The 113,846-nt window shown below is 60.9% G+C and carries 100 protein-coding genes, 1 tRNA gene and 6 pseudogenes (2 of these 107 cut by a window edge); 42 read left to right on the forward strand and 65 right to left on the reverse strand.

Annotated features, from left to right (window positions below; genetic code table 11):
* On the forward strand, window positions 1-29 hold the final stretch of the coding sequence (locus AC245Y_RS10200) for a DUF808 domain-containing protein (RefSeq protein WP_012757436.1). 988 nt of this gene lie to the left of the window's left edge; 29 of the gene's 1,017 nt are visible here — the last part of the coding sequence; its start codon lies off the left edge, out of view; it ends in the stop codon at window positions 27-29.
* A gap of 30 nt (window positions 30-59) precedes the next feature.
* Here AC245Y_RS10200 and AC245Y_RS10205 read toward each other — a convergent pair whose 3' ends face one another.
* The 3 genes from AC245Y_RS10205 to uvrA are packed head-to-tail and all read right to left on the reverse strand — an operon-like array spanning window position 60 to window position 4,270.
* A complete protein-coding gene (locus AC245Y_RS10205; RefSeq protein ID WP_012757437.1) occupies window positions 60-866 on the reverse strand; it encodes a DUF72 domain-containing protein in 807 nt (268 codons plus the stop codon).
* Window positions 867-890: 24 nt separating this feature from the next.
* Complete coding sequence (locus AC245Y_RS10210) at window positions 891-1,352, reverse strand: GNAT family N-acetyltransferase (RefSeq protein WP_012757438.1); 462 nt, start codon at window positions 1,350-1,352, stop codon at window positions 891-893.
* Window positions 1,349-4,270: an excinuclease ABC subunit UvrA gene (gene uvrA / locus AC245Y_RS10215; RefSeq protein WP_012757439.1), complete on the reverse strand. Its 2,922-nt coding sequence runs from the start codon at window positions 4,268-4,270 to the stop codon at window positions 1,349-1,351. The genes AC245Y_RS10210 and uvrA overlap by 4 nt, the downstream gene beginning before the upstream one ends.
* A 282-nt stretch (window positions 4,271-4,552) precedes the next feature.
* Between uvrA and AC245Y_RS10220 the strand changes: the two genes are divergently transcribed.
* The gene (locus AC245Y_RS10220; protein ID WP_012757440.1) at window positions 4,553-5,062 is read left to right on the forward strand and encodes a single-stranded DNA-binding protein; all 510 of its coding nucleotides are present in this window, start codon (window positions 4,553-4,555) and stop codon (window positions 5,060-5,062) included.
* A gap of 308 nt (window positions 5,063-5,370) precedes the next feature.
* Complete coding sequence (locus AC245Y_RS10225; RefSeq protein WP_017994061.1) at window positions 5,371-5,736, forward strand: hypothetical protein; 366 nt, start codon at window positions 5,371-5,373, stop codon at window positions 5,734-5,736.
* Window positions 5,737-5,758: 22 nt separating this feature from the next.
* Here the strand turns inward: AC245Y_RS10225 and AC245Y_RS10230 are convergent, their stop codons facing one another.
* The gene (locus AC245Y_RS10230) at window positions 5,759-6,406 is read right to left on the reverse strand and encodes a MarC family protein (protein WP_012757442.1); all 648 of its coding nucleotides are present in this window, start codon (window positions 6,404-6,406) and stop codon (window positions 5,759-5,761) included.
* A gap of 236 nt (window positions 6,407-6,642) precedes the next feature.
* Between AC245Y_RS10230 and gyrA the strand changes: the two genes are divergently transcribed.
* Entirely contained in the window at window positions 6,643-9,480 is a 2,838-nt protein-coding gene (gene gyrA / locus AC245Y_RS10235; RefSeq protein WP_017994062.1) for a DNA gyrase subunit A, read from the forward strand.
* Window positions 9,481-9,645: 165 nt separating this feature from the next.
* Here the strand turns inward: gyrA and AC245Y_RS10240 are convergent, their stop codons facing one another.
* From AC245Y_RS10240 to AC245Y_RS10250, 3 genes are all read right to left on the reverse strand, one after another.
* Window positions 9,646-9,780: a hypothetical protein gene (locus AC245Y_RS10240; RefSeq protein WP_260298902.1), complete on the reverse strand. Its 135-nt coding sequence runs from the start codon at window positions 9,778-9,780 to the stop codon at window positions 9,646-9,648.
* A gap of 36 nt (window positions 9,781-9,816) precedes the next feature.
* Window positions 9,817-9,972, reverse strand: a complete 156-nt coding sequence (locus AC245Y_RS10245) for a hypothetical protein (RefSeq protein WP_003539654.1) — start codon at window positions 9,970-9,972, stop codon at window positions 9,817-9,819.
* Between the two features lie 123 nt (window positions 9,973-10,095).
* Window positions 10,096-10,383 (reverse strand): hypothetical protein, encoded by a 288-nt coding sequence (locus AC245Y_RS10250; RefSeq protein WP_017994063.1) that lies wholly within the window; start codon window positions 10,381-10,383, stop codon window positions 10,096-10,098.
* Window positions 10,384-10,520: 137 nt separating this feature from the next.
* Between AC245Y_RS10250 and coaD the strand changes: the two genes are divergently transcribed.
* The 5 genes from coaD (at window position 10,521) to tgt (ending at window position 14,456) form a co-directional block, all read left to right on the forward strand.
* A complete protein-coding gene (gene coaD, locus AC245Y_RS10255; protein WP_017994064.1) occupies window positions 10,521-11,015 on the forward strand; it encodes a pantetheine-phosphate adenylyltransferase in 495 nt (164 codons plus the stop codon).
* A gap of 42 nt (window positions 11,016-11,057) precedes the next feature.
* The gene (locus AC245Y_RS10260) at window positions 11,058-11,630 is read left to right on the forward strand and encodes a peptidylprolyl isomerase (RefSeq protein ID WP_012757447.1); all 573 of its coding nucleotides are present in this window, start codon (window positions 11,058-11,060) and stop codon (window positions 11,628-11,630) included.
* 29 nt (window positions 11,631-11,659) lie between these two features.
* The gene (locus tag AC245Y_RS10265; RefSeq protein ID WP_003559389.1) at window positions 11,660-12,169 is read left to right on the forward strand and encodes a peptidylprolyl isomerase; all 510 of its coding nucleotides are present in this window, start codon (window positions 11,660-11,662) and stop codon (window positions 12,167-12,169) included.
* 74 nt (window positions 12,170-12,243) lie between these two features.
* Window positions 12,244-13,329: a tRNA preQ1(34) S-adenosylmethionine ribosyltransferase-isomerase QueA gene (queA, locus tag AC245Y_RS10270; protein ID WP_017994065.1), complete on the forward strand. Its 1,086-nt coding sequence runs from the start codon at window positions 12,244-12,246 to the stop codon at window positions 13,327-13,329.
* Window positions 13,326-14,456, forward strand: coding sequence for a tRNA guanosine(34) transglycosylase Tgt (gene tgt / locus AC245Y_RS10275; RefSeq protein WP_017994066.1), 1,131 nt, complete (start codon window positions 13,326-13,328; stop codon window positions 14,454-14,456). The genes queA and tgt overlap by 4 nt, the downstream gene beginning before the upstream one ends.
* Before the next feature lie 2 nt (window positions 14,457-14,458).
* Here the strand turns inward: tgt and AC245Y_RS10280 are convergent, their stop codons facing one another.
* The 6 genes from AC245Y_RS10280 to AC245Y_RS10305 all read right to left on the reverse strand — a co-directional run bounded on the left by AC245Y_RS10280 (window position 14,459) and on the right by AC245Y_RS10305 (window position 20,288).
* Window positions 14,459-15,544, reverse strand: coding sequence for an acyltransferase family protein (locus tag AC245Y_RS10280; RefSeq protein WP_017994067.1), 1,086 nt, complete (start codon window positions 15,542-15,544; stop codon window positions 14,459-14,461).
* A 109-nt stretch (window positions 15,545-15,653) separates the two neighbouring features.
* Entirely contained in the window at window positions 15,654-16,082 is a 429-nt protein-coding gene (locus AC245Y_RS10285; protein ID WP_017994068.1) for a DUF4864 domain-containing protein, read from the reverse strand.
* 80 nt (window positions 16,083-16,162) lie between these two features.
* A complete protein-coding gene (gene fabF, locus AC245Y_RS10290; RefSeq protein WP_017994069.1) occupies window positions 16,163-17,428 on the reverse strand; it encodes a beta-ketoacyl-ACP synthase II in 1,266 nt (421 codons plus the stop codon).
* Window positions 17,429-17,441: 13 nt separating this feature from the next.
* The gene (locus AC245Y_RS10295; protein WP_017994070.1) at window positions 17,442-17,948 is read right to left on the reverse strand and encodes a winged helix-turn-helix transcriptional regulator; all 507 of its coding nucleotides are present in this window, start codon (window positions 17,946-17,948) and stop codon (window positions 17,442-17,444) included.
* Between the two features lie 41 nt (window positions 17,949-17,989).
* Window positions 17,990-18,292, reverse strand: a complete 303-nt coding sequence (locus AC245Y_RS10300) for a hypothetical protein (protein WP_017994071.1) — start codon at window positions 18,290-18,292, stop codon at window positions 17,990-17,992.
* Window positions 18,293-18,422: 130 nt separating this feature from the next.
* A complete protein-coding gene (locus tag AC245Y_RS10305) occupies window positions 18,423-20,288 on the reverse strand; it encodes a calcium-binding protein (protein ID WP_017994072.1) in 1,866 nt (621 codons plus the stop codon).
* A 256-nt stretch (window positions 20,289-20,544) separates the two neighbouring features.
* On the opposite strand from AC245Y_RS10305, the gene AC245Y_RS10310 reads away from it, so the two are divergent.
* Window positions 20,545-21,237 (forward strand): early set domain-containing protein, encoded by a 693-nt coding sequence (locus tag AC245Y_RS10310; protein ID WP_245274016.1) that lies wholly within the window; start codon window positions 20,545-20,547, stop codon window positions 21,235-21,237.
* A 68-nt stretch (window positions 21,238-21,305) separates the two neighbouring features.
* Here AC245Y_RS10310 and AC245Y_RS10315 read toward each other — a convergent pair whose 3' ends face one another.
* A complete protein-coding gene (locus AC245Y_RS10315) occupies window positions 21,306-21,494 on the reverse strand; it encodes a hypothetical protein (RefSeq protein WP_012757457.1) in 189 nt (62 codons plus the stop codon).
* 144 nt (window positions 21,495-21,638) lie between these two features.
* Window positions 21,639-21,941: a hypothetical protein gene (locus AC245Y_RS10320; RefSeq protein WP_012757458.1), complete on the reverse strand. Its 303-nt coding sequence runs from the start codon at window positions 21,939-21,941 to the stop codon at window positions 21,639-21,641.
* Window positions 21,942-22,096: 155 nt separating this feature from the next.
* Here AC245Y_RS10320 and AC245Y_RS10325 point away from each other — a divergent pair, with 155 nt between their 5' ends.
* Entirely contained in the window at window positions 22,097-22,492 is a 396-nt protein-coding gene (locus AC245Y_RS10325; RefSeq protein WP_017994076.1) for a hypothetical protein, read from the forward strand.
* A 28-nt stretch (window positions 22,493-22,520) separates the two neighbouring features.
* Here AC245Y_RS10325 and AC245Y_RS10330 read toward each other — a convergent pair.
* Window positions 22,521-22,673, reverse strand: a pseudogene (locus AC245Y_RS10330) (transcriptional regulator); the annotation flags it as partial.
* A 304-nt stretch (window positions 22,674-22,977) separates the two neighbouring features.
* Here AC245Y_RS10330 and AC245Y_RS10335 point away from each other — a divergent pair.
* Window positions 22,978-25,823 (forward strand): annotated as a pseudogene (locus tag AC245Y_RS10335) (M16 family metallopeptidase).
* A gap of 16 nt (window positions 25,824-25,839) precedes the next feature.
* Here AC245Y_RS10335 and AC245Y_RS10340 read toward each other — a convergent pair.
* From AC245Y_RS10340 to AC245Y_RS10350, 3 genes are all read right to left on the reverse strand, one after another.
* A complete protein-coding gene (locus tag AC245Y_RS10340; protein ID WP_017994078.1) occupies window positions 25,840-26,520 on the reverse strand; it encodes a GNAT family N-acetyltransferase in 681 nt (226 codons plus the stop codon).
* Window positions 26,520-27,008, reverse strand: coding sequence for a MarR family winged helix-turn-helix transcriptional regulator (locus tag AC245Y_RS10345; protein WP_012757463.1), 489 nt, complete (start codon window positions 27,006-27,008; stop codon window positions 26,520-26,522). Before AC245Y_RS10345 ends, AC245Y_RS10340 begins: the two co-directional genes overlap by 1 nt.
* Before the next feature lie 116 nt (window positions 27,009-27,124).
* A complete protein-coding gene (locus AC245Y_RS10350; protein ID WP_017994079.1) occupies window positions 27,125-28,345 on the reverse strand; it encodes an MFS transporter in 1,221 nt (406 codons plus the stop codon).
* Between the two features lie 186 nt (window positions 28,346-28,531).
* Here AC245Y_RS10350 and AC245Y_RS10355 point away from each other — a divergent pair, with 186 nt between their 5' ends.
* Window positions 28,532-29,443 carry an agmatinase gene (locus tag AC245Y_RS10355; RefSeq protein ID WP_017994080.1) on the forward strand — a complete coding sequence of 304 codons (912 nt, stop codon included), beginning with the start codon at window positions 28,532-28,534 and terminating at the stop codon, window positions 29,441-29,443.
* A gap of 154 nt (window positions 29,444-29,597) precedes the next feature.
* Here AC245Y_RS10355 and plsY read toward each other — a convergent pair whose 3' ends face one another.
* Window positions 29,598-30,257 (reverse strand): glycerol-3-phosphate 1-O-acyltransferase PlsY, encoded by a 660-nt coding sequence (gene plsY / locus AC245Y_RS10360; RefSeq protein ID WP_017994081.1) that lies wholly within the window; start codon window positions 30,255-30,257, stop codon window positions 29,598-29,600.
* 158 nt (window positions 30,258-30,415) lie between these two features.
* Here plsY and AC245Y_RS10365 point away from each other — a divergent pair, with 158 nt between their 5' ends.
* Window positions 30,416-31,924, forward strand: coding sequence for a winged helix-turn-helix domain-containing tetratricopeptide repeat protein (locus AC245Y_RS10365; protein WP_017994082.1), 1,509 nt, complete (start codon window positions 30,416-30,418; stop codon window positions 31,922-31,924).
* A 29-nt stretch (window positions 31,925-31,953) separates the two neighbouring features.
* Here AC245Y_RS10365 and AC245Y_RS10370 read toward each other — a convergent pair whose 3' ends face one another.
* The 6 genes from AC245Y_RS10370 to AC245Y_RS10395 all read right to left on the reverse strand — a co-directional run bounded on the left by AC245Y_RS10370 (window position 31,954) and on the right by AC245Y_RS10395 (window position 40,586).
* Window positions 31,954-32,487, reverse strand: a complete 534-nt coding sequence (locus tag AC245Y_RS10370) for a YidB family protein (protein WP_012757468.1) — start codon at window positions 32,485-32,487, stop codon at window positions 31,954-31,956.
* A 174-nt stretch (window positions 32,488-32,661) separates the two neighbouring features.
* Window positions 32,662-33,003, reverse strand: a complete 342-nt coding sequence (locus tag AC245Y_RS10375) for a hypothetical protein (RefSeq protein ID WP_026157352.1) — start codon at window positions 33,001-33,003, stop codon at window positions 32,662-32,664.
* A gap of 166 nt (window positions 33,004-33,169) precedes the next feature.
* Window positions 33,170-33,850, reverse strand: a complete 681-nt coding sequence (locus tag AC245Y_RS10380; protein ID WP_017994083.1) for a peroxiredoxin-like family protein — start codon at window positions 33,848-33,850, stop codon at window positions 33,170-33,172.
* A 74-nt stretch (window positions 33,851-33,924) separates the two neighbouring features.
* Complete coding sequence (locus AC245Y_RS10385) at window positions 33,925-37,167, reverse strand: adenylate/guanylate cyclase domain-containing protein (RefSeq protein WP_026157353.1); 3,243 nt, start codon at window positions 37,165-37,167, stop codon at window positions 33,925-33,927.
* Between the two features lie 204 nt (window positions 37,168-37,371).
* On the reverse strand, window positions 37,372-39,078 hold the full coding sequence (ilvB, locus tag AC245Y_RS10390; protein ID WP_017994085.1) for a biosynthetic-type acetolactate synthase large subunit: 1,707 nt from the start codon (window positions 39,076-39,078) through the stop codon (window positions 37,372-37,374).
* Between the two features lie 413 nt (window positions 39,079-39,491).
* Complete coding sequence (locus AC245Y_RS10395) at window positions 39,492-40,586, reverse strand: LacI family DNA-binding transcriptional regulator (RefSeq protein ID WP_017994086.1); 1,095 nt, start codon at window positions 40,584-40,586, stop codon at window positions 39,492-39,494.
* A 348-nt stretch (window positions 40,587-40,934) separates the two neighbouring features.
* On the opposite strand from AC245Y_RS10395, the gene AC245Y_RS10400 reads away from it, so the two are divergent.
* The 3 genes from AC245Y_RS10400 to AC245Y_RS10410 all read left to right on the forward strand — a co-directional run bounded on the left by AC245Y_RS10400 (window position 40,935) and on the right by AC245Y_RS10410 (window position 44,588).
* Entirely contained in the window at window positions 40,935-41,897 is a 963-nt protein-coding gene (locus tag AC245Y_RS10400) for a sugar-binding protein (RefSeq protein ID WP_017994087.1), read from the forward strand.
* 81 nt (window positions 41,898-41,978) lie between these two features.
* Entirely contained in the window at window positions 41,979-43,520 is a 1,542-nt protein-coding gene (locus AC245Y_RS10405) for a sugar ABC transporter ATP-binding protein (RefSeq protein ID WP_017994088.1), read from the forward strand.
* A 42-nt stretch (window positions 43,521-43,562) separates the two neighbouring features.
* Window positions 43,563-44,588, forward strand: coding sequence for an ABC transporter permease (locus AC245Y_RS10410; RefSeq protein ID WP_012760104.1), 1,026 nt, complete (start codon window positions 43,563-43,565; stop codon window positions 44,586-44,588).
* A 68-nt stretch (window positions 44,589-44,656) separates the two neighbouring features.
* Here AC245Y_RS10410 and AC245Y_RS10415 read toward each other — a convergent pair.
* Window positions 44,657-44,725 (reverse strand): annotated as a pseudogene (locus AC245Y_RS10415) (integrase catalytic region); the annotation flags it as partial.
* A 304-nt stretch (window positions 44,726-45,029) separates the two neighbouring features.
* Here AC245Y_RS10415 and AC245Y_RS10420 point away from each other — a divergent pair.
* The gene (locus AC245Y_RS10420) at window positions 45,030-45,767 is read left to right on the forward strand and encodes a hypothetical protein (RefSeq protein ID WP_026157354.1); all 738 of its coding nucleotides are present in this window, start codon (window positions 45,030-45,032) and stop codon (window positions 45,765-45,767) included.
* A gap of 6 nt (window positions 45,768-45,773) precedes the next feature.
* Here AC245Y_RS10420 and AC245Y_RS10425 read toward each other — a convergent pair whose 3' ends face one another.
* The 5 genes from AC245Y_RS10425 to AC245Y_RS10445 all read right to left on the reverse strand — a co-directional run bounded on the left by AC245Y_RS10425 (window position 45,774) and on the right by AC245Y_RS10445 (window position 57,553).
* The gene (locus tag AC245Y_RS10425; protein WP_012755595.1) at window positions 45,774-47,198 is read right to left on the reverse strand and encodes an ISNCY family transposase; all 1,425 of its coding nucleotides are present in this window, start codon (window positions 47,196-47,198) and stop codon (window positions 45,774-45,776) included.
* Between the two features lie 363 nt (window positions 47,199-47,561).
* Window positions 47,562-53,123 (reverse strand): DUF3320 domain-containing protein, encoded by a 5,562-nt coding sequence (locus AC245Y_RS10430; RefSeq protein ID WP_017994090.1) that lies wholly within the window; start codon window positions 53,121-53,123, stop codon window positions 47,562-47,564.
* 318 nt (window positions 53,124-53,441) lie between these two features.
* Window positions 53,442-55,592: a mechanosensitive ion channel family protein gene (locus tag AC245Y_RS10435; RefSeq protein WP_012757480.1), complete on the reverse strand. Its 2,151-nt coding sequence runs from the start codon at window positions 55,590-55,592 to the stop codon at window positions 53,442-53,444.
* Between the two features lie 139 nt (window positions 55,593-55,731).
* On the reverse strand, window positions 55,732-57,039 hold the full coding sequence (locus AC245Y_RS10440; protein WP_017994091.1) for an epoxide hydrolase family protein: 1,308 nt from the start codon (window positions 57,037-57,039) through the stop codon (window positions 55,732-55,734).
* A gap of 70 nt (window positions 57,040-57,109) precedes the next feature.
* On the reverse strand, window positions 57,110-57,553 hold the full coding sequence (locus tag AC245Y_RS10445; protein ID WP_017994092.1) for a VOC family protein: 444 nt from the start codon (window positions 57,551-57,553) through the stop codon (window positions 57,110-57,112).
* A 303-nt stretch (window positions 57,554-57,856) separates the two neighbouring features.
* Here AC245Y_RS10445 and AC245Y_RS10450 point away from each other — a divergent pair, with 303 nt between their 5' ends.
* Complete coding sequence (locus AC245Y_RS10450) at window positions 57,857-58,804, forward strand: alpha/beta fold hydrolase (RefSeq protein WP_017994093.1); 948 nt, start codon at window positions 57,857-57,859, stop codon at window positions 58,802-58,804.
* Between the two features lie 6 nt (window positions 58,805-58,810).
* Here AC245Y_RS10450 and AC245Y_RS10455 read toward each other — a convergent pair whose 3' ends face one another.
* The 5 genes from AC245Y_RS10455 to AC245Y_RS10475 all read right to left on the reverse strand — a co-directional run bounded on the left by AC245Y_RS10455 (window position 58,811) and on the right by AC245Y_RS10475 (window position 63,208).
* Complete coding sequence (locus tag AC245Y_RS10455) at window positions 58,811-59,701, reverse strand: LysR family transcriptional regulator (RefSeq protein WP_017994094.1); 891 nt, start codon at window positions 59,699-59,701, stop codon at window positions 58,811-58,813.
* A gap of 160 nt (window positions 59,702-59,861) precedes the next feature.
* Window positions 59,862-60,554, reverse strand: coding sequence for a DUF599 domain-containing protein (locus tag AC245Y_RS10460; RefSeq protein ID WP_017994095.1), 693 nt, complete (start codon window positions 60,552-60,554; stop codon window positions 59,862-59,864).
* Between the two features lie 111 nt (window positions 60,555-60,665).
* Window positions 60,666-61,622, reverse strand: coding sequence for a 5-oxoprolinase subunit C family protein (locus AC245Y_RS10465; protein WP_017994096.1), 957 nt, complete (start codon window positions 61,620-61,622; stop codon window positions 60,666-60,668).
* Entirely contained in the window at window positions 61,610-62,317 is a 708-nt protein-coding gene (locus AC245Y_RS10470; RefSeq protein WP_026157355.1) for a 5-oxoprolinase subunit B family protein, read from the reverse strand. The genes AC245Y_RS10465 and AC245Y_RS10470 overlap by 13 nt, the downstream gene beginning before the upstream one ends.
* A 111-nt stretch (window positions 62,318-62,428) precedes the next feature.
* The gene (locus tag AC245Y_RS10475; RefSeq protein ID WP_012757488.1) at window positions 62,429-63,208 is read right to left on the reverse strand and encodes a LamB/YcsF family protein; all 780 of its coding nucleotides are present in this window, start codon (window positions 63,206-63,208) and stop codon (window positions 62,429-62,431) included.
* A gap of 298 nt (window positions 63,209-63,506) precedes the next feature.
* On the opposite strand from AC245Y_RS10475, the gene AC245Y_RS10480 reads away from it, so the two are divergent.
* Entirely contained in the window at window positions 63,507-64,031 is a 525-nt protein-coding gene (locus AC245Y_RS10480) for a PAS domain-containing protein (RefSeq protein WP_017994098.1), read from the forward strand.
* An 84-nt stretch (window positions 64,032-64,115) separates the two neighbouring features.
* Here AC245Y_RS10480 and AC245Y_RS10485 read toward each other — a convergent pair.
* A pseudogene (locus tag AC245Y_RS10485) lies at window positions 64,116-64,932 on the reverse strand (universal stress protein).
* A gap of 314 nt (window positions 64,933-65,246) precedes the next feature.
* Between AC245Y_RS10485 and AC245Y_RS10490 the strand changes: the two are divergent.
* Window positions 65,247-66,507, forward strand: a pseudogene (locus AC245Y_RS10490) (MgtC/SapB family protein).
* A gap of 57 nt (window positions 66,508-66,564) precedes the next feature.
* Here the strand turns inward: AC245Y_RS10490 and AC245Y_RS10495 are convergent.
* Window positions 66,565-66,942, reverse strand: coding sequence for a hypothetical protein (locus AC245Y_RS10495; protein ID WP_017994100.1), 378 nt, complete (start codon window positions 66,940-66,942; stop codon window positions 66,565-66,567).
* A gap of 63 nt (window positions 66,943-67,005) precedes the next feature.
* Entirely contained in the window at window positions 67,006-67,683 is a 678-nt protein-coding gene (locus tag AC245Y_RS10500; RefSeq protein WP_017994101.1) for a hypothetical protein, read from the reverse strand.
* Between the two features lie 259 nt (window positions 67,684-67,942).
* Between AC245Y_RS10500 and AC245Y_RS10505 the strand changes: the two genes are divergently transcribed.
* A complete protein-coding gene (locus tag AC245Y_RS10505) occupies window positions 67,943-68,569 on the forward strand; it encodes a TerC family protein (protein ID WP_012757495.1) in 627 nt (208 codons plus the stop codon).
* Here the strand turns inward: AC245Y_RS10505 and AC245Y_RS10510 are convergent.
* The 3 genes from AC245Y_RS10510 to metG are packed head-to-tail and all read right to left on the reverse strand — an operon-like array spanning window position 68,559 to window position 71,725.
* Window positions 68,559-69,383 (reverse strand): MBL fold metallo-hydrolase, encoded by an 825-nt coding sequence (locus tag AC245Y_RS10510; RefSeq protein WP_017994102.1) that lies wholly within the window; start codon window positions 69,381-69,383, stop codon window positions 68,559-68,561. The genes AC245Y_RS10505 and AC245Y_RS10510 overlap by 11 nt on opposite strands.
* 4 nt (window positions 69,384-69,387) lie before the next feature.
* On the reverse strand, window positions 69,388-70,170 hold the full coding sequence (locus AC245Y_RS10515; protein WP_017994103.1) for a TatD family hydrolase: 783 nt from the start codon (window positions 70,168-70,170) through the stop codon (window positions 69,388-69,390).
* A gap of 4 nt (window positions 70,171-70,174) precedes the next feature.
* Window positions 70,175-71,725 (reverse strand): methionine--tRNA ligase, encoded by a 1,551-nt coding sequence (metG, locus tag AC245Y_RS10520; RefSeq protein ID WP_017994104.1) that lies wholly within the window; start codon window positions 71,723-71,725, stop codon window positions 70,175-70,177.
* Window positions 71,726-71,959: 234 nt separating this feature from the next.
* Here metG and AC245Y_RS10525 point away from each other — a divergent pair, with 234 nt between their 5' ends.
* Window positions 71,960-72,748: a sulfite exporter TauE/SafE family protein gene (locus AC245Y_RS10525; protein WP_017994105.1), complete on the forward strand. Its 789-nt coding sequence runs from the start codon at window positions 71,960-71,962 to the stop codon at window positions 72,746-72,748.
* Window positions 72,749-72,787: 39 nt separating this feature from the next.
* Here the strand turns inward: AC245Y_RS10525 and AC245Y_RS10530 are convergent, their stop codons facing one another.
* The 4 genes from AC245Y_RS10530 to AC245Y_RS10545 all read right to left on the reverse strand — a co-directional run bounded on the left by AC245Y_RS10530 (window position 72,788) and on the right by AC245Y_RS10545 (window position 76,977).
* Window positions 72,788-73,813 carry a DNA polymerase III subunit delta' gene (locus AC245Y_RS10530; RefSeq protein ID WP_012757500.1) on the reverse strand — a complete coding sequence of 342 codons (1,026 nt, stop codon included), beginning with the start codon at window positions 73,811-73,813 and terminating at the stop codon, window positions 72,788-72,790.
* Complete coding sequence (tmk, locus tag AC245Y_RS10535; RefSeq protein WP_017994106.1) at window positions 73,806-74,486, reverse strand: dTMP kinase; 681 nt, start codon at window positions 74,484-74,486, stop codon at window positions 73,806-73,808. Before tmk ends, AC245Y_RS10530 begins: the two co-directional genes overlap by 8 nt.
* Window positions 74,487-74,617: 131 nt before the next feature.
* On the reverse strand, window positions 74,618-75,811 hold the full coding sequence (locus tag AC245Y_RS10540) for a D-alanyl-D-alanine carboxypeptidase family protein (RefSeq protein WP_017994107.1): 1,194 nt from the start codon (window positions 75,809-75,811) through the stop codon (window positions 74,618-74,620).
* Window positions 75,812-75,882: 71 nt separating this feature from the next.
* Complete coding sequence (locus AC245Y_RS10545) at window positions 75,883-76,977, reverse strand: septal ring lytic transglycosylase RlpA family protein (RefSeq protein WP_012757503.1); 1,095 nt, start codon at window positions 76,975-76,977, stop codon at window positions 75,883-75,885.
* 402 nt (window positions 76,978-77,379) lie between these two features.
* Between AC245Y_RS10545 and AC245Y_RS10550 the strand changes: the two genes are divergently transcribed.
* Window positions 77,380-77,583, forward strand: coding sequence for a hypothetical protein (locus tag AC245Y_RS10550; RefSeq protein WP_012757504.1), 204 nt, complete (start codon window positions 77,380-77,382; stop codon window positions 77,581-77,583).
* A gap of 97 nt (window positions 77,584-77,680) precedes the next feature.
* Here AC245Y_RS10550 and AC245Y_RS10555 read toward each other — a convergent pair whose 3' ends face one another.
* Complete coding sequence (locus AC245Y_RS10555) at window positions 77,681-78,007, reverse strand: GYD domain-containing protein (RefSeq protein WP_011652042.1); 327 nt, start codon at window positions 78,005-78,007, stop codon at window positions 77,681-77,683.
* A 214-nt stretch (window positions 78,008-78,221) separates the two neighbouring features.
* Between AC245Y_RS10555 and AC245Y_RS10560 the strand changes: the two genes are divergently transcribed.
* Both AC245Y_RS10560 and AC245Y_RS10565 read left to right on the forward strand, forming a co-directional pair.
* The gene (locus AC245Y_RS10560) at window positions 78,222-79,397 is read left to right on the forward strand and encodes a GGDEF domain-containing protein (RefSeq protein WP_017994108.1); all 1,176 of its coding nucleotides are present in this window, start codon (window positions 78,222-78,224) and stop codon (window positions 79,395-79,397) included.
* 196 nt (window positions 79,398-79,593) lie between these two features.
* Window positions 79,594-79,683 (forward strand) — tRNA-Ser (locus AC245Y_RS10565).
* Between the two features lie 148 nt (window positions 79,684-79,831).
* Here the strand turns inward: AC245Y_RS10565 and AC245Y_RS10570 are convergent.
* Both AC245Y_RS10570 and AC245Y_RS10575 read right to left on the reverse strand, forming a co-directional pair.
* A complete protein-coding gene (locus AC245Y_RS10570) occupies window positions 79,832-80,146 on the reverse strand; it encodes a hypothetical protein (RefSeq protein ID WP_012757507.1) in 315 nt (104 codons plus the stop codon).
* Window positions 80,143-80,412: pseudogene (locus AC245Y_RS10575) on the reverse strand (hypothetical protein); the annotation flags it as partial. The gene AC245Y_RS10570 and the pseudogene AC245Y_RS10575, both read right to left, overlap by 4 nt.
* Here AC245Y_RS10575 and AC245Y_RS10580 point away from each other — a divergent pair.
* Both AC245Y_RS10580 and AC245Y_RS10585 read left to right on the forward strand, forming a co-directional pair.
* Entirely contained in the window at window positions 80,296-80,586 is a 291-nt protein-coding gene (locus tag AC245Y_RS10580) for a hypothetical protein (protein ID WP_244432256.1), read from the forward strand. The pseudogene AC245Y_RS10575 and the gene AC245Y_RS10580 overlap by 117 nt on opposite strands.
* A 432-nt stretch (window positions 80,587-81,018) precedes the next feature.
* Window positions 81,019-81,744, forward strand: coding sequence for a 3-keto-5-aminohexanoate cleavage protein (locus AC245Y_RS10585; RefSeq protein WP_012757509.1), 726 nt, complete (start codon window positions 81,019-81,021; stop codon window positions 81,742-81,744).
* A gap of 486 nt (window positions 81,745-82,230) precedes the next feature.
* Here the strand turns inward: AC245Y_RS10585 and AC245Y_RS10590 are convergent, their stop codons facing one another.
* Window positions 82,231-83,658 (reverse strand): MFS transporter, encoded by a 1,428-nt coding sequence (locus AC245Y_RS10590; RefSeq protein ID WP_017994111.1) that lies wholly within the window; start codon window positions 83,656-83,658, stop codon window positions 82,231-82,233.
* A 144-nt stretch (window positions 83,659-83,802) separates the two neighbouring features.
* Here AC245Y_RS10590 and AC245Y_RS10595 point away from each other — a divergent pair, with 144 nt between their 5' ends.
* Both AC245Y_RS10595 and AC245Y_RS10600 read left to right on the forward strand, forming a co-directional pair.
* On the forward strand, window positions 83,803-84,699 hold the full coding sequence (locus AC245Y_RS10595; RefSeq protein ID WP_017994112.1) for a LysR family transcriptional regulator: 897 nt from the start codon (window positions 83,803-83,805) through the stop codon (window positions 84,697-84,699).
* Window positions 84,700-84,800: 101 nt separating this feature from the next.
* Entirely contained in the window at window positions 84,801-85,022 is a 222-nt protein-coding gene (locus AC245Y_RS10600) for an alkylphosphonate utilization protein (protein ID WP_012757513.1), read from the forward strand.
* Between the two features lie 54 nt (window positions 85,023-85,076).
* Here AC245Y_RS10600 and AC245Y_RS10605 read toward each other — a convergent pair whose 3' ends face one another.
* The 3 genes from AC245Y_RS10605 to AC245Y_RS10615 all read right to left on the reverse strand — a co-directional run bounded on the left by AC245Y_RS10605 (window position 85,077) and on the right by AC245Y_RS10615 (window position 87,548).
* The gene (locus AC245Y_RS10605) at window positions 85,077-85,904 is read right to left on the reverse strand and encodes a transglutaminase-like domain-containing protein (protein ID WP_012757514.1); all 828 of its coding nucleotides are present in this window, start codon (window positions 85,902-85,904) and stop codon (window positions 85,077-85,079) included.
* Between the two features lie 127 nt (window positions 85,905-86,031).
* Window positions 86,032-86,904, reverse strand: a complete 873-nt coding sequence (locus tag AC245Y_RS10610) for a transglutaminase family protein (RefSeq protein ID WP_012757515.1) — start codon at window positions 86,902-86,904, stop codon at window positions 86,032-86,034.
* Between the two features lie 488 nt (window positions 86,905-87,392).
* Complete coding sequence (locus AC245Y_RS10615) at window positions 87,393-87,548, reverse strand: hypothetical protein (protein WP_003539802.1); 156 nt, start codon at window positions 87,546-87,548, stop codon at window positions 87,393-87,395.
* A gap of 892 nt (window positions 87,549-88,440) precedes the next feature.
* On the opposite strand from AC245Y_RS10615, the gene AC245Y_RS10620 reads away from it, so the two are divergent.
* Window positions 88,441-88,695, forward strand: a complete 255-nt coding sequence (locus AC245Y_RS10620) for a GlsB/YeaQ/YmgE family stress response membrane protein (RefSeq protein WP_003539804.1) — start codon at window positions 88,441-88,443, stop codon at window positions 88,693-88,695.
* A gap of 117 nt (window positions 88,696-88,812) precedes the next feature.
* On the opposite strand, the gene AC245Y_RS10625 is transcribed toward AC245Y_RS10620, so the two are convergent.
* Window positions 88,813-89,094, reverse strand: a complete 282-nt coding sequence (locus AC245Y_RS10625) for a hypothetical protein (protein ID WP_003539806.1) — start codon at window positions 89,092-89,094, stop codon at window positions 88,813-88,815.
* Between the two features lie 219 nt (window positions 89,095-89,313).
* On the opposite strand from AC245Y_RS10625, the gene AC245Y_RS10630 reads away from it, so the two are divergent.
* The 5 genes from AC245Y_RS10630 to AC245Y_RS10650 are packed head-to-tail and all read left to right on the forward strand — an operon-like array spanning window position 89,314 to window position 94,772.
* Window positions 89,314-91,206: a peptidylprolyl isomerase gene (locus AC245Y_RS10630; RefSeq protein ID WP_017994113.1), complete on the forward strand. Its 1,893-nt coding sequence runs from the start codon at window positions 89,314-89,316 to the stop codon at window positions 91,204-91,206.
* Between the two features lie 8 nt (window positions 91,207-91,214).
* Window positions 91,215-92,231, forward strand: a complete 1,017-nt coding sequence (trpD, locus tag AC245Y_RS10635) for an anthranilate phosphoribosyltransferase (RefSeq protein ID WP_017994114.1) — start codon at window positions 91,215-91,217, stop codon at window positions 92,229-92,231.
* Window positions 92,232-92,240: 9 nt separating this feature from the next.
* Window positions 92,241-93,053: an indole-3-glycerol phosphate synthase TrpC gene (gene trpC, locus AC245Y_RS10640; protein ID WP_017994115.1), complete on the forward strand. Its 813-nt coding sequence runs from the start codon at window positions 92,241-92,243 to the stop codon at window positions 93,051-93,053.
* Window position 93,054: 1 nt separating this feature from the next.
* Window positions 93,055-93,552 (forward strand): cyclic pyranopterin monophosphate synthase MoaC, encoded by a 498-nt coding sequence (gene moaC, locus AC245Y_RS10645; RefSeq protein WP_012757521.1) that lies wholly within the window; start codon window positions 93,055-93,057, stop codon window positions 93,550-93,552.
* Window positions 93,549-94,772: a molybdopterin molybdotransferase MoeA gene (locus tag AC245Y_RS10650; protein WP_017994116.1), complete on the forward strand. Its 1,224-nt coding sequence runs from the start codon at window positions 93,549-93,551 to the stop codon at window positions 94,770-94,772. The genes moaC and AC245Y_RS10650 overlap by 4 nt, the downstream gene beginning before the upstream one ends.
* On the opposite strand, the gene AC245Y_RS10655 is transcribed toward AC245Y_RS10650, so the two are convergent.
* A complete protein-coding gene (locus AC245Y_RS10655; RefSeq protein ID WP_026157356.1) occupies window positions 94,741-95,445 on the reverse strand; it encodes a class I SAM-dependent methyltransferase in 705 nt (234 codons plus the stop codon). The genes AC245Y_RS10650 and AC245Y_RS10655 overlap by 32 nt on opposite strands.
* A 178-nt stretch (window positions 95,446-95,623) precedes the next feature.
* Window positions 95,624-97,528 carry an adenylate/guanylate cyclase domain-containing protein gene (locus tag AC245Y_RS10660; RefSeq protein ID WP_017994118.1) on the reverse strand — a complete coding sequence of 635 codons (1,905 nt, stop codon included), beginning with the start codon at window positions 97,526-97,528 and terminating at the stop codon, window positions 95,624-95,626.
* 540 nt (window positions 97,529-98,068) lie between these two features.
* On the opposite strand from AC245Y_RS10660, the gene AC245Y_RS10665 reads away from it, so the two are divergent.
* The 3 genes from AC245Y_RS10665 (at window position 98,069) to AC245Y_RS10675 (ending at window position 101,484) form a co-directional block, all read left to right on the forward strand.
* Window positions 98,069-98,443, forward strand: a complete 375-nt coding sequence (locus tag AC245Y_RS10665; protein WP_017994119.1) for a c-type cytochrome — start codon at window positions 98,069-98,071, stop codon at window positions 98,441-98,443.
* Between the two features lie 317 nt (window positions 98,444-98,760).
* The gene (locus AC245Y_RS10670) at window positions 98,761-99,234 is read left to right on the forward strand and encodes a (2Fe-2S)-binding protein (RefSeq protein ID WP_017994120.1); all 474 of its coding nucleotides are present in this window, start codon (window positions 98,761-98,763) and stop codon (window positions 99,232-99,234) included.
* 12 nt (window positions 99,235-99,246) lie between these two features.
* Window positions 99,247-101,484, forward strand: coding sequence for a xanthine dehydrogenase family protein molybdopterin-binding subunit (locus AC245Y_RS10675; RefSeq protein ID WP_017994121.1), 2,238 nt, complete (start codon window positions 99,247-99,249; stop codon window positions 101,482-101,484).
* 247 nt (window positions 101,485-101,731) lie between these two features.
* Here the strand turns inward: AC245Y_RS10675 and AC245Y_RS10680 are convergent, their stop codons facing one another.
* Entirely contained in the window at window positions 101,732-102,625 is an 894-nt protein-coding gene (locus AC245Y_RS10680; RefSeq protein ID WP_017994122.1) for a LysR family transcriptional regulator, read from the reverse strand.
* Window positions 102,626-102,733: 108 nt separating this feature from the next.
* Here AC245Y_RS10680 and AC245Y_RS10685 point away from each other — a divergent pair, with 108 nt between their 5' ends.
* On the forward strand, window positions 102,734-103,906 hold the full coding sequence (locus tag AC245Y_RS10685) for an NADH-dependent flavin oxidoreductase (RefSeq protein WP_017994123.1): 1,173 nt from the start codon (window positions 102,734-102,736) through the stop codon (window positions 103,904-103,906).
* A 37-nt stretch (window positions 103,907-103,943) separates the two neighbouring features.
* Entirely contained in the window at window positions 103,944-104,789 is an 846-nt protein-coding gene (locus AC245Y_RS10690) for an SDR family oxidoreductase (RefSeq protein WP_017994124.1), read from the forward strand.
* Window positions 104,790-104,808: 19 nt separating this feature from the next.
* Here AC245Y_RS10690 and AC245Y_RS10695 read toward each other — a convergent pair whose 3' ends face one another.
* From AC245Y_RS10695 to AC245Y_RS10715, 5 genes are all read right to left on the reverse strand, one after another.
* Window positions 104,809-105,243 (reverse strand): GNAT family N-acetyltransferase, encoded by a 435-nt coding sequence (locus AC245Y_RS10695; RefSeq protein ID WP_017994125.1) that lies wholly within the window; start codon window positions 105,241-105,243, stop codon window positions 104,809-104,811.
* A 65-nt stretch (window positions 105,244-105,308) separates the two neighbouring features.
* Window positions 105,309-107,249: a DEAD/DEAH box helicase gene (locus AC245Y_RS10700; RefSeq protein WP_017994126.1), complete on the reverse strand. Its 1,941-nt coding sequence runs from the start codon at window positions 107,247-107,249 to the stop codon at window positions 105,309-105,311.
* 99 nt (window positions 107,250-107,348) lie between these two features.
* A complete protein-coding gene (locus tag AC245Y_RS10705; protein ID WP_017994127.1) occupies window positions 107,349-109,205 on the reverse strand; it encodes a CHASE2 domain-containing protein in 1,857 nt (618 codons plus the stop codon).
* 5 nt (window positions 109,206-109,210) lie between these two features.
* A complete protein-coding gene (locus AC245Y_RS10710) occupies window positions 109,211-109,729 on the reverse strand; it encodes a FecR domain-containing protein (protein ID WP_012757528.1) in 519 nt (172 codons plus the stop codon).
* A gap of 139 nt (window positions 109,730-109,868) precedes the next feature.
* Complete coding sequence (locus AC245Y_RS10715; RefSeq protein ID WP_017994128.1) at window positions 109,869-111,014, reverse strand: citrate synthase; 1,146 nt, start codon at window positions 111,012-111,014, stop codon at window positions 109,869-109,871.
* Between the two features lie 83 nt (window positions 111,015-111,097).
* Here AC245Y_RS10715 and AC245Y_RS10720 point away from each other — a divergent pair, with 83 nt between their 5' ends.
* Complete coding sequence (locus AC245Y_RS10720) at window positions 111,098-112,186, forward strand: citrate synthase/methylcitrate synthase (RefSeq protein ID WP_012757530.1); 1,089 nt, start codon at window positions 111,098-111,100, stop codon at window positions 112,184-112,186.
* A 38-nt stretch (window positions 112,187-112,224) separates the two neighbouring features.
* On the opposite strand, the gene AC245Y_RS10725 is transcribed toward AC245Y_RS10720, so the two are convergent.
* Window positions 112,225-112,695: an SRPBCC family protein gene (locus AC245Y_RS10725; protein WP_017994129.1), complete on the reverse strand. Its 471-nt coding sequence runs from the start codon at window positions 112,693-112,695 to the stop codon at window positions 112,225-112,227.
* A gap of 71 nt (window positions 112,696-112,766) precedes the next feature.
* Window positions 112,767-113,846: the 3' portion of a CTP synthase gene (gene pyrG, locus AC245Y_RS10730; RefSeq protein WP_012757532.1), read on the reverse strand. The gene runs 549 nt beyond the window's last position; the window shows 1,080 of its 1,629 coding nt (coding positions 550-1,629); its start codon lies off the right edge, out of view; its stop codon occupies window positions 112,767-112,769.

Genomic DNA, 113,846 nt, shown 5'->3' on the forward strand with positions numbered 1-113,846 from the left:
AAGAGGCGCTGGCGAACGAGAAAAAATGAAGCCTGCCGTTATCGGCGGGCCAGCCTTGCCTACTTCGCCAGCGCCTGCTGCAGGGCGATTGCCCCATGCGGCGCATTGACCTTGCCCTCATGGATCATGAAGGCAAAGACGTCGCGCGGCTCGGTCTTCACCTTGCGATCTCCATCGATCAGCGGCAGGTCATCAGGAACCTTGCCCTCCGCCCAGGTCTCCAGCCGGTCAGCCCAGGCCTTCAGGTCCTTTTCCGGATAGCAGGTCGGAATATCGTCTGATCCCTTCTGCAGCCGCGCATAGACGAAATCGGCCGTCACGTCGGCGATCATTGGATATTCGAAATGTTCGGCGCAAACAGGCGCCACGCCGTATTTGGCCAGCAGCGCCACGAACTCCGGCACCTTGAAGGAATCGTGCCGCACCTCGACCACGTGGCGGAGTGTCAGCCCCTCCTGTTTTGCCGGCAGCAAGTTCAGGAAGGCTTCGAAATCCTCTGCATCGAACTTCTTCGTCGGCGCGAACTGCCAGAGCAGCGGCCCGAGATGATCGCCGAGTTCGCTGATGCCCGATGACAGGAACCGCTCCATCGATTCACCGGCTTCGGCAAGCACCCGCCGATTGGTGACGAAACGTGTCGCCTTCAGCGAGAAGATGAAGCCGTCGGGCACGTCAGCCGCCCATTTGGCAAAGACCGCAGGCTTCTGCGTGCTGTAATAGGTGCCGTTGACCTCGATGACCTTCAGCTGGCGGCTGGCATAATTCAGCTCGTCCTTCTGTTTCAGGCTCTCGGGAAAGAAATGCCCGCGCCAGGGCTCGAAGGTCCAGCCGCCGATGCCGGTGCGGATAGTGCCGGATTTCGTCATGTCGTCCTCCCCATTCGCAGCCGCTCAGGCCGCATTGATCTCTTTCGTCATGTCGACGAGCGTCCATCCTGGCCGATAAGGGTTCGGCCGGCGACCCGTTTCCTGAAACCCGAAGGCGCTATAGAGCGCGATGTTCCGCTCCATCCGCGCATTGGTGTAGAGCCGGATCTCCGGCAAGGCCCATGCCCGCGCCTTGCCTTCCAGCCAGCGCAGCATTGCCAGTCCATGCCCGGCGCCCTGAAAGGCCGGCGAGACCGCGATGCTGAACAGCATGAGGTGATCGGAATGTTGCTCGACGACCACCAGGCCGGCCGTCTGCCCGTCGATCTCGCAGAGCCAGACCTCGCCGCGTTCGATCCGCGGCGCGTAATCCTCCGTCACCGGCATCGGCGGAGCGCCGAACAGCTCGCTATAGGGCCGATAGGCGGCTGCTGTCAGCGTCGCGATCGTTTCCAGATCATCGGGCGACGCCGTCCTCATCGTCATTCCGCCGCAACCGCCTTCTTCGCTGGCCGCCGCTCCAGCAATTCCTTCAGGAATTGCCCGGTATAGGACCGCTTTTCCTTGACGATCGCTTCCGGCGTGCCGGTCGCGACGATCTCGCCGCCGCCGTCGCCGCCTTCGGGGCCGAAATCGAGCACCCAGTCGGCCGTCTTGATGACTTCGAGATTGTGCTCGATCACCACCACCGAATTGCCCTGGTTGACCAGTTCGTGCAGCATTTCGAGCAGCTTGGCGACGTCGTGGAAATGCAGGCCGGTCGTCGGTTCATCGAGAATATAGAGCGTGCGCCCCGTCGAGCGCTTCGACAGTTCCTTGGCGAGCTTGACGCGCTGCGCTTCGCCGCCCGAGAGCGTATTCGCCTGCTGGCCGACCTTGATATAACCGAGGCCGACATCCTTCAGCGATTGCAGCTTGTCGCGCACCGCAGGCACCGCCGCAAAGAAATCGACGCCTTCTTCCACCGTCATGTCGAGCACCTCGGCGATCGACTTCTGCTTGAAGGTGACATCGAGCGTCTCTCTGTTATAGCGCTTGCCGTGGCAGACATCGCAAGTGACGTAGACATCGGGCAGGAAGTGCATCTCGATCTTGATGACGCCGTCGCCCTGGCAGGCCTCGCAGCGTCCGCCTTTGACGTTGAACGAGAAGCGGCCCGGCTGGTAGCCGCGCGCCTTTGCCTCCGGCAGGCCGGCGAACCAGTCGCGGATCGGCGTGAAGGCGCCGGTATAGGTCGCCGGGTTCGAGCGCGGCGTACGGCCGATCGGCGACTGGTCGATGTCGATCACCTTGTCGATATGCTCGAAGCCGTCGATGCGATCGTGATCGGCCGGGTTTTCACGTGCGCCCATGACGCGGCGTGCCGCCGATTTATAAAGCGTCTCGATCAGGAAGGTGGATTTGCCGCCGCCGGAAACGCCGGTCACCGCCGTGAACACGCCGAGCGGGATCGACGCCGTGACATTCTTCAGATTGTTGCCGCGCGCCCCGACCACCTTGATCTCGCGGCCCTTCTTCGGCTTGCGGCGCTCGTCGGGAACGGGAACGCCAAGTTCGCCGGAGAGATATTTACCGGTCAGCGAGTTCGGACTGTCCATGATGTCCTGCGGCGTACCATGGGCAATGACCTGACCGCCGTGAATGCCGGCCGCCGGGCCGATATCGACCACGTCGTCGGCCGTCATGATCGCATCCTCGTCATGTTCCACGACAATGACGGTGTTGCCGATGTCGCGCAGGTGCTTCAGCGTGTCGAGCAGCCGGGCATTGTCACGCTGATGCAAGCCGATCGACGGCTCGTCGAGCACATAGAGCACGCCCGTCAGCCCGGAGCCGATCTGCGAGGCAAGCCGGATGCGCTGGCTTTCGCCGCCCGACAGCGTGCCGGAATTGCGCGACAGGCTGAGATATTCCAGGCCGACATCATTGAGGAAGCGCAGCCGGTCGCGGATTTCCTTGAGGATGCGCACGGCAATCTCGTTCTGCTTGGCGTTGAAGCTTGCCGGCAGCGTCTCGAACCAATCGCGGGCAACACGGATCGACATACCAGTCACTTCGCCGATATGCAGCGTGTCGATCTTCACCGCCAAGGCCTCCGGCTTCAGGCGGAAGCCGTTGCAGGAAGGGCAGGGGGCCGCCGACATGAAGCGTTCGATATCTTCGCGCGCCCAAGCGGAGTCGGTCTCCTTCCAGCGGCGCTCGAGATTGGTGATGATGCCCTCGAAATTCTTCTGCGTCGTATAGGAGCGGGCGCCGTCGGCGTAGTGGAATTCGATCTTGTCGTTGGTTCCGTTGAGGATGACGTCTTTGGCCTCGTCGGTGAGATCGTTCCAGCGGGTGCCGAGCTTGAAGCCGTAATGTTTGCCGAGCGCTTCCAGCGTCTGATTGTAGTAGGGCGAGGTCGACTTGGCCCAGGGCGCGATCGCCCCGTCGCGCAGCGTCCGCTCGGGCTCGGGCACGATCAGATCCGGATCGATCTTCTGCTGGGCGCCGAGGCCGTCACAGGTCGGGCAGGCGCCGAACGGGTTGTTGAAGGAGAACAGCCTGGGTTCGATCTCGGGAATGGTGAAGCCGGAGACCGGGCAAGCGAATTTTTCCGAAAACAGCACGCGCTCATGTGTCTCGTTCAGCGACTTGTTGGCCGAGCCGCCGGCCGACGTCTCTTCCAGCGGCAGCGGCTTGTCGGCGAATTCGGCGACCGCCAGCCCGTCGGCGAGTTTCAGGCAAGTCTCCAGACTGTCGGCCAGCCGCGCCGAGACATCCGAGCGCACGACGATGCGGTCGACCACCACGTCGATATCGTGCTTATATTTCTTGTCGAGCACCGGCGCTTCAGCGATCTCATAGAACTGGCCGTCGACCTTGACGCGCTGGAAGCCCTTCTTCATCAGCTCGGCCAGTTCTTTTTTGTATTCGCCTTTGCGCCCGCGCACGAGCGGCGCAAGAATATAAAGACGGGTGCCCTCGCCGAAATCGAGAATGCGGTCGACCATCTGGCTGACGGTCTGGCTCTCGATCGGTAGGCCGGTCGCCGGCGAATATGGAACGCCGACGCGGGCAAAGAGCAGGCGCATGTAGTCGTAGATCTCGGTGACGGTGCCGACCGTCGAGCGGGGATTGCGCGACGTGGTCTTCTGCTCGATCGAGATCGCCGGCGACAGCCCGTCGATCTGGTCGACGTCGGGCTTCTGCATCATTTCGAGGAACTGCCGGGCATAGGCCGACAGGCTCTCGACATAACGCCGCTGGCCCTCGGCATAGATCGTGTCGAAGGCGAGCGAGGATTTGCCGGAACCCGAAAGCCCGGTCATGACGATCAGCTTGTTACGCGGCAGATCGAGATCGATGCTCTTCAGATTATGCTCGCGCGCGCCGCGGATGGAGATCGTCTTCAGTTCGCTCATCGTCTCTGCTTTGGTTTTCTGGATGACAGCCCTTATTTAGTGATGCCAACGGGCGAGTCGAGGCTGAATGTCCACTACGGTCAAGGTTTTCGATTCTGTTGACAGGATCATACGGATAAATTAGAACAAAGAAAGAACAAAATTCCTGATGGATGCATGCGGCTTTCTGATGGATAAAGATGTGGATTAAATGCCGCCCATGCGCATCGGCGGTCCGTGATGGTTTAAGGTGCGCCGATCGATTAAACGCCGCCGGGCAGGGCGGCAGGCAGGGTGAGAAGCATGGCTGGTAGTGTGAATAAGGTAATTCTGATTGGAAACGTCGGTGCGGACCCCGAAATCCGCCGCACTCAGGATGGCCGGCCGATCGCCAATCTTCGTATCGCGACCTCGGAGACGTGGCGCGATCGCAATTCCGGCGAGCGCCGTGAGAAGACCGAATGGCACACTGTCGTCGTCTTCAACGAGGGCCTCTGCAAGGTCGTCGAGCAATATGTGAAAAAGGGCGCCAAGCTCTATATCGAAGGCCAGCTGCAGACCCGCAAATGGCAGGACCAGCAGGGCCAGGATCGCTACAGCACGGAAGTGGTGCTGCAGGGTTTCGGTTCGACACTGACGATGCTCGACGGCCGCGGTGAAGGCGGCGGCGCGAGCGGCGGCCGTGGCAGTGGCGCCGGCGGCAACGATTATGGCGACGATTACGGCGCCCCGGCTCCCGCTTCATCGCCGAGCCGCGGCGGCGGCGGCGGCGGCAACTTCTCGCGGGATCTCGACGACGATATTCCGTTCTGATCGATAGCCTTTCCTGGCTTGGTGAGAGACGTGAGAGAGCATGATGCCTTGGATGGCGTCATGCTCTTTTTCTTTGATTTCGCGGCAGATGATTCAGACCACATCGGCCGGAATTTGGGGAATTCTGAATGAGCTGCCACATCTTTAATAGAGCTTCCGGTACGCGCCTCCGACTTTGGTTGGACGAGTCACCGCCGTCGATGGATTCAACTCGATGCCGTCTGTGGGAGAGTAAAGTTTTCGCCAGCGGAGAAGGCACTCCTCATCGGACGAACGTGGCTGCGGAAATAGCTCGGCCGGTTGGAGGCATGACTGTACATGGTCTGCTGTCAGTTACCCTGGATAAGTCCACTAAAACGCAAGGTCTGCAGGTGAATGTCCCGATTGAACGTACCAAGGGAGAGAGGTGGTCCCTATCACTTGCTCCAAGTCACCACAAAGTGCTTACCGGATTTGCCGCGGAATACATGCCGGGCCTGTTCAAGGGGATAGAGGATCTTGGTGAGGCTGCATTACCTAGTTTTGGAATTCTCTCCTTTGATCGAATGGCACATTCGGACATAGGTTCGTCGATAGATATTTTTCGCGAGTTGACGAGAGCTATCGTGCGCGCTTTGACTATGGAGCAGGTTCCTGAAACGCCGAATGAGGCGTTCGCACTTCTCGCAGTTTAGATTGAAAGGCGCTCAAGGTTTTTCAGTGCGGCGTCGCGCTGATGAGATTGAACGCCGACTTTGCCCCGTCGACGACGAATTGTGCGGCAAGCGCGGCGAGGATGACGCCGAGGAGTCGCGTCAGGATCGCCCGGCCGGTGACGCCGAGAAAACGGTCCAGCCTTTCGGCGATGAGCAGCATGACGAAGGTCAGGAGCAGATTGGCGGCAATGACGCCGATCAGCTGCGCTTTCCCGATCGAGGTGGCGAGCGTGCCGGCAAGCAGGATCGTCGCCGAGATCGCGCCCGGGCCGGCGATCAGCGGCAAGGCGAGTGGGAAGACGGCGATATTCTCGATATGATCCTTGGTGATCGCCGCCTCGGTCGCCTTCTCCTTGCGCTCCTGCCGCCTCTCGAACACCATCTCGAATGCGATCCAGAACAGCAGCAGCCCGCCGGCGATGCGGAAGGCGCCGATCGAAATCCCGAGCACCCCGAGCACGCCCGCGCCGAAAAGCGCGAAGACGGCAAGGATGATGAAGGCGATGACCGAGCCGCGCAGCGCCACCTGCTTGCGCTCGGTTCGGCTCATGCCCGTCGTCAGGCCCAGAAAGATCGGCGCAAGCCCCGGTGGATCGATGGTGACGAGCAGCGTCGTGAAGGCGTTGATCAATTGGTCGGCGCTTGCCATCGGCTCTCCGGAACCCCATATGGGTGCGTGGTTTTTATGATTGTGAAGCGGGGATTCCGATTTGGCAAATATCCCGCGGCGGCCCGCGGCGGATTTGTCCGGTCCGGCCGCGCAACTTGCATGTTTTACCCTCTTTAAGCCGCAAAAGCCTGTTCAAAACGCGCTGTGAAATTGGCGCGGCAACAGGCTTTCCGCTATAAATCTTCAAGTGATTCTAGAAGAGATCGTGATCTGTTTTGACTGAGCAAACACCCCCCGGCGGCGGGAAGCTCCCGCCAGGCATCGAGCCCATCTCCATCATGGAGGAAATGCAGCGGTCGTATCTCGATTACGCCATGAGCGTCATCGTCAGCCGCGCGCTGCCCGACGTGCGCGACGGCCTGAAGCCCGTGCACCGGCGCATCCTCTACGGCATGTCCGAACTCGGCATCGACTGGAACAAGAAATACGTCAAATGCGCCCGCGTCACCGGTGACGTGATGGGTAAATTCCATCCGCACGGCAATTCCGCGATCTATGATGCGCTCGCCCGCATGGCGCAGCCCTGGTCGCTGCGTCTGCCGCTGATCGACGGTCAGGGCAATTTCGGTTCGGTCGATGGTGATCCGCCGGCGGCCGAACGTTATACCGAATGCCGCCTCGAAAAGGCTGCCCACTCGCTGCTCGACGATCTCGACAAGGAAACCGTCGATTTCCGCGACAACTACGACGGCACGCTTTCCGAGCCGGTCGTGGTGCCCGCCAAGTTCCCGAACCTGCTCGTCAACGGCGCCGGCGGCATCGCAGTCGGCATGGCGACCAACATCCCGCCGCACAATCTCTCCGAAGTCATCGACGGCTGCATCGCGCTGATCGACGATCCGGCAATCGAGCTGCCGGAACTGATCCAGATCATTCCCGGTCCCGATTTCCCGACGGGCGCGAAGATCCTCGGCCGTGCCGGCATCCGCTCGGCTTATGAGACCGGCCGCGGCTCCGTCATCATGCGCGGTGTCGCCGCCATCGAGCCGATGCGCGGTGACCGCGAGCAGATCATCATCACCGAGATTCCTTACCAGGTGAACAAGGCGACGATGATCGAGAAGATGGCCGAGCTGGTGCGCGACAAGCGCATCGAAGGCATTTCCGATCTGCGCGACGAATCCGACCGCCAGGGGTATCGCGTTGTCGTCGAGCTGAAGCGCGATGCCAACGCCGATGTTATCCTCAACCAGCTCTATCGTTATACGCCGCTGCAGACGTCCTTCGGCTGCAACATGGTGGCGCTGAACGGCGGCAAGCCCGAACAGCTGACGCTGCTCGACATGCTGCGCGCTTTCGTCTCGTTCCGCGAGGAAGTCGTTAGCCGGAGAACGAAATTCCTGCTGCGCAAGGCGCGTGATCGCGCCCATGTGTTGGTTGGTCTCGCCATCGCCGTCGCCAATATCGACGAGGTCATCCGCGTCATCCGCCAGGCGCCCGATCCGCAGTCGGCTCGCGAAGAACTGATGACCCGCCGCTGGCCGGCGGAAGATGTCGAAAGCCTGATCCGTCTGATCGACGATCCGCGCCATCGCATCAACGAGGATCTGACTTACAACCTCTCCGAAGAGCAGGCCCGCGCCATCCTCGAATTGCGCCTTGCCCGCCTGACCGCGCTTGGCCGCGACGAAATCGGCGACGAACTCAACAAGATCGGCGAGGAAATCAAGGATTATCTCGATATCCTCTCCTCGCGCGTCCGCATCCAGACCATCGTCAAGGACGAACTTCTCGCCGTCCGCGACGAGTTCGGCACGCCGCGCCGCACCGAGATCGTCGATGGCGGTCTCGAAATGGACGACGAGGACCTGATCGCGCGTGAAGACATGGTCGTCACCGTCTCGCATCTCGGTTATATCAAGCGCGTGCCACTGACCACCTACCGCGCCCAGCGCCGAGGCGGCAAGGGCCGCTCTGGCATGACCACCCGCGACGCAGATTTCGTTAGCCGGCTATTCGTCGTCAACACTCATACGCCGGTTCTGTTCTTCTCCTCGCGCGGTATCGTCTACAAGGAGAAGGTCTGGCGCCTGCCGATCGGCACGCCGACCTCACGCGGCAAGGCGCTGATCAACATGCTGCCGCTTGCACCCGGCGAGCGCATCACCACGATCCTGCCATTGCCCGAAGACGAGACGAGCTGGGACAATCTCGACGTCATGTTCTCGACCACGCGCGGCACGGTTCGCCGCAACAAGCTGTCGGATTTCGTCCAGGTCAACCGCAATGGCAAGATCGCCATGAAGCTGGAGGAGGAGGGCGACGAAATCCTCTCCGTCGAGACCTGCACGGAAAATGACGACGTGCTGCTCACGACGGCGCTCGGCCAGTGCATCCGCTTCTCCGTCGACGACGTCCGGGTCTTTGCCGGCCGCAACTCGATCGGCGTGCGTGGCATCAATCTCGGCGATAGCGACCGCATCATTTCCATGACGATCGTTGGTCATGTCGATGCCGAGCCGTGGGAGCGTGCTGCCTATCTCAAGCGTTCCGCCACCGAACGCCGGGCGACGGGCGTGGATGAAGAGGATATTGCGCTGGTCGGTGAAGAGGTCATCGAGGAGGGACAGCTCTCCGACGACCGCTATGACGAGCTGAGAGCACGCGAACAGTTCGTGCTCACCGTCTCCGAAAAGGGCTTCGGCAAGCGTTCGTCGTCCTACGACTTCCGCATTTCCGGCCGCGGCGGCAAGGGCATCCGCGCTACCGACACCTCGAAAACAGCCGAGATCGGCGAGCTGGTCGCGGCTTTTCCGATCGATGATGGCGACCAGATCATGCTGGTCTCCGATGGCGGTCAGCTGATCCGCGTGCCGGTCGGCGGCATCCGCATCGCCAGCCGCGCCACCAAGGGCGTCACCATCTTCTCGACGGCCAAGGACGAGAAGGTCGTCTCGGTCGAGCGCATCAGCGAGCCGGAGGAGGACGAGACGGAAGAGGCTGTCGAGGTCGCCGAAGGCTCACCTGCTACTGAAGAAGGTGCTGCCGACGAAGGTGGCGGCGACGAGGCGCCGATTGCCGATGGCGATCCGGCCGGGCCTGCCGAGGAATGATCAAATGAACGGGGCGGCTTCGAGCCGCCCTTTTCTTTTCAAATCGGAGATGGTTCGGGACACGCCCAAAGAAAAAGCCGGACGCTGGGTGGCATCCGGCTTTGAATGGCCTTGGCGACGGAAGGGTGCCGCTCAAGGGTGGGAGAGGGCAGTAAGAGAGGAATGTCAGAATGCTCTATGTTTTTCATTCAGAGCCTTCACCTCTTCGCCTTCGCGCCGGAGCGCTGAAATCGTCGAGGCCACAGACACGATGAACATGACGCTGATAAGGGCGGTGAGCATTGTCAAGATCGTGAACATAGGCATTCCTTTCCTGGGGAGTTGCGTTCTCGCCCCTCAGTACTGGCCCAGCACGGCCGTCCGGGCCGAAGCATAGGGTCCATAAACCTTGGACGTATCAACCTTCTGATCATAGAGAGCGACAGTTGCGGTCAGCATGCCCGTGACCATTACCATCCAGAGCACGTTAATCATCGTAATCTTGCCGGGCATTTTTAATCCTTCCGCGCCGCTCTAATGTATCGGTTGAATGAACGCATCCGTCTGTAAATGGTTCCGCCGGATGTTGATCGGGTGTTTACCAATGCCGATCTGAAGCGACCTTGAATGTCTCGTTCATCTGGCATTCAGATTCGCAGCTCGTTTTTCGCGCAGCCGACCCTGGATGCGCACGATCGCCGCGTGCTCGGCAAGCTCCGGCCGCACCCAGCTCATCTCGTATCGATCGGCGAAATAGCCATAGGCCATCTCGGCGGCGAGGGAGGAAACGACGGCAAGTGCAACAAGCACGATCAGCATGGATCTGGTCTTTCGGGGAGCGCCGGATGCCGGAATGGCATCGGCTGCTTTGATGATCGGAGTTAAACAGATCCTGTCTGAAACGGTCTTGAACGGGCCATTCATCCGTCGTTTAACCGCCCGGCGCATAACGTCCTTTTACGTGTCCGAAAAGACGCGCGGCGCTCTGGCCGGAGGTGGCCAAATCACTTGCGGCAAGGCAGCATCCGTGACAAAAGGCGTCAAACCAACGGTCGGGCCACATGACGACAGCTTTCTATCCTGGGTCCTTCGACCCGATCACCAATGGACATGTGGATGTTCTGGTCCAGGCGCTGAACGTCGCCGAAAAGGTGATCGTCGGGATCGGCATCCATCCCGGCAAGGCGCCGCTCTTCTCCTTCGAAGAGAGAGCCGAGCTGATCCGCCGTTCTCTGGCGCAAGCGCTGCCCGGCAAGGCCGGCGACATAACCGTCGTCGCCTTCGACAATCTTGTCGTCGATGCCGCTCGCACCCATGGCGCCACGCTGTTGATCCGCGGTCTTCGCGACGGCACCGATCTCGATTACGAAATGCAGATGGCCGGCATGAACCGGACGATGGCGCCCGATATTCAGACCATCTTTTTGCCGGCGGGCACTGCCTCGCGGCCCATTACCGCCACATTGGTCCGCCAGATCGCCGCCATGGGCGGCGATGTCAGCGCTTTCGTGCCGGCCGCCGTCTTGCAAGCCCTCACATCCAAGCGCCCAAACTAGCAAGCGCAAAGACCAGGCGGAACCCGCCGCAATGGAGCTCATATGAAACTCTTTTATCTCGCATTTGCCGGCGTGTTGTATCTCGCCTCCTTCGCGGGGGATGCTTTTGCCCAGTCGGCCGATCATTATCTCACCATCCAGCTGAAGAACGGCCCAGTCGTCATCCAGCTCATGCCTGAGGTGGCGCCGAAGCATGTCGCCCAGATTGAAGCACTGGCCAAGAAGGGCGAATATGACAACGTCGCCTTCCACCGCGTCATTGACGGCTTCATGGCTCAGACCGGCGACGTCAAATACGGCAACATGGAAAAGGGCTTCGATGCGAGCCTCGCCGGCACCGGCTCGTCGGATATGCCTGATATCCCGGCTGAATTCTCCAAGACCCCGTTCGTGCGCGGCACGGTCGGCATGGCCCGCTCGCAGGATCCGAATTCCGCCAATTCGCAGTTCTTCATCATGTTCGCCGAAGGCTCCTTCCTGAACGGTCAGTACACCGTCGTCGGCAAGGTTGTTTCCGGCATGGAGAACGTCGACAAGATCAAGAAGGGTGAAGGCCAGAACGGCGAAGTCAAAAGCCCAGACCGGATGATCAAGGTCACCCTGGGCAAGAAGTAAGTTACGAGAGAAACAAGAGGAGAAGGCAAATGGCCGAAATCAAGGATCCCGAAAACACCGTCATTCTGGAAACCACCAAGGGCAAGGTTGTCATTCAGCTTTTGCCGCAGGTCGCCCCGGAACATGTCGCCCGCATCAAGGAACTCGCTCGCGAGAAGGCCTATGACGGCGTCGTCTTCCACCGCGTCATCCAGGATTTCATGGCCCAGACGGGCGATGTCGAATTCGGCAAGAAGGGCTCGGAAACCTTCAATCCCGGCCGCGCCGGCATGGGTGGCTCTTCGAAGCCGGATCTGAAGGCCGAATTCTCCGCGACCACGCATACGCGCGGCACCTGCTCGATGGCCCGTTCGCAGAACCCGAACTCGGCCAATTCGCAGTTCTTCATCTGCTTCACCGACGCGCCCTGGCTGAACAAGCAGTATTCCGTCTGGGGCCAGGTCATCGAAGGCATGGACAACGTCGACAAGATCAAGCGCGGCGAGCCGGTTTCCGATCCGGACTCGATCGTCTCCATGCGGGTTGCCGCCGACGTCTGATTGTGATTTCTGCTGAAACCCGCCTTTGCGCATAGCTGCGCGGGGCGGGTTTCGCTTTGCCTGAAAGTGCCCCGATGCGCGTAGACCTTTTCGATTTCGATCTGCCGGATGAACGCATCGCGTTGAGGCCTGCCGAGCCGCGCGACAGCGCGCGCCTGCTCGCCGTTGATCCGAATGCGGAAAGCCACCTGTCGGATCATCGCGTCGGCGATCTCACCTCCTTCCTGCGGGCTGGCGATGCGCTGGTCTTCAACGATACCAAGGTCATTCCCGCCCAACTCGAGGGCATCCGCCATCGCGACGGCGCCGGCGGCCAGCAGGTGTCTGCCACACTGCACATGCGCACCGGCCCCAACCGCTGGAAGGCCTTTGCCAAGCCGGGCAAGCGGATCAAACAGGGCGACCGCATCTCCTTCGGCCATTCCGGCGAAAGCTGTTTCCTCGGTTCGCTCGATGCCACCGTCGAGGAAAAGGGCGAGGCCGGCGAGGTGACGCTACTGTTTGATCTCTCGGGCCCGGCGCTCGACGAGGCGATCGCCGCCGTCGGCCATATCCCGCTGCCACCCTATATCGCCGCCAAGCGCCCCGAGGATGAGCGCGACCGCGCCGATTACCAGACGATCTATGCTCGCGAGGAGGGCGCCGTTGCCGCCCCCACCGCCGGCCTGCATTTCACGCCTGCGCTGTTCGAAGCGCTCGACAAGGCCGGCATCGAACGCCATTTCGTCACGCTGCATGTCGGTGCCGGCACCTTCCTGCCGGTCAAGGCCGACGATACCGACGATCACAAGATGCATCTCGAAAGCGGCTATGTCAGCGCCGAGATCGCTGCCCGGCTGAATGCCGTGCGGGAAAGAGGCGGGCGCATCGTCTGTGTCGGCACGACCTCGTTACGGCTCGTCGAGAGCGCGGCCTATGAAGGCGGAGAGATCATGCCCTGGGCCGGCGCTACCGGCATCTTCATCACGCCCGGTTACCGCTTCAAGGCGGTTGACATGCTGATGACCAATTTTCATCTGCCTCGCTCGACGCTGTTCATGCTGGTCGCGGCCTTTGCCGGCTTCGAGACCATGCACGCGGCTTATAAACACGCCATTTCGACGGGCTACCGCTTCTACTCTTACGGCGACGCGAGCCTTCTTTTCCGGAAAGACAAATGACAGACAACTTCAAATTCACCCTGAAGATGACCGATGCCGGCGCCCGCCTCGGCCAGATTTCCATGCCGCGCGGCGAGATCCGCACGCCGGCCTTCATGCCTGTTGGTACCGTCGGCACGGTCAAGGCGATGTATCTCGACCAGGTGCGCGAGACCGGCGCCGACATCATCCTCGGCAATACCTATCACCTGATGCTGCGCCCGACGGCCGAGCGTGTCGCCCGCCTTGGCGGCCTGCATAAGCTCATTCGCTGGGAGCACCCGATCCTGACCGATTCCGGCGGCTTCCAGGTGATGTCGCTGTCCGGCCTGCGTAAGCTCGACGAACAGGGCGTTACGTTCAAGTCGCATGTCGACGGCAGCCTGCACCATATGTCGCCGGAACGCTCCATCGAAATCCAGGGGCTGCTCGGTTCCGACATCCAGATGCAGCTCGACGAATGCGTGGCGCTGCCGGCAGAGCCGAAGGAGATCGAGCGGGCCATGGAAATGTCGCTGCGCTGGGCCGAGCGCTGCAGGGTCGCCTTCGGCGAGCAGCCCGGCAAGGCGATGTTCGGCATCGTCCAGGGCGGCGATATCCCGGCACTGCGCATCCGCTCGGCCGAGGCGTTGAGCCAGCTCGACCTCAAAGGATATGCGATCGGCGGCCTTGCCGTTGGTGAGCCGCAGGACGTTATGCTGCAGATGCTGGAAACGACGCTGCCGGTCCTTCCTCTGGAAAAGCCGCGTTACCTCATGGGCGTCGGCACGCCTGACGATATCCTGAAATCGGTCGCGCGCGGCATCGACATGTTTGACTGCGTCATGCCGACCCGTTCCGGTCGTCACGGTCTGGCTTTTACCCGCCGCGGCAAGGTCAATATCCGCAATGCCCGCCATGCCGAGGATATGCGCCCGCTCGACGAACAGTCGAACTGCCCGGCCTCGCGCGATTATTCGCGTGCCTACCTGCACCATCTCGTCCGCTCCAACGAAGCGCTTGGTGGCATGCTCCTCTCCTGGAACAACCTCGCCTATTATCAGGAACTGATGCAGGGCATCCGCAAAGCGATCGCCGAAGGCCGATTCGCCGATTTCATGGCGGAAACGCAGGAGGAATGGGCGAGGGGCGATCTCGAACCAGTGTAAGTCTATTCCGCCCCCGCGTTGCTTACCGCAGGAACTGCGGACGCCGGGTTTGGCGCAACCATCATTTTAAGTTTTTTGCGCACTGGCTCGTCGAAGTGAATAGCGGCGATGCCAGCCACAATGAAAATTCCGACTACGACGACCATACCGGCTGCCGGAGAAGCAGGAAGGTCAAAGCCCTTTTGCCGCAGTGACTGCAGCAGACTGAAGATGGGGCTATGCAGGATATAAATCGGATAGGAAAGCCTCCCGAGCCAACGGAATACCAGCTCGACCAGGCCGGTCTGTCTCGTGCGCATCGCAAGCCAGACAATGGCCGGGAAGACCACGAGGCATATTAAAAAATCAAAATACGGGAAACCGAAGAATATGCGGGCTGGTATGTTGGTTATGAAGATCAGACAAGCACAGAGAAAAAGGCCTATAACGTTGCCGTTATTGGCTGTATTCGGTTTCTGGACCTCATATAACCTGTAAAGGCAGATTCCGAGCGAGAACGAGAACAGCACTCTTGAAAAGCCAAATCTGAAATCGCCCGCCTCGGGACCAATATCGAAATTACCTCCGACCAATGCCCCATAGATGGTGATGCCGGCCGCCGCCAGGGCGATGGCGAGCAAGCTTCTGAATGACAGTCGTATCAGAAGCATGGAGAACAGCACTCCGGCCCAGAGCTCGAAGAAGAGTGACCAGCTAGGCCCGTTGAAGGGAAAGATACCTTCCTGGCTTGCGCTTGGAATGAACAGGATTGCCCTCAGCAGAAGGTCCGCCAGGGTGGAGTAGTCCAACCCGTTTTTAAGTGCATAGCTGAAAAGGCCAATCGGAAGCGAAAGAAGATAAAGAGGATAAAGCCGAATGATACGCTGTAGGAGAAGCCCGGCGGGCGAAATCTGCCCTGTTATCAGTCGCTTCTCATATGAATTTGTAAGAACGACGCCGCTCAACAGAAAGAAGAAGTCAACGGCAAGGTAACTGATATTCGCCGGGATCGGACCCAGAGTACCACCCGTGTGGAGGAACATGACCATGATAGCCGCAATTCCTCGCAACGCCTCAAGAGCTGTAAAAAATTGCTTGCCAGCGTTCACCGCAACAACCCTCCGTTGGCACTTTGTTACTCCAGGAGGATTTCGAAATTGTTATTGCAACGAAACCGTGCGGTCGGTTGAGTTTCCACCGAAGAGTGGGAACAGCGCGTCAGATGCCCTTGCTGTCCGCATCGGGCATGATCTGCACGCCGTTGATCCTGTAGCCGCCGTCCGGTTGGCGGATGATCTGGTAGATCGCCGTCCAATCCTTGCCGTCGCGGCCTGAGATCAGCACCTCGTGATAGATCAGCGCGCCATTGTCGATCGAGCGGCTGCGTCCGAAGGCGTAATTGCCGGGGTGATAGACCGGCTCGTAGCTCTTTTTCACCATGGCGAAGAACAGGTTCTTGTCGGGATACAGTGCCCGGATGCCGGGGGCGGCGAAGGAATAGGCGGTCTCGGCATCGTCCTTGAGGAAGGCCTTGATCTGTTCCTCGATCATCGTCCGCGTCGTGTCGATCGGATCTTCGGCGCGGGCCGATATGGGGGAGAGGGCGGACGCGGCACACAGGATGAGAACTGCGAAGAAGGCGCGCATGGGGGATCTCCGGCTCTATCGGGGAACGACCTCCGATAGAGTAGAAGTGTAAGCGATTTCTAGCGCAAGGAAAGCGGACTTTACGACCAGCGGCGGAACAGGGCACTGGCATTCACCCCGCCGAAGCCGAAACCGTTGGTGATCGCATAGTCCATCACGACTGGCCGCGCCGTCTTGCCGACGATATCGATGCCGTCGGCGGCCGAATCAGCCTCATCGAGGTTGCGGGTCGGCGGCGCGATCTGGTCGCGCAGCGCCAGGATAGTGAAGATCGCTTCCAGCCCGCCGGCCGCTCCAAGCAGGTGGCCGGTCGCCGATTTCGTTGCGCTGACGGCAATGCCGCCATTGCGGCCGAAGACCGTGCCGATCGCCGCGATCTCGCCTCTGTCACCGACCGGTGTCGAGGTTGCATGTGCGTTCAGATGCCTGACCTCCGAAGCCGGGATCTTCGCCTGCCTGAGTGCTGCCTCCATCGCCCGGCGGGCGCCGTCGCCGTCTTCGGGGCCCGAGGTCATGTGGTAGGCGTCCGCCGCCGTGCCGTAGCCGACGAGTTCGGCGAGCGGCGTCGCACCGCGGGCAAGCGCGTGCTCCAGCGTCTCGATGACCAGGATGCCTGCGCCTTCACCCATGACGAAACCGTCGCGGGCCGTGTCGAAGGGCCGTGACGCCAGCTCCGGCGTCTCGTTGAAGCCGGTGGAAAGGGCACGGGCAGCGGCAAAGCCGCCGAGGCTCACCTTGTCGATGCATGCCTCGGCACCGCCGCAGATCGCCACATCCGCTTCACCGGAGCGGATCAGCCGTGCCGCATCGCCGATCGCCTGGACGCTGGCCGCACAGGCCGTCACCGGAGCACCCAGCGGCCCCTTGAAGCCGTAACGGATGCTGACCTGGCCAGCGGCAAGGTTGACGAGAAAAGAGGGCACAGTGAAAGGCGACAGTCGCCGCACGCCACGCGTTTCGCCGATCCGCACCGCCTCGGCGATCGCCGGAAAGCCGCCGACGCCCGACGCGATGATCGTTGCCGTGCGCTCGCGCTCGCCTTCGTCGGTCGGCATCCAGCCGGCCTGTTTTACCGCTTCCTCCGTCGCCGCCATGGCGAAGTGGATGAAGCGGTCCATCTTCTTCTGGTCCTTCGGCGTGATGTAACGGTCAGGATCAAAACCGGCCTCATCATCTTCCTCGATACCGGGAACGATGCCGCCAACCTTGGCCGAGAGCTCGCCCACGATATCCTCCGCCAGCACCCTCAGCCCGGAAACGCCGTCGAGAAGGCGCTTCCAGGCAGGTTCGACGCCGGTGCCGAGTGGCGAGACAAGTCCCATGCCGGTGACAACGATGCGATCCATTTCCTTTTCCTTTCTATGCGTCGATGCCGAGATACCAGGCGCGCATGCGGGCGATCCGCTCGTGCACCTCGTCATCGGCGGCGGGGCCTGCAAGCAGGCTGGTGTTTTCGGGTGTCAGTTGTTCGCCGGTTTGCGCATCGACCAGCACCGTCTGGCGCTCTTTACCGGAAGCGGCATCGCCCAGGAGGAAGGCGAGATCCTTTTCCGGGATGTGCCGGCTTCCCCAGGAAAACAGCGTCATCAGCACAGGAAAGAAGTCACGGCCCTTGTCCGTCAGCAGATATTCGTAGCGGGCAGGGCGCTGATGGTAGAGCCGCCGTTCGAACAGCCCCTTTTCCGTCAGATGTTTGAGCCGCCGCGTCAGGATGTTCGGCGCCACGCCGAGGCTTTTCTGGAATTCGTCGAAGCGCGAAAGCCCCTGGAAGGCGTCGCGCAGGATCAGCATGCTCCACCAGTCGCCAACGCTGTCGAGCGCGCGCGCCGCCGGGCATTTGAAATCGCTGAAGCTCGTCCGTTGCATGGCTGATGTCACTACAGCAGTGACTATCATTATGCAAGTTACTATCTGTTGTCGCCCTCGAAAATCCGGGCAAGCAGGATGCCGGTGACGAGCATGCCGACTGCCACGAAGATCGTGTCACCCGGCGTGCCGATATAGAGCGGCCCGACATTGGCAAAGAGCAGGAAGGCGACGAGGAAATTCGCCCAGCCCCAGACGACATTCGCCGTCGGCGAGCCGAGCTTTGGGCCTGGCGCGAAGGGGACGCGGAAGCGCCGGCCGCTGACCCCGGCGACGAAATGTGGGACGCCGTTGGTCAGAAATGCTGCGGCGATGAAATGGACGATATAGGCGATCCAGGGCAAAGGCTTCTCCGTTGCGGCACGAGTGGCATCAACGGAGAATGTGGCCAGGATGCAGGCTCCGGCAAGAGGCGGAGATGCGACCGCACGTCACCCTGTCGGCCCGCTGCCTGAAAGGCGACGGGCGACGGGGTCAGATAAGCATGAAGTCTTTGAAGTGAAGTGCTGCGGAATTATCGAGATCCGCGACATGGATGGCCACGCCCGCTGCGCTTCCATCCGCATCATAGGATAGAATGCCGCTCGCCTGATCGTAGATTAGCTTGTCATCAGCCTCGAGCGCTTTCCTTCCCAAAACGAAATTCTCATCCGAAAATCCGGATAGGCTAAGCTCGGCGAAAATCGAATGATCGAGCATCAGCTTGTCGCCGGCCGCGGAGGAAAAATCCCGGATCTTGTCGACGCTGGTATTGTCGGGCTTCACATCGAAGACGAAGGAATCGCCTCCGCTGCCGCCGGTCAGAACGTCAGCACCAGCCTTGCCGATCAGCTTGTCGTTTCCGAGCCCGCCGATCAATCGGTCGTTTCCTTTCCCGCCGTTGAGGGAATTGTTTCCGTCGTTGCCGGTGAGAATGTTGGCCGTATTGTTGCCCGTCGCGCTAAGATTGGCCGTCCCGGTCAAAGTGAGGTTTTCGATCGTTCCGACCGTATGCTTCTGATCGGCCAGGCTGAAGGAGATCGAAGCCTTGACGGTATCTGTTCCGCCGCCCCGGCTTTCGTCGACGATTTGATTTGCATTGGTCACGGTGAAAGTGTCGTTGCCGGTGCCGCCATAGAGATGGTTGGTGGCCGGCGGCGGTGTGCTGGCGCCGGTGCCTGCTACCTCGATGATCAAGGGATGGTCGACGACATCGAGCGTCAGCGACGACACGTTGCTGAGGCTTTTGACCGCCGTCGTTCCGGTCACCGGGTCGAAGACCTTAACAGAGCCAAACGAGGCCCCGAGATTGACTTTGACGGCTGTTGTCGTCGCCTGAATAGCCGTGTCGGAGGACTGGCTCCAGATATCGGGCTCGTTCCAGACGATGATCTGGTAGCTTCCGTCCGATTTTTCCGTCAGCAGGCTCCGGGCCGAGGACGGCAGGCCGTCGATCGAATGCATGAGGGTCCCCGCGCTGAAGCTTGCCTTCGCGGCGCCGTCATCCGCAAGGATTTCGGTCAGATTGTGGATCGCCGTCGCAGCCGGCTTGGCCGAATAGTCGAGATGAAAAAGGCCGAAATGCTTTTCCTGATTGGTGCCCTGCGGATCGGAATAGGCGTCCAGCAGCTCGTAGATGAACGTCTGTTTTGATCCGAGTGCGGCGCCGTCCATCAGCGTATTGAGCAGGAGCTTTGCCTGCGTCGCTTCACTGACGCCTTCCCAGCCGCCATTGGTGTCGGCGGTCAGCGAGGTGTGGTAGCCGGTTTCGGTGATCGCCAGCGGCTTGCCCGGATCGGCAGCGCGCTGCACGCCGGATTCTCGGGAGAGCCATGAATATGGCTGGTCGCCATCCTTCGCATAGGTGTGGATCGTCGTGTAGTCGGAGGCGGAAGCCACGGTATATCCGGTAAAGCCGAGAACGGGGATATTTTTCAGCAAGGGATCGGCGTTGACGTCGGCAGACAGGTCCTTCTGATAGGCGACTGCTGCGGCCTGGCCGCTCAGGCCGTGATAGCTGACTGGCCAGTTGTTGACTTCGTTCGGACCTTCGATACCGACGACCGATCCTAGATGGGCCTGCACGAAGGAATGCAGCCGCTGGGCGACAGTGGCGGGGTCGACTTCCCGCTGGGCGCTGAAGACGAATTGCACGCCGGCCTCGGCAGCATCGCCGAGATGCGTTTGGCCGTTGGGATCGGAAGCGGAGTTGGGGGCGTGATCGCGAACTGTATCAAGGCCAAGATAGTTGAGTGCTTTAACAACTTCTCCGACGTTGGAATATTTTCCATCCGTGTAGTCGATGTGCGTATCAATTCCAAAGGAACGAATAATATCGTTTATTCTAACGGCTTGAGCCATAGATTTTTCTCCCAGTTTACGAGGGAATCGGCGATGGGACTTTATCCCCATTTCTGATGCCAATTCGATTTACACGAGGAGGGTCGTGCGGCGCGGCCTCGTTAACCATGATATATTGTTCCGAATGTGGCCCGTTTCGGATTGTATTTATTATGAAATCTGCGCTTGCATTTTTTCGTTCGGCCGGCTGATCATGCGCGAGTGGGACGGCCCATAGGCAGAGTCTGGCGAAATCCGACATGGCCTGGAGGATCCGATGACCGTCAATGTTCAGTTCCGGTTTCGCAGCGGCTTGCCCTCGATGGCGTTCGACAATGTCCGTCTCCGCGGCAGTTGGGACGAGCAAGGCCGAGCCTCGAACGATTGGGCGTCTCACCCAATGCAGCGTTCTCGTGACGAGGATGGTTATGATGTTTTTGTCGCCCGCGTGCCCTTTCCCGATGGCGAGATCGGCACGCATTTTCGCTGGGGGAATCGAACTCGATCGGCCCGGCATTTCAGACCTGTGGGCGATCGCCGCCGAACTGGACGACGAGACCTCGACGCGTCGCGAGCGCTCCTTCGATCTCCAACGGGGGATAGCGCCGCAGACCTATATCTGACATGGATCGGCCGCCTGGGGGCGAACCGCGTTGAATGGCGCGACGGTGTCGACTGCATCCGCTTCTCGGTCTGGGCGCCGAACACCCGGGATGTCTTGCTCGTGCTCGCCGATCCGGCCGTCGGCTATGTCGCCGATGACGGCACCATAGCGCTCGCAACCATCGGGATGCGCAGGACCGTTGATGGATTCTGGAGCGTTGAAACCGGCGACGACGACGGACTTTCCGATTTCGACAGCGTGGCCTGCAAAGCTGTTCGGTCGTCTGCGACCCGAAGCGGGTGGTGCTACCGTCGAGGCGTTCTGGGCAAGGCGGCGGAAGAATCAGAGCCACGAAAGGAGTGTTGAATGCCGTGCTGCCGGCATCAGGCGTTCTGGTCTTTCGCAGGCTGTGACGCGTGCCACGGCCGGAACGGTCAGACAAAGCCGAGCGGCAGATTCTCGACTTTCCTGTCATTGCCGTAGTCGCGCTCATGCGGCGTGCGCCGGCGCCCTTCGCGGCGAGCGGAAAGATCGATGCGGTTTTCGGCAAAGATCCCATCGGGATAGGTGCCGGTATCATGGCAATCGGCGTCGATCTTGGGGGCAAGGATTTTCAGGATCATTGGGGTTCCTCCAGGCGCAGCATCAACATTTGGAAAGGTCGTCTGGTTCCGCTTATAAACCCCGAATTATTAATAAATTAACCATAAAGCTTAAGAGCAAAGGGCGCCGCCGCATTCGATCCGTCAGTCTCGCAAAGGTGACATTTAGTGGACGATTGATGACGAAGACATCGACGCCAGCATCCCCTCGGTCGCCCGGATCAGCCGCGCCGTGCGCGCCATCACCTCGGTTCCAGCCTCCGTCTCGGCAATCGCGGTTGCCATACCGTCCAGTCCGTCCGCCACCTGGATCAGTTTCGGCAGCATATCGGCTCGTCCGACCGCCTCAGTCGATCTGGCGAGCTTACGCAGCGCCTCTGAATAGCTCGATATCAAAGCGAGTTTCTGGTCTGCGGGAATAATAGAGAACGAGCGTTTCTCGGAAGGCGACAGCGGCGATTTCGGCATGGATGCGACCTATTGAACTGCCAATGAACTCGCATGGCCGCTTTTTGTTCCGAGCTGGCCCATTGTCCCGGGCCTGTCGCCTTGCCTCGAAATGGCGTTGCCGTGGAACTCCGGACCTGGATCGCCGTTGAGGTGCATGAACATAGGAGGTTCCCATGCAGCTGATCGATACTCGGGTGACACAGGCCGGCGACATCTTCACCGTCGAATTCCTGGGCGAGGGAGGAGAATCGATTTCTGTCAAAATCGACAACTCCCATGGCGAACTCGACGATACGACGGCGGTCGAGCACGCCAAGGTCATGATGGTTCAGCTGACCGCCTTTGCCGGCAGCGAAGCAGATGGCAGCATCAACCGCTACGATGCCTTGAGCAACGGCAATTTCGACGAAGGCAGCAAAGGCTTGATCGGTCAGCCGAGTGCGCGTTCGACCGGTGACAGGCAAACGCTGGAAGAGGAACTCGATGAAGGCCTCGAGGACAGCTTTCCTGCAAGCGATCCTGTCTCGGCAACGGTGTCGTCCATTCCCGCCAGCGCGCCACGGCACTGATTGCAACGCAATCTTAATTCCAAATGCAGGCGAAGGCTGCCCCGGTTCCCGTGGGCAGCCTTTTGCTCGACAGCGACGAGGCAAAGACCGGATTGGTGATGTTCGGGATTAGCACAACAACCACGGGCCTGCGTCCGAGCCGCCATCCTGCCCTGAACGCGACCTGCTCCAATGTCGCCATCGAAAACGCCTCCTGGTGACAGCATCGAGGTGAATCCTTTAGGCAGGCAGGTTCGATGACAATGGTCTGACACCCGAGCATGATGTCGAAAAGTGTGAGCGGTTTTCGGACGACATCATGCTCTAACTCTTTAATGGAGAACAGGATTCAGATTTTAGGCCGACCGGGCCTAAAATCATCGTGTTCTAGGCAGAGTTATCGACTTCTTATTTATTCATAAACATGGAAGTTGCTGAGGAATGCAACCTGTGGAATAGTCAGGTTGACGCCATCTCCCCTCTTCATTCTCATCACCTGGACAAGAATGTCTCACAAAAAAATGGAATGCTCCACGGCGTGGTGGTTTTTTGCGACGGTCTCCCTTGTCGCAAACTTCGCGTTACCAGCCTATGCGGACACCTCGTCCGTGCCCTGGCCACAAACGCAAAGCGACATGCAAGCCGAGTCCGACGTGCATTTTGGCACGCTCGCCAACGGTATGCGGTTTGCGATCATGCGCAATGTCACGCCGCCCGGACAGGCAGCGATCCGCTTTCGCATTGGCTCCGGTTCGCTCGACGAAAACGACGACCAGCAGGGCCTGGCGCATGTTCTTGAGCACATGGCCTTCAAGGGTTCGACACATGTCGCCGAAGGGGAGATGATCCGTATCTTGCAGCGCAAGGGCTTGGCCTTTGGACCGGACACCAATGCCCATACCTCCTATGACGAGACCGTCTATGCGCTCGATCTGCCCGAGGTCGATGCAGACACAATTTCGACGGGCCTGATGCTGATGCGAGAAACGGCGAGCGAGCTGACCCTCGATGCCGGCGCCTTCGATCGCGAACGCGGTGTCATCCTGTCGGAGGAGCGGCTGCGCGACACGCCGCAGTATCGCGCGTCACTCGGAGTCATGAATTCGCTGCTCGCCGGCCAGCGCGCGACCATGCGCGCGCCGATAGGTAAAGCCGACATCATCAGCAATGCGCCCGTGGACCTCGTCCGTGATTATTACGGGGCCAATTACCGACCCGATCGGGCAACGCTGATAGTGGTGGGCGATATCGACCCCGCCGCCATGGAAGTCGAAATCCGGCAGCGCTTCGGCGACTGGAAGGCCGTGGGTCCGGCGCCGACAAAAGCGGATCTTGGCGCGCTGGAGACGAAAGGCGAAAGCGCCGAGGTCATCGTCGTTCCCGGCGGCATGACCAGCATACAGATCGCCTGGACGCGTCCCTATGACGCCGCGCCTGACACCTTCGCCAAGCGCCGCGCTGGGCTTATTGAGGATCTCGGTTTCCTGGTGCTCAAACGTCGGGTGAGCGCCATCGCCAGCAAGGCGGATGCCCCTTTCATCAGTGCGGACGTCGGCTCCCAGGATCTCCTCGATTCCGCCCATGTCGTCCTGATCGCGGCGAACTCCGAGCCGGACAAATGGCAGGCGGCGCTCACGGCCATTGACCAGGAACAGCGCCGGATCCAGGAGTTCGGCGTTGCGCAGGCGGAGATCGATGCGAAATTCGCGAATATCGCTCGGCCCTGCAAGCTGCTGCGGCCGGAGCCGCGACGCGGATGACCACCGACATTGCTTCCATGCTGGCTCGCAGCGTCGATGACGATCAAGTCTTCACCTCGCCCGCCGAAGACCTCTCTATGTTCGAGACGATGACGAACGGCGTCACGGCGGACGAGGTCAATCGGGCCTTGCAGCGTGCTTTCTCCGGCAACGGTCCGCAGGTCGTGCTACAGGCGGACCAATCACCTGAGGGTGGAGCCGACACGGTTCGGCAAGTCTATGACGCTTCAAATGCCATTGCCGTCTCGGCACCATCAGGTGCAACTGACGTCGCCTGGCCTTACACCCATTTCGGCGAACCGGGCGCTGTGGTCGAACGCCGTGCGGTTGAAGATCTCGGCTTGACCATGGTGCGCTTTTCCAACGGCATTCGGCTTACCGTCAAGCCAACCAGGCTGCGTGCCAACGAAGTGCTGGTACGCGAAGATATCGGCCGCGGTCGGCTGGACCTGCCGCACGACCGTTCCGCTGCGATCTGGGCATCTCCGGCCGTCGTGCTGTCTGGCGTAAAGGCCATGGATTACCAGGATATACAGAAAGCGCTGACCGCCAACATTGTCGGCGTCGACTTCTCGGTCGGCGACAGTTCCTTCAGATTCGACGGTCGTACACGGACTGAAGATCTTGCGACGCAGCTGCAGCTGATGAGCGCATACACCTCCGATCCAGCCTATCGCCCCGAGGCGTTCAAGCGCGTGCAGCAGGCCTATTTGAGCGGCCTCGATCAGTACAACGCGTCGCCCGGCGGCGTTTTCAGCCGCGATTTCGCAGGTCTCGTGCATTCCGGCGACCCGCGCTGGACCTTCCCCGACCGCGCGCAGTTGTCCGCCGCCAAGCCAGACGAATTCGAGGCGCTGTTCCGGCCCATGGTTTCCAATGGCCCCATCGACATCACCATCGTCGGCGACGTAACAGTGGACGACGCAATCCGCCTGACGGCTGAAACCTTTGGCGCTTTGCCGCCGCGCCCGGAGACGGCGTCAAGCAACGATCGGGACGACGTGCATTTTCCGGCGACGACCGAGAAGCCCGTTTTGCAGACCCATAGCGGTAGGGCAGATAATGCCGCCGCCGCCGTAGGGGCTTCCATCGGAGATTTGCTCTCCGATCTGCCGCGGTCCTTCACCGCCAATATTGCCACCCAGATTTTCCAAAACAGGTTGATCGACCAGTTTCGCATTGCAGAAGGAGCAAGTTATGCCCTGCAGGGCGATGTTGAGCTTTCAAGGGAAGTTCGCGGCTACGGCTACGCATATTTCTACGTCGAGACCGACCCGGCAAAGGTTGCGCGCTTCTATGCACTTGTCGACGAGACCGCCAATGATCTGCGGTCGCATGACGTTTCCGAAGACGAGCTCGCGCGCGCCCGGGAACCCATCATCGAGACATTGAAGCGTCAGCAGCAGAGCAACGAATATTGGATCGCATCCCTGCACCACGCTCAGACGGATTCGCGTCGTTTGGACCGGATACGCGATAGTCTCAGCGGCTACGGCAGGGTCACCGCCGGTGATATCCGCGCCTTTGCCGCGGCCTATTTGAGCCCGGAAAAATTCTGGAAATTCGAAGTGCTGCCGGCGGTGGTACGATAGAGGTGGTGAGCACCGCTCACGAACGGCGTTTGACCACGCGCATGTTCATTTCCGAGCGAAGAGCGAAGCCCTGCGTTTCGTAGAGGGAAATGGCCGAGGTATTCGCCGCATAGGCATGCAGATAGGCCGTGTCGCCGGTGGATGCGATTTCGCCGGCGACGAAACGGAAGAGCAGGGTGCCGAGGCCGCGCCCCTGAAAATCGGCATGGGTGCAAAGCCCGCTAAGCTCGGCAAAGCCAGTCTGCCGCATCCGCTGCCCGGCCATCGCCACCAGGCGGCCCTCGCTTCTGATCCCCCAGAAGCTGCCGAGGCTCTGGGCTCGCAGGGTGAACGGCCCGGGTTTGGTCAGTGTCGCCAGCGCCAGCATGTCGGCGGCATCGGTCTCCGTCAGGGGCTCAATGCGCGGATCTGAAATCCTCTCATGGGGCCGCTCGGCCACCATCTGGACCACCGATGCCTCTGTGACGACGGCTAAGCCCGGTGGAATGGCGATCGGTCCCGCCTCGACGAGGATCATGCTCTCCTCCGGCGCCGGCAGCTCCTCCAGGGCGTCGAGGCTTTCCGGCGCATCGTCGGCGGACGCCGCAAAGGGGACGATGGACGGCGGGTACCGCCGTGCCTTCTCATTGCCTTCTGCGAGATCGGCATGTGCGGTTTCCAGCGCGCTCCAGATCGGCCGGTCGAGAATATGTTTCATCATGTTTCCTCCTTGACAGGGCTGCGGCGCGCAAGCGGTGCCACCGCAAGCCCGTCCTCGATAGCGGCCAGCTGTTCGAGGATCGGTCCGTCGAGATCGCCGCAGAGATCGGCAACAGCGGCGGCGATGCGTGGCCAGATCACCTTCTTCGAATGATCGACGAGGTCCTGTCCCTTGGCGGTCAGCGAGACCAGTCTGCGACGCTGATCGTCCGGTGCCGGTTGCATGTCGACGTAACCGAGTTCGAGAAGCTGGCCGGTGGTGCGCGTTGCGCCGGGCTGGGTGATGCCCACCGCCTGCGCAAGCTCGCCGATCGTCAGCGGTCCGGCCCGGTCGATCGCCGCAAGGAACGGATATTGGCCCGCCTGAATGCTGAGCCCGGCCTCGTCGATGACCTGCTGCGTATCGGCCTGCAGCCTTTCTCCGATGCGCCGCAGCCGGCTGCCCATACATAGAAACCCGAGCGTTCGGACCACATCCTCGACCATGCCGATCTCCATTTGTATGGGAAGTTATATAACATGTTATACATAAAATGGCAATTCTTCTGAGCAAAGGGCCGGCAGGCGAAGCCGGGGCAGGGCGGCACGAGCAAGTGCCTCGATCAGCCCCGCCATCTCCTGGCCATCAGCAACACCGCCAGCCCACAGCTGAGCAGGCCAAGGGACAATGGCAGACCCTGATGTCCGATCAGTTGCATCGCCAGTCCTGTCGCGGGCGATCCGACGATGCCGCCGATGCCCCATACCAAGGCGAAGGCGGCGTTACCGGCGATCAGGGCCTGGCCGGTGAAACGCTCGCCGAGCAGGATCAGCGACAGGGTGTAGATCCCGAACGAGACCCCGCCCCAGACGAAAAGCAGCGGCCAGATGAGCCACGAATTGAAGGCCGACGGCAGCAGCAGACAGCTGGCGAGGCAGGCCAGGACGCAGAAGAGCATCATCCGCGTCGAGCCGAACCGTTCGGCCAAGCGCCCGAGTAAAATCTGCAATACGGCATTGCCGGCGATGAAACAGGTGATGAGCGAAGCGATGCGCTCCTCGGCGCTGCCGAGTGCTGCGCCATAGACCGCGAAGAGGGAAAGCAGGATCTGCTCGAAGGCGGCAGCGGTAAAAACGGCAAACAACAGCAGTGGTGCTAGCGCGAAGAAGCGGCCCACCGTTGTTGCCTCGCCTTCACCAGGCATGTCGGGCAGGCGTGGGACGACCGCAAGTACGATCAGGCCGCAGAGAAGGAAGGCCGCAATGCCGATCGCGAAGGGCGGCCAACCCTCCGTGCCGGTGAGCCAGAGCGACAGCGGGCCGATGGCGAAGCCGCCCGAAACGATCGATGAATAGAGACCCATGATCCGGCCCCGGCGTGGCGCCGACGTGATCGAGATCAGCCAGGTTTCGCTGATCACGTAAAGCGGATTGGCGAAGACGCCGAGCAGGAAGCGCAGCGGCATCCAGGCCCAGACGTCCTGCGCCCAGGCAATCGTCATTAGAGCGAGCGCGGCCAGGATCGAACACAGGATCGCCAACCGCGCCCCACCCACGCGCCGTGAAAGCGCAGGAATGAAGGGCGCCGATAGGATGAAACCGAGCGGCGTCATCGCCGCCGACAAGCCGATCAGGCCTGATGTCGTCCCTTGCCGTTCCAGGATGAAGCTGAGCAGCGGATAGGTCAGCCCCTGCGCCACGGCAAACACCGTGACGGTCGCGATGATGCCCGCCATCGCGGCCCATGGGATCCGATCCACTCGCGGCGATGTCGTGCCGTGCAAGTGTCGATCCGACACGTCCGCCGACTCCACGCAGGAAATATCGTTCACAGCAACCTCCATAGGGTTGAAGGGCCGGGGGCCTTTCACCTGAAAGAGGACGAATTCTGCAGGATAGGGTGAGCGTCGTACTTAAGCTTTCCCAAAAAGTTCTCAAAAACGTCCAAACAGACTAATCAGGTCAGCATCGAATTCTCAAAAGTCCTCACCACAGCAATTTCAGCCGGACATCATCAGGACCATCAGTAAATGACCGCCTCACCTTCCTTTCTTGGCCTTCCCGATCGCCTCGCCGATGGTCGCTTGCCCCGAGCGGTGATCTTCGCAGCCGCTCACGGCAGCACCTATCCCGGCAAGGACGGCAGCGGCTATGTCTTGGCGGCCGGCGCCATCCGCGCTGCGAGCCAGGATGATGCCGCGCTCGTCGAGCACTGGGATTTCGATCTCGGCGGTCCGCTGTTTGACCACAATCCGGTCTGCTGCGTTGACGCTGGCGACGTTCCAACCATCCTTCATGACAATGCCGGCAATCGAGCCCGGATCGAGGCGAGGACGCGCGAGGTCCTGTCAATGCCCGCAGTGCCGATCCTGCTCGGCGGCGATTGTTCCGTGACCATTCCCTTCCTCGCTGGCTTTGCGGACCACGAGCCGGTCTGGATCCTCCAGATCGACGCCCATATCGACTGGCGCGACGAGGTGCATGGCGAGCGCCACGGCTATTCGAGCCCGATGCGTCGGGCGAGCGAGATGCCGCATATCGCCGGCATGGTCCAGGTCGGCCTCCGCAGCGTCGGCAGCGCACGCCTCGCCGACATCGAAGCGGCGCGGGCCTACGGCAGCCGCTTCGTGACCGCCCGCGAGATTCATGCCGAGGGGGCCAAAGCCGCTCTCCGGCATATTCCGGAAGGAGCGCGGGTCGTCGTCACCCTCGACTGCGACAGCCTCGATCCCGGCATCATGCCGGGCGTGGTGGCGCGTACGCCCGGCGGCCTCACCTACACTGAGGTGATCGACCTGATCGCGGGCCTCGGCAGGCGGGCCAGAATCGCAGGATTCGACCTTGTCGAGCTCTATCCTCCTGCCGACATTGACGGCCTGTCGGCCCTGACCGCCGCACGCCTTCTGCTCAATGCGGTCGGCGCCATCGTCCGGCAAGATTGAAACCCTGTTTCCTCTGGCAGCAACCAGTGCATGGTGCGGTGCGTTTTCGCTTCTAAAGCAATTCCAGGAAAAGTGCGAAGCGGTTTTCCGTCCGGAATTGCGTAAAAACAAAAAGCTAGAGCGGCCCTGCGCTTCCATTAAAAGCTGAACCGCTCTAGGCGACCTTGCCCAGACGAGGCTCCGTCCCGGCCAGTAGCCGCCGAATGTTGGTGCGATGGCGGGCAATCACGTAAATGCCGCCTGCGATCACCAGCAGACGATAGGGCAGCGGTTGTTCCAAGCCGCAGACGAGAGCGATGGCCGTCAATGCTGCCAGTATCGAACTCAGGGAAACAATCCGGAAGGCCGCCAACGTAACGCCGAAAACCGCCACAGCGCCCAAACCTACGGGCCATGACATCGCCAGCAACACGCCGAGCCCCGTGGCAACCGACTTGCCTCCCGTAAAGTTGAGCCAGACCGAACGGCCATGCCCCAACAACACGGCAAGTCCTGCGAGGCAAACAGCCCAAGGCTCTAGGCTTTGCAGGTCAAGCGCTGTCGGTGGCGTGCCCGATGAGACTGTCGAGAACCAAGGGTAAAACCAGCGGGCAAAGACGACTGCTCCCACACCTTTCAAGATGTCGACCAGAAGCACCACAAATGCAGGCCATTTGCCGAGCGTTCGCAATACATTCGTTGCCCCGGTGGATTTAGAGCCATGCTCCCGGATATCGATGCCCCTGATCAGTTTGCCCGCCAGATAGCCCGAGGGTGTGGAACCGAGGAGATAGGCGATCGTCAATCCAACTGCACCCGCCATCCAGAAAGCCATGGGAGTCACCTCGACGCTCTATTTTCAGGCAGTCATTATTTGGTCGTCACCGCAATCGGCCATTGGAACACGATTTACACTGATCGCGTCCTCGATGCCACGCGGCCTAAGCGGGCGAACAGTTCCATCCAAGCTTTAATGACTCTAGGATGCGCCTTATGCAGGGATCGCGTTTTGCCTTTGGACCATTCGTGCTTGATCCGGCTGCGGGAACGCTTCTTCGGAACGATGATCCCGTTGCCGTCGGCCACCGCGGGGTCAAGCTGCTTGCAGCGCTTGTCGGACGACCCGGCGAAATCTTGGGCAAGGCCGAGTTGATGGACGCGGCGTGGCCGGGCATATCAGTCGAGGAGGGCAACCTGACTGTCCAGATTGCGCAGCTGCGCAAGCTGCTTGGTCCGGCCGCGAACGGCGGTGAATGGATCTCCACGGTTCCGCGCATCGGCTACCGCTTCATAGGCGCCATCAACCAGCTTGGCGGCGTGAAGCGAAAAGCTATGCCGCTGCCTGACAAACCATCGATAGCGGTGCTGCCATTTGTCAATATCAGCAACGATCCCGAGCAGGAATCCTTCGCCGACGGGCTGACGGAAGACCTGATCACCGACTTGTCCAGAATGCCGGGCCTGTTCGTCATCGCCCGCAACTCGGCCTTCGCCTACAAGGGAAAGGCGAGGGACGTAGGCGAGATCGCCGAGGAGCTCGGCGTACGCTACCTGGTGGAGGGAAGCGCAAGACGCGTAGCAGGGCACGTGCGCGTCAACGCCAAGCTGGTCGATGCGGCAAGTGGCGATCATCTATGGGCGGAACGCTTCGATCGCAGCCTCGACGATATCTTTGCCGTTCAGGACGAGGTCACCGGCAAGATCGTCGAAGCGCTGCTCGGGCGGCTGCGCGCACCGCCATCGCGCAATCGGCCCAAAAATCTCGAGGCTTACGATCTCTGCGTGCGGGCGCGCAGGCTGATGGATGATACGCCGCAGGCGGCGCGGGAAGCGCATCTGATGCTGACGCGCGCGATTTCCCTCGATCCCGACTATGCCGAGGCCTATCGCTGGCTTGCCATGAACCACTGGATGGGAGAGGTTCATTCCGGCGGACCAACGCAACCCACCCGCAGCCTTGCTTTGGAGCTGGCACGCAAAGCGGTCGCGATCGATCCCAATGATGCCGGCTGCCGTTGGATTTTGGCTTACTTGCTTGCCTATGAGCGCAGCTTTGCCGAAGCGGATGCGGAATTCGCCAAGGCGATCGAGCTCGACCCGAACGAGGCCGACACCTTTGCAGCACTATCCGACATTGCCGTCCTGGCCGGGCGGGTCCGGGAGGGCCTTGAGCATATCGCCAAGGCCTTCCGGCTGAACCCGTTTCCGGCAAGTTGGTACTATCTGACGCTCGGGCAGGCGCACTATGCCGCCGGCCAATACGAAGCCGCTGTTGAGACGCTGCGCAGCGACGAGACCTATCGCACGAGCTCACGCCGTTTCCTGGCGGCAAGTCTTGCCCAACTTGGCCGGCTCGACGAGGCTCGCGCCGAGGCCGAACTGTTCCTCGTCGCCAACCCGCATTTTTCAACCCGCCACTGGGCTGCGACCGAGCCATTCCGCGACGCTCGGACGCTTGAGCATTTCATTGACGGCTACCGCAAGGCCGGTCTTCCGGAGTGATGCTACCGCGCCTCATAGACGGCCCCGGCTTAGATGGTGCCGGGCCGCGCGGAGGTGGTGAATTGGCTCGCGGAAGACAAAAAATCCTCTTCGGCGGTGGGGAGTTTTCCGTTTGGCGTCAGGTCGTCGACCGCTTTGGGAAGATCGCGCTTCAGTCGCCCCAGAATCTCTTGATGCGAAAGGCCGGTATTGGCGGCGATCTCGTTCAGAACATCCGGGCCCAGTGCTTCCGCGAGCTGGCCGTCATCGATATCCGCATTCGGACCGGGCTTTACCCACGACTCCGCCGTGTCACCATGACCATTCTGCTGAAACGTCTTCAGCAGATCGCCGAGACCGCCGCTGACGATACTGCCGGATGTCAGTCCGCCGAGAAGGCCGCCGAGACCACCCGAACCGGCCAGTCCGCCAAGAAGGCCGCCTAGCCCGCCGGGCTGCGGGTTTCCCTCATCACCCGGCTGAGGGTTCTGGATGCCCCGCAGAAGCTCTCCGATCTTGTCTCTGTTTTGGTAGCCGGCAACGGCAAGGACGGCGAGAAGCGCTTTCAATTGACCGCTCATCATGATGAATCCTCCTATGGTGCTCCAACGTGCACGCGACCCAAGGCAGAGCGCTGCATGGGCAGCAATGTCCAGAGTGGCCAAAGGTTCCGCCGGTTTGAAAACAAGGCCGCGCGGGCCGCATTCCTTCGACAATCTCGAAGGCTCGACCGCCCACCTCAATTGCTCACGCCGCGGTCAGATTTCCGGGCAGCCTCGCCGGTTTGCGAAGGTCATTCGTTCCGGTCCGCGGCGCGTCATTCCCTGCACAACAATACTGCGGGGAGACATGCGTACGATCTGCGCCCTGCGAAGTCCTTCGCTGCGTGCGATGTCGAGAGCATCATCCGGATCGCATCCGCGCGGTCCGCGCCGATCATATCCGTCATATCGGTCACGATCGCGATTCCGATCGTAAACGCCGACGCCACCGGGGCCGACCCGCAACTCCAAGTCCTGCGCGGCCGCGATCGTCGGCGAGATTGTCAAGCCGCTTATCGCAGCCAAGCCGACCAGTACGCACTGAAGAGATTTCCGCATGAGTTCCTCCCATGATCCTATGTTTGTCGTAATGACAACATCGCCATGCGAGATTTGTTCCTTGAGGTAAGAGGGCTCGGTGCGGACGCCGAACGTGTCGTTCGTCTCATCGAAGGCGCGTCGCATGAATCCGATTCGATGCGGCGCGCTTTAAAGATCATTCGTTTCAAACAGCCATGTTCGACGCTGCCGACATCACTTCCCAAGGGGCGGGACCGCCGAACATATGGCGACCGTCCTCCTCGACTTCCGTGAAACACCAGCGCACGACGCCATCCCGATCGAGCAGGAATTCGCCGACGAGTTGGCCGTGGCCGGTGGCGATCATCTGCTTGTCATCCTCGGTGATTTCATAGCCGTCCGCCTTGTCGAGGAATTCCGACGCCGCCATCGGGTCCATAGGCGCTGGAAGCTCGCCCGGCATGTCGATGCGCATCGACATCACCATGTTCATGCTGACTTTGCGCGGCCACTCATTCTCATCTTCGGTGAACTGAAGATTCGGCAGGCCGAAGGCCCTGTGCGATACCCGTTCCGGGTCCGAGGCCGCCAGCAAATTGGGAAGCGGATGGTAGCGGAAATAGAGGCGAGCGCGGTCGATCGGCGTGTTGACGATGGTCAGGCTGTCGATGCCTTTCTCCTGCAAGGCATCGGTGAGTTCAGCCATGGCGGCGATCTGCCGGCGACAGAAGGGGCAATGCAATCCGCGGAACAACCCGACGAGCACCGGCTTCTGGCCGCGAAAATCGTCGATGGCGACCTTGCCCTGGCGGGTGATCGCATCCAGCACCACGTTCGGCGCGCGATCTCCCGGCTGCAATGGTCTTGCGGCGTGGTTCTCCTGCATGTTTCGTTCCTCCCTTTATCTTCTTGACTCGATTTGCCTAATCGATCTCCGGCGATCACTGCAACGATGACAAGTCAGTCGAGAAACGGCAGGACGACGAGCGTGCCTGGATCGAGGTTGTGGCGGATGCACACATCCTGTGCCAGCGTGAAATACCGTTCCGCCTCGTCCATGTCGTCATGCTCAAGGCTGAGTGTCGCCAATCCATCATAGCACGGAAAGAGCAGTTGCGGTTCATCGATTTCCTTCGCAACCTCAAGGGCTTCTTCGTAATACTTACGAGCTAGCTTTGGCTGCCCGTGGCATTGATGAATTTGGCCCAGCACGATCAGCGGCACGGAGAGATGGTCGCGCTGATCGAGCGCCCGGTCGATTTCGACGGCCTTTTCCGCAGCCGGTACACCCTCAGCGGCGCAGCGATCGGTGAAGGTGCAGCAGGCAACTGCGAGGTTGGCGAGAAGCCGCGCCTGGAAGCCGAGATCGCCGATACGGGTCGCAAGCTCCAATCCGCGCCGGCAGATCTTGATGGCGTTGGCTGGATCAACAATCGTGTAGAGAACGCCGAGATTGGAATAGGCGCGACAGGCAGCACTTTGCAGATCGGCTTTTTCGGCGACCGAGAGGCTGCGCTCCACTTCCTGCACGGCCTCGCGGCGACGTCCTAGCCGCGCAAAGGCCGCACCCTTGGTGTTCAGCGCCTCCGCCATCGCTCGCGCTGTCTCCCGTCCGGCCTCGGTCGTCCCGTCGATCGGCAGCGTTTGCAGGCATTGAAGTGCCTGCGTCGCCCACTCGGCGGCAGCGGCCTGATCCCCCATGCGGAAGGCCAGATGGCCACGCTCCTGCAGGACATGTGCACGTTCGACCGGCGCATCGATTGTCGCGATTATCGCTTCGGCTTCGGCCAAATATGTCTCCGCTTGATCGCGGCGTCCTGCATCGAGATGCAAACGGCCGACCTTGCGCAATATCCTCGCTGCGGCAATAGGGTCGTCTTTGGTGCGGTGGATCGCAAGCGCCCGCTGATAATGGTTCAAGGCGGCGTCGCGCAGGCCGGCGGGGCCGCAGAGATCGGCAAGGCGCTCCAAGAGCGCCAGTTGTTCCGGTGTCACCTCCGCCTCGTTTGCGAAGGCCGCAAGGGCCTGACGGTAGAGGCGCATTGCATCGTCATTGGCGTAGGCCTTGCGCGCCAGATCACCCGCCGCCATCAGATAGGTGGCCCCTTTGGCCTTTTCGGTGGTCAGGCTGAAGTGATGGCCGAGCTGCGCCAGGTGCTCGGGCCGATCGGGCGCTGCGCCATATTGACGTTCCAGAGCCCGGCCGATGCGTTGATGAAGCTCCATGCGCCGTTGCAGCAGGAGATTATGGTAGATGACGTCGTGCATCAGTGTCTGGCTGAAGCGATATCCCGGCGATCCGCCGGCATCGGGCCCGCGCAATTCCTCGATGATATTGGCATCGCAGAGATGATCCAATGCGGCATCGATGGCGGCTGGGTCGGTGGCGATGGTGCGGAGCAGGGCGGTATCGAACTTCGGGCCGACCACCGCCGCCTCTTGCGCCAGCCGTCTGATGTCCTGCGGCAGACGATCGACGCGGGCAAGCAACAGGGCTTGCAGGTTCACCGGGATATCGACGTCCGTGTCTTCCGCTGCGACATGCCAGCGCTGGCCGTCATTGTGCAACGTGCCCATGTCGATCAGCGCCCGAAGGATTTCTTCGATGAAAAGCGGATTGCCGCCGGCGCGGTCGAGGATACGCTTGCGCATCGTGACCGGCAACTTGCCTTGATCCTCGCCGAAAAACGCAGCAAGCAGCTTCTGCCCGTCGGCCGCAAACAGTGGTGCAAGACGCTGCACGGTGACGCTGACACGATTGGAGTCCAGTGGGTCGGTCTGCGATGTCGGCCGGTAGACCGCCAGCAGCATCAACCGGCTGCGCTCCAGCCGGTCCATCATGAAGCGAAGCACTTCCAGTGAGGCGGCATCCGCCCAGTGCAGATCCTCGATGACAAGCAGCAGGGGACCTTGCGCCAGCCGCCGCTCGAAGACGGTGCGGACGCCATAGAAGATCTGCCGCCGCAACTGCTCCGGCTCGATGTACCGCAAAGCGCCATCGGGATCGCCGAGACCGAGGACATGCAGAAAGAGCGGCAAAAGTCCCTCGACCTCCTCCTGCGTCAGATCGAGCGCGCGGAACCCCGTTGCCAGCAGTTGCCGCGCCCTGTCGAGATCGTCCCGCTCGCCGATGCCGTAGGCGCTACGCACGACCGCGCCGAGCGTGCCATAGGATTGTTCGCCGAGCGGAGAGCAGGTCGCTTTGCGGATGGCGAGGCCCTGGAAACGAGCGGCATTGCCGGCGATTGCGACGAATTCGTTGACCAGCCGAGACTTGCCGATGCCGGCTTCGCCGATCAGCCGGACAAGCTGCGCCGCACCGCCGCAGGCAAGGTCGAGGCATGTCAGCAACCGCGACATTTCCGTATCCCGTCCGATCATCGGTGCCTGAAGGCCGAGACTTTCGAGCCCGCGCGCCGTATGCGGCGCTTCCGACAGCCCTGTCAGCCGGTGGACAAGGACGTTGCCGCTTTTACCCCGCAAGGTCTGCGCGCCAAGACTGTCGAAGGCAAAGGCATGGCGGGTGAGGCGATAGGTCAGCGGCCCGACGAGGATATCGTTTTCGCCGGCCATGGATTGCAGGCGTTGAGCGGTGTTCACCGTGTCGCCGGTCACCGAATAGGATTTTGTACTGACCGCGCCGAAGCCGCCGGTGACGACGGGACCGCTATTGATACCGATATGCAGGCGGAGCGGCACGCCGGCGCGGGCGTGCCAGCGCTCGCCGACCTCAGTGGCCCGACCGATCATATCGAGTGCGGCCCCGAGCGCCCGGACCGGATCGTCCTCATGAGCGACCGGCGCGCCGAACAGCGCCAGCAGCGCATCGCCGACGAACTTGTCGACGAAGCCGCCATAAGCCTCGACCGCCTGGGTCATCTCTTCGAACAATTCGTTCTGCAGTACCCGCATGACTTCAGGGTCGATCTGCTCGCTCAGAGTCGTGAAGCCGCAGAGATCGGCAAAGAGCACGGTCACCGGCCGCCGGTCGGCATCGCCCTCTGATTGAGGTAGCGCCTCGATCTTCGGCTTCGATGCGGGTTGGACGTTGCCCGAAATCGACGCGCCACAGCTGGGGCAGAAGGCAAAATCGGGCTGACAAGCATTGCCGCAGGCGGCGCAGGTGATCGGTTGCTTTGCGCCGCATCGCGGACAGAAAGCAAAACCGCTCTGAATATCGAACCCGCAGCCGCTGCACTCCATCGGACGCATCTCACGAAACCCCGATGTACGGCTATTTCAGCCGCAACCAGCAGGCCTCAGACAGGGGACAAGCATGAACCTGCTGCCCCAGGCCCGCAAGTACTAAACAAGTGGCGGATCTGGCGACAGCTTCGGTAGCTTGAGAACGGTGATCTGCGGGCTGCAGCATCGCACGGCTTGCTTTTGGCGTGTTCGAACCGGCCGCTACTGCCGATCGGTGCCGGCGAGCCTCGCGACCCGGCAGTGAAGGAGCACCGGCCGGTCCGTGTCGATCATCTCTTCGATCCTGGCGTCGAGTTCGGTAGGGCTCTCGCAACGAAGGCCGACGGCGCCATAGGCTTCCGCGAGCTTGGTGAAATCGGGCAGTGAGGCCGAATAGGAGCGCGATCGACCACTGCCATCCGGCACTTGACCCCATTCTCGCGCCATGCCCGGATGCTCATCGCTCAAGATGAAGATCTTGATCGGCGCTTGATGCTGTATCGCCGTCGACAGCTCTTTCATCGTCGTTTGCACCGAAGCGTCGCCGGCAATGTCGATGACAAGGCGCCCAGGATTTGCGAGCTGCGCGCCCAGCGCGGCAGGAAGACCGAAGCCCATCGCCCCCAATCCACCTGACGTAATCCAGCGATTGGGTTTGTCGAAGCCGAAGAACTGCGCCACCCACATCTGCTGACCGATCTCCGTGGCGATGATGGGGTCGTGCGGCTTTGTCAGCGCATGCAGACGCTCCAGGGCATGTTGCGGCATGATTGCGTGGTCCAGCCGCTCGTAGGAAAACGACTGGTGGGCTCGCCAATGATCGATCTGCAACCACCACGCCCGCAACCGCTTCTGGTCGGGGACGGTGGAAAGCGACCGCCAGGCATGGATCATGTCCGCCAGCACATGCGCGGCGTCGCCCTGAATGCCGATGTCGACAAGAACGCGTTTGTTGATCGACGAGGCATCGATATCGATCTGGATCTTCTTCGAGTGAGGCGAAAACTCATGCACGCGCGAGATCGCAAGGTCGTCAAACCGCGCGCCGATGGCGATCATCAGGTCGCAGTCGGCAATTGCCATATTGGCTTCATGCGATCCGTCCTGTCCGGCGACCCGCAGCCAGTTCGGCCCGGTGGCGGGGTAGGCTCCAAGCCCCATGATGGTGGACGTTACGGGAAAGCCGGTTAGGTCGACGAACTCGCGCAACAATCGCGATGCCTCCGGTCCGGCGTTGATGATGCCGCCGCCGATATAGATGATGGGGCGTCGGGCTTCGGCCATCAATGCGACAGCCGACCGGATCGCGTTCTGATCGCCTTGCATTGCCGGCTGGTAGCTCGGCAGCGGACCTACCTTGTCAGGTGAGACGTAGATGCCGCTGGCAAACAGCACGTCCTTTGGCATGTCGACGAGAACAGGGCCGGGCCGACCGGCCGCCGCGATCCGGAAAGCCAGATGGATCGTTTTGGCCAGATCGTCGATGTGTTGGACCAGGAAATTGTGCTTTGTGCAGGGGCGGGTGATGCCGACCGTATCGCATTCCTGAAAAGCGTCCGTGCCGATCAGACTTGTCGGCACCTGGCCCGCGAGGCAGACGAGGGGAACGGAGTCCATAAGGGCATCCTGCAGCGCCGTGACCGCATTTGTAACGCCTGGTCCTGATGTCACCAGCATGACGCCGACTTTTCCCGTCGAGCGGGCATAGCCTTCGGCTGCGTGTCCGGCGCCTTGCTCATGGCGCACCAGGAAATGTTTGATGTCCTCCTGTTGGAAGATTTCGTCATAGATCGGCAGCACCGCGGCGCCTGGATAGCCGAAAATGTGTTCGACACCGTTGTCGCGCAGCGCTTGCAGAACGATCTCGCCGCCGTTCATGCGACGATCAGAGGGGTTGTTTAGAGAAGAGTTGGCTGTCTCGCCGGTCATATCTGAGTTCCGTCGTGAGTGGGGTGATGGTGCGACGGGGCATAAAAAAAGGCCCCGTCAGGGACCTGTTTTCCGCGCATGGGTGGCTATTGCCGGACGATCAGGCCGTCCTGCCCATGCGCGATATCACCACTACGAGAACCATTGCGATTTTCATGGGCGATAGAGCTAGCTCCAAATCTACACGTCGTCAACGGCGTCTCTGCGTAGATTGTATCTGTGGTTGAGAATACTGGATCGGTTGGTTGATCAGTGACGAGGCAAGGGCAGGGGGCAACCCGTTCGCAACCTATCGACAAGGCAAACTCTGCCCGTACGATCGCCACTAAGCGATTTCGACCACGTCTTCCAGTGCGCCCCGGTCAGGGTTTCCGAGCTAGCCGCTGGCGTCGGTCCCGGCGCGAACCCAAGTTCTATGAAGAGGTATGTGCGCCATCGAGGATCTGCCGCGCCTCGGCCCGCGGCGCGGCGACGGAATGACGCTTAACGAGCGAGCATTCGAGCTTCGCAATGGGATAGCGCTTGCCGGGCGTACTTTCCGGGTTGAGATGTTCGATCGCCCATTGCCCCATGGCAAGATGCGGAAGGACCGAAGTCGTCAGCGGCGGTACGAGATGTCGTGAAATTTCTTCGTCGTCATAACCCACCACCGACATGTCCTGGGGAATGCGAAGCCCTGCATCCTTGAGCGCTTCGTAGCACCCGATGGCAGTCCGGTCGTTCTGGCAGAAGATCGCGGTGGGCGGCTCTTTCAGAGCAAGCAGTTTCATCGTGGCGGCATAGCCGGCACCGGCCGACCAGTCGCCCTCAATAACCAACTCCGGATCGAAGGGTATATCGGCGGTCGCGAGCGCGCGGCGATATCCCGTCAGCCGGTCCTGCGCAGCCTGCATCCAGGTTTCGCCGGTGATCGTCGCGATGCGATGGTGCCCGTGCATGATCAGATGCCGGGTGGAGCTCTGGCCTCCGGCGATCTCGCTCGGCACCACGGCGGGAAAGGCATGGTCCGCCGTATAACAGTTCAGCAGGACCGTCGGTATGTTGAGCTCGCAGACATAGGAGGGAAGCTCTACCTGGCGGGTATAGATTGTCATATAAATGAGCGCCGATATGCCTCCGCTCGTCAAAGCCTCGATGGCCTTCGGCTCCATGACCGGATCACTGAGCGTCTGGGCTACCAAAAGGACATTGCCGGCGTTCCAGGAGGCTTGCCGCGCGCCTTCGATCGCAACGATCGCTTCCGGGCTGGTGGCGAGTTGATCGACGGCGAAACCGATGATGTTGTCCAGTCCCGAATAAGAGGCCTTCGTCGCATAGGTCTTCTCCATGTAGCCGAGCGCACGCGCCGCCTCCCATACGCGATCGCGCGTCTGCTGGGAGATACGGGTGCCGGGCGTGTCGTTGAGGACGAAGGAGACGGCCGCCTGCGAGCAGCCAGCCGCCGCGGCGATGTCCATCATCGTCACGCGCACAGGCTTATTCCTCTTTTGGGTCTTGGGTTTTCGCATTCGTGGAAACTGTCTCTGCTTCAGATAATGGGGGTAGGGTGATTGATTGTCGTTTTCTGATAATAATATTAGCATCTATCTGAAAGCGTTGGCAATTGCATGAATTGATTCAACACCACCGGTTATTGGCAGCTTCCAGTACGAAATTGCAGCCCTGACCACTGGGCGATGAAATGTTTGGATCTGCATTGATAGTACTATTTACTAATTAAAATTCTTGTATACCGTCAGGGAGCGATCGGAACCTATGCCACTCGTCGTTTTGCGACGGCCCTGGGAGGGGGCGCATCCGGCCGGCCGTAAATCGGAAACGGGCCCGTGCAACTGCGGCCCCTCGGGAGGTGTATTATGAAACAGCTGAAACGCAATGCAGCCTTGTTTTTCACCGGGTTGATGCTGAGCGCGGCGCCGATTGCCGTATCGCATGCTGCCGATAAACCGACACTTGCATTCGTCGTCAACGGCGCATCCGACTTCTGGAAAGCCGCAGAGGCGGGCGTGAAGAAGGCGCAGGGCGAGATGCCAGACTACCAGATGGAGCTGAAGTACCCTGAGCAGGCATCTGTCGCCGTTCAGCAACGCCTTATGGAAGACTTGGTCAGTGCCGGCGTCAAGGGGGTCATGGTCTCCGCGGTCGATCCCAAGACCCAGACGGACGGCTTGAACAAGATCGGCTCGCAGACTGCTCTCTTCACGACCGATAGTGACGCGCCGCAGACCAACCGCGTCGCCTATATCGGCTCGTCGAATATCGACGCCGGCATGCAGGCGGCCGAAATCGCCAAGAAAGCGATGCCTGACGGCGGCAAATGCATCGGCTTCGTCGGCCTGCTGGGCGCCGATAATGCCAAAGAACGTATCCAGGGCATGAAGGACGGCCTGAAGGGCACGAAGATCGAGCTGACAGATGTCCGCGGCGACGATATCGACCAGACGCGCGCAAAGAAGAATGTCGAGGACGCGCTGGTGGCCAGCCCCGACGTCACCTGCATGGTCGGCTTCTACTCCTACAATACGCCGCGCATCTATGAGGCGCTGCGTGACGCCGGCAAACTCGGCCAGATCACCGTCGTCGGCTTTGATGACGATCCGATCACGCTCGGCGGCGTCAAGGAAGGCACGATCGCAGCGACCGTCGTGCAGCAGCCGTTCGAATGGGCCTATCAGGGTATGAAGCTGATGGCGGCCTACCTCAAGGGCGACAAATCAGGCGTTCCCAGCAACGGCTTGATCATCATCCCGACGGTGATCATCGGCAAGGATGACGTTGACAAGTATGCCGCCAGCCTGAAGGCTATGTCTGGAAAATAACTCTCCTTCGCGGCGGCGGCACTTGCCGCTGCCGCGACAGACGTGTCATGCCGACACAGCATTAGTTGCCATGGACAGGCGATGAACCACAGCTCCGACATCCCGTCACCGGACCCGCTTGCAACGCCGTTCCTTTCGCTTTCCGGCGTTGGCAAGACCTATCCGGGCGTCGTTGCGCTTGAGGGCCTGTCGATCGACATCATGCCAGGAGAGGTCATCGGCCTCGTCGGCGAGAACGGAGCTGGAAAATCGACGCTGATGAAGATTCTTGGCGGCGTGATCGCACCAGACCGAGGCACGATCCTGCTCGACGGCACGGAGCTTCGTTTCCTCACCGTGGAATCGAGCATCGCATCCGGCATCGCCTTCGTGCACCAAGAACTCAATCTCTTTGAGAATCTCGACGTTGCTGCCAATATCTTCCTGGGCCGCGAACCGCTGAAGGCGGGACCTTTCAAGCTCGTCGATCGCGATCGACTGCGAGACATGGTGAAGCCGCTCTTGAAGCGGGTAGGGGCGCATTTTTCCGCCGACACGCCCGTGGCATCGCTTTCCCTTGCCGAGCAGCAGATGGTGGAGATCGCCAAGGCGCTGTCCATCAACGCCAGGCTCGTCATCTTCGACGAACCCACGTCCAGCCTGCCGCTGGCCGAAACCGAGCGGCTCCTGAGCATCATCAAATCGCTGAAAGCCGATGGCATCAGTGTAATTTTCATCTCGCATCGCCTTCACGAGGTTGAGCGGGTGGCAGACCGGGTCGTAGTCCTACGCGACGGCACGCTTGTGGGCACGCTCGCCAAGAAAGACATCGGCCACGACCAGATGGTCAAGCTGATGATCGGCCGGGTGCTTGCGGCCCGGACCGCAAAACCGCAGCGCTCGCCCGGCTCGGTTGCGCTGAAGGCAAGCGGCGTGCGCACCGAGGCCTATCCCGCCCGTCCCGTTGATCTGGAAATCCGGTATGGAGAAATCATGGGGCTTGCAGGGCTCGTTGGGTCGGGCCGCACCGAGCTTGCAAAAGTACTCTTCGGCATCGACCGGAGCTACGGCGGAGCCATTCTGCAGGACGGGCGGCAAATTGCGGTCAGTTCTGCCCGGGACGCCGTCGCTCGTGGCATTTTCCTGGTACCGGAGGATCGCAAGCGCAACGGCATACTTCTTGATTTCCCGATCGCCCAGAACATAACTCTTGCCGATCTCCCCAAGCTCTCCAGCCGCTTCATGCTTTCTGCCGAGCGGGAGAGGGCGGCCGCCGAAAAGCAGCGCGTTCGCCTTGGTATCAAGGCGCCCTCCGTTTCGACGCGAACCGGCACTCTGTCCGGCGGCAACCAGCAGAAGGTGGTGCTTGCCAAATGGTTGTCGATGAACCCGAAGGTGATGATCTTCGACGAGCCGACACGCGGCATCGATATCGGCGCGAAGAACGAGATCTACGGCCTGATGCGAGCGCTTGCCGATGCCGGAGTGGCGATCCTGATGATATCAAGCGACATGGAAGAGGTGATCGGGGTTTCCGACCGCATCGCCGTCATGCACGAGGGCCAGATCGCAGGCATATTGGAAGAGGACGAAATCAGCCAGGAAAGCGTCCTTTTGCTTGCTGTCGGCAAAAGGGTAAAATAGCGGCTGCGGCCCATATAAATAAGTATCGGGGATGAATCGCGAATGGTCAAAAAAGATCTCGGACTGCTGCTTTTGATCGTCGTCGTCGGCATTGTCGTCGCCATCATCAATCCGCGCTTCCTGCTGCCGATCAACCTGGCCAACACCGCCAACTTGATCGGCCTGTTCGGCATCCTGTCGATCGGTCAAGCCTTTGTCATCATTACAGGCGGTATCGAGCTTTCCGTGGGCTCGCTCGTAGCACTTCTCGGTGTGCTGTTCGTCGATTTCATCGCGGTCCAGGATATGTCATGGATGCTGGCGCTGCCGTTCATTCTCGCGCTCGGCGCGGTCATAGGCGCCGTCCACGGCTGGCTGATCACCCGGCTCAACCTGCAGCCCTTCGTCGTCACCCTCTGCGGCCTCCTGATCTATCGTGGGGCAGCGCGCTTCTATACGGCCGACGGAACGGCGGGCTTTGCTTTCGGCCAAAATTTCCCTGACCTCGAATTCCTGACCGCCGGACGGTTTTACGGCGTTCCCAACACCTTCATCGCACTCGTCATCATTGCCGTGGTCATGTGGATCATGCTGCATCGCTCTGTCTTCGGACGTTATCTTTACGCGATCGGGAAGAACGAGGAGGCGGCCCGCTATTCCGGTATCCGTACCGGCCGCATGATCATGTCGGCCTATGTCATTTGCGGGCTGCTGACGGCGCTATCGGCAATTTATTTCGCCATGTACACGCGCTCGATCTCGCCGGCGAGCCATGGCCAGTTCTACGAACTCTACGCGATTGCCGCTGCCGTACTCGGCGGCTTTTCGCTCCGCGGCGGCGAGGGGTCGATCGTCGGCGTCGTGCTGGGCACGGTCCTGCTCCAGGAGTTGCAGAATCTCGTGAATCTACTGGGTATACCCTCGTCGTTGAATTTCGCTGTCATGGGTGGCGTCATCCTCATCGGCGTCCTGATCGACCAACAATGGCACGCGATCCGTGCAAAGCGCCGCCTTGTCTTTGCTGCCCGGCAGACCGAAACCCGTCTTTCGAACGAAGGCAGTTTGCCAGTGGTTGCCAATCAGGACTAGGTCAGTGGATGGGGCCATGCGTGTCGTGATCTTGCCCCGTTGAGACAATCCGTTTCAGGAGGGCAGCATCCGGCCATTCGCCAACGAGCGATCTTGCGGCGTTCATCCATATCGATCTGGGAGTAGGTGCGCTTCATGTCTCGTTCCTTGCAGGGATAAACCGTTGTTATCTATTGCAAGTCGCACTTCATCCTTGAACCCACCCCGGCTACATACATTGTCAAAGCTGAATAGCGCTGCGACTTCGCCAGCCAGTTAGAAACGCGACACTAGCACCGTCGGTCAGCCCCCGATCCGGCCGGCTGGGCCGGGTTGAAAGGGCGGAGCGGGGGCGGGTGATGACACTTCCTTCGGCTTTAGCTTTCTCACTGGCAATTGTTCTTTTGTCGCTCGATACTCGCTGGCACTTGCATGGCGCAGGATGGGGATCAAAGCCGCACGATGCTTCCGGAAATCAACCTGCAGGGGCACGTCGATGTCGCCGCGCTGTCACCACTTCTTCGCGGCATGCTTCTTTCGGTTGCCTATGCTGACGGTGAGGGTGGCATAGGATTGACTGCGACCGGCGCCATGAACCGCAAGTTCGTGCATTGGGCCGCTGTGCACTTCCTCTGGCCAAGCTTCACAGCCGAAGACCTCTACAGCATGAACAAGGTGCTCAATGAAAGCGACATGCCGCCGCTTTGGGTCGTGCGCGACATGGCCCGTCATCTGAAACTTCTTCGCCGAAAAAAGGACGTGCTGCTGCCAACCAAACGCGGCCGGGAGTTTTTGGTGGACCCGCAAGCCTTCTTTGATCTGGTCGCCACGGATTATCTCTATTCGTATGTCCACGCCACCGAGCGGGAAGAGGAGGTCCGAGCGCGGTTACGCTGGTGGCGCATGTTCCTCAATCTTCTCAATATCAAGGCCAGAGAAGGTTGCACACCAATGGAGGTTGTGAAGATCCTCTATCCAGACCTGGCGCCTCTGTCGGACACCGAAATAACCCTGGAAGCCTGGGAGTTGAAATCCGATCTCCAGTACGGCGTCTTTCGACGCTTATGCTGGCTCGGCTTGCTCTATGAGGCACGAGAGGGGCTCACTCTTCTCCAGGACGGATCCTTCCACAAGACGCCACTTTGGGCAGCCTGCCTGCAGTTGGAATCGGATACGCAAAGCGACATCGGCGTGCACTGACGAACTTCATTCCGCTGGCTGCCTCATCAACGCCTTCTGCCTTTTGGCAATCACCTCCGGATCATTCATGAAGTCCGTCCGCCGGCCAGGCTTGCGGCCACGCTTCTGATAACCATTGCCCTGGCTGCCATCGGGAATACCGAACATATGATCCGTCTGGCCGGTGCGGCGAGGGCCGCTCTTGCTGCGCTGCTGTTCCCGCCCAGCCTGCAGCTCGGCGACGATGGAAAGCATGTCGTCGAGACGCTTGTTCTCGACAACCTCTGCCCGGTGGACCGACCGCAATGTATCGAAGGTTCTGTAGGGCAGGGTGAAGCTCTCGTGCATGATCTCGAGGCGGCCGTCCGGGTAGTCGCAGACAACGACCTTCTTACCCGCCAATGGCCTGGAAATCTCGGTCGGATCGAGAATGAACAAGACCTTGTCGTAACGGAGCGTCAGCGACTGCGACAGTGTGCGGACTTCCTTCCGGCACATGGCGCCATCGAGATTCTCATGGTCGGCCAGCGGTCGGTGCATGTCCTTCGGATTGCGCGGTTGCTTGCCGAACCGCGAATTGAAATCCGCAATGAACTCAGGCGCATAGGCATTGGCAGCTTCGATCGTATCGATGCCGCGAAGCCGCATCTCCTTCACCAGCCGATCCTGCAATGTCTGGTTGGCGCGTTCCACACGGCCCTTGGCTTGCGGAGTGTTGGCACAGATAATGTCGATGTTCAGCTCATAAAGCGCACGACCAAACTGCGTCAGGCCGCTCGTCCGGTCTTTCTCTGACGCATGCGTGCTACGGAAAACCCCATGTTTGTCGCTGTAGAACGCGAGAGGTTTGCCCCATTGCTGCAAATACGCCTTAGTCGCATGCAGATAGTCGAACGTGTTCTCTGATCCGGCGAACCGCAGGTGCAGCAGCTTGCCGGTCGCATCGTCGATATAGACGAGCAGGGCGCATTTGGGGCCGCGGTTCTCGAACCACCAGTGATGCGAACCATCGATCTGCACCAGTTCGCCAAAGCAGTCGCGCCGGCCGCGTGGCTGGAAAACCCGTTTCTTGCGTTCCCGGCGCGAGATCCAGATGCCGGCCTCGGTCATCCATTGCCGCAGCGTCTCCTTAGCAACAGAGATCCGGTGCAGCTCGATCAGCTTCTCGCGAGCCAGCGTCGGGCCGAAATCCAGATAGTGCTCGCGGATCAGATCCAGCGCTGCATTGCGAAACTCCTCGCTGTGGCGCCGGTTGCTCGGCTGCGATCGTTTCTTGGAAACGAGGCCGGCTGGACCATCCCGGTCATAGGCCTGCAGCAACCGATGGACCTGACTTCGACTGAGCCCGAGCAGTTCGGCAGCCTGGACAACGCTCAGGCGTAGGTCACGGATCTTCTGGATGACTTCAAGGCGATGCAACTCTTTCTGCGACATGGTGATCATAAAGGACATGACGACTCCGACCGCTCATGGTCTTGACCAGGCTGAAGATCGTCATCCTTGCTCCCAACGTTGGCTTTGACCAGTGCGTCGAGAGGCGAGACTGTCGCATCTCTAACTGGCCCAACTGTCGCATTACTAAATAGCCCTTACATACATGTATCGCATAAGATAGATTATGGAACATGCAGCCTAATGAAATAGCCTCTCAGACCGCTGAAGATGCGGCTATCGCCGATTGGCGTTACGATTTAGATATCAATGTGTTCGCTGGCGAAGTTACGATTTCGGTAGAGTATGAATTCGAGATTTCCCGATGTACAACTGTCGAGATGTCTTGCCTGAGGCTGCGCGTCCAATTCGGCATTACACACATCAGGTTTGATTGAGAACAGTCAGCATGCCTCCGAAATCGATCAAGGAACCCTTCTCTTGCAAGAGCACAATCCGGGACTCCACCAGTTCCTTTAACTGACTACTCGTTGACTTGAACCCAAGCCCGCGCGCGACCGCATTCACCGCCTGATCTACGGTGGCCCCGAGGCTCGTTCTGATGACTGTGATAAGCCCTTCGTCAATTTCCATCGGCGGCAGCATTTCGATCCGACGCAGGCTGAGAGACGTGACGCCGCTACGATCTCTGAGCGTGATGTCCTTGTCCGGCCAAAGCAGAAACCCTCCGTCGCGCACGATCTCCTGAGAATTCTGGGCGATCGTGATCGCCGCGCCGACATGGGCATCGATCCGGTTTCCCGCCCGCTGAAGACCCCAGGCCGACCTGATGCGGGTGACGACCTCGTCCTGATGCACTGGTCCTTCTGCTCCGACCGTTTGCTTTACCAGCGCGATCACCACGCCGATCGGCGCTTCGTGAAGTTCGCCTACGATATTCGGTCGCAGCACGGCCTCCTGATACAAGGTTGCGCTCGAAATTTCGTCGACGATAACCGGCTGCAGACCAATCTCTGTAACGTCCGCACGTTCGATAGTGACGACCTCGACCGGTACCGCTCGCCTCGACAGGTGTTCCTCTGTTCCCGACCTGACGTCGGCCTTGGCCCGCTCGATGGCGGCAACGAGGCGTTCAAGTTCCGCTTTGGGCCTTTGGAACCAGTCTGCACTCCAGATGCGATAGATATTCCAGCCATGATCCTCGAGGACCGCCTGTCGAAGCCGGTCTCGGTCACGAGCCGAACGCGAGTCATGGTATGCGGCGCCGTCGCATTCGATCCCCAGAATATATCTGCCCGGTATCTGCTCGTCGGCCACCGCCAGATCTATGAAGAACCCGGCGATTCCAACCTGCGGATGGACCTGATAGCCCCTCTCCTTAAGCGCAGCCATGACCTGTTCTTCAAAGACGCTGTCCATGCCACGGTCGGTGCGCTGGGTCATCGAAAGCCTGCCCGTCCGAGCGTAATGGAGAAACAGTTTGAATGCGAAGACGCCTTTGCCTTTTCCACGTTCGAGATCGATGTCCTCGTCGGTGATCGAAGCGTATACCTCGCAGCGCCGCTTCGCGCGGCTGATAAGAACATTGAGACGACGTTCGCCTCCCTCGGCTCCCAACGGCCCGAAGCGCATGCTCATTGGCGCGCCACTTGGCCCCTTGGCATAGGCGACGGAAATGAGGATGACGTCGCGCTCGTCGCCCTGAACGTTTTCAAGGTTCTTGATGAAGAAAGGCTCGCTCGGATGCGAGTGGAAGAACTCCTCGGTTTCTGGGTTGAGGCGTCGCAGCAGTTCCAACTGGTCCTGGATCTCTCGACGCTGCTTGATGGAGAATGCCGCGACGCCGAGCGACAGGCTCGGCGATTGAAGCGCATGCCGTATGATCGCTTCGGCGACGACCTTAGCCTCTACCTTGTTGACGCCATCCTCGAAGACGCCGCCAGGCACATGCTGAAAGCGGAGGCCCATGCCCGCCTCGGCCGTATAAGGACTCGGTACAATGAAAAGCTTGTTATCATAGAACTGGCTGTTTGAGACCGCGATCAGAGACTGATGGCGGCTTCGGTAGTGCCATCGGAGCATCTTTTCCGGAAGGCCTCGGGCGGAAAAGAGTCCCAGGATACTTTCAATATCTGACACCTGAGCGCCGTCCTGGGCGTCGTCGTCATCCGACGTGCTGGAGGTCATTTTCGAGAAGAAACGGGTCGGCGGCAACTGACGCTCGTCCCCAACCACGACCACCTGTTTAGCGCGGGCTACCGCTCCCAACGCGTCTACCGGCTGAATTTGACTGGCTTCGTCCATGACGAGGAGATCGAACTGCAGAAGACCGGGCGGCAGGAACTGTGCTATGGAAAGCGGGCTCATCATGAAGACTGGCTTAAGGGCCTGTATCGCTACGGACGCGCGCTGCATGAGCTGGCGGATCGGCATGTGACCGCGACGGCGCGCCATCTCTCCCCTAAGGACTCCGACAGGACCGATCCCACTGACGGCAGGAATTCGTTTGTGGTGAGCGCGGACGACCTCAAGACGGGATAGCGCCATTCTGCTCCGGTCCAATGTCGCGAATTCGTTCACGAGTCGCCCGTGCACCTCGCCGTCGAAACGAGATAATTCGGGGTCGGCGGAATGCTGATGTCTGAGGATCCCTTCGTAGATCGCCATCTCCACATATGGCACGACGTCATCCGGCTTCACCCGCCCATCTTCGAGGCGTTCAACAACAAGACCGACGCCGGCGTTCGCAGCGTCTTCCGCTCTTCCGCGATAGGCGGCCCATTTGGATAGGTGCTCCTCGGTCTCGACCCATTTCGCGAGCTTTTGCGCGACCGTCGCAAGCTCCGTCTGTCCGATTTCGTGCGCGCCGAACACAATCGACACATCCGCCTTCAGGAAGCCGAGCAAAGCTTGGAGATCGTGTTGAAGGATCGCTCCTCTCGCCAATGCATCGCGAGCTTTCACAGCCACCGCGGGGCGGTCGGATACGCGCGAGCTTAGCAGGCGGATGTCGGAGTTGTGTGAAATCCACTCAGTCGTGCGAGACAGCAGCGACCAGTCCGACTCCGTCCCCTTCCAAAGCGGACCGAAGGAAGCCCGGCCGAGGGAGTCCAGCCGCTCCAGCGTGGATTTCAGGCCGCGCGCCAATGCGAGCAGCTTCAATAGCGCAAGACGGTGTGCGTTGGTTTCCGGAACAGAGCGGACCAGCGTCAGGAAGACCTTGTGGGCATCGGCGATTTCGCGGGCGAATTGCGATGTCTGTGTAAGCGAGACGCCATCTGGGCCTGGAGCGTCCGAAAACAAAACTGACGCCTTCTCACCAAGATCCTTCCATAGACTGAGCAGAAGACGTCGCGACTCGTCCAGCAGCGCCCTCACCTGCTCACAACGGCCCGCTACCGACGTCCTGTCGGAGAGACGGCCGGCTATCAACCGTGCTTCGACACCGACACCGCGCAGGCTTCGCATCCAAAGTACGAGGTTTTCAAGCGGCTTCGGGTCCGACTTTTCTCCGCGCCAGTCCGCTCCGAAAGCAGATCTGCCGAGGCTGTCACCGTCCTTGATCGCAGCGCGGGCGCTCTTGCCCTTCTGAAGAAGATCAAGGATTCGAACAGTTTCGTCGGGCGAAGTCTCGTTGGGCATCACGCTGCGCAGAAGCGCCTTTGCCTTGCGCCACTCACCGCTCATGAACCTGAAGAGACGCTTGCCATGGACGGCGACCGCTGCCCGCACCTGCATAAGGTCGATATCCCAGGCCTGCTCAGAGATCTTGCCTTCAAGCTCGGCACGAATACGCCGAAAGTCTCCCACGGCCTCAGCGAGATCGGAGGCCTGGTCAAGGCCTCGTTCCCAGATGGCGGCAACGAAGGCGTCGGGGCTCGCGTCCGGGGCTTCGGCTACGCGCTGTCCGATGACGATGAGCCGATCAATCGATGCCAAGGTCGGAGAAGCATTGACGCCGAGCAGGGTACGCAACGCGCCCGCGCCCGCCAGGAAGCGCGGCAGCACAGACGCAAGCTGTTCGATCGTGGCAAACCCGCTTTGTGAGAAGTCTGCAGAAAGACGGACGAATTGCGTGGCAATCGGCTCCGGATCAGATTCCCATGCGGACGGCGTCATGCGGGCCGCGACTTCGGCCGCGTATGTCGAGAATTCGGCGCCGCCAACGACAAGATCGCGTACCCGATCCAGTTCGGTCGCCCATGCGTCGTTTGCCAATGCCTCCGAAGATATCTCCGAAGGACACGAGGCGACCCTTTCCGCGGTCGACGCGATGTCCATAAAGTTTGCCAGCGAGTGAGGCGATGATAGTTCGAGCGTCTGCGATACGTCATCCATCTGGCTGCGCAATTCAGCCAGTTCCGTGGCCGCCGTTTTCAATCTCGTCGTCAGACGTTCAAGATCGAGCGGGGTAACTCCGGTAAGCCCGACGCCGTACCACGGATGGTGCTTTGGCAGGCCGATGTCCTTGATGCGTTCAGCAAGTTCCGTCAGCAGCGCCTTCGCCCGCTCGCGCACCTCCGGCGTCCAGTCCGCAGCAACCGGCAGCTCGATATCCGATGGAGCCATGCCCTCGCGACGCAGCCTTGCAAGGTGTCCCATGACTTGGAACGGGGAAAGCGAGTAGGGTTGATACACGCGGTGAATGCGTGCCGGATGGGCGTTAAGTAAATCGCGTGCGTCCGTGAGGCGCTGGTCGAGCGCACTGCCGGATTCCCCTTTGGGCGTGCCGAGCTCCCAAGTATGCTGCAGCTCTGCGAGGACGGCGCGCTTGTTCGCCTTGTTACTATGGAGTTCGAGGCAGGCTTCACCGACGCTCGCCTGGTCAAGGCGTCGTTTCACGACCTCGAGCGCCGCCATCTTTTCGGCTACGAACAGCACCGTCTTGCCGTCGGCGACCGCCGACGCGATAATGTTGGCGATTGTCTGGGATTTTCCCGTGCCCGGCGGGCCTTGAATGACGAGGTCCCTCCCTCGCCTGACTTCGTGGATCGCGGCCGTCTGCGAACTGTCGGCATCGACGATATGCGTCATCTCGGAAGGCGAAATGTGCTCGTCGATCTTGACGTCCTCGCCAAGCAGCTGTTCGCCGCCCTCAAAGCCATCGGAAACCAAACCGATGATGAGTGGCAGCTCGGTGAACTTGGCATCCTTAGGCCAGAGCGTGGGATCAAGGTCTCTGTACATGAGGAATTTGGCGAAGCTGAAGAAACCGAGCACGATGTCGTCGGGTTGGACGGACCAGTTTGGCTTCATCGAGATGCACGCCGCCACCTTCGCGGCGTAGTCCTCGAATGTGAAGTCGTCGCTCGCCTCGAACGCCGGCATTGAGATCTGATGGACACGGTCGAGAAAGGCCTCGAGGGAGAGGTTTGAAGCGAGGTCCTCCTGGCGCGCTCGAAGCTTGAAGCGCTCGGCTGCGCTGCCACGCTCCAACGACACCGGCACGAGGATGAGCGGTGCGTAGCGGACGTTCTCCGCATTGTTGGGATCGATCCACTTCAGAGTGCCCAGCCCGAGGAACAGGATATTCACCCCCTGCTCTTCCTCTAATGTCCGGGCATCGAAGTAAAGGTCCAGCAGACGCTTCTGGAGAGCATTTGGCGTCATGCGGGTCTGGAGCTTGGTGTCGCCATGACGGACAAGCCGACCGTCGCCGTCGCGCTCATCATCGTCCGGGAGCGCGAGTTCGATCAGTTCGTCACCGTCGCCGTCATCCTTGGATTCCCGCCCCTTCGCCCCCGCCAGGAAAGTCATGGTCCTTCCATCGGTCACAAGGATCCGAAACACTTCGGACGACTTCTCGTCGACAACGTCGATGGTTTTCGCACTTTTCGAAAAGCGGGGAACGTTCAAAAGGCGGTTGCGCGCAGAAAGGTCAAGTAGTTCGGTTCTGGCCTTTTCGATCTTGGCTTCTACGGACAGATTACTTTGAAAGATGGACGTTTCATTCTGCTCAGATGCGCCGTCTGCCATGTCGATCATATTCTCGCTCCCTGCTAACCTTTAGATGCAGTAAATCGATCAATCAGTCTAGCAGGACGTGTAGTCATGTTAGGTCAGTTGGCTCTTCCCGGAGAGCGATTCGTGCGGCCGGTGCCGCCGGTTGGCAGCAATGTTCGGGCGGCGAACGACATTGGAATGGACTCCCGGACGCTCCCTGCTGGCGCTGGCGGCGCGCAGTATGGGCGGAACCGCTGATGCGGCGAGCCGCCAGGAGGCCGCTCTCGGAAGTTTGAGACCAGACCTATGTGTTGCTTTGACGGGATTTGATGGAAAGCAAGCACGTGGGGCTCGCCGCGGCTATTCCTCAAGTGTCGAGATGACTTTCGATGGTCTTTGCAGCTCCGAGGCGGCGGCGGTTGCCGCTGCATCGGCGGGACCGCCGGAAACATGAACGGTCGGCGTTGCAAACTGGATGCCTTTTTCCGCGAATGTCTTCTTGAGCATGGCAAGGGCCTTTCGGCGAACGCCGAACTGTTCGCCGGGTTTGGTCATAAACTTCAGCCGTATCTGCACACCATAATCGGCCATCTGCTCGATCCCTTGCATTTTCAAGGGCTCGATGATGTTAGGCCCGAGTTCGGCATCCTCCAGAAGCTCAACGCCGATGCGCTTGATGGTCTTGCGGACCTCCTCGAGGTCGCTGTCATAGTTCAGGGTGAGCGTAATGATGTCGATGACCCAGTCACGGCTGAGGTTTTGCACCGCGCCGAGTTCGCCGAAGGGAACGATGGTGACCGGGCCGCGGTGATGGCGCAAGCGGATCGATCGCAGCGAGAAACCTTCGACCGTCCCCTTATATTTCGCCGCCTGGATGTATTCGCCGATGCGAAAGGCATCGTCGAACAGATAAAAGACGCCGGAGATGATGTCCTTGACGAGTGTTTGGGCACCGAAGCCGACGGCTATGCCGACGACCCCGGCGCCCGCCAGCAGCGGTCCGATCTGAATGCCAACGGCATCCAGGATCATCAGGAAGCCGACAGCGCCGATCGCCAGAAACAGCACATTGCGAAGAATGGGAAGGAGGGTATTCAACCGCTGACGCCGGCGTGCGTCGGGTCCCTCCTGATGCCCCGCCTGCACGCTTCGCGACGCCACCGCCATCTGACTGTCGATCAACGTGCTTGCGAGCTTCCAGATAACGTCGGTCACCAGCAGCACGATAACGATGCGGATTCCTGCGCGGATCAAACGCGTGGTCACCGTTTCGGCTGCGGCGAGATCACTGAGATTGACATTCCACGCGCGGGCAATGAGCAGCGCGGCGACCACGATGAGGCCGTTCCGCAGCGTTTGCATGATGACAACAGACCATCCGACGATGGCCGGATCCTCGACCGCCTGCCCCTCCCCGGATTGAATAATGCGCCGAATGATATCACGAGCCACCGCAACGGTAAGAGGCAGAAGCGTAATGATGACCACCGTCCAGAATGCCCCGTGGAGCCCGGACACCCACAACAGCCACGATACTATGATGCTCGCGCTGAAGCCGACACAGACCAGCCGGCTCACCGGCGGCCCGTCGGAACGAAAGTGCCGCAGCCAGATCATAACGATCAGAGCGATTGAAACGACACCGAGCCATGCTGCGGTAAAGAGGTCGACCAAGATGGGTGAAGCCCCGATCGTCCCGATCACTTCAATAGCGGCCCAGCCAGCCGCCAGCACAGCGACGATTCCGAGGAGCCAGTAGTACCAGAACCAGGCAAGTGAGGTGACCAACGTCAGAAGCCGCATATGCGGCAGGCGGGCGCCTGGTGCGATGACAATACGGCCCACGAGCACGCCAAGGCGCACCATGAGCGCCGCTGATAGCAGAATGAGGGCGATATCGCGAAACACGGCAGGCCATGGAAAGAGGATAAACGCGCCGAGACTTCCGATCAGGTAACCGACCAACGCCAGAAGACCCATTGAAAGCCGGGCGGCGTGGAGCCTGATCCGCTGCCGGACTGTGTCGGCAGGCGCGTTCAGCACGAAATGGAGCAGCCCTCGCCCTGACCACCAGGCAAGGCGCTGCGCAACGAACCCGCCTGCGACGAAGAGTATGACCGCCAAGATCAGGCCGACCGGTTCGATACGATCATCCGTTTGGAAGACCCGGATCGCCGACTGGATCTGCCCGGGAAGGGTCGGAACGGCACCGACGAGTGTGAGCAACCTCTGGCGCAAATCCTGTAGTGACGTTGCAATCGACGTCGGTGCCGCCTCTTGCGAGACTGCTACCGGCTGCGCCGGTTCCTGATTGCCCGGAACGATCCGATTGACCAGCGCTCGTCCGGAATCATCATTCGGCAATTCGATAATGACCCGGATCGGCGCCGAGGAATTTGTCGGCTCAGCCGCCGATGCGGGGTTTGCACTCGCCAGCAGAAGCGTTGAAAATACCACCGTCAGGAATGCGCACACTCCTCGGCGGGGATGACGGTCGTCGTTGATGCGCATATAGTCGTGGTCCCCGCGACGGTGTCGTCGCTTTTGCTGGGTTGGTCGAAACTTCGGACTTTGTGAAGCGTTGCACGACCAACGTCAATCGACGAACCCGTCTGGCGGACGCAGACTGCGAACCAAGGGCCGGACGGCTTTAAGACCGCAAGCTTCTGAAGGCCTCCCTGATCTCCTGACTGAAGAGTTCTGGCTCCTCCCAGGCGGCGAAGTGACCGCCCTTGGAAGCGCGGTTGTAGTAGATGAGCGTCGGATAGGCTTTCGACAGCCAATGCCTTGGCGGCTTGTAGACCTCGCCACGGAACACTGTGACGGCGACCGGGACTTTGACTTCCGTGAGCTTGGCGCCCGACATGGCGTTTTCCCAATAGATGCGACCGCTGGAAGGGCCGGTGTTCGTCAGCCAGTATAGTGTGATGTTGTCGAGGATCGCATCCTTGCCAAGAGCCTGTTCGGGATCGCCGCGTGTATACACCCAGTCGGCGATCTTGTCGTAAAGCCAGGCGGCGAGGCCGACTGGAGAATCCGAAATGCCGTAACCGATCGTCTCCGGCCGTGTGCTCATGATCGCTGCGTAGCCGAAGCCGTTGTTGAGGAAGTCCCGAGCCTCGTCGAAGACGACCTTCTCATCCTGAGACAAGCTATCGGGAGCTGGCCCTCCATTTTTGAGAGCCTGCGCTGCGTCCGCTGGAAACGTCGTGGCGCGTTCGACCCTGTTGACGTGGATTGCGAGCAGCCCATCCGGTGCCTGGCGACCCAAGGCGTCGCTGATGATCGCGCCCCAGTCGCCGCCTTGCGAGACATAGCGGTTATAGTTCAGTCGCTTCATCAGCACGTCCCAGGCAGCCGCTATCCGCTGGGGGTTCCAACCTGTTGCTGGTGGTTTGCCGGAGAAGCCGAATCCTGGAATCGAAGGGATCACCAGATGGAAGGCATCCTCAGCCGTGCCGCCATGCGCCGTCGGATCCGTGAGCGGCCCGATGACATTAAGCAGCTCGAAGACCGAACCTGGCCAACCGTGGGTCATGATCAGCGGCAGCGCGTTTTCATGACGGGAACGGAGATGGATGAAATGGATGTCCAGTCCGTCGACAGTGGTGAGAAACTGCGGAAAGCTATTCAATCTGTTCTCCGCCTTCCGCCAGTCGTAGGACGACTGCCAGTAGCGCACCAGTTCCTTCAGCCTGTCGGGCTGCACACCCTGTGAGCGATCCACAACGGTTTCGCCGTCGGGCCACCGGGTCGCGGCAAGACGCCGCCTGAGGTCTGTAAGAGCCGCCTCGGAGACATCAACCTTGAACGGTCGGATCTCCTCGGACGCGACAACGACATCAGCGGCGTCGGACGCGCGCGGAAGGAGAACAGCGGTTATGCCGGCCGCGGCAAAGCCTGACAGCAGCGAGCGGCGCGATACGTCGCGGTGTTTCAAAACGTTCAGCATTGCCATGATGCCGTGTCCTTTCGTGATATCGAGGAGAGGAAAACGATGGCCCTGCCCCGCTTCAATGCCGAAAACGTCAGGCCGCGTCGGCGCCGGAACGAAAGATCAGAAACTTGTTGCCTTCCGGATCGCGAAAATATGCGCAGTAAGGACCCGCACCGTTCTCGCCACGCGGACCAGGAGCTCCTTCGTCCGAGCCGCCCGCCGCCAATGCAGTTGCATGGGCTTCGTCGACCTTTGAACGGGACGGCGCTTCGAAAGCAACCATTCCACCGTTGCCGACGGTGGCAGGGCGCCCGTCGAACGGCTTGGTGATGCCGAATTCGAGCGTGCGATGACCGTAGTAGATGGCTCGGTTGGGTTGGATGAGGACTCGTCCGATCCCGAACACGGCCAGAAGCTTGTCGTAGAATACCGAGGCGGCATCCAGATCGTTCGTGCCGACAGTGGCGTGGCCCGGGAGGCCGCGGACCTTGTCGGGGGCGGCCGCAACTTGTCTGCTTTGGGTAAAGTCAGTCATATCAGTTCTTCCTTATGTTGTCGCGGCCGACGCTCTGCCTTCCGCAAGCAAACGCCAACGAGCTGTCTCAAATCGGCGGCTGGTGGATATTTGGGCGGGTCGACGGCCGGCCGGCACCTCGGGAAAGTGAGAGGCACCCTCTCGTTCAGATGTCAGCCTTGGGCAGCGGGTTGCAGCGCTGCCGCCGTCGAGAGGGTTCCTCTCGCTTTCTCCGGCTACCGCGAGCTGACGCCGTGCCCAATTATTTGTGGAGACAGCCGGCTCTTTGGGCTTTGGCTGATCGTCGTTCAGAAAGGACATCCTATGTCTAGGGACAAAACCGTAAATGCTGCCTCAGTCGCGACAACTCCGTCTTCCCACACGCCTGAAGCCTTCGCTTTCACGCAAGCCGCGCGCGACGCCGTCGGCTTCATCGAGATCAATGAGATCCTGACGCTGAGGAGGATGGTTGTCCGCACCGCCGCTCCAAAAGGTACCGTGCTTTTCCTGCATGGATTTCCGGAAACACTGACGGTGTGGAAGGACATCGCGACAACGCTTGCTCTCGACTACGACGTCCATGCCTTCGATTGGCCGGGCTACGGGCAGTCGTCGCGCCCGGCTTCGGGACGGTTTTCCTATGCGCCGAGGGCGTACGCCCAGGTGTTGAAGGCCTATATCGAACGGGCAGGCATCGATCGGTCGAACCTCTTGATCTACGCGACTGACATCGGTGCCCTGCCCGTCCTGCTGCTTGCTCTCGACGAGCCGACGATCGCCAGGCAGATCATCGTCGGAGACTTCGCGCCGTTCGATCGGCCGCAATACATGTGGGAGAACCTGCAGAACCTCAAAGCCGAGCCGACCGCTTCGCCGACCCGTGCCTACATGAATAAGACCAGCGACGAGATCCTCGAGAACGTGCACAGGCGCGGCCTCTCACCCGCTGAACAATTCGATCTGCCGATCGACGTCCAGCAGGACATGACCCGTTCGTGGAGCCTTGACGGGATGACTTCAGCGGATGCCTTCGCTCATTACTACGCGAATTTCACCCGCGATCAGCACTATCTCGAGGCCAACCTCACCCGGCTGAAGACGCCCGTGAAGGTGATCTGGGGCGAGAAGGACATCTATATCAGCAGCGAGATGGGCATCGAGTTCGCTGGCAAAATCGGTGCACAACTCGACGTCCTGCCAGGCATCGGCCACTTTCCGCATCTTCAGACTTCGAAACAAACGGTTAAAGAAATCCGTACATCATTCAGATAATGTTTGTTATTTTTGTGATGACGCGCGCAGCCGCGGCAATGCCCAGTCGACGAAAGCCCGTACCTTCAAGGCGAGAATCCCCTGGCGAGCGTAGACGATATGAATAGGCTGCGGCGCACCGTCGAAATCGCGGAGGATGGGAACAAGCGTGCCGGACGCCAGCTCGTCGGGAACCTGATAGTCGAATAGCCGCGCGATCCCCGCCCCGCCGATGGCCGCCGCAACACAGTTCGCCGCCGTATTCACCTCGAGCCGGTTGCGGGGCACCGCCTCAATCGGCGTGCCGTCGACGTCGAAGGTCCAGAAGAATGTCCGCTTGTTGAAGATGATCCCGTCGCGATCGATGAGATCGCCGGGACGCTCCGGCATGCCATGCCGCTCGAGATAGGCAGGGCTCGCGCAGGTCATCAGACGGAATTCCCCGACCTTGGCGGCATGGAGCGAGCTGTCGGCGAGGTTGCCGAGACGGATCGCGATATCCACCTGCTCGGCCACGAGATCGACCGTGCGGTCGAGCGACAGTAGGTTCAGCGATACCTCGGGATATTTGTCCATGAAGCTCAGCGCAACGGGCAGGATGTAGCGGCTCCCGTATTCGACCGGCATCGTGATCGTCAGCACGCCTCTGGGTGTCTGGTATTCCCCGGACGCCCTTCGCTCTGCCTCCTCCAGATCCGCCATGATCTTTCGGGCGGCGTCGACATAGTCGCGCCCCGCATCGGTAAGCTGAAGATTACGGCTGGTGCGAACGATGAGGTTCGCCCCAAGATGGCGTTCAAGTTCGGCCACCTTGCGACTGACGCTGGGTAAAGGCGCGTTGAGCTTCCTGCTGCCGGCCGAGATGCTTCCGGCGTCGACGACGGCCAGCAACATGCGCATCGCTTCGAGACGATCCATCGGACACCGCCAATACCGCTTATGTGCAACCCAGCCTAAGGCTAGGCTTTAGAACATGATTGCAAAAAGTGTGCGCGTTTTCGAACGGCATCATGCTCTAACTCTCAGATTTAGAACAGGATTCAAATTCTAGGTCGACCGCGCCTAAAATCATCCTGTTCTAGTCAAGCAGCTTGCGTATGGCCATGATCCCCTTTGCGGCATCCGACCAGGATTGACGCCAGATCAAAATGCCGACGCTCAGGATGGTCGCAACAGCGAAGGGGATTGGCCCGAGAAACCAGAAGGCGGCTGCGAAGGTGAAGTAATAAGACCGGACGCCGACACTGAACGATCGAAGCGCCGGGTTCAAAACCAGGGTCAGGGCGTTCGTCCAGCCGGCGATGTCCCTCTCTTCATCGCGGGATGGGCTGGCCCCGATCGCCGCCAGGCAGTAGTTGATCTGCCGGACCGCCCAGATGAAATCGGACAAGCCCCGCAGCAGCGTCGCTATGATCAGGAGGACCTTGCATTGGAAAAACCACGCCGGGTCCTGGGCCGCAAACATCGCGATCAAGCCACCACCCGATCCGTAGTTCGGCTCCATGAACAGCGCGCCGCTGAGCCCGACGATGACGATGAGATTGGCGGAGCCGAAGAAGGACGCCGAATTGATCGTGTGCCCAAGGATCGCGGCATCACCGATGAAGTTGTTGTCGCGCGTCAGAACCTCCCGCATCCAGGCGGCGCGAATGCGCACCATGTCAACGGAAAGGCTGTCGTTCTTCCTCGGCCACCCCGCTGCCATCAAAGGCTCGACCGCCACCCAGACGAGAAGGAAGAAAACGATCGCCGCGATGTTCAGAAAATCCATGGTGCCCCCGAACCGAATGTGGATTTTTTCTGAACAGTACTTCGAGCTAACGGCAGCTCCAAGCGTCTATCGCCGCTTTACCCTTCAGATCGACACGTCTATGTTCGCGCGTCATGGTCCATCGCGGACTGCCGCGAGGTAACGGGACATCGTCGCAGCACGAAGCCGAATGTGCTCGATCGCCTGTTGCGGCGTCACGGCCAGGAAGCCGACATGGTCGCGTGGGCGCAGTTGGACGAAAGCGTCCAGATCCGAATCCACCACCGTGGCGATCTTGGGATAGCCTCCGGTCGTCTGGTGATCGGCCAGCAGAATGGTGGCGACGCCGTCTCCGGCCACCTGCACCGAACCCCGCACGATCGCTTCCGACGGCATGTCCAGCGCAGCGCTTGGTGCAAGCGACGGACCTTGGAGGCGTACGCCCATGCGGTCATAGGCGTCGCTCAGGCGGAAAGGCGATGAAAGGAAATTCGACAAGGTTTCTTTCGAGAAGAACCGATCCTGTGGACCGACCACCACACGCAGCTCGGATCGCGGTCTTGCGATGACCGGACATGTGATCGGACCATTTCGATCATCCCGCACGTCCGGATCGGCGAGAGTGACCGTCTGACCGGCTGCAAGGCGCCCTCCGCCGAGGCCGGAAAGACTGTGAGTCGACATGCTGCCCAGCCAGGTCTTCGCCTCGATATGACCGGCGAAGGCCAGATACGTCCAGCTTCCCCAATGTCCCGGGCGGATTGCCAGCCGCTCCCCGGCCCTCAGCGTGGCGACCATCCATGCGCCGCGCTTGTCACCGGCATGCTCTACGATGAAGCCTCCTCCGGCGACGGCAAACGTAACGTCTCCCGACAGGCAGTCGAGAACCAGGCCGCGCATGGAGACTTCGATTGCGGGCTGACCGGCAGGATTGCCGACGGCGACGTTAGCGGCGGCAAACGAGATCCTGTCCATCGGACCAGAGGCCGGAACGCCGTAACGCATCAATCCGTGGCGTCCTCCGTCCTGGACCGCGACGTGAGGACCCGCGAAGTTGATTGCAAGGACGGCTTGGCTCATGCAAGGCACCTCGCGTCGAATTCGGTCCTCGATATGCGGCGGAAACGCACCGTGTCGCCGACGTCGAAAAGGAACGGACGGTCGTTGGACGCGGCATCGAGGATCTTCGTCGGCGAGCGGCCGATGATCCACCAGCCGGTCGGCATGGTGAGCGTGCTGACCAGGCACTGCGGACCGGCGATTAGCACGCTTCCGGCGGCGATGCCGCGAATAGGCGCCGGCTTCCTCGGCTGCTGAATGGCTTTGGGCACGCCTGCAAGGTAAGCGTATCCCGGAGCGAAGCCGTACATGAAGACGCTGTAGTCGCCGGAGAGATGGGCGGATATAACGTCTTCCGGCGATAATCCGCTTGCCTCGGCGATGGAGGCAAGATCGGGCGCAAGATCAGGATCGTAGCAAACTTCGACTTCGCGCATCGCTCCAATCGTCTCTGGAACCTCGGCCCCCAGAAGCTCGGCAATGGCCACCTCCGTCGTCCGGTGATCGGCCATAAGCGGATCGAAGCATACGAGAATGCTTGCATAGGCCGGAACGGCTTCGACGAATCCTGGAAAGGGTGCCGCCTTCAAGGCGGCGTCCAGCTTGACGACCTGATCGTGGATCCGCTTATCGATGGTCGCGCCAAATTCGACGAGCAACGCGTGCCCGCCCACCGGGCGGTAGTTCGGAACGCTGCCGGACGATGCGGAGGGGTCCTGTGACACGTCAGTCGGCGCCTTCGATCAGAATGAAGTCCGCATCTGCGGCCGGCGCGCAGGTCCCATAGGCGTCCGGATCGGTAACGGTAACCTGGGCGACGAGGTTGCCTTTGGCCATCACCTGTTTTCCTGTGTCGGTTGGAGGAATGGTGCCACCTCGATGCCTGCCTTCTGCAATTCCCGGCGTACGTGGACAGCCATGGCAAGTGCTCCTGGGCTGTCCCCATGAACGCAAATCGAGTGCGCATTAAGAGGGATCGGAACGCCGTCGACCGTCGGCATGAGGCCGCTGGACAGGTATCCGATCAATCTCGCTGCCGCCTTTGCGGGATCATCGATCATCGCTCCCGGCAAGTTGCGCGGAACGAGCCGACCCGTGGATAGGTAGCCGCGGTCGGCAAAAATCTCGCTAAAGACGGTCATCCCGGCATCGCGGGCCGCATGCTGCAGCTCTGTCCCGGAGATCGCCAGTATGGCAAGTTCCGGCGAGACCGCTCGGGTTGCGCGGATGATGGCGTCGGCGACCGGCCGTTCGTCGGCCGCCCAATTGGCGAGTGCCCCGTGCGGTTTGATGTAACGGACGCGGGCGCCCGCCAGGGCTGCAGCTCCCATCAGCGCCCCTGTCTGCGTTGCGACAAGCTGCTCCACTTCCCGGATGCTCAAGGGGATCAGCCGTCGTCCGAAACCCTCGCGATCTGCAAAGCCCGGATGGGCTCCGGCGACGACACCCCGCTCGCTTGCGAGGGCAAGCGTCTCCACCATGGTCGCTGGATCCCCGGCATGCCCGCCACATGCGATGTTCGCACTGGTGACGACGTCAAGGATCGCCTTGTCATCGCCCATGCGCCAAGGTCCAAACGCCTCCCCCAGATCAGAATTGAGATCGATTTTCGTCATAATTTCCGTCAACCCTTCGCGCTGGTCTTGTCAGCTTCGTCGCATGCTGGAACGTCGAAGCCGAGGTGGAGCACACCTTCGCCGTGCGCGTCAAGAAAACGACGCTGCTGGCCGCGCGCCACGAGCGTGTTTGGCGGTCTGGGCTCCAAATGTCCTTGCAGTTGCGTCCGATGGAAACGCGGCTAAGATCGGGAATGAATGGTCGACCGCCCTGTCATTGATCGAGCGCGTCGGTTTCTCTCAAGAACCGGGGGACCTAGCCACCCGGCGGCATTGGCGTGCAGACCGGGGATACGAAATGAGTCTTGTCAACAGAGCTTTGGGAACGTCCGAATTTTCCTTTACCGACGAGCCGGGCATTTTCACCTGGGAGCTGGCGACCGACAAGGTTTATGCGGATTCGGCGCTGGCAAACCTCTTTGGGCTTGATCCCGAAGAGACTCTCACGGGGCTGCCGGTCATAAGATACCTCGACCGGATTCATCCGGACGACAAGCCATCTGTCGCCAAGGCGATTTCAGAATCGGTGATCACCGGAAATCCGTATCGCTGTGATTATCGGGTATTTGATCGAAGCGGGCAAATAGTCGCCGTCGCGGCCTTGGGCCGCTGCTTCAGGGATGAAGCCGGAAACCCGTCGCAATATGCGGGCATCGTATTTCCGACGAATGATCACGGGGAGAAAGACGAATTGTCCGCTCACTGCAATGCGGCACTGAAAATTGCGCGGTCATCCGGTCTGCAGACGACGGCCGATGCGCTTGAAGCGATTCTCAAAGAGCTTGCCAAGCCGATGCCTTCAGACGTCGCGCAGGTTCATTGATTCCTTCCAAAGCGTTGATTGTGGCATCAGACTTTCGATGATGGCGATATTGCTACTATCGGCAACGCGCCGCGCGCACCGCAGTTAGTGGCAAAGGACAGTGGGCATTGCGTGTCAACAGCGATCGTGTGATCCCTCCCAAGATGAATTCGCGCAGCCTCGAATGGCCGTATGCGCCGGCGACCAGCAAATCTGCCTTGCGTTCCAGGGCTGCGCCTTGAATGACGCTGGCCGGTGAGTCTCCCTTCGCTTGCACGGCTGCGATTTCGACGGCAAGACCAGCCTTCCGAAGCGCAGCCGCAAGGTGATCTCGACTGCGCTCGTCAATCTGCTTGTCATCGGTGACGGAAATCAGGACGACACGCGAAACCCGTTCAAGCAAGAACCTGGTACCCGCCAGTGCCCGCGCGACAGTGGCTCCTCCATCCCAGGCGACGGCAACAGCATCGATCCGGTTGCAGAAATTGTCTGCGGGAAAAAGCAGGAGCGGTCGTCCGCTTTCAAACAGTACGCTCTCGATCAGCGGTCTCATCAGTTCAGATGCTTCCAAAATGGAAAGATCGTATGCGCGCGACAGCACGGCAAGAGTTTGTGCGACAAACGGCTGCCTGACATCGAATGGCTGGATCTCGACCTCGACCTCGGCTTTTTTCGCATAATCACGGAGCGTCTGCCCGAGAACGGTTCCATTGTCTTTACTCAAGCGCTCCGCCTCCGCACGCATTTTGTCTATGTCAAGGAGTGATGGAAATCGCGGCTGAACGGGTTCGATCCTGATCTGCGGTATACTTGCCGTTAAACCGGCCTGTTGGTGAAGGGAAACATCGACAGCATTCTGAAGGAGCGAGAAGGAGCTTGCGTCTGGATAGGTGGCCAGCGGTAAATGGAATTGCGCTTTCATGGCTGAAGTCCTCCCAATGGTTGGAGGTATCATAGCGTAAAGGTGTCTCCCGCGCTTTGATGAAGATCAAGGTCGTTCCACCGCGAAAGCGCGAGCGTGATATTGAACGTCCTCATGAGGAAGGAAGCGGAATTCATAGGGCGAAGCGGCAAAGATCTATGCTAAGCGATGAAGTGCGATCAGCGATTGAATATCAGCACTTCGCGGAGCAGACCCGTCCGGACGCCGCCGGGCAGCAGCTTGCGGATGAACAGCAATGGCATATACGGCGCAGCTGCCTTCGATGAAACGGCCGGCGCGCCTGGACCCATCGGATGATGACATCATTGGTGACGACAGAAGCATTCCAGCGCCTCAGTCGCGCTTGCAATCGGCATTCTTGTCGGTATTGAGCGCGGCTGGCAGGATCGTGAGGCTGCTCCGGGCAAAAGAGTAGCCGGTATCCGCACCTATGGCCTGTCAAGTTTCCTCGGCGGCTTCTGCGGTTTTCTGCAGCCTCTGACAGGGCCGATTCTGCCGACAGCCATCTTTATATTCTTTTGCATCACCGTTCTCCTCTTCAGCCTCATGCAGGCGGCACAAGAAGAGGATTACAGCGCCACCGGCACCATTGCGGCCCTGGCGGTTTTTGCGTTGGGCTTTGGCGCGGTCGTGGCGGATATGACGGTAACGGCCGCAAGCGCTGTGGCCATAACGGCCCTTCTTGCAGCGCGGGAGCCGTTGCATGGATTTCTTCGCCGTTTGACCTGGCTTGAACTCAGGGCCGCTCTGATCCTTTTGACGATGACCATCGTCATCCTCCCTATCCTTCCCAATAGGCCGATTGATCCTTGGCAGATAATCAATCCTTTCGAGCTTTGGATGATGACAATCCTGGTGGGAGCCGTTTCCTTTGCCGGTTATATCCTCAGAAGGCTGAGCGGCGCCCGCGCCGGAATACTGCTGACGGGGGCCAGCGGCGGCATCGTTTCCTCGACGGCCTTGACGCTTTCCTTCGCCCGTCAGTCGAAGCAGATGCCTGGCCTCTCGCCACTCCTCTCAGCGGGAGCAATGCTGGCGGGAGCCGTTTCTCTCGCCCGCGTGCTTTTGATTTGCGGCGTCATAGCACCGGCAGTTTTCAGGGAGCTTGCTCCATCACTCGCTCCGGCTGCTGCCACCCTCGCCATAGCAGGCGGCTTTGCCGCATTGCTGCAACGCCCGGATGACAGCACCGATTTTTCACCCCGAAACCCGCTCGAGGTGATGGTCGTGCTGCGCTTCGCACTCGTTCTCGCCGTCGTGACAGTCCTGACGCGAATGACCTTGATCGGCTTTGGAACTCAGTCGCTGATCGCCCTTGCATTTATCACAGGACTGGGCGATCTCGATGCGATAACGCTTGCTGTTGCGAAACTGTCATCCGTCCAGCTGCCTGCAGACGCGGCCGCTCGAGCCATAGCGGTCGCCGCTTTCGCCAATCTTCTCGCGAAAACCGTTCTTGCAGCGAGTATGGGGAGCATCGCTTATGCGGTTCGTTTTGCGATCGCAGGTAGTGTCGCGACCTTGGCCGGAGTTGCCGGCTTGGTTTTGGCATGAGCGCATCGGTGTCTGGAACGATATTCGTCCGCATCAGGCAGTCACCATCAACGATCGTCACCGCGGTCTCGCCTCGGAGAAATGACCGGCAAATCCCGCAAGCATGGCCCCGAGCGGAAGACGCCGAACCAGCCTGGCTGCAATGAAGGTTGCGCCGATCGCCGCGGTAAGTTTCAGCCAAGGATATTCGCCGAGCTGGACATGGGCACTTGCATCGACCGATGTGGCTTTGGCTTTGAGCGCCGCTTCGGCATCCTCGCGCAGCGCGCCGATGCGGGCATTCAGCAGCCTGACCTCATGTTGCAGGGCGTTCAGGCTCTCGTCGGCCTTTTCACGCGCAGTTTGCTCAGCGGCGTCGGCGAAGGGTGGATCGCCTTCCGCGATCAGTTCGTCGGGGTCAGGCGCAAGGCCGTGGCGGTTGATGGATGATTGCATCGACGTATCCTCGAATAGGTGAGCGAGAGATGAGGCCCGGCGTTGCGGCCGGGCCTCATGATTTCAATGGTCGCGCCGGAAACCCTGGCTCTGGTGAGATCCACCTTGCGATTGGGTTTGGGACTGGTCTTGACATTGGCGATTGGTTTCGTCCGATGACGTGGTGCCAGGCTCGGGGAAGGTATAGGCACGCACCTTGGCGCTTCCATGCGCGGTGTCCCGCATTGCCACCGGGCGCGCATCGTCAAATGCGCTCTCGGACACGGCGAGGTTTTCCGAGGCTTTGCCGCCCTGCGCCGATCCGACAAACCCGGTATTGGATGCTCCTTGCTGTCTGCCCTCCAACGACCAGAGATCAGCGCGTTCATCCATGTCGATGCTCCCCTCGTCGTCCAGAATATCGTGGACGGTCTCGTAGAGCGCGTCATCAATATCATTGACCTGGACGAGGAAGCCGCCTCGTCGCAGGCCTTCTGCAAAGACCGCGCGATCCTCGTCGGGGAAGAAGAAGTCCGCCAGCGCGTCGAAGAAGCCGCTGCGGTCTTCGCTCGTTGCGCCGGCATTTTTTCCATCCGCCTCATATCCGGGCATCAGCCTTATTCTCGCAACCGGCACGCCTGCGTCCTCGAGACGGGAGACGGCGGATTCGGCCTCCGATCGGTTATCGAAAAATGCGGCAAGGCTGCTGCCGCCTGTCGGGCCTGAAAAGGCCGGGTTGGTATCGTTGTAAATGGTGCCCATGGGACTCTCCTCTCGATGTGCAGATCCAGCCGCCAATACGAAATTCGGCCGGGCGTCTGGCTTCCTGACTTGAAGAACCGGTGGCTGAGTTGAATGTTCCAAGGGAATGGCGATGCTCCGCCGTATCGCCCGCTGTTTCATTGCCGCCTGCCATTTCGGCGCGCAGAGTCGCAAATTGCGCCGCTCGCGAAATCCCTCAGCGGTTGACGGAAAACCTTCGAGACGCTAGCACGGCTTTGATGCATTGGGGATAATTCACATGGACATCTTTACCGCGGCCGGTCTGACGGCTTTGCTGCAGGTCATCGCTATCGACCTCGTTCTCGCCGGCGACAATGCCGTGGTTATCGGTCTTGCCGCTGCCGGCCTCGAGGCCACGCAACGCCGCAAGGCGATCATCGTCGGCATTGTGGCCGCGACCGTTCTGCGTATTCTCTTTGCCAGCGTCGCGGTCTATCTGCTGGCGATCGTCGGCCTGCTGCTGGCAGGCGGCCTGCTGCTGCTCTGGGTCTGCTGGAAGATGTGGCGCGAGCTTCGCGCCGGCCATGGCGAGAACCACGAGGCGGCAGGTGCCGAAGGCGCGCCGAAAAAGACCTTCTTTCAGGCGGCGACCCAGATCGTCATCGCCGACGTCTCGATGTCGCTCGACAACGTGCTCGCCGTTGCCGGTGCAGCGCGCGAACACCCGAGCGTACTGGTCATCGGTCTTGCCCTGTCGATCGCGCTGATGGGTATCGCCGCAAACCTGATCGCCCGCCTGCTCACCAACCATCGTTGGATCGCCTATGTCGGTCTGCTGATCATCCTCTATGTCTCGCTCGACATGATCCACCGCGGCAGCGTCGAAGTGCTGCCTTACGTGCAAGCGAGCGGGTTCAAGCTTTAAACCTGACCTCGGTCTCGAAGCTCATCTGGTCATACGCCGGCACCACATGGTCCGGCGTCTCGGCCATCACTACGTCGTAGTCGAGCGGCGTGTGCATATGGGTGAGGATCGCCTGTTTCGGCTTCAGCCGGCCGATCCAGTCGAGCGACTGTTCCAGCGACAGATGGCTCGGATGGTAGGTATATTGCAGCGCGTCGATGATCAGCACGTCGAGGTTCTGAAGCTTCTCGACGGTCTGCGGCGGGAAATCGCTGATATCGCTGCAATAAGCCACATCGCCGATCCGGAAGCCGAGCGAGTGGATGTCGCCATGCTGCTGGATATGGGGATGGAAAGCGATCGTGCCTCCGGGACCGTGAATTTCCAAGGGCGCGTCGAGGTTTTCGATGACGATCGGCAGCACGATCGGCGGGTAATTGCTGCCCGGCGGCGTTGCCAGGCAGTAGCCGAAGGCTTCCCGCAGCCTGTCCATGGTAAATTGGTCGGCAAAGATCGGCACCCGGCGGCGGGTATTGTGAAAATAGCCGCGCAGATCGTCGATGCCATGAATATGATCGGCATGCGGATGGCTGTAGAGCACGGCATCGACATGGTCGGCCCCTGACCTGATCATCTGCTCGCGAAAATCCGGCCCGGTGTCGATGACGACGGTGGTGACACCGCCATCGGGTGCGAATTGCTGCACCATGAAGGCTGCGCGCGTGCGCCGGTTCTTCGGATTGTCGGGATTGCAGGCGCCCCAGTCGCCGGTGATGCGGGGCACGCCCGGTGACGACGAACAGCCGAGAATGGTGAAACGCCGCCGGTAGAGCACGCCGCTAGATCCTCGGCATCTTCGAGAACAGGCGGAAAGCGTTCTCCGTCGTGATCCGCGCGACCTCTTCGGTGGAAAGGCCGATCGTATCGGCGAGCACCTCGGCCGTGTTGACGACATAGGACGGCTCGTTGCGCTTGCCGCGCCAGCGCTTCGGCGCCAGATAGGGCGCGTCCGTTTCCACAAGCAGCCGCTCATGCGGGATCGTCCTGGCGATCTCGCGCAGCTCTTCCGACTTCGGGAAGGTCAGGATGCCCGAGAAGGAGATATAGCCGCCGAGCGCGACGCCGGTCTTGGCCAGCTCCGGTCCTGCGGAAAAGCAGTGGAGAATGAAGGGGAAGGCCTCCTTCCCGCTTTCCTCGGTCAATATGGCAGCCATGTCCTCGTCGGCGCTGCGGCTGTGGATGACGAGCGGCAGCTGGGTCTCGCGCGCCGCCGCAATATGCCGGCGAAAGCCGGTCTGCTGATCCTCGGGCTTCTGCGTGTCGTAGAAATAGTCGAGGCCGGCCTCGCCGATCGCCACCACCTTCTTATGGGCATTGGCGAGACGCACCAGGTCTTCCGTCTCAATATCCAGCTCTTCGTCGGCATTGTTCGGATGCGTGCCGACCGAGCAGAACACCGAAGGATATTTCTCTGTGATGGCAAGCAGCGTCTCGAGCTTACGCACCCGCGTCGAGATCGTCACCATCTGCGCAACACCGGCCTGATGGGCGCGCGCGACAATCTCGTCCCGCTCCGCCTCGAAGTCGGCGAAATCAAGATGGCAGTGCGTGTCGATTAGCACGGCCTCAAGCCTCCGGAGCCACGTAGCGCGGGAAGACCGGCGTCGGCGCTTCGAGGGTCGTTCCGGCAGTGAGACGGCCGGCTTCGCCGAGGGCAGCAAAATCGCGCTTGTCTGCAGGTGCCGCGACCAGATCGAGCAGCTTGCCTGATGAATCCGGCATGAAGGGTTGCAGCAGGATGGCAATCTGGCGCACGACTTCGGCGGTCACATAGAGCACCGTGCCCATACGCTCCGGATCGGTCTTCTTCAGCGCCCACGGCGCCTGGCCGGCGAAATAACGGTCGGTCTCGGAGACGACCGAAATGATCGAGGCGAGAGCCCGGTGGATCTGCTGCTTACCCATTTCCTCGCGGGTCGATGCATGCAGCGCGTCGACCTCAGCCAGCATGGCCTTGTCCTCATCGCTGAGCGCCCCGCATTCAGGGATCTTGCCATCGCAGTTCTTGACGATCATCGACAGCGAGCGGCTGGCGAGATTGCCGATACCGTTGGCGAGATCGGAATTGATGCGCGTGCCGATCGCCTCTTCGCTGTAGCTGCCGTCCTGGCCGAAGGAGACTTCGCGCAGGAAGAAGTAGCGCACCTGGTCGAGGCCGAAATGGTTCACCAGATTGACCGGATCGACGACGTTGCCGAGCGACTTCGACATCTTCTCGCCCTTGTTGAGCAGGAAGCCGTGGGCAAAGACCCGCTTCGGCAGCGGCAGCTTCGCCGACATCAGGAAGGCCGGCCAGTAGACGGCGTGGAAGCGGATGATGTCCTTGCCGATGATGTGCACATCGGCCGGCCAGTATTTCGCCCGCGGGCCGTTCTTGTCCTCGATATAGCCGGTCGCGGTGATGTAGTTGGTCAGTGCGTCGACCCAGACATACATCACGTGGGCGGGATCGTCCGGCACCTTGATGCCCCAGTCGAAGGTCGTGCGCGAGACCGAGAGGTCCTTGAGGCCCGACTTGACGAAGGAGATCACCTCGTTGCGACGCTCGGCCGGACCGATGAAATCAGGGTTTGCCTCGTAATGCGCAAGCAGCTTCTCCTGGTATTCGGAGAGCTTGAAGAAATAGCTTGCCTCTTCCACCCATTCGACGGGCGTGCCCTGCGGCCCGTAACGCACGCCGTCGGCGCGCAGCTCGGTCTCGTTTTCCTGGTAGTAGGCCTCGTCGCGCACCGAATACCAGCCGGCATAGCTGTCCTTGTAGATGTCGCCATTGTCGGCCATCAGCTTCCAGATGTTGCGCGACGTCTCGTGATGGCGCTCCTGCGTGGTGCGGATGAAATCATCGTTGGAAGCGTTGAGCAGCGTCGCCATCGCCTGGAATTCGCCGGAGTTGCGGTCGGCGAGCGCCTGCGCGGTGATGCCCTCGGCGCGCGCCGTCTGCTGCATCTTCTGGCCGTGTTCGTCGGTGCCCGTCAGGAAGAACACATCCTTGCCATCCAGGCGCTGGTAGCGCGCCATCGCATCGGTCGCGATCAGCTCATAGGCATGGCCGATATGCGGCTTGCCGTTAGGGTAGGAAATCGCGGTGGTGATGTAGAAGGGTGTCTTGTCTGTCATGGCGGCCAATGTCCGGCTAACTCTATAAAAATGGTCAGCCGCTCTTAGCGCATGTCACCGTCAAGCGAAACCTCAAGTTTCGCCGCCGCCAATGATTTCCGGACGATGGGGGCGTGAACTTGACTCAGCTTCTCGCCCAATCTACCCGTCTTGGGAAAGAGGGCGGGACAAGAACGAAGTGCCAGTTTTCATCTATCGGAATGGTCGTGCCCGCGCGCCGTCAGGGGCGCTTGCTTGACATTCGAGCCGCTCTATTCGCTTTCCGGCCTGTTCGTCGGCGCCCTCGTCGGTATTACCGGCGTTGGCGGCGGTTCGCTGATGACGCCCCTGCTGGTGCTGCTCTTCGGCGTCCATCCCGCCACCGCCGTCGGCACCGATCTTCTTTATGCGGCGATCACCAAGACAGCCGGTACCGCTGTTCACGGCATGCATGGGCGGGTAAACTGGAAGATCGTCGGCAGCCTCGCAGCCGGCAGCCTGCCGGCCGCCCTGCTGATGCTCTGGCTGCTAGCCGGCGTCGATCGCAAAAGCATCGGCGTGACCAATACGATCACCACGGCACTCGGCTGGCTTCTCGTCATGACCGCGATCATGCTGGTCTTCCGAGGCCCGATCCTTGAGCTGGCACGCCGCGCCATCGGCGATCGAACGCCGCCGAAGCCGACGACCATACTCGCCCTCACCGTCATTCTCGGATTCGTTCTCGGCATCCTCGTCACCTTGACCTCGGTCGGCGCCGGCGCGCTGGGGGTGACGATCCTGCTGGTCCTTTATCCCAGGCTCGATGTGCGCGAAATCGTCGGTTCCGACATCGTCCATGCGGTACCGCTGACCTTGGTCGGCGGCACCGGTTATTGGCTGATCGGCGAGATCGACTGGCCGATGCTGCTTGCCCTGTTGATCGGCTCTATCCCCGGCATCATCATCGGAAGCCTTCTGGCGCCGAAACTGCACGAACGCACCATCCGCATCGTCCTTGCCGCCACGCTTGCCGTCGTTGCATTGAAGCTGCTGACCGGCTGATCAAAGCGCGATGCCGAAAAATGTCAGCGGTGACGCGCTTTAAAGGCCCGGCTGCTTGATATCGGCGAGAATGCTGATGATCGTCTGCTTGCGGTCGAGGTTGTAGCCATCGGAAATGGTCAGCCGCTCGGTGATTTCGGAATAGAGCCGGGCCAGCCGCTCCGCCGTCGCGATCCGTCCCTCGCCGGCCGCTACGCGCGCGCGGTTCATGATGTCGTCGCCGACATGGCTGACGAAGAAATCGAAGATCGTGTCGCTTTCCCGGCCTGAAAGTGCATCGGCCAGCCGATGCATTGCCTTGCGGGCTGTCGGTCCCTCGGCGGCAAACATCTCGTCATAGGCAGCGATGATCTCGCCGCCGCCGTAGTTCAGGAGTTTCAGCGCCTCGCCGACGCTGCCCTTGGCGGCCGAAAGCACCGCCCCGCCCTCGCCTGATATGCCGAGATGGGTAAGGGCCGCGACGAGTTCATCGTCGGCAAGCGGCGCCAGCTTCAGCGGCAGGCAGCGCGAGCGGATCGTCGGCAGCAGCCGTCCCGGCGCATGCGACAGCACCAGGAACAGCGCCCTCTTCGGTGGTTCTTCCAGGATCTTCAGGATGGCGTTGGCCGCATTGCGGTTCATGTCGTCGGCCGGATCAATGATGACGATCCGCCAGTTGCCGGTGCCTGAGGTCTGCGAGAAGAATTTGCCGGCGCGGCGCACCTCGTCGACAGTGATCGCCGATTTCACCTTGCCGGTCTTTTCGTCCACCGGCCGGGCAAGGTGCAGCAGATTGTGCGAGGCGCCCGAGGCAATCTGCCGGCTGACCGGAGAGGCAGGATCGGGATCGCCGATCGTCTCCGGCGCTGTCTGGGGATCAGGATGCGAGAGCACGTGATTGGCAAAGCGGAAGGCGAGCGTCGCCTTGCCGATGCCCTCCGGCCCCTCGATCAGGATGGCGTGGTGGCCCTTGCCGGACCGGTAGGACTGCGCAAGGAAGGCCTCTGCCTCCGCATGGCCGAACATCCTGGTATTTTCCCCCGGCCAGATGGCGCCGTCGAGCAGTCCGGGCCTTTCCTCACTCATGATGGGCGGCTTCCGGCATTCGCAAACGGCCTGACGGCGACAGCAGCTGTTGGACGATCGCCAGGATCTCGGCGGCGATCGCCTCCTCGCTCTGCATGGCGTTGACCACGTGGCAGCGCTCCGGTTCGCGGGCGGCGATATCGAGAAAGGCCTCGCGCCGTTTTTCGTGCGTTTCCAGCCGCTCCTTCTCGAAGCGATCGGGAGCATCGGCCGCGGCGCGCTTCTGCGCCCTCTCCAGCCCGACTTTGGCGGGGATGTCGAGGATCACGGTGCAATCCGGCATGACGCCGTTGATGGCGATGCGCTGCAGCGTCTCGATGAAATCAGGCTCGAGATTGCCGGTGATGCCCTGGTAGACGCGGGAGGAATCCATGAAGCGGTCGCAGAGCACGACCTTGCCCGATGCGAGGGCCGGCCGGATCACCTCTTCGACATGGTCGTTGCGCGCCGCGGCAAAGAGGATCGCTTCCATCCGCGTGCCGAAGGCTTCGGCAGCTCCCGACAGCAGCACGTGGCGCACGGCCTCCGCGCCCGGCGATCCGCCTGGTTCGCGCGTCATCAGCACGTCGTGACCTTCGCCCTTCAGCGCCTCGGCGAGGCGGCGGATCTGCGTGGATTTCCCCGCGCCTTCCCCGCCTTCAAACGTAACGAACAATCCCGTACCGGATGACAATGACAACTTCCCGCATTCCAGGCGCCGCAAGCGCCTCGTTCCTTCTATCTATCCGAAGATATCACCGAGGAAAACCTTTCGCCGCGGCGACATATTCACCTTTCCCGGCTAATTGCGTTGGATACAGCTCGTCAGACGGGCGCGGGCTTGTCCCAGAGCCAGGAGAAGAACAGCGATTCGCCGAGTTCCAGCATGGCATCGACCGCTCGGCTGCTGAGCGATCCCTCGCCGACTGCCTGCACGGTATAAAGCGGCACTTCCCTGAGCAGCCGGCTGCCTGCGAAAATCCTCAGCGTTCCTGCCTGGGTATCCGGCTTGACCGGCGCCGTCAGCGGCCAGCGATAGATGATGCGCGCCGACAGCCGGTCGGGATTGCTGATCGGGATATAGACGCTGACCGGCGCCTTGGCGACGAGGTCGACGGTACGCGCCGTGCCGCCATAGACGCTGGCAGCACCAATCACTTCCTTGTCGGCGAAGATCTGCCGGTTCTCGAAGGCCGTCAGCCCCCATTCGAGTACGCGTTTGGCTTCCTCCGTCCGCTCCTTGTCGGAGGCGATGCCGGCAAGCGCCACAAACAGCCGCCGGCCGTCACGCTCAACCGAAGCGACGATCGAATAGCCCTCGCCCTCGGCAAAGCCTGTTGCCAGCCCATCGGCGCCGAGATCGAGCCCGAGCAGCGGATTGCGGTTGCGCTGGAAGATCTTGTTCCACTCGAAATCCGGCTGCGCGAAATAGGGATAGAGGTTCGGATAGGTCTGCTGGAGGGCGGCGGCGAGCGTCACCATCTCGCGTGCCGTCACCTTGCTCTTGCCGTCGGGAAGGCCGGTGGAATTTCCGAACTCGGCCTTCTCCATGCCGAGCTCGCGGGCGCGCCGCGTCATCGACACGGCAAATTGCTGCTCGCTTCCGGCCATGCCTTCGGCGAGGATGATGCAGCTGTCGTTGGCGCCCTGGATGGCGACGCCCTTGATCAGGTCCTCGACGCGCACGCGCGATTTGAGGCTGGCAAACATTGTTGCCGTCCGCGACGGCGCGCCGCCCGTCCGCCAGGCATATTCGGAAACGGGATATTCGGTGTCGAGCGTGATCTGGCCCTTGGTCAGCGCCTCGAAGGCGAGATCCATCGTCATCAGTTTGGCGAGCGAGGCCGGCGAAAAGCCCTGATCCTCGTTTTTGGCGAGAAGCACCGTGCCGGTGGCGGCCTCGATCATATAGGCCTGCGCCGCCTTGGTGGCGAAACCGGCGGCACCGCCATCGGCTGCAAAGGCGCCGGTGGCGAACGGCATCAGGCATGCAAGCAGGCGAAGCGCGGGCTTCAGCATCGCAATTTCCATTTATGGAGCGGCGTATGTCGGGAGGTTAGAGCGAGGGGGAATCCGATGCAATGCCATGCTCAGCGGGCAGCGGACTTTGCGTGCTGGCGCTTGGCCGAGGCAAGGATGGACTCTTGCGTCAGCCCGTCATTGCGCACCATCACCGCGTCGAAGGCGAGATCGACGGTCACCGTCTTCACCTCTTCGTTCTGGTAGCCGAGGGCCAGCGAATTCTGGGGCCGCTCATAGGGCATCGGACCGATTTCCGGCAGCACGACCATCTGGTCCATGGCCTGCGCGCCATTGTTGAAGGACGGCGCTGATGGCGCCACCAGAACATGGGCCGCCGGTGCCGCGGCGGCTGCCGCATTGTTGCGGGCGCTCGGCGTCGAGCCGGCATAAGAAGTCGCCGACCTCGGCACCGGCACGTTGGCCGGCGTCTCGTAGTCTTCCGAACTCTGCAGCTGGTCGCGGGTGATCTTGCGGCTGTTGGAGGCGACCATGACGCCGGTTGCGATCTGGCCTTCCGGATTGACGCCGGGAAGGCGGCTGCCCTTCGGCGCGTAGGAGGCCATCAGATAGGGCATGTCGTGGCCGTCCATGCGGGCGCGGCCGACATATTGCACGCGCACTTTGCCGGTGCCGCTGTGCTGCAGATCCAGCATGTCGGCCGTCTTGTTCGAAAGGTCGATGATACGGCCTGCATGATAGGGGCCGCGATCGTTGACGCGCACGATGACGGAGGAGCCACTTTCGAGATTGGTGACGCGCGCATAGCTCGGCAGTGGGAAGGTCGGATGCGCAGCTGAAAGATGCATTTGGTCGTAGACTTCGCCGTTGGCCGTCAGGCGCCCATGAAAGGCCGAACCATACCAGGAGGCGACGCCGACCTTGTTATAGGCGAAATCTTCCTTCGGATAATACCACTTGCCCTTCACCTCGTAGGGGTTGCCGACGATGTAGCGGCCGCCGCCCTTCGGGATATTGTTGCCGGTAGCGACCCGCGGGCTCGCCTTCACGCCGTATTCGGATTCGGAGAAGTATTCTTTGCCGTGGGATTTTTTCTTCGGCACCGCCTGTGTCGTGCCGCACGCCGCAACCGTCGCACACATCGCCGAGATCGCCAGCCACCGTGCTGTCGTTGCGAAAGACGCCGCCCCGTAATCCAGTTTCATATGCCCCACGCCGCTCAAAGATCGTTATGGTTAAGGAACCTTGCCCCATCTTGGGCCAACAACGCCTTATTCCCACCCGCCTAACGAGGCTTTAATCTTGCTAACTTCGTGGCAAATTTACGAACGATTTCGCAGCGATAGCGACAATTCTAATGATTATGGTTTATAAATCACTAACAAAAGCCCCGCCGTCCTGCCCTTTCGCCGCCGCAATGAAGCCCGAAATCATCGTGCCGATGCGGAGCATATGGTGAACATCCGGGCGGTTCCGGACGGCCCAAATGCTCCATACTGAAACGCGCTCTGCGCGTATTTGATGCGCCGCAGCGGCGACGCTTCGTTCTGCATGGGAACGAATTGTCCGCCACGGGCTTTGAAGGTTTAGACCTTTGGAGGATCACCATGAACGATGAAACCCTGACGCAGCTCGACACGATCAGCCATCAGTTGCATGCCCGATCTCGCCAGCTTTCCCAGCCGGATAAAGATAACGACATCGCAATCCTGATGTCGGCCCTCGCCGTGACGATGGAGGCGGTTCGATCTCTCGGCGGGGATATGAACCAGCTCAACGGTCCAAAGGGCCTTGGATCTGACGGAAGCTAAGTCTGTTATGTCCGCAGCAAATCACACAAAGCCTGTGCCGGGAACGATACGCGCGACGCGCTCATCTTCGACGTGGATGGGAAGCCGTGGTCGCCGCCTATGCTGCCGGTGGGCGATAGCGAATCGACTTCGCCTTTTCCAAGGCTTCGATCGTATCCTCGACGCTGAGGAGGACAGTGGTCTCCATGGAACTGAGCGCGCCTCCTGCGCCGATCGCCAGCGCGACAGCCGCCATCGATACGTTATCAGGCGCCTCCCACAGATTCCAACCATCATGCTCGCCGAACGCGTACCAGAAGCCATGGAGCTTTCCGCCCACGGATTCAATGTAACTACGTGCCGCCTCTCGGCGATCCTCGGGGTTTTCGATCATCCGTGCCCAGGTCTCGGGCGTGTAGCTGAAGCGCGTGAGATACATGGCCATGGTTTGTTTCCTCCGCCAGAACAGCACAGTTAACGCTCAAGTCGGGGAGAACGCGAGTCATTTCCAATATATGGAACGGGCTCCCAACGGTCTCGGTCGGCAGTCTCCAGAAGAGCAGCGAGTTCCGCCGTCAGAAGGTCGCGCGGCGTTCATCGAAAAGTAGATTTTAGCAGTTATTCGGACCCCGCTTCTCATCTCACATCGGGTTCCGGCAATGGATCTTGCGACAGTCCTTCTTCTACACAAGTCTTCCTTCATCGTCGGAGCGATCTGCTTCTTCTATGTGAGATGGCGTTCCGGAGCGACGCCGGGGCTCGGCGTACTTGCCGTGGGTTTTACTTTGCTCGCGATCGCCTCAACGCTGGCAGGGTGGGACGAGAGCCTTCACATGTCCGATAATGCCAGGACGTTCTGGAGTTTTTCACTGGGCGCCAATGGTTACGGGCTGATGGCGGTTGGTCTTTTCGGCCTCAGCCGGCGTCAGAATTCTCTACGAGACTGGTGGCCGTTGCTCCTGCCCGTCGTCCTGATGCTGAGTGCGGCGATCACGCCATGGTATTTGAACAATGGATCGAGAGCATCCGTGTTCAATGGCAACGCCACCATCCTGCTTGCCTTGTCAGGTTTCGTGATCGCCCGCGACTTCTTCCACGAGCGTCTTACCGCGCGGCTCGGCCTCTCCGCTTCAATTTGGGTGGCGACGTCTCTCTCGGCTTTGGTCGTCGTTGGTTTCATCTTTCCAGACGATGCGCCTCTTCCCCCGCGCTACGCTTTCTTTCTGCTGATCATCTGTCATTTCGCAGTGGCTCTGTTCGTGCTCGTCCTCGTGCAGGAAAGAGCCGAAGAAAAGCTTATCAGGCTTGCAAATACCGATATGCTGACCGGCATTCCCAACCGGCAGCATTTCTTCAATTCCCTTCCGAAAAGCCTCGGCTCCGGAGACGCCTTCATCCTCATCGATATCGACTTTTTCAAACGTGTTAACGATATGTATGGACACGACAAAGGCGATGTCGTTCTCATAAATGTTGCTCGGACGATTGCTCTGAGTGTCCCCCCTTCCTGTGTGTTCGGCCGGCTGGGCGGCGAGGAGTTCAGCCTCTTTTTTCGCGGCCAAACGGCAGCCTCTGCTTTTGCGCTCGCTGAGCGGATACGCGAGGCTGTCAACGCCGTGAGCCTTGTCTTGGAAGGAAATCAGGTCACCCCTTCCGTCAGTGCAGGTGTGGCTCTTTGGGAAGCGGGCCTGACTGAACAAGACATTCAGAAGCGTGCAGATCAGGCGCTCTACATTGCCAAAAACAAGGGTCGCAACAGGGTTGAGTTGTTCAGCAGCGTCGGGTTGACCTCCAGCCTCCTTGCGCCGAAACCTCTACCGGCTCGCGCGGGCTGAAGAGCAGCGGAAGCGCGGCTCTCTCGAGCTAGTTGCACGTCATGGCGAAGATGCTGGCAAATGCCGCAGAGCACGTTGACGCTGCTAACAAAGCTGCTAAAAAGCCAGCCATCGAGTGATTGGGTCGCAAATCGGTAGCAATGGCCGGTTCGTAGACATCGACAGCATGTTGATGTCTCAACCTTTTCAATCAGATGGAAGAGTGTCCGAGTGGTTTAAGGAACCGGTCTTGAAAACCGGCGTGCGGGAAACCGTACCGTGGGTTCGAATCCCACCTCTTCCGCCATATTGTATTGATTTTGTTGTATAATTTCTACTTTCCGCCTGAGAATTGCACGCTTGTCATAACCCCGCTTCTGGTATGAAAACCGCCGGCAGGTGAGGCCGGCGGCGCATTTGTTGAGCACCAAGGTTGGTTTCCGTGGCACTGCCGGCTAAAAATCGAAATACACGGTCACACCTGACCGACGACGATCGGGGTAACGGTCGCGATAGCCGTAATAGTCGCGACTGCCGTAATACCGCGGACGATAGCACGAGCCGTAATACCGACAGTCGCGGTAAGCGTACCGGTGTTTCTTCCGGTGGCCATACGCATGTCCATTACCGTGGCTCCGGTGTTTGACCTGCTCGACGTCGGGGGTATGCATATGTACTGCGTTCGGCACAACGATCGGCGCGGCGTTCAGCGGCAGGGCGAAAGATGCAGACAAGATCATGGCTGCAAGTGAGGAAAAAAGCATCTTCATCGGCGCATCCTTTCAGGCTGCGATTCTGGGTTAATAAGCATTAACCTCCGATGAACAGCTGCGAGCATCCCAGAAAACACCGGCCGGCGCGCCGCTGGTGTGGTCGCGGGTGGTGATCGCGCCGGCCTATGGTGTTGGTCCCGCCGCCGCTGCGGCTCGGCAGCGCCGCGCTCTTCGTTGCTACGCTTGCACGCCAAAGCGATGTTGTCTCGATTGTTGCGGCCGCCATTAGAGCGGCGCCGCAGGTGCTCAAGGGTTTCGGCATTCCGCGGCTGCTTATGAGGCGGTTGGTCACTCAAAACCATAGGCCGGAGGCAGTAGCCGCAGCGGCCGCCCTGTTTCTCGCGTATCTTGATGCGGTTCTGAATGTGGCGGGTCATGATCAGCCGGTGATGGGTTCGATGGCCGGGCCAACGACTGCTCGCCGCTGCCTGCCGTGAGCTGAGCTAAGAATTTTGATGTCGTAGAGTTCACGAGCCTTCCGCCATCCGTCGTTTTCCGAAAATTGCGGTTTTGTACCTCAGGAAGGTTGGCCTTCCCTAAGGGCAACAGATGAGTTTCACCCTCCTCCTTTGCGTCGACGATGAGATGATGTACAGGCAGCAACAGGACGCGACCGCCATTAACTTAAGAATGGGGTCGGGCGGCAGATTGACGTCACGTCGCTGCCACGAGATCACGTGGCCGTCCTCTGGTCGGCGTGCGCGCAGCTTGACCCTGCACGAGCAGCAGTCGCCTATCTCGACTGAGATGATATTATTGGGGCTGCAACGGCAAGGGAAATGACTTTGTCAGCAGCACCCTAGGTCTTCAGGTTTCCAATTTGGTATACCCGGCGTCTTAAGCGGCCCAACAAGCGCGAGGCTCCTTTTATGATCGTTCAAGCTTGCATCAACGGCGCACGTCCGAGCGATTTCCATCCCCTCCTTCCCCTGACGATCGATGCCATGGTGCGTGATGCCACGGCTTCGGTTGCTGCCGGCGCTGCGGAGCTCCACGTTCATCCGCGCGGAGCCGATGGCAAGGAGAGCCTTGCCGCCGTCGACGAGACGGTTGGTGCAATCCGCTGGGCCTGCCCGGGAACGCTGATCGGCGTGTCCACGGGCGCCTGGATCGAAGGTGATCGGGAGAAAACGCGGGAAGCCATCCGCCGATGGGATGTCCTGCCGGATTATGCCTCGGTGAACCTCTCGGAAGACGATGGCCCCGGCGTCATGCAGCTGCTGCGGCAGAAGGGTGTCGGCATTGAAGTCGGGCTGGCATCGGTCGCCGATGCGGAGCGCTACATCGGCCTCGATGATCATGACCGGGTCTTTCGCGTGCTCATCGAGCTCGATGACGAACAGGATTTGCAGCGCGCATGCGATATCGCGGGCGGCATTATCAAGGTGCTCAGGGATAGCGGGGTCAATCGGCCCATTCTTCTGCACGGTTTCGACGACACCGTCTGGCCCTTCGTCAGGTTGGCGCGCGAGCGGCGCTACTCCACCCGTATCGGCCTGGAAGATGGCAAGCACCTTCCGGATGGGACGATTGCGAACGACAATGTCGTGCTGGTCACTGCGGCCGTTGCGATCTTCCGTGGCCAATCGAACTGATGCCTAGATGTCGGCGGCCAGGCGGCAGTTCGGAATCTCTTCGGCGCCATCAGCCGGCATCGTCAAGGCGCAGAATGTTTCGAAATATTGGCTCGGCGATGCGGCCAAGTGCGCGAAGATATGGAGTGCGCGGAACGCACGGTACATTCTCATTCCATGATACCAATGCGGCCTCGTGAAGCGGGATGCCCTGGTCGAAATCTTGACCGTCGCTCATATCGGCAGATAAGCGGGACGCGGCCGACCTCAGTCGATGATTGCCGGACAGCCATCACGAAAAGTACGCGTATATCAGGACGCCAATAGAACCCCAGAAGATAAGCGGTGTCAGTATCATCCCCGCAACGAACATTTTAGTCACAGCAACACTCCGAAACCTCCACGCATGCCGCAAGGACCTATCGCGTTGACCGAAAGTTGCTATGGGCACGAAGTCCGGGATGGATCGGACCTTGGTCTGAGCTTCGCTCGCGCGGCCTGCCGGGCTCAACTCTCCCCGAGCGCTCGGCGGCGGCGGTAAGTCCCGACCGCAATGGCGAGCGCGACGATAATCAGTGCTGCCGCAACGGCGAAGGTGACCCGCATACCTGAGGCGACGGCCTCGGGATGCGCCGCTGTGATATCGGGTGCTCCCGAAGAGAGCGCGAAGACGGCGCCCATCACGGATGCGCCGGTAATCAGCCCGAGATTGCGCGACAGGTTGAGCATGCCGGAGATGACGCCTCGCTGGTCGGGACGGACATCCGCCATGACGGCAGTGTTGTTGGCCGCCTGGAACAGCTGATAACCGGGTGTCAGCATGGCGATGGCGGCGATGTAGCCTGATATCCCGGGCAGCACGGCCATGGCGACGGAGGCTGCCGCCATGGCAACGAGCCCTGCGACAACCACGAAGGACGTGTCCAGACGGTCGACCAGGCGGCCAGCCGGGACCCCGCTCAAGATGGAGATGACGGGCCCGATCGACATGACGATGCCAACGAGAGCTTGATTGAGCCCGAGCGCATGGGAAAGGTAGAATGGCGCCACCACCAGCGTCGCCATCATCACAGTCGAAACCAGCGCGTTCATCGCCAGGCTGGCGCTGAGGACGCGATTGCGAAATTCCGTCAACTGGATCAGCGGCGATGCCGCTCTCGCCTCGGCTAAGACGAACAAACCGGTGCCGAAGACGGCGGCCGAGAGCAGAGCGACGTTCAGCGGCCCAAAGCGGCCGTGCCCGATCGTCATCGCCAGCGCATAGGCCGAAAGCGTCAGCGCAAGCAGCAGTGTGCCCGCCAAGTCGAAGCCCTTCCGATCCGTCTTCCCCTTGCTGATATCGGCGGGCAAATGGCGATAGGCGAGAACGAAGGTCAGAACGCCGAGCGGCACGTTGACGAGAAAGATTGCCGGCCAGCCGAGCCCGGCGATCAGCAGGCCGCCGAGCGAAGGCCCAAGAGCGGTGCCGATCGCCGACATCGTTCCGAGCAGCCCCATGACGCTCCCGGTTTTTTCCTTCGGCACCGTTTCGCCGACAAAGGCCATGGTGAGCGCCATCATGATGGCCGCACCCAGCCCCTGCACGGCGCGCGCGGCAATCATCAGCCATAAAGTCGGCGCGACGCCGCAGAGGATCGAGGCCAGCGTGAAGAGCAGGATGCCGATGAGCAGCAGCCGGCGTCGGCCGGTGATGTCGCCGAGCCGTCCGACGCTGACGACCAGGGTGGTGATGGCAAGGAGATAGGCGAGAACGACCCACTGCACATCCTGGAAGGACGCATTGAACGCTTGCGCCAAGCTCGGCAGGCCGACATTGGCGATGCTGGTGCCGAGTGACGGCAACAACATCGAGAGGGAAAGACTGGCAAGCGCCCATCGTACGGAGGGTGACTGTTCGGCGATGGCCTCGCTTCGCTCTGCAATGATCGATTTCACCACGTGAACTCCGTTTTCTCTTAGTTCCCCAAATGGAACTGGTGAAAACCTAGTCCTATGTTTGATATGGCGGAAGGCGCATGATTTTCACTTCATTCATGCGTTTGGCGCCACATCACGATGAAAGCGTGTTATAGCTGATGCATGTCGACACCCGATCTCAACTTGCTGGTCACTCTCGATGTGCTGCTTGCCGAGGGCAGCGTTGCGCGTGCGGCACAAAGGCTGCGGCTCAGCCCGTCGGCGATGAGCCGGGCCTTAGCGCGATTGCGCGAAACGACGGGCGATCCGCTGCTGGTGCGCGCCGGCCGCGGCCTCGTCCCCACGCCGCGCGCGCTCGAACTGCGCGAGCGGGTCGGCCGGATTGTCGAGGACGCGCAGGCGGTCCTGCGTCCTGCCGAGGCGCTTGATCTTCAACGCTTGGTCCGGACGTTCACCTTGCGCACCAGCGAAGGCTTTGCCGAGAGCTTCGGACCTGATCTTATCGCACGCCTCGGCCGGCAAGCGCCCGGCGTGCGGCTGCGCTTCGTGCAGAAGCCGGACAAGGACAGCGCCCCGCTTCGCGACGGGACCGTCGATCTGGAAACCGGCGTCGTCGGCGGGACGACCGGGCCGGAGGTGCGGGCGCAGGCCTTGTTCCGCGATCGTTTCATCGGCGTCGTGCGCTTGGGGCATCCGCTTTGCGAGCGCGAGTTGACGCCCTCCCTTTATGCCGCCGGCCAGCACATCTACGTCTCGCGGCGCGGGCTCGACAAGGGACCGATCGATGAAGCCTTGACCGCGCTCGGGCTGGAGCGGCAGATCGCCACCATCGTCAGCGGCTTTTCCACGGCACTGGCGCTCGCCCGAACCTCCGATCTGATCGCCAGCGTGCCCGAACGGCACACCGGAGCCTTGCGCGCGGGAATGCATAGTTTCCCCCTCCCCGTCCCGACGCCCGAGATCACGGTGTCATTGCTCTGGCACCCCAGGATGGATGCCGATCCCGCGCATCGCTGGCTGCGCGGCTGCGTTCGGGACGCCTGCGCGCGCGCTGATTGAAGGAGTGCGTAGGATCTGAGGTCGGGCCGATTGATCCGTTCGTGTGGTTGACTATCCCGCGTCGCCATGATTTCCCGTCGGGATCACCAAACGGGGACGTTATGACCGACATCATTGTAAAAGACAGCAACGGAAGCCAGCTGCACGACGGCGATTCCGTGACGCTGATCAAGGACCTCAAGGTCAAGGGAACCTCGGAGACGTTGAAGCGTGGAACGCTGGTCAAGGGCATTCGCCTGACCGACAATCCGGGCGCGATCGAGTGCAGCACCAAGCAGGTCAAAGGCCTGGTGCTGAAAACCGAGTTTTTGAAGAAGGCATAGGATCTGCCTCGCCTGCGATGCTCGGTCGACGCTTCGTAAGTCCGACTCCGACGATCAATCGGCTTTCATCGCCTCCTGCGGCACTTCCTCGGTGATCACCTCGAAACGGGAGAGTGTAGCCGGGCCGAAGGCTGTCGACATCGCGACGTCGGTGGCGTCGCGGCCGGTCCCCATCAGGATCCGGCCGATGCGAGGCGTGTTGTGGCGGGCATCGACCGTATGCCAATGACCGCCGAGAAAGACCTCGAACCAGGCACTGAAATCCATCGGATTGGGATCGATCGGAACGCCGATATCGCCGAGATAGCCGGTGCAATATCGTGCGGGAATATTCATGCATCGGCAAAGCGCGATGGCGAGATGGGCAAAGTCGCGGCAAACGCCCGCCTTGTCGGTGAAGCCGCCATGCGCGGTCCTGAGCACGTCGGCCTTCAGGTAATCGAAAGTGATGTGGTCATGGACGAAATCGCAGATCGCCTGGACACGCGCCCAGCCGAGCGGCGTCGACGAGAACCTTGCCCAGGCGAAATCCGCAAGCCTGTCGGTGTCGCAATAACGGCTGCCGAGCAGGAAGACCAGCACATCGTCCGGCAGATCATTGATCCCGTGCTGGACGGCATCGTCGGGAACGATGTCGGGTTGGCCGCTGTCATAGATCTCGAACTCCGTGGAGATCGTCGTCAGCCCGGGCGGAGCGACGATCCGGCTGCAGGCATTGCCGAACCCATCTGTATAGCCCCAGGCCTCGATCGGCCGGTCGAATGTCAGGATCTGATCGCTGAGAAGATCAGCGCGACGGGAGGGATGGATGTTGAGGACGAGCAGCATCGGCGTCGGCTGCGTGCATTCGTAGCCCAGATGAAACCCGGCGCGTATCTTCATTGTGGCTTCCTTCTCGCGTCTCCGCATCGGTGGAGGTGAGTAGGGAACGTTGATCGCGCGACCCGGTTCCCATGGCTGCGGGCGGCCAGGCCGGAGTAATCCAAGATTACCTCAGACGTAGTCGAGATCACCTCGTGGTGACGTTGACCTGCACCGTCATGCTGTCGAAATCCTTCCCGTCCCCATCATAGCTGCCGCTCAACGGGACGGCCTGGCGCGGATCTCGGGCAACCGCGACACGAATGAGATCGCGGTTGCCGACGATGCCGTTGGTCGGATCGAACTCCGTCCAGCCGGCGCCTGGAAGATAGACCTGGCACCAAGCATGCGTGGAACCGCCGCCGAGCACGGTGGAACCGTCCCGGTCGGGAACATAGACATAGCCCGTGACGAACCGCGCCGCGAGGCCAAGCACCCGTGCCGCCTCCATCATCAGAAGCGCAAAATCCCGGCAGGTGCCGGAGCGAAGCTGCAAGGTCTGCAACGGCGTCTGGGTTCCATGTTCCTGGCGCCGCGCGTAGACGAAGCTCTCGCGGATGGCGTAACAGAGCGTCATCAGCAGATGCCCGGTCTCCGTTGGACGCCCCTGGCGCACGAACTGGCGTGCCCAGCGCCCGACCTCGTCGTTCGGGTCGGGATAATGGCGCTGCATCGCCGGCGTCAGATCGGCAATTTCGTCCTTGTCGTAGGAGAATGGATAGGTCAGGGCCGCATCGTCGACCTTGAGATCCAGGGCGACCTGCGGCGTATGATCGAGCGTGATCCAGGTTTCGAAACGAAGTTCGGACGCCGGCCTCGAAAAATCGACGAGCGCCACGCAATTGCCGAAAACATCGTGGATCCAGCGCACATGGCTTTCCTCAGGATAGATCGTCAACGACGCTTCGATCAGCCGCTGGTCGAAACTGTCGCGCGGCCGGAACATCAAGCGATGCTCGCCGAAATCGACGTCCCTGACGTAACGATAGGACGTGATGTGGCGGACAGAGAAAATCGTCATAAGCCGCCGTCGAATCTGTTCACTTTGCTGCTCCAAGGCGGCAACGCCGCCTCTCCTCTGCGGAAGCGCCCTGCCGGCTTTCCCGCTCATCCCGATTTCTTGTCATATAAGCACGTTCGAAAGATTGCTATCTTCACCGATCGGCGGCGGGGCCGTCCAACCTAAGAGGATAACATGCATATCATCTGGGACGTTCTGACGCTTCTGCTGACAATCGGCTCCCTCTATGGCGGTCGCGAATACCGGATTATTCGCGCTCGTGCCCGCGCTCAGAACTGGGGCAACTTCTGATTCGATCCGGACATCTCTGATTCGATTCCGAATCCTGGCCGCATTGGTCGTTGCCGATCGCCATTACGTCGAATGACGTAAAGTCATGCGCTTAAGAAAATGCTTTATTAGTCGAGGCGGAAGCCTATCCGCCCATTCTCCCTGTTAATCCTAAGCCCGCCTCACCCCAGGCGGGCTTTTTTATTCCATCGCCTGCATCACTTCTTGGCGCCGGCCGAAAGCACCCGATGTGTTGCATTGTCCATTGCGTGGCTTGCTTCCTGTCCATCCTTCTTCAGCCCGTATGCGGTATTGCCGCAGCCGGAAAGTGTCAGCAAGCCGATGCAGGCGATGGCGATTGCAGCTTTTGGCATCAAGTGGTCCCCTTGGCTGAATGGCGGTCAGAGCATGATCGCGAAAAGTGTGAGCGGTTTTGACATCATGCTCTAACTCTTAATTTGCAACAGGATTCAGATTTTAGGTCGACTGGGCCTAAAATCATCCTGTTCTAGGGAAAATGATACACTCCTCGACAAAATCAATCGGCAGGCGATAAGCGCGAGTGGCGGTATGGAACTCCCTGACGCGGATCGGCGTTTAGGGGTGCCATCCAACCGGGTTAATGACATGGATTATGAGCTTGCCTTCGCCGCGACGGTCGCAACAGCGTCTTTCCTCGTCTTTATGCTGATCGTACACCGGACCTGATCGCCCGCGACGCGGATTGCCCGACGGCGCGCGACAGCGCCGGCCCGTTCTGCGGCCGCGTGTCTGCGAGCCAGAGAGACTGCATCTCCAGCTGCATCTAAAGCATCTCGCGCCAAAGGCGACGAGCCGGCAGAGTGTGGAAGGTCTGGAGCGAAAGTAGCATGATCCGCCAGCAGACACGGCAGGGCTGCAAAAATAAACGTTTTGACATCCGAAAGTATTACGACGTCAGCGGATGTATTAAATTTTAACTAATTGCCATGCTTAACTATCTGTTAACAATATTCTTGCGCTCCTTCCGCTTCCGCTTATGCTTTACGCAAACGGGAGAGGAAAGATGTTTAGCAAAAGCTTGATTATGCCTTTTGGCTTCGCATTGCTGGCCATTGCTGGCCTCCTGTTTCAGATCGTCGCATACGCGGTGCACTCCCCGGTCACCCTGCTGCAGCCGTGAGTCACATAAGTTGCTGAACCCGCAAAGCAATCTCAGTAACTAGGAGTGGAACTTCGTTTCGTTTCGTGCATTCTGTGACTCGTTTTGCCAGGAGGGAGATAACCATGGAAAGCGCAGGCGTGGGTTGGATTGCAGCCATCATTATCGGCGGTGTCGCCGGATGGCTGGCGGAAAAGGCAATGCGCAGCAGCATGAGCCTGCTCATGAACATATTGCTCGGCATCATCGGCGCTATTGTCGCCAACTGGATCCTGGGTCTTTTGCACATCCAGCCGCTCGCCGGTTGGCTGGGTTATCTGATCACCGGTTTCGTCGGTGCCTGCATCTTGATCGCGATCGGGCGCGTCATCCGCCGCTGACTTGGTCGCGCCAACTGAGCCCGGTCGCGTAAGCTGGCCCGGCTACTTTTGGACGGATGCAAACACTAAAAGCCGGGCGTTCATGGCGCCCGGCTTTTCTTCACTCTGAATTGCCGTTCAGCGGCGGCTGAGCAGGCCGAACACGTAGGCAATGCCTGCCGTCACGGCGAGTGCCACGAGCGGTTCTTCGCGTACCTTGTCGCGCAGCCGTTCCGTCATCACCGAAGCCTCGTCGGTCACCGCCGACTTCGCCCCCTGCCCCAGCGCGACCACGCTTTCCGTTAGCCGGGAGAGATCGTTGCGAAGGGCTGCGACCTGCGCCGACAGATCGTCTGCTGCTATATCAGCCTTGACGCGCGCAGCGGTGGATTCGGCGGAAGCGGTTTTCAATTCTGCCATGGTCTGCTCCTGTTTCATGGGATGCCGCTTCAACGAAATGGCGGCCCGAAAGGTTCCGTCGCAACCGATCTTTTGTTCTCCGCAAAGCCGCCGCGGCGGAGCGGTCGACTTGTGCAGCTTTTCGCGTGACAAACCCTTCATTTCCTGTCGGGTTTGTTTTAAGGAACGTCGAATGTCCGCCCGCGCGCGGGTCAATGATACTGCGAGGTTTGCGTTTCTATGTTCCATATCCTGAGAAGAGCTGCTCAGACCTGGGTTGCCAAGCTGCTCCTGCTTCTGCTCGTCGTGTCTTTCGGCGCCTGGGGCGTGTCGCATCAGCTGCTGACAGGCGGTAACAGCACCACGGTCGTGACCGTTGGCGATCAGCATGTGGACGTCAACGAATTCCACCTCGCCTATCAGCGCCAGGTGGCAAACCTCAGCCAGCAGTTCGGCACGCGCCTCACCCCCGAGCAGGCCCGCGCCTTCGGCGTCGAGCAGCAGGTGCTCGCCCAGCTCGTCGCCGGCGCCTCGCTCGACCAGCTCGCCGAAGACATGAACCTCGGCCTTTCCGAAGATCGCCTCGCCCAGCTGATCGCTGACGATCCGGCTTTCAAGGCCGTCAACGGCCGGTTCGACCGCGAGCTCTTCATCTCGCGTCTGCGCAATGCCAACATCCGCCAGGACGATTACATCAAGGAGCGCAGCAAGGTCGCTGTCCGCAGCCAGGTGGTCGATGCCATCTCGAATGGTTTCACCGCACCGAAGACCCTGGTCGACGCCCTTAAGCTCTATGGTGATGAAAGCCGCAGCATCGATTACCTGCTGCTCACCAATGCCAATATCGAGCCGATCAAGGCACCTGCCGACGACGTGCTGGCAACCTGGTTCGAAGGTGTCAAGCAGCGCTACCGGGCGCCCGAATACCGTAAGGTCGCCTATCTCAAGCTGCAGCCTGCCGATATCGCCGATGCCGCGACCGTCACCGACGACCAGATCCACGAAGCCTTCGACAAGAGCAAGGATACCTATCGCACGCCGGAAAGCCGCACCATCGAACAGCTGACCTTCGCCAGCAAGGATCTCGCCACCGCCGCCGAAACGGCGCTGAAGAGCGGCACCAGCTTCGACCAGCTGGTCTCCGACCAGGGCAAGACGGCAAGTGACGTGTTGCTCGGCGAATTCACCAAGGACAAGGTTCCCGACCAGGCGGTTGCCGATGCGGCCTTCGCAGTTTCGCGCGATGGCGGCACGACGCCTGTCGTCGATGGCTCCTTCGGCTCGGTCATCCTGCGCGTCACCAACATCAAGTCGGAAACGGCGAAGAATTTCGATGAGGTGAAGGAGGATATCCGCAAGCAGCTGTCGCTCTCCAACGCCTCCCAGGAAGTGATCAACGTTCATGACCGCATCGAGGACCTGCGCGCCGGCGGTTCGACGCTCGAGGATATCGCCGGCCAGCTGAAGCTCAAAGCCGTCACCGTCGATGCCGTCGATATGACCGGCGCCGACAAGGACGGCCAAGAGGTCAAGGATATTCCCGTCAAGCAGCAGCTGCTCGGCGAAGCCTTCAAGACCGAGGTTGGCGTCGATGCGCCGCCGCTGCCGATCGGCAATGACGGCTATGTCTGGTTCAACGTCCGCGAAATCACGCCGGACCGCGACCGCCCGGTCGCCGAAGTGCGCGAAAAGGCCGTCGAGGACTGGACGGCGGAACAGCAGAAGGCCGAGCTCGCAAAGAAGGCCGATGCATTGAAGGCCGAGGCGAAAAAGGGCACTGCCCTTGCCGATATCGCAACGCCGCTCGGCATTGCCGTCGAAAGCAAGAGCGGCGTCACCCGTTCCACCGATGATGCGGTCCTCGGCCGGGCCGGCGTCACCGCCGCCTTCTCCGGCCCGCTCGACACGGTCGCGAGCGCTGTCGGCGCCGATCCCTCGACGCAGATCCTGCTGAAGGTCACCGAGGTCAACACCCAGCCGACCGGCGACGTGCTGAACAACCGCGATGCCCAGATCACCGCCATGGCTAATGCCGCCGGCGATGATATTCTCGATCAGATGGTCAACCTGCTGCAGACGCAGTACGGCGCCGAGATCAACCAGACGCTCGCTGAACAGGCGACGACCCGCTAGGAGGCTTTATGACCGATCTGAAGCCGTTCCTGGCCAAGGCCGCAAGCCGCGAGCCGCTGACGCGTGACGAGGCCCGCGCTGCCTTCGACATCCTGATGTCGGGCCAGGCGACACCCTCGCAGATCGGTGGCTTCCTGATGGCGCTGCGCGTGCGCGGCGAAACCGTCGACGAGATCGTCGGCGCCGTCACCGCAATGCGCTCGAAAATGCTGACCGTCGAGGCGCCGGCCGATGCGATCGACATTGTCGGCACCGGCGGCGATGCCAGCGGCACCTACAATATCTCGACGCTGGCGGCGCTAATCGTCGCCGGCGCTGGTGTTCCCGTCGCCAAACACGGCAATCGGGCGCTGAGTTCGAAATCGGGCGCGGCCGACAATCTGGCCGCACTCGGCGTCAAGCTCGACGTCGGCCCCGAGATCATCTCCCGCTGCATTGCCGAGGCCGGCGTCGGATTCATGTTCGCGCAGATGCATCATTCCGCCATGCGCCATGTCGGCCCCTCAAGGGTCGAGCTCGGCACGCGGACGATCTTCAACCTGCTCGGGCCGCTCTCCAATCCGGCCGGCGTTCGCCGCCAACTGCTCGGCGTCTTCTCGCCGCAATGGCTGGTGCCGCTTGCCGAAGTCATGCGCGATCTCGGCTCCGAATGCGTCTGGGTCGTCCATGGCGACGGCCTCGACGAGATCACTACCACCGGCGTCACACAAGTGGCGGCACTCGAAGACGGCAAGATCCGCACCTTCGAGCTTTCGCCCGCCGATTTCGGCGTCAGCCCTTGCGTGCTTGCGGATATCAAGGGCGGTGACGGTGTCGCCAACGCCGCGGCCCTTCGCGAGGTGCTCGGCGGCGCCAAGAATGCCTATCGCGATGTCTCGCTCGCCAATGCCGCCGCCTCGCTCGTCATCGCCGGCAAGGTCGAGACGATCCGCGACGGCATGACGCTGGCCACGCAGTCGCTGGATAGTGGCTCCACCGCGCTCGCCCTCGACAAACTCATCGCCGTTTCCAACGATATCGACTAGGATTGCCCGATGACCGATATCCTGAAGAAGATCGAACTCTACAAGCGCGAAGAGATCGCCGTTGCCAAGGCGACAGTGTCGCTTGCCGATCTGAAGGCGATGCAGACCGGCCAGTCCGCCCCGCGCGGCTTCCACAAGGCGCTCATTGCCAAGCGTGATGCCGGCCGCTTCGGCCTGATCGCCGAAATCAAGAAGGCAAGCCCCTCGAAGGGCCTCATTCGCCCGGATTTCGATCCACCGTCGCTGGCCAGCGCCTATGAGGCCGGCGGTGCCGCCTGCCTTTCGGTGCTGACCGACAGTCCGAGTTTCCAGGGCGCGCCGGAATTTCTGACAGCCGCCCGTGCTGCCTGCGCGCTGCCGGCGCTGCGCAAGGATTTCATGTTCGAGACCTATCAGGTGCACGAGGCCCGCGCCTGGGGCGCCGATTGCATCCTCTTGATCATGGCCTCGCTGTCCGACGATGAAGCCGAACGCCTGCAGGACGAGGCCTTCGCCCTCGGCATGGACGTGCTGGTCGAAGTCCACGACGCAGAGGAGATGGAGCGGGCGCTGAAACTCTCCTCGCCGCTCATCGGCATCAACAACCGCAATCTGCGTACTTTCGAGGTCAGCCTCACCGTCAGCGAGGCGCTTGCCCCCATGGTGCCTGATGACCGGCTCCTGGTTGGCGAAAGCGGCATCTTCACCCATGCCGATTGCCAGCGCCTGCAGGCCGTCGACATCAATACCTTCCTTGTCGGGGAGAGCCTGATGCGCAAGGAGGACGTCGCCGCCGCCACCCGCGCACTGCTCTTCGGCGAAGCCGCCATCGCGGCCGAATGATATGAGCGGCGCAAAGCCCGGTCTGACCCATATCGGTGCCTCCGGCGAGGCACATATGGTCGATGTCTCCGATAAGGCCGAGACGGTGCGCATCGCCACTGCCGAGGGCCATGTGAAGATGGCGTCGGAAACGCTTGCTCTCATCGTCCAAGGAAATGCCAAGAAGGGTGATGTGATCGGCACGGCGCGCCTTGCCGGCATCATGGCGGCAAAACGCACCGCCGATCTCATCCCGCTCTGCCATCCGCTGATGCTGACGAAGGTCACGGTCGAGATCGAGGAAGATGCCGCCCTGCCCGGCCTGCGCGTTACGGCGACCGCCAAGCTGACCGGCAAGACCGGTGTGGAGATGGAGGCGCTGACCGCCGTCTCGGTCGCTTGTCTGACGATCTACGACATGGCCAAGGCCGCCGATAAGGCAATGGAGATCGGCGGCATCCGGCTTCTTGAAAAGTCCGGCGGAAAATCCGGCGATTTCCGTCATCCGGAGGCAAGATGAACCTTCTCCCGGTCGCCGACGCCCTGAACCGCTTGCTCTCTCGCGCAAAACCCACTGCTGCGTCCGAGACGCTGCCGCTAGCCGAAGCCGAGGGCCGCGTCCTGGCCGTCGATCTGACGGCCGGCCTGACCCAGCCGCCCTTCAATGCCTCCGCCATGGATGGCTATGCGCTGCGCCGCGAAGACGCGCCGGAGCCGGGCGCCGAGCTGAAGGTCATCGGCACGTCTTCCGCCGGCCACGGCTTCGAGGGAAGCGTCAGCCAGGGTGAAGCCGTCCGTATCTTCACCGGCGCGCCTGTTCCGCCGGGCGCCGACAGCGTCCTGCTGCAGGAGGATGCGGAGAAGATCGAAGGCGGTATCCGAACGAATTTCCCTGTGCGGCAGGGCCAGCATGTGCGTCCGCGCGGTCAGGATTTCGCCGAAGGCGAAGCCGTTCTGTCGGCCGGCACCGTGCTCGATTTCTCGCGGCTGACGGTTGCTGCCGGCATGAACCGGCCTGATGTCGAAGTGCTGCGGCGCCCGCTGATCGCCATCCTCGCGACCGGCGACGAACTGCTGCCGCCCGGAAGCACGCCCGGCCCTTCACAGATCATCGCATCCAATACGTTTGGTATTGCAGCCCTTGCCCGCAAAGCCGGCGCCGATGTGCTCGATCTCGGTATCGTGCCTGACGACAAGGCCAGGATCACCGCGGCGATCGACACGGCCCGGGATGCCGGGGTCGATGTGATCGTCACGCTCGGTGGCGCTTCGGTCGGCGACCATGATCTGGTGCAGGCCACGCTGATCGAGGCCGGCATGCAGCTCGATTTCTGGCGCATCGCCATGCGCCCCGGCAAACCGCTGATGGTCGGCAGCTTCGGCGAGACGCATGTGCTCGGCCTGCCCGGCAATCCGGTCTCGAGCCTCGTCTGTTCGCTGCTCTTCCTGGAGCCGCTGATCCGCAGGCTTGCCTCCCTGCCGCCGGTGCGCCGCGAGGCAACGGTGGAGGCGGCTGTCACGCTGCGCGCCAACGACCACCGGCAGGACTATATCAGGGCGAAACTTTCGAAATCCGCCGCCGGCCACTGGCTCGCCGAGCCTTTCGGCAAGCAGGATTCCTCGATGATGAAGGTCTTCGCCGCAGCCGATTGCCTCGTCATCCGCCCGCCACATGCGCCGGAGCTGCCGGCCGGAGCGCCCTGCCCGGTCATGCTGTTGCGGCCTGACCTCCTGGCATAATCTCGCCTTCAACTTTGCCGGAGAGCGCAAAGACACCCGCCTGCACGGCACCGCCGCCAGTGCCCCCGCCGAAATCCGCAACTGCATGGGTGGCGATTCGGTTGAGTTCTCCCTGCGGCAGGTAGGCCCGCTCGGGATCGCCGATCAGCACCTCGACGCCGCTCGCCTGGCAACGCCGCAGGAAGGCCATCACCCGCAAGGCAAGCGAGGGATCGTAGAACAGGTCGCCGACCACGAGAAGGTCAGTCGCTGGTGGCTGATCCTCGATAATATCGGCGGCCAAGGCCACGATGTTCACACCGTTGATCGCTGCGTTGAGCCCGATTGCGGCAATGGCATTGGCATCGATGTCGATAGCGGTCACCGTGGCTGCTCCGGCCTTCGCCGCGGCAATGGCCACGAGCCCGGAGCCAGCGCCGAGATCGAGCACCCGGCGGCCGGTCACCATTTCCGGTCGATCGAGCAGATGGCGGGCAAGCACTGCGCCGCCGGCCCAGGGATAGGCCCAGTAAGGCGGCGGATCGGCCTCTCCGCGGCCGGCAAGCCGCCAGAGCCCGCTCGCGGGCCCTGCCGTATGAATCCGGATCTCGGGGATGGATGGAACGGGTGATATAGGCAGGTTGGCACGGATGAAGACGGCCGGATCGGGTTGAGACATGCCCGGGCGTTTCATCGTCATCTGCTCCTGCCGGCGCTGTAACTGCCTATCGTTTTTAATAGCAAGAGCAGGCCGCCGTTGTAAAATTCCGCGCCATTTATGCACGCTATGATTTGGGTGGAATAATGAAGCCGAGCCAGGCTTTTCGCAAGGAACTGCACCGCTATTCGTGATGAGGTGTGCCGTATGCCATTTAAGAACGCAACACAGGCCGTTGAAGCGAGACCGTCTTGGGAGCCTCGGCGCGCGCGAGATCTGCGAGAAATTGTTCCATTAGCGGGGAATCACCAAACCGACGATAGTTGCGCTCTGTTTCAAGCGAGAAGTCGGGCTTTGCTTTGACCAAACTGGCCATGGTCGCCTTGGCCTTGTCCAGCTCTGAGCGACCAGCCTGCAACGCGGTTTGAATGAGCAGGCAATTCGAATCCTGCGGCGCGCGGATCAGGCACTCTTGGATAACGCTCGCAGCTTCATCGCTACGACCAGCCGCATAAAGCGCCTGACCATGCACATAAGCATAATATTCGGGAGCTATGGGATGAAGACGGCGGGCACGCTCAGCATTCCGTAATGCTCCATCGTAGTCACCAAAACGAACCTGGGCTTTTGCGAGCGCCATCATGCTGTCAGGATCATTCGGATTGAGTTCCACCGACCGGTGTCCCGCTTGTAAAGCACCAGCGTAATCGCCGCTTGCAGCCAAGCCGTAGCTCAATACCTGATATCCCATCGCCAGATTTGGATCGAGTCGGATGGATTGACGCGCCTCGCTCAAGCCAATCTCCAGGTCTCGGTCTGTGGCGTGGCCGCTGACGTTTTGCGTGACATCGAAGATATAGGTCATACCGAGATTGGCACGCGCCACGGCATAAGCCGGGTCTAATTCCAAAGCCCGCTGGAAAAGTCCTCGGGCGGAAAGAAGCCCCTCGGCATCTTTCGAATCGTGCGTGAAACGAGCGCGTGCCTGAAGAACGAGATCGTAGGCCTGCAAATCCTTGGTTGGGCGTTTCATCGCCTCTGCGGCTTCAGACTTGCGGACAAAGGAAACAAGGTGGGCAACGATCTCGGATGTCAACTCGCTTTCGACCGTGAATATATCATCGATATGGCGGTCATAGCTGCGCGACCAGAGGTGAGCTCCGCTATTCACGTCAATAAGTTGAGCGGCGACGCGGAGTTTATCACCCACCCGTCGAGCGCTACCTTCGATGACGTAGGCCACACCCAATTTCTCGCCGACCTTGCGGACATCGGCTTCCTGGCTTCGCATCGCATAAGCCGAGTTGCGGGCAATCACCTGAAGTTCCGAGTTTCGGGCAAGTTCAGTCGTGATGTCTTCCGTCAGCCCATCGGCAAAGTAGGCCTGTGTTGCCTCGCCGCTCATATTGTCGAAAGGCATAACAGCCACAGACGGCCGAGGGTCCGGCCGTTCACCGCTGGCAAGCACCGAAAGCTCAGCCGGTATCCGGCCGATCATTGCCGCGAGAGGAAGCGGCTGGATTGCGATTCCGATGAGCACGAGCGACGCAGCCCCAAGACAATAGCCAAGGCGAGCGCTCACGTGCGGGACAAGAGCCGCGTACCGGCTCCATTTGCTTCTCCGTCGTCCAGCGCGCGTGACCGCATAGACATCGAGTGGTTCAGGAAGGTTTTTGGCATTCCGACGTCCAATGCGGAAAAACTCGTCGCCTCGACCCCGGTCAGCACTCAAGACCACCGCACCACTAACAAAGATACTGCCAGGATCTGCCATTGCCTCAAGGCGCGATGCGACATTCACGCCATCGCCGTACATGTCACCATTGTCTTCGATGACGTCACCAAGATTGATGCCGATCCGAAATTCAAAGGGCCGCCTATCGAAGCCGTTCTGAATCTCCACCGCCGCATTCAACGCTTCGTTAACGCTCGGGAATGTAGCGAGGAAGCCATCGCCAGAGTTTTTGAATGTTCGGCCTCCATGGTGCTGGACCGCTGGATCGATCACGTCGTCAAACACGGAACGCAACTCCGCATACGTCGTCGCTTCGTTTTCCGCCATGAGCCGACTGTAGCCGACAATGTCCCCGGCGAGAATCGCTGCGAGCTTACGTTGCATCGCGGAACTTCCTGTTCGCATTTCTGTCACGTTCCACTGCCGATCGTTCTTCCGGGTGGAAGATCCACCATGGGCAGTGAAGAGCGATAGCAAAGAACGAACGGCTGGATTAGCCGTCGTTGCTCGCATGAAGTTATGAATGTGGTTTCTAAATAGGCGAACTTCCGCGCTGCAACCGATGTCTGCAGAACCTCTCCAAGGGAAGCTTAAGCTCAACTGATTGCATGCTGCGGCAGGCATCAAGAGGGTTGAGTCCTGCTGGTGCAAAAAAGGCAGACAACCTTCGTCGACGATCGTTGGCTGTCGGGCATTTATGAACCTCATTTCTAACATCATGCAGATAGTACCGCCTAATGCTCCATGCTGAGGCGAGGTAACGTCCCCAACCAACCGCCGTCTCCAGTGCGATGCCATGTCCGGAGAAGATGAGGCGCGTCTTGGGTCTAAGGTCTTTAGCGCGGCCTGCCAGCAACGGCGCTGGCGCGCGCAAATCCACCGTCCTTTCAGGGCTTCGAAAGCCTGTATTCGGGAAGAACACGCATGACAAAAATTTTTGCGTCCGTTGTGATCTCCACCTTGATCCTGGTGTCGGCGACGGCTCCTGCCGCAGCGGAGGGAGATGTCGCCTTGGGACAAAAAGCGTTTCAGCGCTGTTCCGCCTGTCATTCGACCACGGACCAGAAAAAGGCTGGACCGGGGCTCGGTGGCGTTGTCGGGCGCGCAGCCGGCTCTGTGGAGGGCGTCCGCTATTCGGCGGCTATGAAAGCGTCGGGATTAGTATGGGACGAGGCGACGTTGGACCGGTTTCTAGCAGCGCCCCGCGAAGTTGTACCGACAACCACAATGACCGTGAGCGTGTCCAAGCCTGAGGATCGGCTAAACATCATCGCTTACCTGAAGTCCCTGTCGGAGTAGCGGCGAACCTCGTGGCTCAGCAAGCCGGCGATCGATGGGCACCCGACCCGGCTGATCATCGCTGACCCCGTCTTGGGTTGACGTGTCAGCTCGTGCTTTTGCTTCGCATTCAGAAGCCGCCTTTCTAACGTCGTGCAGGTTTCGCCAACTAATTCGGCGGCGCCGGACAAGCTAACGTTATCCCGGAGAGCAGGCTCTTGGTCGACGGCGTCTCATCATCCCGGAGGTGCTGGCGGCACTCCCGTCGCCGTCGCTCTCCTTAGAGATCGACGGTCAACGAGCACATCCAGTATGAAACATCGGAGAACCGACCAGTCATGATCACACTGAATATCAACGGTAATCAGCACAAGGTCGATGCCGACCCAGAGACACCCATCCTTTGGGTCCTGCGCGACACGCTCGGTATGACCGGGACCAAGTTCGGCTGCGGCGCCGCGCTTTGCGGCGCGTGCACGATACATCTGGATGGTGAGGCCGTCCGTTCCTGCAGCACCCCTCTCTCCGCTGCCGAGGGCCTGACCATCACCACCATAGAAAAAGCGACCGACGGCAGCGACCGTGTCGGCGCAGCGGTGCACGCAGCTTGGGTCAAGCACGATGTAGCGCAGTGCGGTTATTGTCAGAGCGGTCAGATCATGAGCGCCACGGCGTTCCTCGCATCCCTGCCCTCCGGTTCGCAGCCGACTGCCTCGGAGATCGATTCGGCAATGGAAGGCAATATTTGTCGTTGCGGAACTTATGTCCGCATCCGCGCCGCCATAGCCGATGCTGCCAGCAATCTCGTCTGAAGGAGACGCCATATGTTGCCGAATAGCGAATTACCACGTGCGCTGCAGCACATGCTGGAACGGGGTCGTTCGACGGCGGTTCAGGCGTTGCCACGCCGCAGCTTTCTCAAGCTGACGGGGGCCCTCGGTCTGGCTGTCGGCATTTTCCCGCATCTGGCCGCGGCCCAGTCCACCGACGCGGATGAGGTGCCCACCGCTCTGAAGCCGACCGAGCGGCCTTCTGCATTTGTTCAAATTGCGCCAAATGGCGAAGTTATGGTCACAATCAACCGGCTCGAGTTCGGTCAAGGCGTCCAAACGGCATTGCCGATGATCCTGGCCGAAGAACTCGACGCGGACTGGAATTTAGTACGCAGCCAGCTCGGCACCAATGACATGGCCTATGTTGATCCGCTCTTCGGAATGCACCTTACCGGCGGTTCGAACACCATCAAGAACAGCTTTACGCAGTATCGCGAGTTGGGTGCCCGCGTCCGCGCCATGCTACTCGCAGCCGCGGCGGACCGCTGGAACGTGGATGTTTCGACGCTGCGAACCGAGGCCGGTGTGGTTCTGGCTTCTGATGGCCGCAAGCTCGGCTATGGAGAACTTTCCGAAGCGGCCATGGCCCTGCCCGTGCCTCAGAAAATAGCGTTGAAAGATCCGAAGGATTTCCGCATCATCGGCCAACCCACCCAGCGTCTGGACGCACAAGCCAAGAGCAGTGGCCAACAGAGTTTTGGCATCGACTTCAAGCTGCCGGGACAATTGACGGCCGTGGTGGCTCGCCCTCCGGTCTTCGGAGCCAAGATAGCCTCCCTGGACGACAGCGCAGCGCGTTCAGTAAAGGGCGTGAAAGCTGTTTTGCGGGTGCCGCTGGATCGCGGTGCAGAGGGCGTGGCCGTGGTGGCCGACGGATATTGGCAGGCATCTCAGGGCCGCAACGCCCTTAAGGTGGAGTGGGACACATCGGCTGTCGAAAAGGTCGATAGTGAAAAGCAACTTGCCCAGTTTCGCGAGATCGCCAATCGCCCCGGCCCGCGCCAGTTCGATGCCGACATGGCGCCATTGGAAACCGCACCCTTGAGTCTGGAAGCCGAGTTCGTGTTTCCATATCTCGCCCACGCGGCGATGGAACCGCTGAACTGCACGGTTCGGCTTTCCGACGATCGTGCCGAGATCTGGATGGGAAGCCAAAGTGCGGGGCTCGATGCCGGCGTTGCCGCAAACGTGCTCGGCCTCAAGCCGGAACAGGTCGTGGTGAATGTGCAAACATCGGGTGGTGGCTTCGGCCGGCGCTTTTCCAGCAGCAGCGACACGGCAATGGAGGCCTGCCAGATAGCCAAAGCCGCCAGGGCGGCGGGGCTGAAGGCGCCAGTGCGCACGCTTTGGAGCCGCGAGGACGATATGAGGGGCGGCTACTACCGTCCAACGCATCTTCACCGCGCTCGCATTGGCTTCGACAAAGAGGGCAATGTACTGGCCTGGGACCACACCATCGTCGGCCAGTCCATACTGACGGGAACCGTGTTCGAGAAGTTCCAGGTGAAGGACGGCATCGATGCCGCCACGACAGAGGGGATGCGGAGCCCCTACCCGCTTCCCATGCGCCTGACAGTACATCATCCTGCTGCCAACGTGCCGGTTCTGTGGTGGCGCAGCGTTGGCTCCACCCATACGGCTTTCGTGATGGAGACCTTGCTCGACGATATAGCGAGAGCCACCGACCAGGATCCGGTCGCATATCGAATGAAGATGTTTGGCGATGAGCATCCTCGTCATCGCGATGCACTGCAACTCGCCGTAGACAAGAGCGGTTACGGCAGTAGGACATTGGCAGAAGGCCGGGCCTGGGGTGTGGCCGTGCACGAATCCTTTTCATCCGTGGTGGCCTACGTGGTGGAAGCCTCCGTCGTCGATGGGCAGCCGAAGCTGCATCGGGTCACGGCGGGGGTGCACTGCAATCTGGCCGTCAACCCTCGGACCGTGGAAGCGCAGGTCCAAGGCGCGGCGATCATGGGCTTGTCGACGTGCCTTACCGGCTCGGAAATCACGCTCAAGGACGGTGTTGTGGAGCAAAGCAACTTCAGCGAATTCACGGTGGCAAGGATCACGGATGTGCCGGAATTCGACGTCAACATCGTTCCAAGCGCGGATGCACCGACAGGCATGGGCGAACCCGGCCTGCCGCCTTTGGCGCCGGCATTTGCCAATGCCATCTCGCGTCTGACAGGCAAGCCGGTCAGGCAGATGCCTTTCAACCTCGCTTAGAACCTGGCTCGGACGAGAGCCTGCCCGGGTCCTGTGCGCCGCTGAATGCAGCGAGCCGCACAGGGCCGCGATGTTCCTGTCGCGTGACGTCTTGGCAATAACGGCGCTAAGATTTCGCAGTCAGCGATGACCGCGCGCTTCATCAGCAATCAGGACAGGCAGGACCTTACATCTATCGGCAATCGCGCTACTGAGGTCAGTCCCCCAACCCATCGCGACCATCTTGCGTACAGCCCTGGCAGGAGCGTCAGCCTTTGAAACGAAGCGCCTCGACGAGGAGCGCAAACGCGGCCGTATGCTGACGTCTGCTTGGGTAATACAGGTGATAGCCAGGGAACGGCTGGCACCAATCGTCGAGGACTCGGATCAGTCGCCCGTCTGCAACGTATTGTGAAACCTGACTTTCGAAAGTGTAGGCAAGCCCGAGCCCATCCAAAGCAGCGGCTTCCAGCATCAAACTATCGTTGATGATGAGCGGCCCATTCATTCTGACCACAAGCTCCTCGCTGTCGCGCTCGAACTCCCAGGCATACAATCCACCTCCTGTGGTTTGCCGGTAGCTAATACCCCGGTGGTCGCCGAGATCGCGGGGCGTCATCGGGATTGTGCGGTTCTGGAAGTAGGACGGCGATCCCACGACCGCCATGCGAAGGTCAGGGCCGATCCTGACGGCAACCATGTCCTTTTGAACCTGTTCTCCAATGCGAATACCGGCGTCGAACCGGCCGGCCACGATATCCGTCAGGCCCTCGTCAAGAATGACCTCCATTTCAATATCCGGGTATTCAGCCAAGAATGTTGTCATGACAGGCCAAAGCACGCTCATGGCGGCATATCGAAACGTCGTGATGCGGATAGTGCCCGCCGGCTTGTCACGAAGTGAGGTGACGGCAGCGATCTCGCTTTCGATGTGTTCGAAGGCAGGGCGGAGGTTCCGAAGCATACGCTCTCCGGCATTGGTCAGCGACAAGCTTCGCGTAGTGCGTGAGATTAGCCGCACCCCCAGCCTCTGCTCCAGCATCCTGACTGAGTAGCTGACGGCAGACTGGGAAAGTCCCAGCTTGGCAGAGGCGCGCGTGAAACTTCCGGCCTCGGCGACGGCGATGAAGGCTGCAAGCTCGCTGAAATCACCGTGCCTCATTTATCTCCCTCATTTCTAACTTCATGCCGATTATACCAACTAATCAAAGTTTGTCTTCATTGCTACCTGTCATTTCACAAACCGCTTGAACGGCATGCAAGAGAGACAATGATGATGGAAGCCGCCCCCGCACTATTTGAACCCTTCGTTTTCGCCAATGGGATCACGCTTCGAAACAGGGTCGTCATGGCTCCGATGACGACGTGGTCAGCCAATGACGACGGAACAGTCTCGGATGAGGAAGTGTCCTACTATCGACGTAGGGTGAACGGCGTTGGCCTCGTTCTAACGGGTTGCACGCATGTCTTGCCCAATGGCATCGGGTTCACGGGCGAATTCGCTTCTTATGATGACAGCTTCACACCAAGCCTCCGGCGTCTGGCGGAGGCGGCCAAAAGTGGCGGTGCGCCAGCGATTCTTCAAATTTTTCACGCCGGCAGCAAGGCCGTGCCGGCGCTTATCCCGGACGGAGACGTTGTCAGCGCCAGTTCGCTGCAAGTTTCACCCGGTCCTTTCAATCCAGGCGGCGGCACGACGCGCGCACTGAGCCACGAGGAAATCCTTGATGTGATTTCTGCTTTCGGCGAAGCAACCCGCCGCGCTATCGAAGCCGGCTTCGATGGGGTCGAACTGCATGCGGCCCACGGCTTTCTGATCCAGAACTTTTACTCGCCGCTCCACAATTATCGCGACGACGAATGGGGAGGCTCGCTGGAAAAGCGGATGCGGTTTCCGCTCGCCGTGGTCCGCAACGTGAGGCGGGTGATAGGCACACACGCGACGCGTCCGTTTCTTCTGGGATACCGGGTCCCGCCGGAAGAACCTGAAGAGGGCGGCCTTCGTATTGAAGACACCTACGAACTCATCGAGCATCTGATCGACGGCGGCGTCGACTACATCCATGCTTCGCTGACGAGCGTACTCGAAGCCCAACCACTCGAAGCCATCGCCGATCGTCCTATCGCTGAACTGATCGCCGCCATGGTAGCGGGGCGCGTTCCGGTTATCGCCGCTGGCCAGATCAAGTCACCCCAACAGGCGGAAAGCGCCCTTCATCTGGGCCTTTCGCTTGTGGCTGTAGGCCAAGGGCTGGTGATAAACCCGGAGTGGGTCGAACTTTCACGCAGTGGCAATGAGAAGCTGATCGAGAACGAGATCAGGACCACGACAATCCCGGAAATTGCCCTTCCGGCCAAACTCTGGGGCGTCATCGAGGCGGCCACCGGCTGGTTCAACATCAACGATGATCACGAAGAGCAGCGGCAGAAGGCCACCGCATAGAGCATCGGCACACAATCTTCGCATGAAGGAAAATTCGATGAGTAAGGTTTGGTTGATCACAGGAGCCGGGCGCGGCATGGGCCTGGATTTCGCAAAGGCGGTTCTGGCTGTTGGCGACAAACTCGTTGCAACCGGCCGCAACCCGGAGCGCGTTGCCAAGGCGATCGGCCAGTCGGAAAATCTGCTCGTCGTCACACTGGATGTAACCAAGCCGACCGACGCGGACTCTGCCGTCAAGGCCGCACTCGAGCGCTTTGGTCGCATCGACATATTGGTCAACAATGCCGCAAACTTCTACTCAGGCTATTTTGAGGAGCTGACGCCGCCTCAGATCGATCTGCAACTGGCGAGTAGTCTCCTCGGCCCCATGAGTGTCACCCGCGCCGTCCTGCCGGTGATGCGCCGGCAGGAATCCGGCAAGATCATCTCGATCTCATCGACGGCCAGCCTGCTGGGCTTTGAGTTTTGCAGCGCTTACTCTGCCGCGAAGTTTGCCCTCGATGGTTGGATGGAATCGCTGCAGCCCGAAGTGGCGCCGTTTGGTATCGAAACGATGATCGTCAATCCGGGCTTCTTCCGCACGGAATTGCTGACTGACGAATCAACTCAATATGCTCCGTCATCTGTCAGCGACTACGACGAAAGGCGCGCCCAACACCTGGCATTCTGGAAGTCCGCCAACGGCCAGCAGAGCGGCGATCCCGCAAAACTCGCCCAAGCGCTGATCACCCTGGTCAACCAACCGGAGCTACCCCGCCGGTTCATCGCCGGAGCTGATGCTGTTGGCATGGTGGAACAGAAAATCGCGCTGTTGAAGCAACAGATCGATGCCTACCGGGACCTTTCAAGTTCGCTTGCCTTTGACGTGAAATCCCAAGCCTGAAACGACGCTTTGCTGATGCTCAGTAATTCTTCATGGCAAGATGCGGCATGCCACCGTCAAGAAATTCCGCGCCATAGGCAACGAAGCCGAAACGCTCGTAAAGCGGCAGCTTGTCCGCCTGCGCAGTGGGATAGAAGCGGTTGCCGCGCGCGTCGCGGTGCAGTTCCATTGCACGCCCGATCATATCAGCCGCAATGCCGCGGCCGCGCCATCGGCCGGCAACCGCAACCCGGCCGATCTTCACATGTTCCTCGGCGTAAATCACCCGTAGCGTGCCGGAGACTTCGCCCGCCGTGACGGCTACGAGATGATGGGCGCTGAGATCGTCGGCATCGAATTCTTCGACTTCGGGAACCTTCTGCTCATGCACGAAGATAGCGCGCCGCAGCCGGAAGGCCTCATTGCAGAGCGTACTGAAAACCGGGACGCTGAGGATCGCCGTTTCCATCACCATCCTTGCCTCCCTCAGGGATACGGCCCAAAGCCCTCCGCCGGACCAGCGAAGGGCTGCCGGCAAAATCAGCCGGGCTTCTTCTTTGAAAACTTGTTCTTCGGTGCGCCGCCGCCCTTGCCCTCATATTTGGGGCCTTCGAATTTCGGCTTGTCGGACTTCGGCCCATCGAAAGGGGGTTTGCCCGGCTTCTTGCTCCAGGGCTTGATATCCCGTCTTTCCCCGCCGCTATTGTCGGCCGCGACATATCCGCCGCCCGGACCCTTGCCGAACTTGTTCTTCGGCCGCTCGCCGCGGAACGAATCATCCGGCCGCTCGTCGCGCGATGGCTTGCCGGCATAGGGCTTCGGCGCAGGCGCCCGGCTGAAATCCGGCGTGCCGGAAAGCCTGGTCACGCGGATGCCGCGTTCGAGCGCCTTGTTCGGACCGATCGCCGCCAGGAAGCTTTCCGCACTTGCCGCGGCGATCTCCACGAAAGTTTCCTCGGGCTGCATCTTGATCGCGCCGATCTCGCGCTTCGTCACATTGCCGTTGCGGCAGAGCATCGGGATCAGCCAGCGCGGCTCGGCATTCTGCTTGCGCCCGACCGAGACGGAAAACCAGACGCTGGCGCCAAAATCTTCGCGCGGTCCCTTCTGCGCCGGCTCGTAGGGCTCGGCATTGTCGCGGCGCTTGCGGCTGCGGTCGTCCTGCACTGTAACTTCGATCAGATCTTCCGGCGCCGAATGATTGGTGCGGTAAAGACGTAAGAAAGCGGCGGCGAGCTTTTCGGCGCCGTGGCTGGCGAGAAGCTGCTGTACCAGCCCCTGCTCTTCCTCCTGCGGCGTTTCGTTGAAGATCGGATCGGCGAGCAGCCGCTCGTCGTCGCGCTCGCTCACTTCCTCGGCCGAGGGCGGCCGCGCCCAGGCAGCCGAAATACCGGCATTCTCGAGCAGGCGCTCTGCCTTGCGCCGTGCATTCAGCGGCACGATCATGGCGCTGATGCCCTTGCGTCCGGCCCGGCCGGTTCGGCCGCTGCGGTGCAGCAGCGTGTCCGGATTGGTCGGCAGGTCGGCATGGATGACGAGATCGAGCCCCGGCAGGTCGATGCCGCGGGCGGCAACGTCAGTCGCGATGCAGACGCGGGCGCGCCCGTCGCGCATCGCCTGCAGCGCGTGGGTGCGCTCGTTCTGCGTCAGCTCGCCGGAAAGCGCCACAACGGCGAAATTGCGGTTGTTGAACCGCGCCGTCAGATGGTTCACGGCGGCACGCGTCGAGCAGAACACGATGGCATTGGTCGCCTCGTAATAGCGCAGCACGTTGATGATCGCATTCTCGCGGTCGCTCGGGGCAACCATCAGCGCGCGATATTCGATGTCGATATGCTGCTTTTCCTCGGCCGCGGTGCTGATGCGCACGGCATCGCGCTGGTAGCTCTTGGCAAGCTTAGCGATCGCCGCCGGCACCGTTGCCGAAAACATCAGCGTCCGGCGTTCGTCCGGCGCCGCATCGAGGATGAATTCGAGATCCTCACGGAAGCCGAGATCGAGCATCTCGTCGGCCTCGTCGAGCACGGCGGCCTTGAGTTCCGACATGTCGAGCGCCCTGCGGCGGATATGGTCGCAAAGCCGGCCGGGCGTGCCGACGACGATATGGGCGCCGCGTTCGAGCGAGCGGCGCTCGCTGCGGATGTCCATGCCGCCGACGCAGCTGACGATCACCGCGCCGGTCATCTCAAAGAGCCATTCGAGCTCGCGCTTCACCTGCAGGGCAAGCTCGCGCGTCGGGGCAATGACGAGGGCGAGCGGCGCGGCGGCATTGCCGAAGCGCTCCCTGCCTTCGAGCAGCGTCGGCGCCAGCGCCAGGCCGAAGGCGACGGTCTTGCCGGAGCCGGTCTGGGCCGAGACCAGCGCGTCGGAAGCGGCGAGCGCCGGATCGAGCATCGCCTTCTGCACCGGGGTGAGTTCGGCGTAACCGCGCTTCTGCAACGCCTTGGCGATCGCCGGAACGACGCCGTTAAATTCTGTCATGAGTTCGATCTTTCGGAGCTGTCAGGCGCGTTGCTGCGCCATGGCCGGAGCCAGCCGGCGGGGTATTTGCGCCGTTCCTAGCCGCTCCCGCGGCGATTGTCAAAGCGTGCGGCTACGCCACAGCCAGGCGTCGATGCGGCTTGCCCGGCCGCGCAGCGCCGTTTCCAACGGTCCCTCCATCCGGCCGGACTGCGTGAGCACGCTATTAGGGCCGGCGGCGCGGACGATTTCGGCGCTCAAGGCAAGTTCGACGCCATGGCGGGCGGCGACCTCCATCAGCCGGCTGCCTACATTGATGGTGTCGCCTGCCGCCGTGATCTGCTGCCGGTCGCCGGTACCGAGACGCGAGGCGACGATCGGGCCGCAATGGGCGCCGACCTTGAAGCCGATCTTCTTCGGGGCAAAGCCCGCATGCGCTTGAAGCCAGGCCCGTGTGCGCTCGCACAGGCTGACCGCGCAGGCAGCGGCGCGGGCGGCATCGTCATCGGCGGGCTCCGGCAGGCCGAACAGGATCATCGCCCCGTCGCCCATGAAGCTGGTGATGGCGCCGCCATGGGCGCGCGCCTCCTCGTCGACCAATTCGAAGAAGCCGCTCAGCATCTCGCTCACCGCCACCGGCCCGACATTTTCGCTGAGGCCGGTGAAGCCCGAGAGATCGATGAAGATGACGGCGGCGTTCTGGCGTACTGGCGCGGCGAGAAAATTCGGATCTCGCGCCAGCCACTCGCCAAGGCCAGGCGCCTCGATGCGCTGCAGGAGCGCGCTCTGCTCGGCGAAATGACGGGCGCGGCCACGGTCGAGCCAGAGTTCGGCCGCGCCATAAGCCAGCGCCGGCGGCAGTGCTGCGGCGATCGGCAGCGCCGCACTCAGCCAGTAGCCATGCGCGAAGGCCGACAAATTGAGCATCGCCCAGACGATCAGCGTCAGCACGATGATGATGTAGCCTGCCGCACTCCGGCGCCAGGCGACCAGCGACACGAGCACGATCGCCAGTCCGACGGCGGTGGCGGCATCGATCAGCCGCATCCGGTGGTCGCGCACCATGCCGTCGCCAGTGACGAGATGGGTGATCGCCGTCGACATTACCTCGACGCCCGGCATGACGGGATCGAACGGCGTCGGGAAGACGTCGCCGCCGCCAGTCACCGTCGAACCGATGACGACGATACGACCAGTGACCGCATCCGCCGAAAGCTTGCCATCAAGCGCATCGGCGGCGCTGAAGGTGGCGATGCTGCCATGCCCGCCATAAAAGGTCACCGGCAGGCGCTGGCCGACATCGGTGGGAATTCGCAGCTTTCCGAGCATGATGGCATCGGGTTCGATCGTGGGATCGACGCCGAGCGCCACCGACGCGACACGCAGCGGAAAAGCTGGATCCAGCCGGTCTGCGGCACGCGAGATCAGCGGAATGAAGCGCGGCGTGCCAGTCTGGTCGGTTGCGACATTGACGATGCCGACCGCGGCGGCCTCGGCAAAGCGCGGAAGCGGCAACAGCAGCTGGTTTGCCTCAGGGATGGCTGCAAGCGGATCGCCGGCCGTATCCGTGACCCGCTGGCGGCTTTGCGCGAAAGTGGCCGCAGCCGCAATCACGCTCGGCCCCTGGCGCAAGGCAGCAGTCAGCGCCGCATCACCCGCCTCCGGCCCCGGATCGACCAGCAGAATATCGATCGCCAGGGCCTTCGGCTTCAACGCGGTGATCGCGCCGGCGAGGCGCGCAAGTGTCGCCCGATCGAGCGGATAGCCGTGCGCCCTAGCGGTGCGGTCGTCGATCGCAACGATCGAGACGACGGGAGGCGGTGTTTTCGCCCCGACGATGGCGCTGCGGATATCGACAAGCGAGGCTTCCATCCGATCGAGAAGGCCGCTTTCGGCATTGAGATTGACATAGCCGAGCGCAGCTCCCCAAAGACCGGCGAGCAGCAGCGCGATCACTGTCAGCAAGCGATGGTTCATGGGACTTATTGGCCGAGGCGGGCAAGAAGGGCAGCGGCGCGCGGCGCCGGCCAGCGACGCACGACGAGGGGTTCCGTTCCGCCGGTAACGTCGACGCCCTCGCCCGGCGACAGCACCACCGCCTCGCCGGCCGGCCGGCGGACTGCGACGCTGCCTCTGACGACCAGCACCGAGGTCTTGCCGCCTGCGACATCGACAGCCCATTGGGTGCCGCGCACGGCAGCGATCGCCTGCGGCGTCACGACCTGGAAACCACCCGCGTGCTGACTGCTGTCGACATCGACGAGGATGGCCTTGCGCCGCAGCGACGCCGAATCAGGGCTGCCGTCGCGGTTGCGGTCGACGAGGCTGTAGGCGGCTCCGGCCTCTGCCGTCACCGTGACGCCGCCGGGACAACTGAGCACCTGGCGGGCGCCGGCATCACGCGATACGGTGCAGCCGGCAGACTGCGCAAAGGCCGCCGCATGCGGAATGAGGCCGATAGCGAGCGCGGCGGCAAGCAGGCTGCGAAGCGTCGTATTCATGGAAAGTCCCCTTGACCGTGCGGAACAGCTCTTTTGGAAAGCGCCCGCCAACCGTCTTCTTCCATATGAGGCATGATAGCCGAATTCAAATATTTCCCTAGGCAAAAAAAGCAAACCGGCGCAATCGCCGGCGGAATTCTTACGTTCTACTATCCGTTTCAAGCACCGGTCCGGCATAACGCGCCCGCGGCCTAATCAATTCGCCGCTGTCGATCTGCTCCATCGCATGTGCAAGCCAACCGGCGGAACGGGCAAGCGAGAAAATGATGATCGGCGCCTCCCTTGGGAGATCGAAGGCGGCGGCCATTGCGGCAAGCGCGAAATCGACGTTGACCTTCTCGCCGACCATCTCCTCGCCCACTTCCCGGACCTCGGCAAACTGCGGCGGCAGAGGGAAGTGCGACAGCAGCGCCAAGGCTCTGACATCGCCATCGGGATAGAGCGGATGGCCGAAGGCCGACAGGCGATTGCCCTGGGCAAGCGTACGGCGAATCGCCTGCTCCGCCCCGAGCGTGGAAGCGGTCTCGATCAAGGCGTCGACGCCTTGCCAGGCGCCGCCGTGCAGCGGCCCTGTCAACGTCGCCAGACCGGACAGCACGGCGGCTGAAAGGGCAGCACCTGCCGATGCCGTGACCCGCGCCGCAAAGGTCGAGGCGTTGAGTTCGTGATCGGCAAGCAGCACCAGCGCGCGACGCAGGCAATCGGCAGCATCCGGCCGCTGCCAGCTTGCCGCAAGCCGCAAATGCAGCGGCTGGTCGAAAGGTCCCGGCGCGAGCGCATCGGCGACGGTACGGAGAACGCCACTTGCTTCACGGCGAAGTGCTGCCTGCGAGCGACCGAGCGATGGCAGATCCGATGTCACCCGCCCTGCCAGCGCCAGGAACGCCGCCTGAAGCGACGGAGCGGCATGCCCGGTTCCGCTGCCGGAGGAGAGTATTTCCGCGCCGTTCCAGAGCAGCGCCGCCGTCTGCTCCAGCGTCGCGACTTCAGCGAAACCGGCCGCATCCTTTCCGCGATAGAAAAGCCGTCCGCCGATGATGGTGGAAATTGCCGACGACAAAACCGGATCGCCCCAGCGGATCGCCTCGGCGGCCACCGTTTCAGTCTTGCGGCGGCCGGCATGGCGTTCGGCAAGCCGCGTCACGTCGGAAGCCTGGTAGAGGCTGCGGCGCGGGTCGGCGGGATCGGGCTTGGCGCGGATGCGCCCACGGCTGACATTGGCATAGAGCGTCTGCGGCTTGGTCTTCAGCGCCTGCAGCGCCTCCTCGGCGGTCAGCCACGACATCGGAGCCTCACATTGATCAATTGCGTCAAGATTGACGTCAATGAAACTAGGTCGGATCATCCGGACCGTAAAGGAGAAACAACATGAAAAACGGCTTGGAAGATGTCATTGCTGCCGAAACGCAGCTTTCGGATGTCGATGGCGAAGCGGGACGACTGATCATCCGCGGTGTATCGCTGGATCACCTAGTTGCAGACGGCACCTATGAAGGCGTCGCCGCCCTGTTGCTCGATGGGCTGATGGAAAAAAGCTTCGACGAAGCGGAATTGCGCGACTGGTTGGCGCAGGCGCGAACGAGGATTTTCGGCCATATCAAGGCCGCCGATGCCGCCCTGCTCGCTTTGCCTCCTGTTGATGCGATGCGGGCGCTGATCGCCCGCCTGCCCGACGGCGAGGATTTCGATACTGCGCTCAGCCTTCTGGCTGCGCCCGCAGTTTTCCTGCCGGCGATCCTTCGCATGCAAAGCGGCAAAAGACCGATCGCGCCCGACGCCTCGTTGCCGCAGGCGGCCGATATCCTGCGTATGCTGACCGGAAAATTGCCGACCAGGGAGCAGACGGCGGCACTCGACACCTATCTCGTGACGATATCAGACCATGGCCTCAATGCCTCGACCTTCGCATCACGCGTCATTGCCTCGACGCAGGCCGGCCTCACTTCTTCCGTGCTCGCCGCACTGAGCGCGCTGAAAGGGCCGCTGCACGGCGGCGCGCCCGGTCCTGTGCTCGACATGCTGGATGCGATCGGAACGGCGGAGAATGCTTACTCGTGGCTCGGCGAAGCGCTCGACCGCGGCGAAAGGCTGATGGGCTTCGGCCACCGCATCTATCGCGTCCGCGATCCGCGCGCCGATGCACTGAAGGGAGCGCTGAAGCCGCTGATATCAACCGGACAGGTAAACAGCGCCCGCGGTACATTGGCCGAAGCCGTGGAGGCCTCTGCATTGGCCATCTTGAAGGCACGCAAACCGAACCGGCCGCTCGACGTCAATGTCGAGTTTTATACCGCGCTGCTGCTCGAAGCGCTCGGCTTTCCCCGCGAGGCCTTCACCGGCGTCTTCGCGATCGGCCGCACCGTCGGATGGCTGGCCCATGCCCGCGAACAGGCGCTCGACGGCCGGCTGATCCGGCCGCGCTCGGTCTATATCGGGCCGCTACCGGCGGCTGCCTGAAGATTGAATTCGGCGGCAGCATGTCCTGCCGCCGATCCCTAACCGCCGACGAAAGCGGCCAGATTGCCGAGCGTCGAGCGGCACCCTTCCTCATTGTCTTCGAGGCGGATCCCGGACGGAATATTGTCACAGAACATCGTCACATCGGTGCCTCCATCCGCAGGCGACAACATCGTGCTGACGGTCATCTCGCCGGAAAAGCCCTCGTCCTCGGAATCGAAGACCGTTGCCCAGACGATCCGTTCATCCGGCACGAGCTTGGCAAAGCGGCCTTCGAACCTGTCTGTCTTGTCGGAGGTCTTGCCCGGTTGCGATGTCTCGTCGTCGGGATAGACGAGCGACATGCAGAAGGCGCCGCCTTCCCTGCCCTCGAAGGCATGGACAATGCCCTTCATCGTATCGGGCGGAAGCCAGGTGGCGACCGCGTCTGCATCGAGGAAGGCGCGGTAGATGCGCTCGCGCGGCGCTGCGATGAAGCGTGAGACGGTCGTGCTGCGTGAAGGGGTCATGCCGGCAAGTTAGCGCAGGCACGGATGTTATCCAGATCGCGCCTGAAACAACGCGATCTGGTTTGCATGCATCAGACGAGGCGGCTCTGTTCCGTCGCCGCTTCTATGAAGCTGGCAAACAGCGGATGCGGGTCGAGCGGCCGGCTCTTCAGTTCCGGGTGGTACTGCACGCCGATGAACCAGGGATGATCCGGATATTCGATCGTCTCCGGCAGCACGCCGTCCGGCGACATGCCGGAGAAGACCAAGCCGCAGTTTTCGAGCCGATCCTTGTAATCGATATTGACCTCGTAGCGGTGGCGGTGACGCTCGGAAATATCGGTGGAACCGTAGATATCCGAGATCTTCGTGCCCTTCTTCAGCGCCGCCTTGTAGGCGCCGAGGCGCATCGTGCCGCCGAGATCCCCGGCTGCCGTGCGCTTCTGCAACTCGTTGCCCTTGACCCATTCGGTCATCAGGCCCACCACCGGCTCTTTCGTCGGGCCGAATTCGGTCGAGGAGGCACCGGAAACGTCGGCGAGATTGCGCGCCGCCTCGATGACCGCCATCTGCATGCCGAAGCAGATGCCGAAATACGGCACCTTGCGTTCGCGGGCAAAGCGGGCAGCATGGATCTTGCCCTCCGAACCGCGTTCACCGAAGCCGCCGGGCACCAGGATGCCGTGCACCTTTTCGAGATAGGGCGCCGGATCTTCCTTTTCGAAGACCTCGGACTCGATCCATTCAAGATTGACTTTGACGCGATTGGCGATGCCGCCGTGATGCAGCGCCTCGATCAGCGATTTATAGGCATCCTTGAGGCCGGTATATTTGCCGACGATCGCGATCGTCACCTCGCCCTCCGGCGTGCGGATACGATTGCAGACCTCTTCCCACGGGTCGAGCCGCGGCTTCGGCGCCGGCTCGATACCGAAGGCCGCGAGCACTTCGTCGTCGAGGCCTTCCTTGTGGTAGGCTATCGGTACATCGTAGATGTTGGCGACGTCGAGAGCCTGGATGACGGCAGACGGGCGAACGTTGCAGAACAACGAGAGCTTGCGGCGCTCGGCTTCCGGAATTTCGCGGTCGGCCCGCACCAGCAGGATATCGGGATGAATGCCGAGCGCCTGCAGTTCCTTCACCGAATGCTGCGTCGGCTTGGTCTTGAGCTC

This window comes from Rhizobium sp. SRDI943 (genome assembly GCF_057653695.1).

Excerpts from the sequence above, each read along its gene's own strand:
- AC245Y_RS10205 (WP_012757437.1), bottom strand. The coding sequence starts at position 866 with ATGACGAAATCCGGCACTATCCGCACCGGCATCGGCGGCTGGACCTTC.
- AC245Y_RS10210 (WP_012757438.1), bottom strand. The coding sequence starts at position 1,352 with ATGACGATGAGGACGGCGTCGCCCGATGATCTGGAAACGATCGCGACG.
- uvrA (WP_012757439.1), bottom strand. The coding sequence starts at position 4,270 with ATGAGCGAACTGAAGACGATCTCCATCCGCGGCGCGCGCGAGCATAAT.
- AC245Y_RS10220 (WP_012757440.1), top strand. The coding sequence starts at position 4,553 with ATGGCTGGTAGTGTGAATAAGGTAATTCTGATTGGAAACGTCGGTGCG.
- AC245Y_RS10225 (WP_017994061.1), top strand. The coding sequence starts at position 5,371 with ATGACTGTACATGGTCTGCTGTCAGTTACCCTGGATAAGTCCACTAAA.
- AC245Y_RS10230 (WP_012757442.1), bottom strand. The coding sequence starts at position 6,406 with ATGGCAAGCGCCGACCAATTGATCAACGCCTTCACGACGCTGCTCGTC.
- AC245Y_RS10240 (WP_260298902.1), bottom strand. The coding sequence starts at position 9,780 with ATGTTCACGATCTTGACAATGCTCACCGCCCTTATCAGCGTCATGTTC.
- AC245Y_RS10245 (WP_003539654.1), bottom strand. The coding sequence starts at position 9,972 with ATGCCCGGCAAGATTACGATGATTAACGTGCTCTGGATGGTAATGGTC.
- AC245Y_RS10250 (WP_017994063.1), bottom strand. The coding sequence starts at position 10,383 with ATGAATGGCCCGTTCAAGACCGTTTCAGACAGGATCTGTTTAACTCCG.
- coaD (WP_017994064.1), top strand. The coding sequence starts at position 10,521 with ATGACGACAGCTTTCTATCCTGGGTCCTTCGACCCGATCACCAATGGA.
- AC245Y_RS10260 (WP_012757447.1), top strand. The coding sequence starts at position 11,058 with ATGAAACTCTTTTATCTCGCATTTGCCGGCGTGTTGTATCTCGCCTCC.
- AC245Y_RS10265 (WP_003559389.1), top strand. The coding sequence starts at position 11,660 with ATGGCCGAAATCAAGGATCCCGAAAACACCGTCATTCTGGAAACCACC.
- queA (WP_017994065.1), top strand. The coding sequence starts at position 12,244 with ATGCGCGTAGACCTTTTCGATTTCGATCTGCCGGATGAACGCATCGCG.
- tgt (WP_017994066.1), top strand. The coding sequence starts at position 13,326 with ATGACAGACAACTTCAAATTCACCCTGAAGATGACCGATGCCGGCGCC.
- AC245Y_RS10285 (WP_017994068.1), bottom strand. The coding sequence starts at position 16,082 with ATGCGCGCCTTCTTCGCAGTTCTCATCCTGTGTGCCGCGTCCGCCCTC.
- fabF (WP_017994069.1), bottom strand. The coding sequence starts at position 17,428 with ATGGATCGCATCGTTGTCACCGGCATGGGACTTGTCTCGCCACTCGGC.
- AC245Y_RS10295 (WP_017994070.1), bottom strand. The coding sequence starts at position 17,948 with ATGCAACGGACGAGCTTCAGCGATTTCAAATGCCCGGCGGCGCGCGCG.
- AC245Y_RS10305 (WP_017994072.1), bottom strand. The coding sequence starts at position 20,288 with ATGGCTCAAGCCGTTAGAATAAACGATATTATTCGTTCCTTTGGAATT.
- AC245Y_RS10310 (WP_245274016.1), top strand. The coding sequence starts at position 20,545 with ATGACCGTCAATGTTCAGTTCCGGTTTCGCAGCGGCTTGCCCTCGATG.
- AC245Y_RS10315 (WP_012757457.1), bottom strand. The coding sequence starts at position 21,494 with ATGATCCTGAAAATCCTTGCCCCCAAGATCGACGCCGATTGCCATGAT.
- AC245Y_RS10320 (WP_012757458.1), bottom strand. The coding sequence starts at position 21,941 with ATGCCGAAATCGCCGCTGTCGCCTTCCGAGAAACGCTCGTTCTCTATT.
- AC245Y_RS10325 (WP_017994076.1), top strand. The coding sequence starts at position 22,097 with ATGCAGCTGATCGATACTCGGGTGACACAGGCCGGCGACATCTTCACC.
- AC245Y_RS10340 (WP_017994078.1), bottom strand. The coding sequence starts at position 26,520 with ATGAAACATATTCTCGACCGGCCGATCTGGAGCGCGCTGGAAACCGCA.
- AC245Y_RS10345 (WP_012757463.1), bottom strand. The coding sequence starts at position 27,008 with ATGGTCGAGGATGTGGTCCGAACGCTCGGGTTTCTATGTATGGGCAGC.
- AC245Y_RS10350 (WP_017994079.1), bottom strand. The coding sequence starts at position 28,345 with ATGGAGGTTGCTGTGAACGATATTTCCTGCGTGGAGTCGGCGGACGTG.
- AC245Y_RS10355 (WP_017994080.1), top strand. The coding sequence starts at position 28,532 with ATGACCGCCTCACCTTCCTTTCTTGGCCTTCCCGATCGCCTCGCCGAT.
- plsY (WP_017994081.1), bottom strand. The coding sequence starts at position 30,257 with ATGGCTTTCTGGATGGCGGGTGCAGTTGGATTGACGATCGCCTATCTC.
- AC245Y_RS10365 (WP_017994082.1), top strand. The coding sequence starts at position 30,416 with ATGCAGGGATCGCGTTTTGCCTTTGGACCATTCGTGCTTGATCCGGCT.
- AC245Y_RS10370 (WP_012757468.1), bottom strand. The coding sequence starts at position 32,487 with ATGATGAGCGGTCAATTGAAAGCGCTTCTCGCCGTCCTTGCCGTTGCC.
- AC245Y_RS10375 (WP_026157352.1), bottom strand. The coding sequence starts at position 33,003 with ATGCGGAAATCTCTTCAGTGCGTACTGGTCGGCTTGGCTGCGATAAGC.
- AC245Y_RS10380 (WP_017994083.1), bottom strand. The coding sequence starts at position 33,850 with ATGCAGGAGAACCACGCCGCAAGACCATTGCAGCCGGGAGATCGCGCG.
- AC245Y_RS10385 (WP_026157353.1), bottom strand. The coding sequence starts at position 37,167 with ATGGAGTGCAGCGGCTGCGGGTTCGATATTCAGAGCGGTTTTGCTTTC.
- ilvB (WP_017994085.1), bottom strand. The coding sequence starts at position 39,078 with ATGACCGGCGAGACAGCCAACTCTTCTCTAAACAACCCCTCTGATCGT.
- AC245Y_RS10395 (WP_017994086.1), bottom strand. The coding sequence starts at position 40,586 with ATGCGAAAACCCAAGACCCAAAAGAGGAATAAGCCTGTGCGCGTGACG.
- AC245Y_RS10400 (WP_017994087.1), top strand. The coding sequence starts at position 40,935 with ATGAAACAGCTGAAACGCAATGCAGCCTTGTTTTTCACCGGGTTGATG.
- AC245Y_RS10405 (WP_017994088.1), top strand. The coding sequence starts at position 41,979 with ATGAACCACAGCTCCGACATCCCGTCACCGGACCCGCTTGCAACGCCG.
- AC245Y_RS10410 (WP_012760104.1), top strand. The coding sequence starts at position 43,563 with ATGGTCAAAAAAGATCTCGGACTGCTGCTTTTGATCGTCGTCGTCGGC.
- AC245Y_RS10420 (WP_026157354.1), top strand. The coding sequence starts at position 45,030 with ATGCTTCCGGAAATCAACCTGCAGGGGCACGTCGATGTCGCCGCGCTG.
- AC245Y_RS10425 (WP_012755595.1), bottom strand. The coding sequence starts at position 47,198 with ATGTCCTTTATGATCACCATGTCGCAGAAAGAGTTGCATCGCCTTGAA.
- AC245Y_RS10430 (WP_017994090.1), bottom strand. The coding sequence starts at position 53,123 with ATGATCGACATGGCAGACGGCGCATCTGAGCAGAATGAAACGTCCATC.
- AC245Y_RS10435 (WP_012757480.1), bottom strand. The coding sequence starts at position 55,592 with ATGCGCATCAACGACGACCGTCATCCCCGCCGAGGAGTGTGCGCATTC.
- AC245Y_RS10440 (WP_017994091.1), bottom strand. The coding sequence starts at position 57,039 with ATGGCAATGCTGAACGTTTTGAAACACCGCGACGTATCGCGCCGCTCG.
- AC245Y_RS10445 (WP_017994092.1), bottom strand. The coding sequence starts at position 57,553 with ATGACTGACTTTACCCAAAGCAGACAAGTTGCGGCCGCCCCCGACAAG.
- AC245Y_RS10450 (WP_017994093.1), top strand. The coding sequence starts at position 57,857 with ATGTCTAGGGACAAAACCGTAAATGCTGCCTCAGTCGCGACAACTCCG.
- AC245Y_RS10455 (WP_017994094.1), bottom strand. The coding sequence starts at position 59,701 with ATGGATCGTCTCGAAGCGATGCGCATGTTGCTGGCCGTCGTCGACGCC.
- AC245Y_RS10460 (WP_017994095.1), bottom strand. The coding sequence starts at position 60,554 with ATGGATTTTCTGAACATCGCGGCGATCGTTTTCTTCCTTCTCGTCTGG.
- AC245Y_RS10475 (WP_012757488.1), bottom strand. The coding sequence starts at position 63,208 with ATGACGAAAATCGATCTCAATTCTGATCTGGGGGAGGCGTTTGGACCT.
- AC245Y_RS10480 (WP_017994098.1), top strand. The coding sequence starts at position 63,507 with ATGAGTCTTGTCAACAGAGCTTTGGGAACGTCCGAATTTTCCTTTACC.
- AC245Y_RS10495 (WP_017994100.1), bottom strand. The coding sequence starts at position 66,942 with ATGCAATCATCCATCAACCGCCACGGCCTTGCGCCTGACCCCGACGAA.
- AC245Y_RS10500 (WP_017994101.1), bottom strand. The coding sequence starts at position 67,683 with ATGGGCACCATTTACAACGATACCAACCCGGCCTTTTCAGGCCCGACA.
- AC245Y_RS10505 (WP_012757495.1), top strand. The coding sequence starts at position 67,943 with ATGGACATCTTTACCGCGGCCGGTCTGACGGCTTTGCTGCAGGTCATC.
- metG (WP_017994104.1), bottom strand. The coding sequence starts at position 71,725 with ATGACAGACAAGACACCCTTCTACATCACCACCGCGATTTCCTACCCT.
- AC245Y_RS10530 (WP_012757500.1), bottom strand. The coding sequence starts at position 73,813 with ATGAGTGAGGAAAGGCCCGGACTGCTCGACGGCGCCATCTGGCCGGGG.
- AC245Y_RS10540 (WP_017994107.1), bottom strand. The coding sequence starts at position 75,811 with ATGCTGAAGCCCGCGCTTCGCCTGCTTGCATGCCTGATGCCGTTCGCC.
- AC245Y_RS10545 (WP_012757503.1), bottom strand. The coding sequence starts at position 76,977 with ATGAAACTGGATTACGGGGCGGCGTCTTTCGCAACGACAGCACGGTGG.
- AC245Y_RS10550 (WP_012757504.1), top strand. The coding sequence starts at position 77,380 with ATGAACGATGAAACCCTGACGCAGCTCGACACGATCAGCCATCAGTTG.
- AC245Y_RS10555 (WP_011652042.1), bottom strand. The coding sequence starts at position 78,007 with ATGGCCATGTATCTCACGCGCTTCAGCTACACGCCCGAGACCTGGGCA.
- AC245Y_RS10560 (WP_017994108.1), top strand. The coding sequence starts at position 78,222 with ATGGATCTTGCGACAGTCCTTCTTCTACACAAGTCTTCCTTCATCGTC.
- AC245Y_RS10570 (WP_012757507.1), bottom strand. The coding sequence starts at position 80,146 with ATGAAGATGCTTTTTTCCTCACTTGCAGCCATGATCTTGTCTGCATCT.
- AC245Y_RS10585 (WP_012757509.1), top strand. The coding sequence starts at position 81,019 with ATGATCGTTCAAGCTTGCATCAACGGCGCACGTCCGAGCGATTTCCAT.
- AC245Y_RS10595 (WP_017994112.1), top strand. The coding sequence starts at position 83,803 with ATGTCGACACCCGATCTCAACTTGCTGGTCACTCTCGATGTGCTGCTT.
- AC245Y_RS10600 (WP_012757513.1), top strand. The coding sequence starts at position 84,801 with ATGACCGACATCATTGTAAAAGACAGCAACGGAAGCCAGCTGCACGAC.
- AC245Y_RS10605 (WP_012757514.1), bottom strand. The coding sequence starts at position 85,904 with ATGAAGATACGCGCCGGGTTTCATCTGGGCTACGAATGCACGCAGCCG.
- AC245Y_RS10610 (WP_012757515.1), bottom strand. The coding sequence starts at position 86,904 with ATGACGATTTTCTCTGTCCGCCACATCACGTCCTATCGTTACGTCAGG.
- AC245Y_RS10615 (WP_003539802.1), bottom strand. The coding sequence starts at position 87,548 with ATGCCAAAAGCTGCAATCGCCATCGCCTGCATCGGCTTGCTGACACTT.
- AC245Y_RS10620 (WP_003539804.1), top strand. The coding sequence starts at position 88,441 with ATGGAAAGCGCAGGCGTGGGTTGGATTGCAGCCATCATTATCGGCGGT.
- AC245Y_RS10625 (WP_003539806.1), bottom strand. The coding sequence starts at position 89,094 with ATGGCAGAATTGAAAACCGCTTCCGCCGAATCCACCGCTGCGCGCGTC.
- AC245Y_RS10630 (WP_017994113.1), top strand. The coding sequence starts at position 89,314 with ATGTTCCATATCCTGAGAAGAGCTGCTCAGACCTGGGTTGCCAAGCTG.
- trpD (WP_017994114.1), top strand. The coding sequence starts at position 91,215 with ATGACCGATCTGAAGCCGTTCCTGGCCAAGGCCGCAAGCCGCGAGCCG.
- trpC (WP_017994115.1), top strand. The coding sequence starts at position 92,241 with ATGACCGATATCCTGAAGAAGATCGAACTCTACAAGCGCGAAGAGATC.
- moaC (WP_012757521.1), top strand. The coding sequence starts at position 93,055 with ATGAGCGGCGCAAAGCCCGGTCTGACCCATATCGGTGCCTCCGGCGAG.
- AC245Y_RS10650 (WP_017994116.1), top strand. The coding sequence starts at position 93,549 with ATGAACCTTCTCCCGGTCGCCGACGCCCTGAACCGCTTGCTCTCTCGC.
- AC245Y_RS10655 (WP_026157356.1), bottom strand. The coding sequence starts at position 95,445 with ATGAAACGCCCGGGCATGTCTCAACCCGATCCGGCCGTCTTCATCCGT.
- AC245Y_RS10660 (WP_017994118.1), bottom strand. The coding sequence starts at position 97,528 with ATGCAACGTAAGCTCGCAGCGATTCTCGCCGGGGACATTGTCGGCTAC.
- AC245Y_RS10665 (WP_017994119.1), top strand. The coding sequence starts at position 98,069 with ATGACAAAAATTTTTGCGTCCGTTGTGATCTCCACCTTGATCCTGGTG.
- AC245Y_RS10670 (WP_017994120.1), top strand. The coding sequence starts at position 98,761 with ATGATCACACTGAATATCAACGGTAATCAGCACAAGGTCGATGCCGAC.
- AC245Y_RS10675 (WP_017994121.1), top strand. The coding sequence starts at position 99,247 with ATGTTGCCGAATAGCGAATTACCACGTGCGCTGCAGCACATGCTGGAA.
- AC245Y_RS10680 (WP_017994122.1), bottom strand. The coding sequence starts at position 102,625 with ATGAGGCACGGTGATTTCAGCGAGCTTGCAGCCTTCATCGCCGTCGCC.
- AC245Y_RS10685 (WP_017994123.1), top strand. The coding sequence starts at position 102,734 with ATGATGATGGAAGCCGCCCCCGCACTATTTGAACCCTTCGTTTTCGCC.
- AC245Y_RS10690 (WP_017994124.1), top strand. The coding sequence starts at position 103,944 with ATGAGTAAGGTTTGGTTGATCACAGGAGCCGGGCGCGGCATGGGCCTG.
- AC245Y_RS10695 (WP_017994125.1), bottom strand. The coding sequence starts at position 105,243 with ATGGTGATGGAAACGGCGATCCTCAGCGTCCCGGTTTTCAGTACGCTC.
- AC245Y_RS10700 (WP_017994126.1), bottom strand. The coding sequence starts at position 107,249 with ATGACAGAATTTAACGGCGTCGTTCCGGCGATCGCCAAGGCGTTGCAG.
- AC245Y_RS10705 (WP_017994127.1), bottom strand. The coding sequence starts at position 109,205 with ATGAACCATCGCTTGCTGACAGTGATCGCGCTGCTGCTCGCCGGTCTT.
- AC245Y_RS10710 (WP_012757528.1), bottom strand. The coding sequence starts at position 109,729 with ATGAATACGACGCTTCGCAGCCTGCTTGCCGCCGCGCTCGCTATCGGC.
- AC245Y_RS10715 (WP_017994128.1), bottom strand. The coding sequence starts at position 111,014 with ATGTCGTGGCTGACCGCCGAGGAGGCGCTGCAGGCGCTGAAGACCAAG.
- AC245Y_RS10720 (WP_012757530.1), top strand. The coding sequence starts at position 111,098 with ATGAAAAACGGCTTGGAAGATGTCATTGCTGCCGAAACGCAGCTTTCG.
- AC245Y_RS10725 (WP_017994129.1), bottom strand. The coding sequence starts at position 112,695 with ATGACCCCTTCACGCAGCACGACCGTCTCACGCTTCATCGCAGCGCCG.